The organism is Stenotrophomonas sp. Pemsol (genome assembly GCF_003586545.1).
Lineage (GTDB): Bacteria > Pseudomonadota > Gammaproteobacteria > Xanthomonadales > Xanthomonadaceae > Stenotrophomonas > Stenotrophomonas sepilia.
Window position 1 is genome coordinate 3,984,324 of record NZ_CP025780.1, and the last position, 115,343, is coordinate 4,099,666.

Sequence of the window (115,343 nt, forward strand, 5' to 3'; positions counted from 1 at the left end):
CCGGTCAGGGTATCGGCCACCGCCTGCGCATCATGGCTGGCGTATTCCAGCTTCGGCCACTTGGCGTAGTTGTCGATGCCGACCACGATCGCCCACGACTTCTCGTAGCCGGTGGTGACGGTGGCGGCAGCGGCATCACCCTTGCGCGCACGGGCCACGGTGAAGTCGCGGCCGTTCCAGCCGGCAAACTGGTAACCCTCGGCGATCAGCCGGTCGAGGATCTGCGGCAGCGCCTTCACTGCGCGATCGTGGATGTCATGGAACAGGATGATGCCGCGCTGCTCCTTGTTCACCTGGTCGAGTACGCGCTGCACGATCGATTCCGGCACCGGGTCGGCCCAGTCCATCGAGTCGATGTTCCACATGATCGACTTCAGCCCGGCTTCGTTGAGCAGCTGCAGGCCTTCGGCATTGCGCGCGCCGTACGGGAAGCGGAACAGCGGCGCGCGCTTGCTGTCGACATCCTTCAGCAGCGTGTCGGTGTCCAGCACCTGCTGGCGCAGGGCGTCGCCGGTGGTGCGCGACAGCTGGGCGTGGGTCAGGCTGTGGTTGCCGACCGCATAGCCCTGTTCCATCAGGTTGCGGCTGATCTTCGCCATCGGGCCGAGGCTGACCTTGCCATCGGCCTCGACCTTGCCCAGGTTGCGGCCCACTTCGAAGAACACGCCCGGCACGTCGTAACGCTTGAGGATGGCCACCACTTCATCGGTGTAGGCCTTGTGCGGACCGTCGTCGAAGGTCAGCACCACGGTCTTGGCCGGCAGGTCTCGGCCGAAGCTCTCGCGGTCACTGTCCTTCATCGACATCGGATACGGCTCGATCACCCCGTAGTCGCGCAGGATCGCTTCACGGCTGTAGTCCTTGTGCAGGTGGGCGATGTAGTCGTCCCACTTCTCGCGCTTCAGTTCGATGGCGCGGGTGCGCTCGAAGCGGCTGAAGATGCGGGTCAGTTCCTGGTTGTAGTTGCGCTCGATCTCATCGAGCGCTTCCAGATCCTCACCGATGCGCTGGTGCAGCTTCACCGCCGGCAGCGAGGAATCGGTGCCGACCCGCTCATGCAGGTCACGCAGCACTTCACGGAAGGCCAGGCGATCGGCGTCGAACAGTTCCGGCGCAGACTCGATGTAGTCCAGCACCGTGCCGAGAGTGGCAAAGCGCTGCGGGCTGGAACCGCGCAGCAGGGTGTCGAACTGCGCGGCGATGGTCGTGCGCTGTTCCAGGCCATCGTGGAACAGCTGCTGTCCCACACGCGTGGAGGTGCCGCGGTCGGCGGTCGACTGCTGCTCCTCGTCGGCCAGCAGCACGATGATCCGGCGGTAGCCATCGAGCTGCTTCTGCAGCGCCGCCAGCAACGGCGCAGCGGCAGGATCGGCGGCGGCCGCAGCCTGCGCGCTCGCCTGGGTGACGGTGGCCGCCGGCGCCTTCGCGTCCTTGTCGCCGCAGCCGGCAACAACCAGCGTCAACAACAGCGAGGGCAGGAACAGGCGGAACGACGACGCACGCGGCATGGCGGACTCGAAGGTGGGAGGAACGGTGTGCCGGCGATTCTACCGCCGCATGCGAAAAGCCCGCCTTGCGGCGGGCTTTTGCTGGGGTCAGCCGGCCAGCGGCCGGCTCTACCGATTACTTCTTCTTGACCGGGGCCGGAGCGGTGGTGGCCGGGACCGGCTCGCCGCCATGGCGCTTGGTCATCCACCACTGCTGCAGCAGGCCCAGGCCGCCGTTGACCACCCAGTACAGGACCAGGCCGGACGGCATGAAGGCCATCATGACGCCGAACACCAGCGGCATGAACTGCATCATCTTCTGCTGCATCGGGTCCATGCCCGGTGCCGGGGTCAGCTTCTGGGTGAACCACATCACCGCCACGTTGATCACCGGCAGGATGAAGTACGGGTCGCGTGCAGTGAGGTCCTGGATCCAGCCGAACCAAGGCGCCTGGCGCAGTTCGACCGATTCCACCAGCACCCAGTACAGGGCGAAGAAGATCGGCATCTGGATGAGGATCGGCAGGCAGCCGCCCATCGGATTGATCTTTTCTTTCTTGTACAGCTCCATCATCGCGGTCTGGAACTTCTGGCGGTCATCGCCATAGCGTTCCTTCAGCTGCGCGATGCGCGGCTGGAAGCGACGCATCTTGGCACCGCTCTTGTACTGGGTCGCCGACAGCGGGTACAGCACCAGCTTCAGCAGCACCACCAGGCCGACGATCGCCCAGCCCCAGTTGCCGACCAGCTTGTGCACCTGGTTCAGCACCCAGAACAGGCCCTGGCCGATCACCGCCATCATCGAGAAGCGGCTGTAGTCGACCACGCGGTCCAGGCCCGGCACGTCTTCCTTGGCAATCAGGTTGACCAGCTTCGGGCCGACCCACAGGCGGGCTTCGGTGCTGGTGGACTGGCCCGGGGCCACGGTGAAGGCCGGGCCACGCGCTTCGATCAGGTCACGACCGGCCACCTGCGACAGTACGTAGTGTGCGGTCTGGTCCTTCTGCGGGATCCAGGCGGTGAAGAAGTGGTGCTGCAGCATCGCCAGCCAGCCGCCGGTGATGTTCTGGTTGAGCGTGCCGTCTTCCAGGTAGTCCTTGAACGCACGACGCTGGTACTTCTTGTCGTTGTCGTACCAGGTGGCACCGTTGAAGCTGAAGGAGTCCGGGTTGGTCATGCTCCGCGACAGGATGGTCGGGGTGCGGTCCAGGGTGCGGTAGACGTAGCCGTTCCACGGCGCGGCGCCGGCATTGCTGACTTCGTCCTTGAAGCGCACGGCGTACTCGTTGCGCGAGACAGTCAGGGTGCGCTTGATGGTCACGCCGTTGTCGGCAGTCCACACGAACGGGATCTGCAGCTCGTTCTGGCCCTTGGCCAGCACGAAGTCCTTGGTGTCACCGACCAGCTTGAAGCCGTCGGCGCCGGGAGCCGGGGTGTTCTTGTCTTCGCTGGCCCAGCCACTGATCGCGCTGTACGGATGCGCGGGGTCTTCGGTCAGCAGGCGAACCGGCGGGCTGCCTTCGTCCTTGGTCTGCGGGAACTGCAGCAGCTCGGCGTCGAGCACGCGGCCACCATCAAGCACCAGGCGCAGCACGTCGGTGGTGACGGTCACGCGCTGGCTGGCCGGGGTGGCACTGGCCTGCGCCTGCACAGCGGCCTGGCCCGGGGCGCCCGGGACCTGTGCACTGGGAATGCTGCCCGAGGCAGCGCCCGGAACACTCTGTACGGCAGCCGGGGCCGACGTGGCCGTCGGTGCCGGGGTCGGAGCAGCCTTTTCACGGCTCCACTCCATCCACAGCAGCACGGCCACCATCAGCCAGGCAAAAATGAGGAATACGCGGGTCTGGTTCATCAGCGGACAGGCTCGGCGGGGCCGGGACGCGATGCCGGCTCGGTCAAAGAAGGAGTTGCGATGCCATCAGGCGGCGGCATTGTGCCGTCCATGCCCGGCGCGGGCAATGCACGCAGGCGACGCAGCAGGCGCAGGAAGGCCTGGCGGATCTCGTCGTTGCTGGCGGAACGCGCAGCACTACGGGCCACGACGACGAAGTCGCCTGGCTGGATATCGGTACGTGTCTGACGCAGGATGTCGCGCAGGACGCGCTTGATCCGGTTACGCCCAACGGCGTTCGGATCGACCTTGCGGGAAACCGCCAGACCCAGCCTGGCCGGCCGGTCAGCCGGCAGCCAGTGCAGGGTCATCAGCGGATCGGACACACGGCGGGCGCCGTTGAAGACCGTTGAGTATTCGGCACGCGTGCGAACCCGCGCAGAGCGAGGGAATCGCTTGCGCGGGTCTGCAGTATTCACTGTCGAAGGGATTGCGTCTGCCGCAGGGTGCGGCATGGCAATCAGGCGCTCAGGACTTTGCGGCCCTTGGCGCGGCGACGCGACAGGATCTTGCGGCCGTCAGCGGTCTTCATACGGGCACGGAAGCCGTGGTCGCGCTTACGCTTGAGGTTGCTGGGCTGGTAGGTGCGCTTCGTGGCCATTGGGGGCCTCTCGTATGAATGGGACGGAAAGAACCGGAAATTCTAGAGAGGTCTCCCCCCTCACGTCAACCCCTGGGGACTACGCGAATTCACCGGGCTGTGCAATAGCTGTGGATGTTTTTGTGAATAAGTGGGGGACAAGCATTCCGAAGGCGGGCGCTCGGTGGTAGTCTGAGCCATCCATTTCCCCCCTTTCCGGCCTGTGTTTGGGCGCCTTGTCGCGTCCATGCCCCGGCCACCGGACGATTATTGCTGATGGATGCCTGGTCCCGTAGTCTCGAGCGCCTCGAAGCGGAGTTCCCGCCGGAAGACGTTCATACCTGGTTGAAGCCGCTGCAGGCCGATCTGCGCGTGGACAGCCTGGTGCTGTATGCACCGAATGCCTTCATCGTCGACCAGGTCCGCGAGCTGTACCTGGCCCGGATCCGTGAACTGCTGGCTCACTTCGCCGGTTTCAGCGACGTTTTTCTTGAAATCGGCTCGCGCCCGCGCCCCGTGGAGGCGCAGAACGCGCCGGTTTCCACGTCGTCGGCGCCTGTGTCCAGCGAACCGCAGGTGCCGTTCGCCGGCAACCTGGACAATCACTACACCTTCGCCAACTTCGTCGAAGGCCGCAGCAACCAGCTGGGCCTGGCCGCTGCCTTCCAGGCAGCGCAGAAGCCGGGCGACCGCGCCCACAACCCGCTGCTGCTGTACGGAGGCACCGGCCTGGGCAAGACCCACCTGATGTTCGCCGCCGGCAACGCGATGCGCCAGGCCAATCCAGGCGCGAAGGTGCTGTACCTGCGTTCGGAACAGTTCTTCAGCGCCATGATCCGGGCCCTGCAGGAAAAGACCATGGATCAGTTCAAGCGCCAGTTCCAGCAGGTGGACGCGCTGTTGATCGATGACATCCAGTTCTTCGCCGGCAAGGACCGCACGCAGGAAGAGTTCTTCCACACCTTCAACGCGTTGTTCGATGGCAAGCAGCAGATCATCCTGACCTGCGACCGCTATCCTCGCGAGGTCGAAGGCCTGGAAGCGCGCCTGAAGTCGCGGCTTGCCTGGGGCCTGTCGGTCGCGATCGAACCGCCGGACTTCGAGACCCGCGCCGCGATCGTGCTGGCCAAGGCGCGCGAACGCGGTGCCGAGATTCCCGATGATGTTGCGTTCCTGATCGCCAAGAAGATGCGCTCCAACGTGCGCGACCTCGAGGGCGCGCTCAATACCCTGACCGCCCGCGCCAACTTCACCGGCCGCGCGATCACCACCGAATTCGCCCAGGAAACCCTGCGCGACCTGCTGCGCGCCCAGCAGCAGGCGATCAGCATTCCCAACATCCAGAAAACCGTTGCCGACTACTACGGCCTGCAGATCAAGGATCTGCTGTCGAAGCGTCGGACCCGCTCGCTCGCTCGCCCCCGCCAGGTCGCCATGGCCCTGACCAAGGAACTGACCGAGCACAGCCTGCCCGAGATCGGCGACGCCTTTGCCGGTCGCGATCACACCACGGTGCTGCATGCCTGCCGCCAGATCCGGACCCTGATGGAAACCGACGGCAAGCTCCGCGAAGACTGGGACAAGCTGATCCGGAAGCTGAGCGAATGATGCACGGATGCCGATGAGGCGTCATCGCACAAAACGGTGCAGAATCCGGTAGCAAGCGCGGGACACGTTGTGGATAAAAATGGCGTCTGAAATCCCGTCGAATTTATCCACAGCTTTCCCCACCCCTTGGGGGTCGGTAATACAGAGGGTTTCGATGCCTGAAACTCCTTTATTTACAAAGACTTAGCATTGTTTTCCAGCGATTCTGTCTCTACCAGCACCACCAAGCTTTTGATTTATTCCACATTTTTTAAAGCATAGGGGCACGGAACCACATGCGTTTCACACTGCAGCGCGAAGCCTTTCTCAAGCCGTTGGCACAGGTCGTCAACGTGGTCGAACGCCGCCAGACCCTTCCGGTTCTGGCCAATTTCCTGGTCCAGGTGCAGAACGGCCAGCTGTCGCTGACCGGTACCGACCTGGAAGTGGAGATGGTGTCGCGGATCGCGGTTGAAGACGCCCAGGACGGCGAAACCACCATTCCCGCCCGCAAGCTGTTCGAGATCATCCGCGCCCTGCCCGATGGCAGCCGGATCACCGTCTCGCAGACCGGAGACAAGATCACCGTGCAGGCCGGTCGTAGCCGCTTCACCCTGGCAACCCTGCCCTCCAATGACTTCCCGTCGGTTGACGAAGTGGAAGCCACTGAGCGCGTGGCCATCGGCGAAGCGACCCTGAAGGAGCTCATCGAGCGCACCGCGTTCGCGATGGCGCAGCAGGACGTGCGCTATTACCTCAATGGCCTGCTGTTCGATCTGCGCGGTGACGCCCTGCGTACCGTTGCCACCGACGGCCACCGTCTGGCGCTGTGTGAAACCGACCTGGCCAAGCCGAGCGGTTCCAAGCGCCAGATCATCGTGCCGCGCAAGGGCGTGACCGAGCTGCAGCGCCTGCTGGAAAGTGGTGATCGCGAGATCGAGCTGGAAGTCGGCCGCAGCCACGTCCGCGTCAAGCGCGACGATGTCACCTTCACCTCCAAGCTGATCGACGGCCGCTTCCCGGATTACGAAGCGGTGATTCCGATCGGTGCCGACCGTGAAGTGAAGGTTGATCGTGAAGCGCTGCGCGCCTCGCTGCAGCGCGCTGCGATCCTGTCCAACGAGAAGTACCGCGGCATCCGCGTGGAAGTGTCGCCGGGCAACCTGAAGATCAGCGCGCACAACCCGGAGCAGGAGGAAGCCCAGGAAGAGATCGAAGCCGATACCACGGTCAGCGATCTGGCCATCGGCTTCAACGTGAACTACCTGCTGGATGCCCTCTCCGCCCTGCGCGATGAGGAAGTCATCATCCAGCTGCGCGACTCCAACTCCTCGGCGCTGGTGCGTGAGTCCAGCAGCGAGAAGTCGCGTCACGTGGTGATGCCGCTGCGTCTCTGACAGCAGCGCTGTTCCACGTGGAACCGAACGACGCCCGGGATTTTCCCGGGCGTTTTTTTTACGTTCCACGTGGATCATCGGGCTGAACCCTTTCCAGCACGGATTTCGAACGGACAGCATCTTCCTTGATGGATCCGGTTGCGTGCGCTTTGCTTCCCAGGCCGAACTGGCGACGGGACTTTGAGTCGATGCCAGGGACTGCCTCCGAATCATGTTTGATCGGGGCCGGTACCTGGGGTCTCAACGCAGTTGCTATGGACCTGTCTGGTCGGATGCCGAAGCGCATCCACGCTGCGGCGACCGTGCTCGCTGTTCCTGAAATCCTCTCTGTCCACAGGACCCATTCGGGACAGATCGGGCCAAGCCTAGCTTCTAAATCTGGGTATAAATCTAAAGCATGGTGGTGATGGTAGAGCCAGATTTCGTGGAAAATTGTGTTATCTGCATGATTTAAAAGGAATTTATGAGGGTGAAACCCCCTGTATAGAGGCGCCTCAGGCTGGGGGGGAACCTGTGGATAGTTTCCAGACCCAGGCAGAAGGGCTTTTTTATCCACAAATTGCCCATACCTTGTGTATAAGTCATACAATCCCGCTGTGGACAGCGTGAAACGAATGGTCCGGATTCTTTGAAATCTGTGGAACCTCGCAGTGCATCGGATCTCAGATTTGGAGGAAACCGGGCGCCCGCCCGCTCACCCGGCCGGGCAAGCGCTCATCAAACACCTGCGGCCGTGGTCTTGAAATCGTTGAAATCTGGCGGGCCACGCCCCGTGACCCTGTGCAGAATTGAAGGAATTTCAGCTGCGTCCGGAGCTGGAAACGGGCATGCCGGTGAACCGGCGCCACGTGGAGCCCGCGATCAGTTGGTGCGCGGGAGCTTCTGCTCCGCATCGATGCGGGTGCAGCGCGTCCGGCTTGACCGATGCAGTAAGCTGATGGATTCCCTGCCCCTCTACCGCCTCGAGCGGATGGTCGTTCGCGCCCCATGCTTATCCGCCGCCTCGCCTTGCACCAACTGCGTCGCTTCAGTGCGGTGGATCTCTTGCCCCAGCCGGGGCTGAACCTGCTCACTGGCGACAACGGTGCCGGCAAGACCAGCGTGCTGGAGGCCCTGCACCTGATGGCCTATGGCCGGAGCTTCCGCGGCAGGGTTCGCGATGGACTGGTGCGCCAGGGCCAGGAGGCGCTGGAGATCTTCGTGGAATGGGACGAACAGCGTGCCGACCACGCGTCGCATCGCCGAAAGGCCGGCCTGCGCCACAGTGGGCAGGACTGGAAGGGACGATTGGACGGTGAAGATGTGGCTCAGCTCGGCAACCTCTGCGCAGCGCTGGCGGTAGTGACGTTTGAGCCCGGCAGCCATGCGCTGGTCAGCGGCGGTGGCGAGCCCCGCCGTCGCTTCCTGGATTGGGGTTTGTTCCACGTGGAACCTGATTTCCTGTCCTTGTGGCGCCGCTATTCAAGGGCGCTGAAGCAGCGCAATGCCCTGCTCAAGCAGGGCGGCCCGTCGCGGATGCTGGACACCTGGGATCACGAGTTGGCTGAGGCCGGAGAGCCCCTTACCAGCCGGCGTCAGCACTACCTCGAGCGGCTGCAGCAGCGTGCCGTGGCGCTGGCTGCCAGTTTGGCGCCGCAACTCGGCATCCAGGCCCTGGAACTCAGTCCGGGCTGGCGTCGGCATGAGCTTCCCCTGGCAGATGCTCTGCTTCTGGCCCGGGATCGTGACCGCCAGGCCGGGTACACCTCGGTTGGGCCGCATCGGGCGGACTGGAGCGTGGATTTCCACAGCATTCCTGGTCGCGATGCATTGTCACGCGGTCAGGCCAAGCTGACCGCATTGGCGTGCCTGCTGGCGCAGGCCGAGGACTATGCAGAACAGCGCGGCGAATGGCCGGTGATCGCACTGGACGATCTGGCCTCCGAACTGGATCGTACCCACCAGGCGCGGGTATTGGAGCGCCTGCTCACCGGCCCGGCGCAGATCTTCGTCACCGCTACTGAGCCTCCGGCGGCCCTGCAGGAATTGACCCAGATCGCCCGGTTCCACGTGGAACATGCACAGATCGTGGCTGTGCCATAGTGGGCACATCAGGGCCACTCGACCCCGGCTGGTATAATTCGGGTTGGAATCCTTTCATTCTCGGCACATCGCCCCAAGCGGTGCCCGACCTGCGGAGCCTACGGCAAGCGCAATGAGCGACGAACAGAACACCCCGGCAAACAACGGCAATTACGACGCCAACAGCATTACCGCCCTGGAAGGCCTGGAGGCTGTCCGCAAGCGACCCGGCATGTACATCGGTGACGTGCATGACGGCACCGGTCTGCACCACATGGTGTTCGAGGTTGTCGACAACTCGATTGACGAAGCGCTGGCCGGCCACGCCGACCATGTCGCGGTGACGATCCACGCTGACGGCTCGGTCTCGGTGTCCGACAACGGCCGCGGCATTCCGACCGGCAAGCACGAGCAGATGAGCGCCAAGCTCGGTCGCGAGGTCTCCGCCGCCGAGGTGGTGATGACCGTCCTGCACGCAGGCGGCAAGTTCGACGACAACAGCTACAAGGTTTCCGGCGGCCTGCACGGCGTCGGCGTCAGCGTGGTCAACGCGCTGTCGCAGAAGCTGCTGGTGGACGTGTTCCAGAACGGCTCCCACTACCAGCAGGAATTCAGCAACGGCGCAGCCGTGACCCCGCTCGCCAAGCTGGAAGCCACCACCAAGCGTGGCACCACCGTGCGCTTCTGGCCGTCCACCGTTGCCTTCCACGACAACGTGGAATTCCACTACGACATCCTGGCCCGCCGTCTGCGCGAGTTGTCGTTCCTGAACTCCGGCGTCAAGATCGTCCTTGCCGACGAGCGTGGCGACGGCCGTCGCGATGACTTCCACTACGAAGGCGGCATCCGCAGCTTCGTGGAGCATCTGGCCCAGCTGAAGACCCCGCTGCACCCGAATGTCATCTCCGTCACCGGCGAGCACAACGGCATCGTCGTGGAGGTGGCGCTGCAGTGGACCGACTCCTACCAGGAGACGATGTACTGCTTCACCAACAACATCCCGCAGAAGGACGGCGGTACCCACCTCGCCGGTTTCCGCGGTGCGTTGACCCGCGTGCTCAACAACTACATCGAGCAGAACGGCATCGCCAAGCAGGCCAAGATCAACCTGACCGGCGACGACATGCGCGAAGGCATGATCGCGGTGCTGTCGGTGAAGGTGCCGGATCCCAGCTTCTCCAGCCAGACCAAGGAGAAGCTGGTCAGCTCCGACGTGCGTCCGGCGGTGGAAAACGCCTTCGGTGCGCGCCTGGAAGAGTTCCTGCAGGAAAACCCGAACGAAGCCAAGGCGATTGCCGGCAAGATCGTCGACGCCGCGCGTGCACGTGAAGCCGCCCGCAAGGCCCGCGACCTGACCCGCCGCAAGGGCGCGCTGGACATCGCCGGCCTGCCGGGCAAGCTGGCCGACTGCCAGGAAAAGGATCCGGCGCTGTCCGAACTGTTCATCGTCGAGGGTGACTCGGCAGGTGGCTCGGCCAAGCAGGGCCGCAACCGCAAGAACCAGGCGGTGCTGCCGCTGCGCGGCAAGATCCTCAACGTGGAACGCGCGCGCTTCGACCGCATGCTGTCCTCCGACCAGGTCGGTACGCTGATCACCGCGCTGGGCACCGGCATTGGCCGTGACGAGTACAACCCGGACAAGCTGCGTTACCACAAGATCATCATCATGACCGACGCCGACGTCGACGGCGCCCACATCCGCACCCTGCTGCTGACGTTCTTCTACCGTCAGATGCCGGAGCTGATCGAGCGCGGTTACGTCTACATCGGCTTGCCGCCGCTGTACAAGATCAAGCAGGGCAAGCAGGAGCTGTACCTGAAGGATGATCCGGCGCTGGACAGCTACCTGGCCAGCAGTGCGGTGGAGAACGCCGCGCTGGTGCCGGCCACCGGCGAACCGGGCATCGAAGGCCTGGCACTGGAGAAGCTGCTGCTGGCGTACGCCGCCGCGCTCGATTCCATCGAACGCAACGCGCACCGCTATGACCGCAACCTGCTCGAAGCGCTGGTCGATTTCGTGCCGATGGACATGGACAGCCTGCGCAATGCGGGCGAAGGCGAAGGCCTGGATGCGCTGGCCAAGCGCCTCAACCAGGGCAGCCTGGGCAGCCCGCGTTTCAGCCTGGAACTGCAGGACGCCAACGAGGAACGCCCCGCCGCTGTGCTGGTGACCCGTCGCCACATGGGCGAGGAGCACATCCAGGTGCTGCCGATGTCGGCGTTCGAGAGTGGCGAACTGCGTGCGATCCACCAGGCCTCCAAGCTGCTGCACGGCCTGGTGCGCGAAGGTGCAACGATTTCCCGCGGCGCCAAGTCGATCGAAGTCGACAGCTTCGCGAAGGCGCAGAACTGGCTGCTCGAGGAGGCCAAGCGCGGCCGCCAGATCCAGCGATTCAAGGGTCTGGGTGAAATGAATCCGGAGCAGTTGTGGGATACCACAGTGAACCCGGAGACCCGTCGCCTGCTGCAGGTGCGCATCGAGGATGCGGTCGCTGCCGACCAGATCTTCAGCACCCTGATGGGCGATGTCGTCGAGCCGCGTCGCGACTTCATCGAAGACAATGCGCTGAAAGTCGCCAACCTGGATATCTGACACAATCGGGACCTGGCCGGTGCGCGGGGAGCTGCACCGGCCTTCGTCCCTTGAACACAGGTACCTGATGTCCGCATCCACCCCGGTCTCCGCCGCCCCGCCCCCGGTTCCGCCGGTGTCTACCCCACCGCGCGCCGTGGCACCGTTGGCAGGCTTCTTCATCGACTTGGGCATCGCCGCCGTTACCCTGGTCGGCCTGAGCATGGTCTCCGGCCTGTTCTGGGGCTTCTACCGTGCAATCGTGGTCAGCCGCGCCAACGCGGAGGCCAATGGCGGACTGACACCTGACGCTGTCGGCGCGGCAGTGGGCCAGCCCGGTGCCCTGGCGCAGATCCTGATGGCCCTGATCGCCACCGGTGGCGCCGCGCTGCTGCTGTACTTCTGGCGACGCCCGGCAAGCGCCGGCGAACGCATGGCGTCGCGACAGGCGTTGCTGCGGCCGTCCACCTGGGGCTGGACCCTGCTGGTGGCCACGCTGATCGTGCTCGGCAGCAACGGCATCGCCTTCCTTTCCAAGCAGTTCGGCATCGAGCCGGTGCCCACCAACGTGGAACTGATGCAGAGCGCGATCGCTCGCTTCCCGCTGTTCCTGGTGCTGTTTGCGGTCGTCCTCGCCCCCGCCTACGAAGAGCTGCTGTTCCGCCGCGTCCTGTTCGGGCGCCTGTGGCAAGCCGGCCGCCCCTGGCTGGGCCTGATCCTCAGCAGCCTGGCGTTCGCCCTGGTCCATGAAGTGCCCGGTGTCAGCAAGAACTCGCTGCTGGGCATGGCGCAGCTGTGGCTGGTGTACGGTGGCATGGGCGCCGCCTTCTGCTGGCTGTACCGCCGCACCGGCACCCTGTGGGCGGCGATTGCCGCGCATGCGCTGAACAACGCGGTTGCGCTCGCCGCGATGGTGTTCCTGGGGTCAACGTAACGCCGTGCCCGCTTGACGAAAGATTAAGCAGGTACGCTACACACTGCGCACATGAACACGGGGGCGGACCCATGAAACAACTGCTGCTGGCTCTAGTCATCACCACCTTGGTCAGTGCCTGTGCAACCACCACCTCGCCAACCGGACGACGGCAGATGGTGGGCGGTGTGTCGCAGGCACAGCTTGACCAGCTCGGTGCGCAGGCGTTTGCCGAGACCAAGCAGAAAGAGAAGATCAGCACCGATGGCCGCCAGAACGGCTACGTGCAGTGCGTGGTCAATGCGCTGGTCGCACAGCTGCCGCCTCAGTACCGTGGGGTACGGTGGGAGACTGCCGTATTCGTCGACAAGGAACCCAACGCCTTTGCCCTGCCCGGCGGCAAAGTGGGCGTGAACACCGGCATCTTCACCGTCGCCAGGAACCAGGACCAGTTGGCTGCCGTGATCGGTCATGAGATCGGCCACGTGATCGCGCGTCACCACGAGGAACGCATTACCCGGCAGATGGGCGCGCAGACCGGCCTGGCCGTGCTGGGCGCGCTGGCCGGTGCCGCCTATGGCGATGGTGCCGCCAATACGGTCAACCAGCTGGGCGGCATGGGCGCGCAGGCGGCCTTCCTGTTGCCCGGCTCGCGGACCCAGGAAAGCGAGGCGGACGTGATCGGCCAGCGGCTGATGGCGCAGGCCGGATTCAACCCGGCCCAGGCCGTGGATCTGTGGCAGAACATGATGGCCGCCAGCGGCGGTCGAAGCCCGCAATGGCTGTCCACCCACCCCGATCCGGCCAACCGGATCCAGGAGCTGCGACGCGACGCGCCGGGCCTGGCGCCGGTCTATCAGCAGGCCCAGGCGGCCGGGCTGCGGCCAAAGTGCGGATGAGTGCGCAGTTCTATGCTGTATTGCAGCACATAAAACGATTTCTCACGCCATCTGTTTCTGATACGTTTGGCGGCTCAGATTTTTCTGACAGTCCGACTTTGCCGCTATCCGGCGGTTCGATCGAGGTGAACGATGATTTTCCGTAACCACAAAGCTGTGCTTTCCGTCCTCGTCGCGACCGCCCTGACCGGCGCCGTGGTCACCGATGCCTTCGCGCAGTCCTCGCGTTCCTCCGACCGTGGCAGCCGCGGCGGCAGCAGCAAGCAGGCCAAGGCCGAACCGCTGTACCCGAATGCGACCCGCCAGGAGCCGACCGCCAAGGCCTCGGCCAAGATGGGCAGCAAGCTGCAGAAAATGATCGACAGCTACAACAAGGAAAAGTTCCCGGAGACGCGCACGCAGGCTGACGCGATCCTGGCTGACAGCGCCTCCAACGAGTACGACAAGTCGCTGGCCGCGCAGCTGGCCTCGCAGGCCGCCTACCAGACCGACGACACCCCGGCCGCCATCGCCTACCTGAAGCAGGTCATCCAGTTCAACGGCCTGGACAACAACGGCCACTTCCAGTCGATGCTGATGCTGGGCCAGCTGCAGCTGCAGGAAGACCAGACTGCCGAAGGCCTGGCCACCCTGGACAAGTACTTCGCCGAGAGCAAGTCGACCAAGCCGGAAGAGCTGATCGCCAAGGGCCAGGCGCTGTACCAGCTGGAGCGCTACCAGGAAGCGATCCCGGTGCTGAAGCAGGCCATCGCGGGCGCTGCCGAGCCGAAGGACAACTGGAACCAGCTGCTGATGGCGGCCCTTTCCGAAGCCGGCCAGACCGGTGAGGCCGTGCAGGCCGCAGAAGCGCTGGCGGCCAAGAACCCGTCGGACAAGAAGGCCCAGCTGAATCTGGCCAACATGTACATGCAGGCTGACCAGATGCCGAAGGCCGCCGCGGTGATGGACAAGCTGCGCAGCAGCGGCCAGCTCACCGAAGAGCGCGAGTACAAGCAGCTGTACTCGATCTATGCCAACACCGAGAACAAGGAAAAGGACGTCATCGCGGTCATCAACGAAGGGTTGCAGAAGGGCATCCTGAAGCCGGATTACCAGGTCTACCTGGCGCTGGCCCAGTCCTACTACTACTCCGACCAAGTGCCGCAGGCGATCGATGCGTGGCAGAAGGCCGCCCCGCTCTCCAAGGACGGTGAGACCTACCTGAACCTGGCACGCGTCCTGCATGCCGAAGGTCGCGTCCCCGAGGCCAAGCAGGCCGCCCAGCAGGCGCTGGCGAAGGGCGTGAAGAACCAGGCTGATGCCAAAAAAATCATCAACCTGAAGTAAGTAGGAATAACGCCTGAATGCCTGCTCAGTTGATGCGCAGGCGCTCAGGATTGGTATAAGCTTGGAGGTTCCTGCGGTGTCATGCACCGCTGATCAGGGATCCCGCCCCCGGGATTCCGGCCCCACTATTGAGCTCTTGGCGCATGACGGAACAACTAGTCGTTCACCGGTACGAACAACCCGATGACAAGGGGCTGAGCTGGCCTCGCATCGTCGGCATCGCGTTTGTAATTGCCCTGCATCTGGCCGCCTTCATGATGCTCCTGATTCCCGCCGTGGCTCCCAAGGCCGTCGCGGAGAAGGAGCGCAACGTCATGGTGACCATCGTCGACGCGCCGCCGCCGCCCCCACCGCCGCCGCCGCCGCCGCCGCCGCAGGATACTCCGCCACCGCCGGTGAAGAATCTGTCGCCGCCGAAGCCGTCGCCCGTACCGCCGCCGCCGCAGGCGCCGGTTGTCGACGTGCCGGAGCCGCGCCCGAACGATATCGTCACCCCGCCGTCGCCTCCGGCGCCGCCGGCACCGCCGACCTCGATCGAGGCCAGCGTGGACATCTCGTCGAAGGCCATGAATCCGCCGCGCTACCCGCCGGCAGCCTTCCGCGCAGGTATCCAGGGCGAAGTGATCCTGATCATTGATGTCGATGCCAGCGGCAACGTCACCAATGTCACGGTGGAAAAGTCCAGCCGTAACCGCGACCTGGACCGTGCTGCGATGGAAGCGGCTCGCAAGTGGCGCTTCAACGCCGCTGAAGCAGGCGGTAAGAAGACGGCAGGTCGCGTTCGCGTCCCGGTCAACTTTGCGCTGAACTGATGCGCCCGGGTGGCCGCCTGGCCACCCCCGCTCCCGGTTCGATTGTTTAGCTTAGCTACACCCTTTATCACCACACACAACAAAGGTAAGCGTCATGCTGCAGGAAATTTTCATCGCCGCTGCTGCCGGGGGCAATCCGTCCAACGCCCTGTCGCAGATGGGCTTCGAGCACCTGATCCACGAAATGACCACCAAGCCGGGTGATTTCGCGGTTTCCTGGGTCGTGCTGCTGACCCTGATCGCCATGTCGGCCATGTCCTGGTACTGGACCGTCATCAACATCTTCCGTGCCACCCGCCTGAAGAGCGCCGCCGATCGCGTCGTCAGCCTGTTCTGGGACACCCCGAACGCGCAGGACGCCATCCGTGCGATGGAAGAGCAGCCGGCTTCGGAGCCGTTCTCGAAGATCGCACTGGACGCTGCCCAGGCAGCCGCCCACCACCAGCGCGCTGAAGGCGGTGCTACCGGCGGCGTCGGTGAGAACCTGAGCCGTTCGGAGTTCGTCGACCGCGCTCTGCGTCAGGCCGTCACCCGCGAAAGCAACAAGCTGCAGTCGGGCATGACCCTGCTGGCCACCGTCGGCGCGACCGCTCCGTTCGTCGGTCTGCTGGGTACCGTGTGGGGCATCTACGGCGCGCTGATCAAGATCGGTGCCACCGGCTCCGCTTCGATCGACGCCGTTGCCGGCCCGGTGGGTGAAGCGCTGATCATGACCGCGATCGGTCTGTTCGTCGCAATCCCGGCCGTGTTCGCCTTCAACTTCTTCAGCAAGATCAACAGCGCGACCATCAGCAAGTTCGATACCTTCGCGCACGACCTGCACGACTTCTTCGCCACCGGTTCGCGCGTCCGCTAATTGCGGCGCGCGTCACCCAGCGACGAAGTAAGTAGTCACCAAGATCTAGACGGAGCCCGTTATGGCTTTCAGTAGTGGTAACAGCGGCGGCCCCATGGCCGACATCAACGTTACGCCCCTCGTGGACGTGATGCTGGTGCTGCTGATCATCTTCATCATCACGGCGCCCCTGATGTCCCACAAGGTCAAGGTGGATCTGCCGGAAGCCAACCTGATCCAGAAGCCGGAAGATGCTGAAAAGCGTCCCAACCCGATCACGCTGGCAGTCAAGGAAGACGGCTCGATCTACTGGAACGACGAAGAAATCAACAAGCAGACTCTCGAGTCCCGCTTGGCGACCGCCGCACAGCAGACCCCGCAGCCGCCGCTGAACCTGCGTGGTGACCGCACCACCAAGATGCGCGTCATCAACGACCTGACCAAGGTCGCGCAGGAACAGGGCATGCTGGACGTCGGCTTCGTTGCGACCAAAGAAAAGGGGCAATAAGCCATGGCATTCAGTAGTGGTGGTGGCAAGGGCCCCATGGCAGACATCAACGTCACGCCCCTCGTGGACGTGATGCTGGTTCTGCTGATCATCTTCATCGTGACCGCGCCGATCATGACGTACCCGATCGCCGTGGACCTGCCGCAGCGCGTGCTCAACCCACCGCCGCAGCTGGTCGAACCGCCGCCGCCGATCGAACTGAAGATCGACGCCAGCAACCAGGTCTCGTGGAACAACAGCCCGATCAATACCAGCGAGCTGCAGCAGCGGATGGAGCAGGAGGTCCAGCGTGACCCGACCAACCAGCCGGAACTGCGCATCGACGCCAGCCCGGATTCCGAGTACGACGTGATGGCCAAGGTTCTGGCCGCCGCGAAGAATGCTCAGATGAAGAAGATCGGTTTTGTGCAGCAGTAAACGCGACACCGCAACACAACAGTCATGACGCGACTGCAGACGCCCCTGGAGACAGGGGCGTTTTTTTTTGTTCTCGTCCTGGCACATGGGATCTCGTCCTGGCACATGGGATGGGGTCAGATCGCCTTTCCTTCGGAAAAGGGATCTGACCCCATCCGGCAAACGCCTTTCCTTCGGAAAAGGGATCTGACCCCATCCGGCAGCATGCGCCGCTATGATCGGCGCATGCTTGCCCTCTTCGATTCCCTGCGCCATTGGCTCGACGGTATCGCCCACCTCGGCACGATCCTGGCGGTGGCTTACCTGCTGTACCTGTTCGCGCTGGCGGGCTGGATCATGCTGCAGAAGCGCGAGCCGGTGGCCACGCTGAGCTGGATCCTTTCGTTGGCACTGCTCCCCTATCTCGGGCTCTTCATCTACTACCTGCTGGGCCCGCAGAAGGTGAAGCGGCAACGGCTGCGTCGTGGCCGTGCACGCTCGGGCATGGAGCACTACAGCGATGTCTGCCCGCCCGATTCGGACTGCACCGAACTGGCCAAGGTTGCCCAGGCTACGACCGGACTGGCCCCAAGCAGTGCCACCGAAGTGACGTGGCTGGTGGACGGTGCGGCGACCTACGCGGCCTTGCTGGAAGCCGTTGCACAGGCGCACGATCACATCCATCTGGAGTACTACATCTTCAATCCGGATCACGCAGGCACCGCCCTGCGCGATGCCCTGGTCGAGCGCGCACGCGCCGGTGTGCAGGTGCGCCTGCTGCTGGATGCGGTGGGCTCATCCGCCCTGCCCCGCCGTTTCCTGCAGCCCCTGCTCGAGGCTGGCGGTGAAGCGATCTGGTTCCACCCACGGCAGCTGCTGAAACCGTTCAAGCGCCCGTGGCTGAACCTGCGCACGCACCGCAAGCTGGTGATTGTCGATGGCCGCCTGGCCTTCACTGGCGGCATCAACATCACCGACGAGGAAGACGAAAGCCGCAGGCCCGACGCTTATCGCGACCTGCACATGCGCATCCGCGGTCATGTGGTGCGCAGTCTGCAGCTGGTGTTCGCCGAGGACTGGCTCTACGCCAGTGGCCAGGAACCCTCGCGGATGGATATCGCCCGCCTGTGGCCGGCCGATATGCCGCTGCGCGGGGATGGCGCGATCAACGCGCAGGTATTGGTGTCCGGCCCGGATTCGGGCTGGGAGACGATCCACCGGCTGCACGTCGCCGCCATCCAGGAAGCGCACGAGCGGGTGTGGCTGGTGACGCCCTATTTCGTGCCGGGTGAAGCGGCGCGGATGGCGCTGACTTCGGCCGCGCTGGGCGGCCTGGACGTGCGCCTGCTGGTACCGAAAATGAGCGATTCCTGGTTCGTCACCCAGGCCGCGCGCTCGTACTTCGACGAACTGTTGCATGCCGGCGTGAAGATCTACGAGTACGGCCCGCGCATGCTGCACACCAAGGCGTTCATCGCCGACGACGACGTCTGCATTGTCGGCAGTGCCAACTTCGACCACCGCAGCTTCCGCCTGAACTTCGAGCTGTCGATGATGATCAGCGACCGGGACCGCGTGGCAGCCCTGGCCGAGCTGCTGCAGGGTGAATTCGATCGCGCCACGCGGGTGCATGACCAGGCCGGGCGCTCGCTGTGGCTGCACCGCCTGCCCGAGGCCTTCGCCCGGCTGGCCTCGCCGCTGCTCTGACGCAGCGCTACACTGCGGCGATCATCCGGGGAGCCCGACTATGTACTGGTTGTACCTGCTGCTGGCGCTGGGCTGCTTTGCCTTCGCGCTGAAGACCCCAAGCGCGGGGTTGATGACCCTGTGCCTGCTGGCTGCGCTCGGCTTCCTGCTGGCCTGGGTACGCGGTCGTTACGTGGCCCGTTTCGGCGACCTGCAGCGCGACCCGGCCACCCTGATCGATGCCGAGGAACTGCGCCGCCTGCGCGAGCAGGCCCAGGCGCGCCGCAACGATGACGCCAACGACAACGATCCGTCCCCTCTTTCCAAGTAGTTCCGTTCCATGACCCAGCTCAGCGTCAACGTCAACAAGATCGCCGTCCTGCGCAATTCGCGCGGCGGTGCCGAACCGGACGTGGTGCGCGCCGCCCAGGCCTGCCTGGATGCCGGCGCGCATGGCATCACCGTGCATCCGCGGCCGGACCGCCGCCACATCACCGCCGAGGACGTGCTCGCCCTGTCCACGTTGACCCGCGCCCGTGGCGTTGAATTCAACATCGAGGGCAATCCATTTGCGCCCCCGCGCGAGGGGTACCCGGGGCTGCTGCCGCTGTGCGAACAGACCCGTCCGGCGCAGGCCACCCTGGTGCCCGACGGCGATGGCCAGATCACCTCCGACCACGGTTTCGACTTCGAACGCGACGCCGAGCGCTTGCGCCCGTTGATTGCCCAACTGAAGGCGATGGGCTGCCGGGTCAGCCTGTTCGTGGATGCGGGCAACCCGTCGCTGGAGCAGGCCGCCGAGGTCGGTGCCGACCGCATCGAGTTGTACACCGGCCCCTACGCAGAGGCGCATGCGGCGGGCGACGCTGCGGCAATGCTCGAACTGTTCGCCACTGCGGCGCGGCGGGCGCAGGCGGTGGGCCTGGGCGTCAACGCCGGCCATGACCTGTCGCAGGACAACCTGCGCGATTTCCTGGGCCACGTGCCGGACGTGCTGGAGGTGTCGATTGGCCACGCGCTGATCGGCGAGGCACTGTATGACGGGCTGGATGCCACCGTGCGCGGCTACCTGGCGCTGCTCTGATGCATTGCAGCCGAGCGTAGGCTCGGCTGTACAAGGTCTCTGCATCAACTGTAGAGCCGAGCCCACGCTCGGCTCAGACTTGCCCTGAACCCTTCAGACAGCCGTCGCAGCCATTGAGACGGCCACGGCGTACGCTGCCGCAATGGGTATTGCGATCAAGGGCCGAGGTTCCACGTCCCACCTCGCCGGACGCTTCGAAAGCACCGTCAGCGAGGCGGTGGACGACGGCTGGGCGGTCGATGAGAGCGAGGAGTTCCTCGCGCCGCGCCTGCGCACCGAGGTGCGCGCCGAGACCGCGCGCAGCATCATCACCCGCAACACTTCGCCGGACGTCGGCTTCAGCCAGTCGGTGAATCCGTATCGCGGCTGTGAGCATGGGTGTTCCTACTGCTTCGCGCGTCCTTCCCATGCCTATCTGAACCTGTCACCTGGTCTGGACTTCGAGACCAAGCTGTTCGCCAAGACCAATGCGCCTCAGCTGCTGCGCAAGGAACTGTCGAAACCCGGTTACGTGCCGCAGCCGATCGCGCTGGGCATCAACACCGATGCGTATCAGCCGATCGAGCGCAAGTTCAAGCTGACCCGCCAGCTGATCGAAGTGATGCTGGAAACCAGGCATCCGTTCTCGCTGATCACCAAGAACGCACTGGTCGAGCGCGACATCGATCTGCTCGCGCCGCTGGCGGCGGAGAACCTGGTCAGTGTGCATTTCTCGGTGACCTCGCTGGACCCGCATCTCTCCGCGAAGCTGGAACCGCGCGCATCAGCACCCCATGCACGATTGCGCGCGATGAAGCGCCTGCATGACGCGGGTATCCCGGTGGGCGTGATGGTGGCACCGGTGATTCCGTGGATCAACGACAGCGAACTTGAAGCGGTGCTGGAGGCTGCGCACGATGCAGGCGCCAGTACCGCAGGCTACGTGCTGCTGCGCCTGCCGCTGGAAGTGGCGCCACTGTTCCGCGACTGGCTCGATACCCATCATCCCGATCGCGCCGCGCACGTGATGAGTACCATCCAGCAGCTGCGTGGTGGCAAGGACTACGACAGCCAGTTCGGCACCCGCATGCGCGGCCAGGGCGTGTATGCCGATCTGTTGAACAACCGCTTCAAGCTGGCGCGCAAGCGGTTGGGATTCAATGCGCAGAACAGCCATTGGCCGAAGCTGGATTGCAGCCGGTTCCAGAAGCCGTTGCCGCCGAAGAAGGATTCGCCGCAAGGGTCGTTGTTCTGAGGCCATCAGTCGAGCATGGCTCGACTGTACATCAAGGCCGACGAGCAGTTCGGCGTCACCCCCCAAACAACTTCTGCGCACTCTGGAACAGGATCCAGCTGGTGGCGATGAACTTGTCGCCACCCTGTGGCCGATTGCCGCGATGGGTGTGGGTGAACGCCGTCGGCGCAATCAGCAAACTGCCGGTGCGCGGCGCGATCTTCCGCCCCTGGAACAGGAACTCGGTTTCGCCCTCGTCGAAGTCGTCATTGAGGTACAGCGTCCACAGCACATGCCGGTGCAGGGTCTCGGCCTGCGCATCCTTCGGGTACAGCTCGCAGTGCCAGTACGGGTAGCCACCCTCGCCCGCGGCGTACCACTGCAGGTTGATCGCACCCGGACGAAGGCAGGTGCGGGCCAGGTCGGCCAGCTGCTGTTGCGGCATGTCGGGAAAGTCCTCGGCAGACAGGCGTCGCGGTTGGCCATTGCTGTCCTGGATCTGCAACATCAGCGGCGCGATCAATGCCTGTGGATAACGGCGTAGATAAGTCAGCAGGCCGTTGAACACCGCGATCTGCAGCTGCTGGTCGACGTCCTGCCAGCCGTCCAGGCCACTGATGCGCAGATCCTTGCTGTGCTTGAGTTCGGGGAACACGCCACTGCCCACCGCACCGGGCAGCAGGCCACGCGTGGCACGCATGCGCTCGACGATGGCCGCGCAGACCTCACTGGGGACGGCGTTGTGGATGACTTCGATGAAATCGACCGGGCCCTGCTCGTGCATGCGTGCATTCCTTCGGCGGCAACGGCTTGATGGTGCCGTTTGCCGCCCGCGGTGTCACCCTGCGGTCATGTCATCGAACTGCCATGACCGCCGTCAGGCGTCGAGCCGTCAGCCCTGCGCTTCGTCGTGCGCGTGGTGGTAACGCACCGCTTCGGCCACTTCCTCGCGCGAACCCAGGAACACCGGCACGCGCTGGTGCAGCTGGTCGGGCTGGATGTCGAGGATGCGCTCGCGGCCGGTCCAGGCGGCGCCGCCGGCCTGTTCGACCAGCAGGCCCATCGGATTGGCTTCATACATCAGGCGCAGCTTGCCGGCCTTGGACGGATCCTTCTTGTCCCACGGGTAGATGAAGATGCCGCCGCGGGTCAGGATGCGATGCACGTCGGCCACCATGCTGGCGATCCAGCGCATGTTGAAGTTCTTGCCGCGCGCGCCTTCCTTGCCTGCCAGCAGGTCGCTGACGTAGGCCTGCATCGGCGCTTCCCAGTGACGCTGGTTGGACATGTTGATGGCGAATTCCTGGGTGGCCGCCGGAATCTGCATGTTCTCGGTGGTCAGCACGAACTCGCCCTTCTCGCGGTCCAGAGTGAAGGCGTGGGTGCCGTGGCCGACGGTCAGCACCAGCTGGGTGCTGGGCCCGTAGATGCAGTAGCCAGCGGCGATCTGCTTGCTGCCCGGCTGCAGGAAGGCGTCATCGCCCGGCAGCTCGACGTTGGTCGGGCAGCGCAGCACCGAGAAGATGGTGCCGACGGAGACGTTGACGTCGATGTTGGAGCTGCCGTCGAGGGGATCGAACAGCAGCAGGAAATCACCGCGCGGATAGATATCCGGCACCGGCTGGCTATGGTCCATTTCCTCCGAGGCGCAGGCAGCGAGATGGCCGCCCCAGGCATTGGCTTCGAGCAGGATCTCGTTGCTGATCACGTCCAGCTTCTTCTGTGCTTCACCCTGCACGTTGCCGGTACCGGCGTCGCCGAGCACGCCACCGAGGGCGCCCTTGCTGACGGCGATGGAGATACTGGTGCAGGCGCGGGCGACCACGGCGATCAGCTGGCGCAGGTCGGCATTGATGCGGCCGGCGTGCTGTTCCTGGATCAGGAAGCGGGTCAACGAAGTACGGGACATGGTCGGGCAGGTCTCGGCAGCGGGAAAACGCTTATTGTCGCCCGTCTGGCGGGGGCGTGCGTGAGTGCGGGAAGGCGTAATCGTTTCCAGATGCGTTGCGCTCGTGGCGCCTTCCTTCATGGAGGCACAGGGCGAGGTACACCGTGGCCAGGACACGCCGTAAACCCATCCATGGGGGCTCGGTCGGCGCATCCATGCGCCTCACGGTCCTGGCCACGGTGTACCTCGCCCTGCGCTTCAGGGTTCGCCGCGAGCGCGGAGGGTGTGGCAAAGGCAGAGGCAAAGCAGAAGCAAAAACAAAGGCGCCTTTCGGCGCCTTTGTTGTCAAACCACTGGTGCGTTGCTTCAGCCCTTGGCGACGGTGGCCACGGCCTTGGCGACGTATTCCAGGTTGTTCTGGTTCAGCGCGGCCACGCAGATGCGGCCGGTGCCGACGGCGTAAATGCCGAACTCGTCGCGCAGGCGTTCGACCTGCTCACGGCTCAGGCCCGAGTAGGAGAACATGCCGGCCTGTTCGTTGATGAAGCCGAACTGCGGCGCACCGGCAGCGGCCAGCTTTTCGACCAGGCCCTGGCGCAGGGCGTGGATGCGCTCGCGCATCTCGGTCAGCTCCTGCTCCCACATCGCGCGCAGTTCCGGGTTGGTCAGCACGCCGGCCACCAGCGCAGCACCGTGGGTGGACGGGCTGGAGTAGATGGTGCGGATCACGCGCTTGACCTGCGACTGCACGGCCTTGGCGTCAGCAGCGGTCGGCGCCACCATCGACAACGCACCCACGCGCTCGCCATACAGCGAGAACGACTTGGAGTACGAGTTGGCGACGATGAAGCTGTCGATGCCGGCTTCGGCGATGATGCGCACGGCGGCGCCATCCTGCTCGATGCCCTTGTCGAAGCCCTGGTAGGCCATGTCGATGAAGGGGAACAGCTGCTTGTCCTTCAGCAGCTGCGCGACCTGCTTCCACTGGCTGACCGTGAGGTCGGCACCGGTGGGGTTGTGGCAGCAGGCGTGCAGCAGCACTACGGTGCCGGCTTCCAGCTTGCCGAGGTCGGCCAGCATGCCGTTGAAGTCGACGCCATGGCTGGCCGGGTCGAAATAGGTGTAATCCAGCACCTCGAAACCGGCCGCGCTGAACACCGCACGGTGATTCTCCCAGCTCGGGTTGCTCAGCGCCACGGTGGCGTGCGGCAGCAGCTTCTTCAGCACGTCGGCGCCGACGCGCAGCGCACCGCTGCCACCGACGGTCTGTGCGGTGGTGACGCGGCCGGCGGCCAGCAGCGGCGAGTCCTTGCCGAACACCAGCTCTCGCGTGGCCTGCGTGTATGCCGGCAGGCCGTCGATCGGCAGGTAGCCGCGCGGTTTGGCTTCAGCGGCAAGCTGCTGCTCGATCTGCTTGACGGCGCGCAGCAGCGGGATGCGGCCGCTCTCGTCGTAGTAGATGCCCACACCCAGATTGACCTTGGTCGGGCGGCTGTCGGCGTTGTACGCCTCGGTCAGGCCCAGGATCGGGTCGCCTGGGACCAGTTCCACGTTTGCAAAGAAGGACACGGCGGTACTCGTTCGGTAGACGGAAAGGGGGAGGAAGTGCGCTACGCGGTCTGCGGCCTTGCAGCCGGAAACAGCCCATCGTAACAAAGCCTGCCGGGGCTGGCCGCCGCCGTCGTCATCCGTAGCCCCGTACCATGGCGTGCGTTGCCGCCTGATCCATCAACCTGAATCATGAATCCCGCCGCACGTCGCCATTGCCTGCCCTTGTCCATCCTGCTGCTGTCGCCCTGGGCGGCCGTGGCCGGGCCCGCACCGACCGCCCTGCCCAGCGTGCAGGTGCAGGCAGCGCGGGTGCCGGGCATCGACCCGTTCGCGTTGCCGGCCAGCCTGGACACGGTCTGGATCGACGCCGGCCGCGCCGGCGCCGGCGCACAGCTGTCCGAGGCGCTGGCTGGGGTCCCGGGCCTGGTCGCCCGTGACCGCCAGAACTTCGCGCAGGACACCCAGCTGTCGATCCGTGGCTTTGGTGCGCGCTCGACCTTCGGTGTGCGTGGGGTGCGGGTGTTGATCGACGGGGTGCCGGCGACCATGCCCGACGGACAGGGCCAGCTGTCGCATGCCAGCCTGCTCGGTGCCGAACGGATCGACGTGCTGCGCGGGCCGTTCTCGGCGCTGTACGGCAATTCCTCCGGCGGCGTGCTGCAGGTCTGGAGCGCACAGGGCCAGGCCGGCGACCCGTGGCGGCTGCGCGTCAACGCGGGTGCCGACAACACGCTCAGCGTCGGCGCGCAACTGAAGGGTGCCGGCCGTGTTCTGGATTACAACATCGCCGCCAATCACTTCCGCACCGATGGCTGGCGCGACCACAGCCGTGCCCGTCGCGAATCGCTCGCTGCGCGTATCGGTGGCGATCTCGGCGGGGGGCGGCTGGAGCTGCTGCTCAATGCCTTCGATGCCCCCGATGCGCAGGACCCGCTGGGCCTGAGCCGTACCCAGGTGGCGGCCGATCCGCGCCAGGCCACCGCCGTGGCGCACCAGTACAACACCCGTAAATCGGTGCGCCAGCAGCAGGCTGGCCTGCGCTGGACCCGTGAAACCAGGGCGCAGCGTTGGCAGCTGATGGGCTATGCCGGCCAGCGCGCGGTACGCCAGTACCTGCCGATCCCGCCGGCAGCTCAGACCAACAGCCCGTTGCATGCCGGCGGGGTGATCGACCTGGAGGGCGGCTATGGCGGGCTGGACGCGCGCTGGGGCTGGCACGGCGACCTCGCCGGCCGACCGCTGGATCTGGTGGCCGGGCTCAGCGCCGACCGCCAGCGCCAGCATCGCACCGGCTACGAGAACTTCATCGGCAGCGCTTTCGGCGTGCGTGGGCGGCTGCGCAGAGACCAGATCGACACCGTGCAGAACGTCGATCAGTTCGCCCAGGCGTGGTGGCAGTGGAGTCCACGCTGGTCATTGCTGGCTGGCGTGCGTCACAGCGCCGTGCGCTTCGAATCCGACGATCGCTATATCACCGCCCGCAACCCGGACGACAGCGGCCACCGCCGCTACCAGGCCACCACGCCGGTGGCCGGAATCAGCTTCGAGGCCAGCCCGCAGTGGCGACTGCACGCGGCGGTGGGCCGTGGCTTCGAGACGCCCACCTTCAACGAGCTGGGGTATCGCGCCGACGGGCAGGCGGGACTGGCGCTGGATCTGGCGGCGGCGCGCAGCCGCAGCCTGGAGGTGGGCAGCAAATGGCATGCACAGGACGGAACCCAGCTCGATATCAGCCTGTTCCGCGCAGATACCGACGATGAGTTGGCAGTTGCCAGCAACATCGGCGGACGCAGCACCTATCGCAACATCGGCCGCACCCGCCGCCAGGGCGTGGAACTGCGCTACCGGCAGCCGTTGGCAGAACAGTTGGAACTGCAGGTGGCCTGGACCTGGCTGCAGGCGCAGGTGCGTGCGCCGTACCTGACCTCGAACACCTGGGTTTCCGCCGGCAGCCGCTTGCCCGGCGTACCGCGCCAGCAGGCGTTTGCCCGGCTGCAGTGGACCCCGGCCGACTGGCAGTGGGCGCTGGAGGCCGCCGCCAGCACCGATACCCTGGTCAACGACGTGGCCACGGAGCGGGCGCCGGGCTACGCGTTGCTGAACCTGGAGGCCGGTCGTTTCTGGACACTGCCAGGTGGCGAGCTGCGCGCCTTCGCCCGGCTGGAGAACGTGCTGGATCAGGCCTACATCGGCTCGGTGATCGTCAACGACGGCAACGGGCGCTTCTACGAACCGGGGCCCGGGCGCCGGGCCAGCGTGGGCCTGCAATGGTCCTGGCGTTGACTGGGTAGTGCCGGCCGCTGGCCGGCATCGCGCCGTGCACGACGGCAGGAGGTTGCCGGCCAGCGGCCGGCACTACCCGTGAATCGGGGACCCTGGCCGGCATCGCGCCGCGCAGGGCGTCAGGGGGTTGCCGGCCAGGGACCGGCACTACCCGTCAGTCGGGCGCCTTGGCCGGTACGAACGGCGAGGTCGGGTCGCTGGCCGGGAAGGTCTCCTCCAGCGCCTCGTCCTGGTTGTCGCTGGCGCGCTGCTTGCGTTCGCGACGTTTGAGCGGGCTTTCCTGGCCGCCGCGATGGCGGTCGCCGCCATCCTTGCGGTCCTGGGCGGCCTGTTCAGCCTCGTGCTTCACCGGCAGATGGTCGCCACCGTGCTCGGCGTCGTAGAAAGGTGCGCCGGTGCCGCGGTAGTCGGCATTGTCGGCATCGCGCTTGCCGCGCTGTTCACCGGGAATGGGCGGGTGGTTTTCCCGCAACGGGTCTCGGGAATTCTCTCGGCTCATGGTCTGGCTACCTGCGCTCGGGGCTCCCACTACACCGCGCCACAGGTAAAGCCGCCGCGAACCCGGCGTCATGAACATCTCGCTCACCCCCCGGTAACGGCACCGCGCGTATTCCTGCCCACCCGCCCCCGCTGCAGGAGCCGGCCATGCCCCGTCTTGAACGACCCGCACCGTCCGTGTTCAACGCCCTGCTCGATCCGCTCGGCCAGCGCACCGCACAACGCCGCACGCGCCGCCATGAAGATCCGCAGGCGGTGGCGCAGGACTACCTGCAGTACATGCTCAGCGACTACGAAGAGCGTCGCGGGCAGAACCACCGCAACTGGCGCGATCTATGCCCGGTCTACGCCTTCGCATTGACCACCCACGCTGCGGACTGGCCGCGCGGTGACGCCGCGGATACGTGCGAGGAGCTGGCCGAACACTGGGAGCAGATGCGCGGGCAGTCGCGGTTGAGCTGGTCGCAGGCACGGCCGGTGGTGGAAGACGCCTGGCGCGCGCTGGATCGTATTCCGGCGGTGGCGGTGAGGCCGTTGCTGCAGTAGTGCCGGCCGCTGGCCGGCAACCTCAGGAAACTTCAGGCCGCGAGCTCTGCCGGCCAGCGGCCGGCACTGCCGTTCTCCGTAGAACCCACGTGCACGGTATCGACACGGGTGGTTTACACCGCCCATCCGAAGCTGGATGCCCTGCCCCGCCAAAGGTACGCCCATGGCCCGCCCGATCTGGACCGGCACGCTGTCGTTTGGCCTGCTCAACGTGCCGGTGTCGCTGATGTCAGGCGAACGCAAGGTCGATCTGCAGTTCCGCATGCTCGACTCCCGCGACCGCAAGCCGATCCGCTTCGAGCGGGTCAACGCCGATACCGGCGAGGAAGTGCCATGGAAGGACATCGTCAAAGCCTATGAGTACGACAAGGGCAGCTACGTCGTGCTGGAGGAAGGCGATATCCGGTCTGCGGCACCGGAAAGCCACGAAGCGGTGGAGGTGGAATCGTTCGTGGATGCCGCGCAGATCGACCCGCGCTACTACGAGAAACCCTACCTGCTGGTGCCCGGCAAGAAGGCCGAAAAGGGCTACGTGCTGCTGCGCGAGACATTGCGCAGTACCGGCAAGGTGGGCATCGCCCGGGTGGTGGTGCGTACCCGCGAATACCTGTGCGCGGTGATGCCGCATGCGGACGCGCTGGTGCTGATGATCCTGCGCTATCCGCAGGAACTGGTGGATCCCGAAGATTACAAACTGCCCACCGGAAAGCTCGCCGATTACCGCATCAGCAGCAGGGAAACGGCGATGGCCGAGCAGTTGATCGAGTCGATGTCCGGTGATTGGGATCCGTCGCAGTACCACGACGAATTCCGCGAGCGCCTGCAGCAGGTGCTGAACAAGCGCATCAAGTCCAAGGGCGGTACCACACGGGTGGAGGATGAACCTGCACCGCGTGAGGACGCCAGCACCAACGTGGTCGATTTCATGGCACTGCTGCAGAAGAGCCTGGACGCGAACAAGCGTACGCCGGCGAAGAAGATGGCAACGCGGAAAGCAGCCACCAAGCCGACGGTAAAGAAGGCCGCAAAGAAGGCAACGAAGAAGGCCGCAAAGAGAACCGCTGCACGGCGCAAGGCAGGTTGAGCCATGTCGTTGCACCAGTACCGGCGAAAGCGCCGACTTGGCGGTGGCTTCGGGCAGACACCGGAACCTGACGACACGCCCGCACACGGCAACCCGAAGCGGCGGCCGATCTTTGTCACACAGCTGCACCATGCCACTTCGCGGCACTATGACTTCCGCCTTGAGATGGACGGTGTGCTGAAAAGCTGGGCGGTGCCGAAGGGTCCTTCGCTTCGCGTTGGTGACAAGCGGCTGGCCGTGGAAGTGGAAGACCATCCGCTGTCCTACGCCGGTTTCGAAGGAGATATTCCCGAAGGCCACTACGGCGCTGGCCACGTGGAGGTCTTCGATCACGGCACATGGGCCTGCGAAGGCGATCCACTGCAGGCACTGGCAGCGGGAAAGATCGACTTCGTGCTGCACGGGCAACGCCTGGCTGGCGGCTGGAAGCTGGTGCGCACAGCGATGAAGGGACGCCAGGTACAGTGGTTGTTGATCAAACGCGACGACGAGGAAGCGCGTGATGCCGAAGCAGATGATCTGCTCCAATCCCCCATGCCGAAACGCACATCCGCAGTGAGCAAGCGCACGGTGGGCAAGTCAACGCGCGCCGCACCGGCTGCACGATCGGCGACCCGCAAGGCCGATGCGCGTTGGCATGCGCGAGCGCTGAACCTGGACGGCGCGCGTGACACGCCCTACCCGCGTGCTTTCAAGCCACAGTTGACCGATCATCGCGACAGTGCACCGGACGGCGAGCGCTGGTTGCATGAGATCAAGTGGGATGGCTATCGCCTGCTGGCCGATCTGCACGAAGGCAAGGTGACGCTGCGCTCCCGCAACGGCCTGGATTGGACCGGTGATTTCCCCGAGGTGGTACAGGCCGTGCAGGCACTGCCGGTGCGGGATGCGCGCCTGGACGGTGAGCTGGTGGTGCTGGGCCGGGATGGACGCAGCGACTTCGCCGCGCTGCAGCGCGTGATCGACGGGAGTTCGAAGCAACCGTTGCGCTACATCGTTTTCGATCTGCCGGGTGTGGCCGGCGTGGACATCAGTCGTTCACCGCTGCTGGAGCGCAAGGCGCTGCTGAAGGATCTCATCGGTCCCACGCCCGGAACCCTGGCCTTCAGCGAGCACGTGATCGACCATGGCCCGCAGGTATTCGATGCCAGCGGCAAGGCGGGATTCGAAGGCATCGTCAGCAAGCAGGTGGATGCGCCCTACGTGAACACCCGTGCACGCAGCTGGGTGAAGGTGAAGCACGAAGACACCGACGAGTTCGCGATTGTCGGCTACACGGCACCGAAGGGCTCCCGGGTGGGGTTCGGCTCGCTGCTGCTGGCGACGCCGGACAAGGGCGGCTTGCGCTATGTGGGCCGCGTTGGCACCGGCTTCGACGACGAAAACCTGCGCGCGCTGCACAAGGCGCTGCAGCCGTTGGCGGTGAAGACGCCTGTGCTGCAGCTGCCGGCGCACGTGCCGTTCCGTGCCGCCAGCGTGCGCTGGGTGAAGCCGGTGACGGTGGCGGAGGTGGCATTCCGTGGCTGGGGCAAGGAAGGCCTGCTGCGCCAGGCCAGTTTCAAGCGGCTGCGCAGCGACAAGCAGAAGGAGGACCTGGGAGTGGCCGTCTCGAGTGCTGAAGCCGGGGGCGAGGTCCAGATCACCCATCCAGAGCGGGTGGTGTTCCCAAGGCAGAAGCTCAGCAAGGGCGACGTGGCGGACTACTACCAGCGCGTGGCGCGCTGGATCCTGCCCGAAATTGTCGGGCGGCCCTTGTCACTGCTGCGCTGCCCGGATGGCGTGGGCAAGGCCTGCTTCTTCCAGAAGCACCATGGCCCCGGCCTGGGCGATGCCGTGCACGCGGTGCCCCTTCAGCAGAAGAGCGGCCGCGAGGACTACGTCTACATCGACGATGTGCGGGGCCTGCTGCAACTGGTGCAGATGAACACCCTGGAGCTGCATCCGTGGGGCGCGACCGTGGCCGATTCCGAGCACCCGGATCGCTTGGTGTTCGATCTCGATCCCGGTGAAGGGGTGGGTTGGGCAGAGGTGAAAGCTGCTGCGCGTGATGTCCGTGACCGCCTGCAGGAAGTCGGCCTGAAGAGTTTCGTGCGGCTGTCCGGTGGCAAGGGCGTGCACGTGGTGGTGCCGCTGCGGCCCAAGGCCGACTGGGAACAGGCCAAGGCGTTCTGTGAGGCGTTCGCCCGGGCGATGGCGGAGCGGGCGCCCGACCGCTACGTGGCGACAATGAGCAAGGCCAAGCGTGGCGGCGTCATTTTCATCGACTGGCTGCGCAATACGCGGGGTGCCACCAGTGTGTGCTCGTGGTCGTTGCGTGCGCGCGATTCCGCCGGTGTGGCAGTACCGCTGCGCTGGGATGAACTGGCTCGTATCAATGCCGCCGACGCATTTCCCATGGGCAAAGCGCTGGCGAGGGCGCAACGCCTGAAGAGTGACCCATGGCAGGGCATCGCGCAGTTGAAGCAGACGCTGCCGTCGCTGAAGCGGTAGTGCCGGCCGCTGGCCGGCAACGGCAGGATGGCCGAGGTTGCCGGCCAGCGGCCGGCACTACCTGCATGCGCTCAGCGCGGATCGCGCGAGGGACGACGGCCGAACCACCAGCCGGCCAGCAGTTGCAACGGCAGCGACGCCAGCAGTGAAATGACGAACCAGAACGGGAAATCCGCACCCGCCGTCCACATGGCGTAGCCACAGCCCAGCGCGACCAGCGACCAGATCGAGAAGCCGTGCGATCGCGGCCAGCAGGGCGCGTAATAGGTGGCAAAGGAAACCCCGGCGATGCCACCGAGCACGCTGAAGGCGAGATCCCAGCCCAGCTGCACGCTGTTGTTGTCCGGCGACAGGCCCAGCAACGGTGGCAGCCAGCTGGCGACGCTGCTGACCAGCGCAAGCGACAGCACGCCGCCGATCAGGGCAACGAGGGACAGGAACAGGGTCTTGAGCACGCCAGGCATGCGCGCATTGTACGGCTGCGGCGGAGAACCCGGCATGCCGGCCAGCGGCCGGCACTACCGAAATGTGTGTGGATCCGATCCGATGAATCGGCATGGCCGCCGCGTCCGTGGGAGAGGGGGACGGAGCGACGGCGGCCATGCACAGGGGGTCAGGCGGCGAAGTCGAGCACCACGCGGCCTTCGATGGTGCCCGCATGCATGCGCGCGAACACGTCGTTGATGTTTTCCAGGCGGTCGGTGCTGACCGTCGCCGCGACCTTACCCTCGGCGGCGAACTGCAGCGATTCCTGCAGGTCCAGGCGGGTACCGACGATCGAGCCGCGCACGGTAATGCCGTTGAGCACCATGCCGAAGATGTCCAGCGGGAAGTTGCCGGGCGGCAGACCATTGAGCGAGACAGTGCCGCCACGGCGCACCATGCCAAGTGCCTGCTCGAACGCCTTCGGCGACACCGCGGTGACCAGCGCACCGTGGGCGCCGCCGATTTCCTTCCTGAGGAACGCGGCCGGGTCGGTGGTGCGCGCGTTGACGGTGACCTGCGCGCCCAGCTGGCGGGCCAGTGCCAGCTTGGCGTCGTCCACGTCCACTGCGGCCACGTTCAGGCCCATCGCACGGGCGTACTGCACGGCCATGTGGCCCAGGCCACCGATGCCGGAAATCGCCACCCAGTCACCGGGCTTGGTGTCGGTGACCTTCAGGCCCTTGTAGACGGTCACGCCGGCGCACAGCACCGGCGCGATCTCGACGAAGCCCACCTCCTTCGGAAGCAGGCCGACATAGTTGGCATCGGCCAGTGCGTACTCGGCGAAGCCGCCGTTGACCGAGTAGCCGGTATTGCGCTGCGTCTCGCACAGCGTTTCCCAGCCACCCAGGCAGTGTTCGCAATGACCACACGCCGAGTACAACCAGGGGATGCCGACCCTGTCGCCTTCCTTGACGTGCCCTACCCCGCCTCCCACGGCCACGACGTGCCCCACGCCCTCGTGGCCGGGGATGAACGGCGGGTTCGGTTTCACCGGCCAGTCGCCCTCGGCGGCGTGCAGGTCGGTGTGGCAGACGCCACAAGCCTCGATCTTGACCAGTACCTCGCCCGCCCCCGGGCGCGGTACCGAGACTTCCTCGATCACCAGTGGCTTGCCGAACTCACGCACGACAGCGGCCTTCATGGTGGAATTCATTTTCGGATCTCCGTAGTGCGCTTGCCCACAGAATGACGCCGGCGCGAGGCCGGCGCTTTGATCACGATCAAACCTTTGAAGATCCGCGAAGCAGGTTCAGCTGGCCAGCACCGAGGCCTCGCGGGCCAGGCGCTCGATGGCGTCCCAGTCGCGGGTCTGCAGCAGCGCCGGGGTGGTCAGCCACGAACCGCCCACGCACAACACGTTGGGCAGGTGCAGGAACTGCGGCGCAGTCTGCGCGCTGATGCCGCCGGTCGGGCAGAAGCGCACATCGGCGAACGGGCCGTGCCAGGCGGCCAGCAGCGCGGCGCCGCCGGCCTGCACGGCCGGGAAGAACTTGAAGGTGTCCGCGCCGTGCTCCAGGCCCTGGATCAGGTCCGAAGCGGTGGCAGCACCGGGCAGGTACGGCAGGTCGGCATCACGCGCGGCCGCATACAGTGCCGGCGTGGCACCGGGGGAAACGGCAAACCGCGCACCGGCCTGCTTCGCCGCCTGCATCTGCGCGGCGTTGAGTACGGTGCCGGCACCGATCACCGCGTCCGGCACGGCCTCGACCATGGCCCTGATCGCATCCAGCGCCTGCGGCGTGCGCAGGGTCACCTCGATCACGGGCAGCCCGCCACGGAACAGCGCCTGGGCCACTTCGACCGCTTCATTCACTTCTTCGGGGGTGTACACCGGGATCACCGGTGCCAGCTTCAACAGCGCGCGCAGGCGCGGATCAGCGCTGGACATCGTCTTGCTCCTTGCCCGCCAGGGCATCGCGGATGCTGCCGGTGCCGGCAGCGCAGCGGCGCATGATGCCATGCGGACCGCGACGGTGCCCTGCTCCGCACCGCGCCGGATTCAGGCCGGGTCGGCCTGCAGCGCCTGGATGCGGCGCTGGTACCAGTCGCCACCGAGCGGATCGAACACCGCCGAGCGCTCCATCTGCGCCTCGTACACGTGTACCGAGATCGCCAGTGCCTCATCGCTGGCATTGCGCAGGGTGTGGTACTCATGCGGGGGGATCAGGCTGCCGGCACTGCCGCAGCCCCCGCGCAGCGCGGCGTGGCGGCGGAAGCGCCAGCGCTCGCCGGCGCACTCCAGCAGCTCGTAACGGGTGATCTCCAGCTCGCCCAACCACACGCCCTCCACACACCACATGGCATCGTGGTCGTGCAGCGGCGTGCCCTGCCCTGGGCCCCAGCTCATGGCAATCACGCTGTAGCCGTGTTCGCGGCTGTGGTACAGCGGACGTCGCGCGTAATGATCGCTGACCGGCCGATGCACGCATTCGGGCAACTCGATGCGGCTGTCGATTATGGCTTCCTGCAGCGCCAGCTGCAGGTCGGCCGTGATGCGCTCGGGATCACCGGAGCTCATCGCCGCGTCGACTGCGGCGATCAACCGGTCGCGGCCACGGAACGGCGGAAACGGAGAAGTCTGCAGGTCCATGCCTCGAATGTAGCGGAGCATGGTTAAGGGAATGTTGGCGTTCGCGCGCGTCGCGTCCACATTCAGGGTGAATACGCGCGGAAGAACGGTTCAGATGCAGAAGCAGTAGAGCGATCACAATGGAACCTTGCGCAGCAGAACCTGTCGAACACGACACGATTCAGATCCGCTGCGACATTCCGCAACTTCGCGCCCGACGGGCGCAAGGCTAGAATTCTCCGACTTACCTGGTTCTATACATGTCAGTGCGAACTATTAGCGATGCCGCGTTGCCGGCATCGAAGGGCAAGGCTGCCACGATCAACGACATCGCACGACTGTCGGGAGTTTCCAAGAAAACGGTTTCAAGAATCATCAACAACTCGCCGCTGGTGCGCAAGGACACCCGCGACAAGGTCGAGGCGTTGATGCGCGAGGTCGGTTACGTGCCCGATCCTCTCGCGCGCGGGCTGGCATTCCGCCGCTCCTTCCTGATCGGCCTGGTGTATGACGATCCCGGTGCCCAATGCATCGTCGACCTGCAGCACGGCGCGCTGGACGCGCTGCGCGGGACTGGCTATGAGCTGGTGGTGCACCCCTGCGACAGCCAGGATCCGGAATGCCCGCAGGGCGTGCGCCGTTTCGTGCAGCAGCAGAAGCTGCACGGCGTGATCCTGGGGCCGCGTGCGTCCGAATCGGCTGCGCTGGCGCAGATGCTCGATGACATCGACTGCCGCTACGTGCGCATCAACGCGCATGCCTCGGAGGATGAGAACCATGCCGTGGTCACCCATGACCGCGATGGTGCTGCCGCTGCGGCGGGCTACCTGCTTTCGCTTGGCCACCGCGACATCGCGGTGATCACCGGACCGGGTGACCGGCGTGCCGCGCGCGAACGGACGCATGGTTTCCTTGATCGGCTGGCGCAGGTCGGCCTGACCCTGCCCGGCGAGCGCGTGCTGGAAGCGGGCGACACCTTCGAGTCCGGCGTGCATGCCGCCGAACGGCTGCTGATGGGCGAGCAACGCCCCAGTGCGATTTTCGCCGGCAACGACGAAATCGCCGCAGGCGTGTACCAGGTGGCATTGCGTGCAGGCATCGCGGTGCCGCAGCAGCTGTCGATCGTCAGCTACGACGACAGCCCGTTGGCATCGCGGCTGTGGCCGCCGCTGACGTCGGTGCGTCGCCACGTCTCCGATATCGGCCGCACCGCCGCCGCCATGCTTGTCCAGGCCGACGTTCCCGACGCGCCGACCGCGGCCAGCGTGCATCCGCAGTTGATGGTGCGCGGGTCCTGCCGGGCCGTGGACGCCTGAGTGCCCTGCCCTCGCCTGCGTCGCTGCAGTGGCGCAGGCAGGCAACAACGAAAACGGCGCACCCATGTGCGCCGTTTTCAGTGCAAAGCCGTGCGCGTTGTGTGCTTACACGTCGCCGCCGTCGGCCCAGCCTTCGCCGTTGCCCTTCTGGAACACGCGGTCGTCGCCCTGCACTTCACCGGCCGGCAGATGCGCCTGGTTGGCCAGGGCCGCGTAGATCGGGGTGAAGTCCGGCGAGGTCGCCTGCATGAGCTGTTCGAAGCTGTCGATGACGAAGTAGGTCTTCTGGAAGGTGTCGATGCGGTACTTCGTGCGCATGATGCGCTGCAGGTCGAAGCCGATGCGGTTGGGCGCGGCCGATTCCAGCGAGTACAGCGACTCGCCCTTCGACGACACAATGCCGGCACCGTAGATGCGCAGGCCCTCGGGCGTATCGATCAGGCCGAACTCCACCGTGTACCAGTACAGGCGGGTCAGGTTCTGCAGCGCATCCGGGCCGATCGCGTGGGCTTTGACGCCGCCACGGCCGTATGCCTCCATGTAGTCGGCGAACACCGGGTTCATCAGCAGCGGTACGTGGCCGAACAGATCGTGGAACAGGTCCGGCTCGGCGATGTAGTCGATCTGGTCCGGGCGACGGATCCACCAGGTCACCGGGAAACGGCGGTTGGCCAGATGGTCGAAGAAATCCAGTTCCGGCAACAAGCCTTCAACGCCGACCAAGGTCCAGCCGGTGGCGGCGCCGAGCACTTCGTTGAGCTGGTCGAAGCGCGGAATCATGTGTGCGCTCATGCCCATCTCGTCCTGCGCATCCAGGAACTCCTGGCAGGCACGGCCGACCAGCAGCTCGCGCTGGCGCTGGTAAAGCGTGCTCCAGGTCGCGTGGTCGTCGGCGCTGTAAGTGTCCCATGGCTGCTCGACGAGCGCGGTGGTATACACCGGCACGTAGCCCTTGTCGGTCTGCTGGTGTTCGACGCGGCGGGGCTGGGCGAGGTCCATGCGGCACTCCTGGATGGGATACCCATGATGCTAGGGCAGGGGACGCGCAACAGGGTTGCAAAAGTTGCGCCGATTGGCCTTGTTGGCGCAATATCATTGCGTACTCACCATGTTGCGGGGCAACAATGGCCGGAGAAGTCCAGTTCGATCGCACGGATATACGCCTGCTGGCCGAAATCCAGCGGGATGGGCGCGCCACCAACGCCGAACTGGCGGCGCGGGTGAATCTCTCTCCTTCGGCCTGCCTGCGGCGGTTGCAGCGGCTGGAAAGCGAGGGCGTGATCGTCGGCTATGGCGCGCGGCTGGAGCCACGGCAGCTGCGGCTGGGCCTGCAGGCCTTCGTGCGCGTGCAGCTGGAAAAGCACGACCAGGCCGCCATCGGCCACTTCGTGGACAGCGTGCAGGCGTGGGACGAGGTGGTGGCCTGCCACGCGCTGACGGGTGACATGGACTACCTGCTGCACGTCTACGTGCGCGACCTGGAGCACTTCTCGCGCTTCCTGCTGGACCGGCTGCTCAATGCCGGTGGCGTGGCCGATGCCAATTCCAGCTTCGTGCTGCGCACGGTGAAGGGCTTCCAGGCGTTGCCGCTGTCGCAGCTGGAGTCCTGAGCAACCACCGGGCGGGCCCGGTGGCCTGGCTTCAATGGATCAGCACTTGTCCTTGCGGCCCATCAGCTTGCCCAGGCGCGAGGCTTCCTCGCACTTCGGCGCGGCCACCGGTGCCGGTGCGGCAGCTGCGGCGCGCGCGCGCTGCAGCTGCTGGATCCTGGCGCGGATCTGCGGCATCGCTGCCATCGCAGCCTTTTCGCCTTCCAGGATCGCGGTGCCACGCTGGCTGAAATCGGCGGCACCGATGTCCAGTACCTTCGGGCGGATGACGATGTCGGCGCGCGCCAGTTCCTGCTCGCCCAGGCGCTGGCCCATGATCGAGATGGACTGGTTGACGATGCCCAGCATGTCGGTCGGCGCCTTGCCGCTGGCCTTGCTGGAGATGTCCACGGCGATCACGAAGTCGGCGCCGAGCTGGCGGGCGGCATCCACCGGCACCGGGCTGACCACGCCACCATCGATGTAGTTGCGGCCGCCGATCTTCACCGGCTCGAACACACCGGGAATGCTGCTCGACGCGCGCACTGCCTGGCCGACGTTGCCGCGCACGAAGATTGCGCGCTCGCCGGTTTCGAGCTGGGTGGCGACGGCGGCGAACGGCTTCTTCAGGCGCTCGGCGGGACGGTTGGCGACCTGCTCGTTGACGTAGTCCTGCAGCTTCTGGCCCTGCACCAGGCCACCGGAGAACAGGCGCACATCGCGGATGCTGGCTTCGTCCAGCGCGACGGCCTTGCTCTGCATCTGGAAGGCATCCATGCCGCTGGCATACAGGGCGCCGACCACGCTGCCGGCGCTGGTGCCGGCGACCACGGCTGGCTCGAAGCCGTTGGCCTCCAGCATCTTGATCACGCCGATATGGGCAAAGCCTTTGGCCGCGCCGCCGCCCAGGGCGATGCCGATCTTCACCGGCTTGGCCTGCGGGACCACGGTCGGCGCAGGCGGTGGCGTGGGGCGGACCGGATCGCCACCGCAGCCGGCCAGCAGGCCGATCAGGGCGACGGACAGCAGCATGCGGGGGCGGAACAGGCTCATCGGCAGTGCGCGCGCGGCGCCGGATTCAGGAAAGGGCGCCAGCATACCGAAGCCGCGGCGGGGCGGGCAGGGTGGAAATATCGCCCATTCATAAAGGTAGTGCCGGCCGCTGGCCGGCAACCATAGGGAAACTGGCAACGGTCCACGGGGCTGCCGGCCAGCGGCTGGCACGACCGGAGGCGGTCAGAACCGGTTGTCACCATCCAGCATCCGGCCCAGGCCGCCCAGCACCGAGCCTTCGCCGCGGCTCTGGCCGCCGCCCTGCGGTGCGGCCATCCACATGCGGCCGGCCAGGCGTGAGAACGGCAGCGACTGCAGCCAGACCTTGCCGGGGCCGGTCAACGTGGCCAGGAACACCCCTTCGCCGCCGAACAGCATGCTCTTGATGCCGGCCACCCGACGCACGTCCATGTCCACCGTCGGGTGGTAGGCCACCACGCAGCCGGTATCCACGTCCAGGCGTTCGCCGGCGGCCAGCTCGCGCTCCACCACGCAGCCGCCGGCGTGGATGAACACCCAGCCGTCGCCCTCCAGTTTCTGCATGATGAAACCCTCGCCCCCGAACAGGCCGGTCATGATCTTGCGCTGGAACTGCACGCCGATCTGCACGCCGCGCGCGCCGGCCAGGAAACTGTCCTTCTGGCAGATCAGGCGGCCGCCGTGCTGGTCCAGCTTCATCGCCAGCACCGTCCCAGGGTAGGGCGCAGCGAAGGCGACCTTGCCCTTGCCATGGCCGCTCTGGGTGTAGACGGTGGCGAACAGGCTTTCGCCGGTCAGTACGCGCTTGCCGGCAGCCATCACCTTGCCCATGAAGCCGCCGCCCTGGTCGCCATTGGCGGCGCCGAACACGGTATCCATCTGCACCGTGGCGTCCTTGAACATCAGCGCGCCGGCCTCGGCAATGGCGCTCTCGCCGGGATCAAGCTCGATTTCCACGAACTGCATTTCATGGCCGACGATGCGGAATTCGATGTCGTCGGCGCGGCCGCTGGCGGCGGCGGGGACCGGGGGTGGGGTGTGGGGCATGCCCGGGGCCGCGGATTGCAGTTCAGGCACTTCGGCAATCGAGGTCCATCCGCTCATGCCCTGGCACCAGGCCAGCGCGCGCGGGTTGGCCTGCGCGTAACGGCGCGCGGCCGGGTCATCGAGCGGTCCGATTCGGTCGGCCTGGGCCGAGGCATGGAAGTACCACTGGGTCATTGCGGCGGCTCCGCGGCGCTGGAAAACCCCGAGTCTAGCGAGCGCCCCGGGGGCAGGGCGACGGGGCCATGAACGGCCGGCATTTGCGGGGCAGGTGCTGTATTGCAACAATTATCTGGTAGCGCCGTTTTACCACCCCTCCAAACACAGCCTACCGCCATGTCCCCGACCCGCACTTCCCGTGGCCGCCTCCCGGTCGCGCGCCCTCTCGTTGCCGCTCTTTCCGCCCTGCTGCCGCTGGTAGCAGCCGCCCAGGAAACCCCTGCCGCCAAGGATCCGGTTGCCCTCGACACCCTGCAGGTCACCGCGCAGCGCCGTGTCGAGAACGCCAAGGACGTACCGGTTGCAGTCAGCGCGATCCAGGGCGAGAAGCTGGATGTGCTCGGTTCGGCCGGCGATGACATCCGCTTCCTGGCCGCACGCGTGCCGAGCCTCAACATCGAGTCGTCCTACGGTCGTGCCTTCCCGCGCTTCTACATCCGCGGCCTGGGCAACACCGATTTCGATCTCAATGCCTCGCAGCCGGTGTCGCTGGTATACGACGACGTCGTGCAGGAAAGCCCGCTGCTGAAGGGCTTCCCGCTGTTCGACCTGGCCAACGTGGAAGTGCTGCGTGGCCCGCAGGGCACCCTGTTCGGCCGCAACACGCCGGCCGGCGTGGTCAAGTTCGATTCGGCCCGCCCGTCGCAGGATGCCGACGGCTATATCCGCGTCGGCTACGGCAGCTACAACAGCTGGAACGTGCAGGGCGCCTACGGCGGCCCGCTGACCGACCGCTGGTCGGCGCGCGTCTCGGCGATCTACCAGCGTCGTGACGACTGGGTCGACAACACCCGTGTGGGCGCGCCCAACAGCGGCTTCGAAGGCTATGACGAAGCGGCAGGCCGCGTGCAGTTCCTGTACGAAGGCGATGACTTCGAAGCGCTGTTCAACCTGCACAAGCGCAAGCTCAACGGCACCGCCCGCCTGTTCCGCGCCAACATCATCCAGAAGGGTGGCAATTCGCTGGTCGAGAACTTCGACCGCGACAAGGTGGCCAACGACGGCGTCAACTTCTCCGACCTGGAGACCTGGGGGGGCAGCGCGCGCCTGCAGTGGAACCTCGGCTCGGTGACCCTGCACTCGATCACCGGCTACGAGACCGCCGAATCGCTCAACCGCGGTGACATCGACGGTGGCTACGGTGCGGCCTTCCTCGGTGCCGGCAACTACGGCCCGGGCCTGATTCCGTTCTCCTCGGAGTCGGCTGATGGCCTGCCGCACCATCGCCAGTGGACGCAGGAATTCCGCGTCGAGTCCAACGAGTGGGGCCGCTTCGACTGGCAGGCCGGCGTCTTCTACTTCGATGAAGACGTGACCATCAACAACTTCAACTACGACTCGCTGGCCCCGGGCAATCCGCAGACCGGCCACGTGGTGCAGAACCAGCGCAACAAGGCCTGGGCAGTGTTCGCCTCGGGTGACTTCGACGTCACCGACCGCTTCAAGCTGCGTGCCGGCGTGCGCTACACCCAGGACAAGAAGGACTTCAGCGCCAGCGTGCTGCAGGCGGTTCCGTTCGGCACCCCGGTCAGTGGCCCGTACCTGGCCAACACCGACGTCAACGACGTCAGCTGGGACCTGAGCGGCGTCTACAAGCTCACCGACGACATCAACGCCTACGCCCGCGTGGCCAAGGGTTTCCGCGCGCCGTCGATCCAGGGCCGCCTGGCCTTTGCGCCGGGTCTGTCGCAGGCCGATTCGGAGAAGGTCATCTCGTACGAGGCCGGCATCAAGGCCGACCTGTTCGAGCGCCGCGCGCGCCTGGGCCTGAGCGTGTTCCGCTACGACGTCGATGGCCAGCAGCTGATCGCCGTGGGCGGTGCCAACAACACCGCCACCCTGCTCAACGCCGACAAGACCATCGGCCAGGGCGTCGAGCTGGACCTGGAGGCCTACCTGGCCGACAACGTCCTGCTGACCTTTGGCAGCAGCTACAACGACACCGAGATCAAGGACAAGAACCTGGCGGTGGCGATCTGCGGCGGCGGCTGCACCATCACCGACCCGACCACGGTGATCAACGGCCAGACCTACGCGCTGGTGAACGGCAACCCGCTGCCGCAGGCGCCGAAGTGGATCCACAACGCGACCCTGCGCGTGGGCTTCCCACTCAGCGATGGCAGCGAGCTGTACGCCTACACCGACTGGGCCTACCGCAGCGCAGTGAACTTCTTCATCTACGAGTCGCCGGAATTCCGCGGCCGTAGTTCGCTGGAAGGCGGCCTGCGCCTGGGCTACAACTGGGAGTATGGCCAGTACGACGTGGCGGTGTTCGGCCGCAACCTGACCAACCAGACCCGCGTGGTCGGTGCGATCGACTTCAACAACCTGACCGGCTTCCTCAACGAGCCGCGCACCTGGGGCGTGGAGTTCACCGCGAAGTTCTGATGCGGTCGCTGCGGTAGTGCAATGAAGAAGGGCCGGCGCAATGCCGGCCCTTCTGTTTCCTGCTTTCTGTAGAGTCGAGCCATGCTCGACTGCCATGAGCCGAGCATGGCTCGGCTCTACAGAGGCATGGCTTACAGCGCGCTCTGCGGGCGCACCTTCAGTACCGCGTTCTCGGTGGTGCAGTCGCGGCTGGAGTGCAGGCCGGCCTTGCGCGCGGCAGCGATCTCCTTGCGTGCGGCCAGCAGGTCCTTGTTGAACGCGGCGTTGTCGTGCAGGCGGGCCACGGCGGCGGCACCCATGAAGCGGCCTTCCAGGATGTCGCTCTGCCAGTGCACGTTGCACACCAGGCGGCTCTCGCCGTAGTTGCGGCCGCGGGCCTGGATGGCATCGGCGCGGTCCGGCACGATCTCCGACAGGATCAGTGCCCAGGCCCAGCCGATCGAGGTGTGGCCGGATGGATAGGAACCATTCTTGCGCAGGCCATCCTCGTCCTTCGGCGAGCAGGTCGGCTCACCGTTGACCATGAACGGGCGCGGGCGCTGGTAGTGGTTCTTGGCCGCCTTGGTGGCGGCGCTGGCGTCGATCCGGCTGCGCTCCAGCAGTCGATACAGCGCCGGAGTCTTCACCGCATCGACGTCGATGTCGGCGGCGCAGGAGAAGTGGTTGGCGCCTTCGGGGAAGCCGAGTTCCGCATCGATGCCGGCCTGGGCGAAGCGCGGGCTGCCACGCAGCGCGCGGGCTTCACGGCTGACCTGTTCGTCCAGGGCGAGGGCGGCCGAACCGGCCACCGGCGGTGCCGGCACCAGATCGAGGCTGGCCGGAACAGCGCTCTTGTCCAGATAGCCCACGGCCTTGGTGGTGATGTTGGCTTCGACGGCGGTCGGTTTGGTGGCCGTGGCAGCACAGCCGGCCAGGGCCACGGCAACGGCGAGGCCGAGCAGCGGGCGGGCGGGGTGGGAAATCAGCGACATGGACGGGCTCCGGAGGAAAAACACCGCGTCATGATCGCAGCCCGTATGCGGCACCGCAGTGGCCATCGGTCATACGGCCAGACCCGGCATGGTCATCACAGGAGATGAAGAACGTCATCGAAGCGTGCCAGTCTGCTGAATCCGGGCGCAGCGCACGGACTTTCACGCGGCCGCACCGTGAGCATCGGCACATCGGCAGTCACCAGGGGCCGTCCAGTTCCAGCCGGGTCGGGGGGATCCGAAGACAGAGGGAGAGAAGCGATGCGCAGCACCGCAACAGGAAGTACCGTCCTGGCCCTGCTTCTGGGGCTGGCAGCAGCACCGGCGCAGGCCGCCGACGTGGTCGGCGTGGCCTTCGTGCATGGCACCGGCGCGCAGACCAATGCCACCCAGGACTACTGGCAGCCGGCGATCATCGACACCGTGCGCCAGGGCCTGCCGAACAGCAGCAACTATGTGGTCATCAACTGTGACTTCACCCAGTACATGTGGAAACCGGAGGCCGCCGGCTGCCTAGCCAACCAGCTGACCAGTTTCATCGACAGCCGTGGCATCACCCAGCTGGTGGTGATTACCCATTCCAACGGCGGCAACGTGATGCGCTGGATCCTGTCCAATCCGACCTACGACAGCCGCTATCCGAAGATCATCCGCACGGTGCGCAAGGTCAACGCACTGGCACCGTCTTCGGCGGGCACGCCACTGGCCGATGCGGTGCTCAACGGCAATACCTTCGAAACGTCGCTGGGCTGGCTGCTGGGCTACAAGAACGACGCGGTACGCCAGCAGCAGGTGGCCAGCATGGCCACCTACAACGCGCAGAACCTGTACGGCACGGCCGGTCGCCCGGCGCTGCCCAGGCCGTTCCGCGCGGTGGTCGGCAGTGACGTGGAATCGGCGGTGTGGGACAACAACAGCTACTGCGGTGGCTATGCCGCCAACGTCGGCCTGGAGTTCACCCAGAACTGGTTGTCGTCCTGCTCCGATGGCTTCCTGGAGTGCAGCAGCCAGAAGGCGGCCGGCACCACCTGGTTCACCGACAAAGCGCGCACCCAGGGCGCAGAACCGCTCAGCCACAACCAGAGCCGGCGCGAGTGCTTCGGCCTCGGCACCCTGCTGCGCAACGACCTGACCCAGTGAGGGAGATGACCATGACGACCCATTCCACCCTGCTGGCCAGTGCGGTGCTGGCAGTACTGTCCCTTTCCGCCGCGCAGGCCGCGCAGCCTCTGCAGGCGGCCCGCGCGGGCGATCAGGTGCCTGCCGCATTGGTGGCCGCGCCGCTGCCTGCCGATGAAAGCGAACACGCGCCGTTGTCGTTTGCCTGGGCGCTGGACCCGGCACAGCCGCTGCAGGCGGCCACGCCATATGCCTCGGTCAGCCGCAGTTACTGGCAGCAGGTCGATGGCACGCAGCTGCAGCGCGGCCTGGACCTGCCGCTGACGGCGCCCGATGCGGTGATCCAGCTGAGTCCGGCCGCAGGAGCCCGCGCGCTGCCGGCCAACACCCTGCAGGTGCGCGACCCGGCTGGCCGCAGCAGCGTGGCCCGCAGTGTCGATGCGCGCGCGCTGCAGGATGCCGGCATGCCGGTGAGTGATGGCAGCAGCATGCTGCGCACCGGCGCGACCAGTGCCGCCGGTGCGTACACCCTGCAGAGCACGCAGGCGCAGGGCCGCTATGTGGTGCAGGTGCTGGAGCCCAACAGCCCGCTGCGGTTGGAAGTGCAGGCCAACCAGGCGCAGGTGCTGGCCGGTGGCAACGTGCAGCTGCAGGCACGCCTGCTGGAAGACGGCGCCACCACCGCGCAGCTGGCATCGCGTCGTGGCGGCCTGGGGGGGGAAGCCCTGCTGGTCGCACCGGATGGCCGCAGCTGGCCGCAGCGCCTGCTGCGCACCACCGATGGCAGCCTGCGCGCGCAGGTGCGGATCCCGACCGACATCGGCACCGTGCAGGGGCTGTGGGAGCTGCAGGTGTTCGCCCAGGCCGATGGCGTGCTGCGCGATGGCAAGGTGGCCTTCGCGGTGGCACGGCCGACCGCGCGTTTCAGTGGCCAGGCAGCACCGGACCCTTCCAGCCGCCAGGTGGCGCTGCCGCTGCAGGTGGCTGCGGCAGGCCGCTACGAGGCACGTGGCACGCTGTATGCCACGGCCCGCGATGGCCGGATGAGGCCGGTCGCGCAGGCACATGCAGCCGCGTGGTTCGATGGCCCAGGCGCCGGCCAGCTGGTGCTGCCGTTCGACGAGGCCGCGTTGCCGGCCGGTTTTGGCGCACCGTACGAGCTGCGTGACCTGCAGCTGCAGGACCAGAGCCGGATGGCACCGATCGAGTCGCGCGCGCTGGCGTTGCGGTTCTGAGGTTGCGTGCAGCGGGCCGGGGTCCGGCCCGCTGCTCCTGTGTAGAGGCGAGCCCATGCTCGGCGGCCGTTTGCCGTGATCAGGAGCAGCCGAGCATCGGCTCGGCTCTACAACGGCATGCCGATCACCCCGCGTATGCGGTCAGCCGGCCTTCCTGCTCGCAGACGGTGATCGCGCCGCCGAACACCGCCGACAGCGGTTCGTTGCGCAGCAGCTCGGCGCGGGTGCCGTCGGCCAGCACGCGGCCATCGCGCAGCAGCACCACCCGCTCGATCTCGGGAATGATCTCTTCGATGTGGTGGGTCACCAGCACCAGGGTGATGCCCTGCTGCGCCAGCACCCGCATGGTCGCCACCAGCTGCTCGCGGGCGACCAGGTCCAGCCCGGTGGAGGGTTCGTCCAGCAGCAGTGCCTGCGGCCGGTTGACCAGCGCGCGGGCGATCAGCACGCGGCGGGTCTCGCCAGCGGACAACTCGGCGTAGGCGCGGTCGCGCAGGGGCAGGGCGCCGGTCATCGCCAGTGTCTCGCCCACACGTGCGCGCATATCGGCGGTCACTTCGCGGAAGGCCGGCACCACGTAGCTGGCGAAGAAGCCGGACAGCACTGCCTGTTCCACGGTCAGGCCCGGCATGTCGGCCAGGTTGCTGCTGAGATCGCCGGTGACGATGCCGAGCTGCGATCGCAGCCGGTCCACCTGCCAGCGGTTCTGCCCCAGCACCCTTACCGCCACGGAGCCGTCGACCTGCGCCAGCGGGTACAGCTCGCGGGTGATCAGCTTGATGAAGGTCGACTTGCCGCAGCCGTTGGGGCCGAGCAGGGCGGTGTGCTGGCCCTGCGCGATGCGCAGGCTGAGCCCGTGCAGCACCTTCACCTGGCCGCGCACCACGGTGGCGCGGTCCAGTTCGATCAAGGGGGGCAGCTCCGCAACGGGCGGGGCGGCAGTCATGGTGCTGGCGCGTGGATCAAGGCTCGACAACTCAGGTCCCCAACTGTGAACGGTGCCACGGATGGCGATGCGATACATCGCCGCAGGGATGCAGTTTGCAACGCAAGCGCCCATCATGTCTGCCATCCCCGCGTCGATTCGGAGAGCTGCCATGTCTGATGCCCTGATGTCCCTGTTGACCGGTGGTGTGCTCGGCCTGGGAGGGTGGGCCATGCTGGCGGTGTTGCTGGTCTTCACCCAGATCACCATCTTCTCGGTAACCCTGTACCTGCACCGCAGCCAGGCCCATCGCGGGGTCGATTTCCATCCGGCGCTGGCGCACGTGTTCCGCTTCTGGCTGTGGCTGACCACGTCGATGATCACCCGCGAGTGGGTGGCCATCCATCGCAAGCACCACGCCAAGGTGGAGACTGAGGACGATCCGCACAGCCCGGTCACCCGCGGCATCGGCAAGGTGTTCTGGCATGGCGTGGAGCTGTACCGCGAAGCGCGCGGCATGCGCGCGGACATCGAGCAGTACGGGCGCGGCACGCCGGACGACGCGATCGAGCGCCACCTGTATACCCCGCACGCCACGCTGGGGCCGGTAGTGCTGCTGGCGATCAACGGCGTGCTTTTCGGCCTGCCCGGTGTGGCGCTGTGGGCGATCCAGATGGCGTGGATCCCGTTCTGGGCGGCGGGCGTGGTCAATGGCCTGGGCCACTGGTGGGGGTACCGCAACTACGAGTCGGCCGATACCTCCACCAATCTCACGCCGTGGGGGTTCTGGATCGGTGGCGAGGAGCTGCACAACAATCACCATGCCTTCCCCAGTTCGGCGCGCTTCGCGATGAGGCGCTGGGAGTTCGACATCGGCTGGAGTGCGATCCGCCTGCTGCAGGCGCTGCGACTGGCCAGGGTGCTGCGGGTGGCACCGGCCATGGACGTGCGCCCGAACATCGCCGTGCCCGATGCCGAAACGCTGAAGGCGCTGCTGTCGCATCGCTTCCAGGCGATGACCGATTACCAGCGCAACGTGTTCATGCCGGCCCTGCGCGAGGAGGCCGCGCAGGCCGGGGCCAAGCTGCGCCGCCTGCTGCCACGCCGGTTGCGCCGTGGCCTGGTCAACGATGGCCGCTGGCTGAAGCCGGACAGCCGCGCCCAGCTCAGCGCATGGGTGGCGCAGCGGCCGCGCATCCGTACCCTGGTCGAGTACCGCGGGCGATTGGCTGCGCTGCTGGAAGCCCGTGGCCACGACGCCGCTGAGCGCCTGCATCAGCTGCAGGCGTGGTGCCGCGAGGCCGAGGAAAGCGGCATCGCGGCGTTGCAGGCCTACGCCGCACGGTTGAAGGGCTACAGCCTGGTGGGCGCGTGAGGGCAGGGTACGGGCTTCTGCTGGCGGCGCTGCTGCCGGGTGCGGCGCTGGCCCAGGTCACCGACACCGCCAGCTATCTGCAGCGGATGGACAGCGATGGCGACGGCAGGGTCAGCGAGGCCGAGTACGTACAGTGGATGCTGTATGCCTTCGATCGCATGGACCGCAACGGTGATGGCGTACTGAGCGCCGACGAGCTGCCCGGCGGCAAGGGCAGGGCAATCCGCCGCGAGCAGCAGCGGCAGGTGATCGTGCAGCGCTTCCACAAGCAGGATGCCAACGGTGATGGCTTCCTGGATGCCCGCGAGCTGTCCGCGCCGCCGCGTTGAGCGGGCGTAGAATCGCACCATGCCTGAACTGCCCGAAGTCGAAACCACCCGCCGCGGCCTGGCGCCGCACCTGCAGGGCCGGCGCGTGCATGGCGTGATCCTGCGCCGCGCCGACCTGCGCTGGCCGATTCCACCGGAAGTGGCCGAGCTGCTGCCGGGGCAGCGCATCGAGGACATCCGCCGGCGCGCCAAGTACCTGCTGCTGGATACCGCCATCGGCAGCGCCGTGCTGCACCTGGGCATGTCCGGCAGCCTGCGCGTGCTGCCCGGTGATACCCCGCTGCGGGCGCATGACCACGTCGACATCAGCCTGGACAATGGCCGCCTGCTGCGCTTCAACGACCCGCGCCGCTTCGGCAGCCTGCTCTGGCAGCCGGCTGGGGAGATCCACCCGCTGCTGCAGGGGCTGGGCCCGGAGCCCCTGGACGACGTGTTCGACGGTGACTACCTGTTCGCCCGCAGCCGGGGCCGCAGCGCGCCGGTGAAGACCTTCCTGATGGACCAGGCGGTGGTGGTGGGCGTGGGCAACATCTACGCCGCCGAGAGCCTGTTCAAGGCCGGCATCAGCCCGTTGCGCGAGGCAGGAAAGATCTCGCGAGAACGCTACCAGCGGCTGGCCGACGCGGTGAAGGAGATCCTGGGCTACGCCATCACCCGCGGCGGCACCACCCTGCGCGATTTCATCAGCCCCGACGGTGCGCCGGGCTACTTCGAGCAGGAGCTGCTGGTGTACGGCCGCGACGGGCTGCCCTGCCCGAACTGTGGCCGCGCGCTGAAGCACGCCACCATCGGCCAGCGCGCCAGCGTCTGGTGCAGCCACTGCCAGCGCTGAGCCGGCGACCAGCGGCAGCTGAACGGGCAGGGCGCGTCTCCGCTGCCCGTTAACGTTTGTCTGCCTATGATGGCCGACCTTCCTCCCTGTGCCTGACGCGCCTGCATGCAACGACGCGACTTCATCCGCAATGCCTCCCTCGCCCTGGCTGCATTCGGCCTGCCGTCCCTGCCCGCGTGCGCGGCCAGCCGGAGCGGCCAGATGGGCCTGCGCCGCCTCGGCCAGCCGCAACCGTTCGACTTCGCCACCCTGAAGGGCCAGGCGCGCGCGCTGGCACAGGCACCCTACAAGAGCCACAAGCGGGTGCTGCCGGGCCGCCTGGAAGGACTGGACTGGGACCAGTACCAGTCGATCGGCTACCGCCAGGACCATGCGCTGTGGGCCGACCAGCCCGGCAAGTTCCAGGCCAAGTTCTTCCACCTGGGCCTGTACTTCCATTCGCCGGTGCGCATGTTCGACGTGGTCGACGGCAAGGCGCAGGAACTGGCCTATGACGGCGCGGCGTTCAACTACGGCAAGAGCGGCATCAAGGACGGCGAGCTGCCGGCCGACCTCGGCTTCGCCGGCTTCCGCCTGAACACCCGCAAGGATACCGACCGCGACTTCGCCGCCTTCCTGGGCGCCAGCTACTTCCGCGCGGTCGGCAAGGAAGGCCAGTACGGCCAATCCGCGCGTGGCCTGGCGATCGACACCGGCATGGGCAAGCCGGAGGAATTCCCGGACTTCATCGCTTACTACCTGGAGCAGCCGTCGGCCGATTCGGAGACGATCGTGGTCTATGGCCTGCTGGATTCGCCCAGCGTGGCCGGTGCCTATCGCTTCGCGATCACCAATGGCGACGTGCTGCTGATGGACATCGACAGCGCGCTGTACCCGCGCAAGGCGATCGAGCGGTTGGGCATCGCCCCGTGCACCAGCATGTACCAGGTGGGCGAGAACGACCGCCGGATGGGCTGGGACTGGCGCCCGGAGATCCACGATACCGATGGCCTGTCGCTGTGGACCGGTGCCGGCGAGTGGATCTGGCGGCCGCTGCTGAACCCGCGCAACCTGCGTTTCAACATGTTCGTGGACCGCAACCCGCGCGGCTTCGGCCTGCTGCAACGCGACCGCAATTTCGACCATTACCAGGACGACGGCGTGTTCTACGAGAAGCGCCCGTGCCTGTGGGTGGAGCCGAAGGGCGAATGGGGCGAGGGCTCGGTGCAGCTGGTGGAGATTCCCACCGTGGACGAGACGTTCGACAACATCGTGGCGTTCTGGAACCCGAAGGAAAAGCCGCAGCCGGGCCAGGAGCTGCTGGTCGGCTACCGCTTGTACTGGGGCGCCGAACCGCCGGCGCGCCCGCCGCTGGCGCACTGCGTGGCCAGCCGCACCGGCCTGGGCGGTGTGGTCGGCAAGAAGCGTGAGTACTTCAGCTGGCGCTTCGCGGTGGACTTCGAAGGTGGCGAACTGGCCAGGCTGATCGACAAGGCCGAGGTCGAAGCGGTGGTGGAAGCCAGCCGTGGCCGGGTCGAGATCGTTTCGGCGCGCCCGCTGCGCGAGATCAACGGCTATCGCGCGATGTTCGACCTGGTGCCGCCGGAAGGCAGTACCGAGCAGATCGACATCCGCCTGTTCCTGCGCAGTGGTGGCAAGACCCTCACCGAGACCTGGCTGTACCAGTACACCCCGCCGCCGGCCGGTGCGCCGGAGCGCACGCTGTACTGAGTGGTTTGGGATTGCAGGGCTTGCAGCCCTGCACCCGCTTCAAGCCAAGGCAACGTCAAATGCGTGCATTCCGTGGGATGGCGGGGTGGGTCCGGTTGAGGGGGGCGGCGTAAATACGTCCATGTAGCCTCGGTCGCGCCATCCATGGCGCTCACGCCCCCTCAACCGGACCCACCCCGCCTTCGACAGATCTCCGCGATCTGTCGGAACAGCTCATGGGGTCAGATCCGTTTTCCGAAGGAAAACGGATCTGACCCCGGAATTTCATTCGGATATCTGACAGATTTCATCCACTCATGGCGTGGATCTACTGGCCGCCGGCCAATTGTCGAAGGCGGGGCACTGTGGGTTTGCGGGGTGTGAGCCGCATGGATGCGGCGACCAAGGCTACATGGACGTACTTGCGCCGTCCCCGCACACCCACAGTGCCCCGCCATCCCACGGAATGCCAGCTTTCGCTGTTGACGTTGCTGTTGCCTCTGCAGGTGCAGGGCGCAGCCCTGCCGAACACCCCTTACAGCGGCAGCGGCGCCTGCGCCGGATCGATCCGGCCTTCGCCGCGGGTGATCTTCTTGAACTCCGCGCGGCTGACCGACACGTAGCGCTCGTTGCCACCGATCTCCACCTGCGGGCCGTCCTGCACGGCGTGGCCATGCTCGTCCACGCGCACGGTCATCGTCGCCTTCTTGCCGCTGTGGCAGATGGTCTTGATCTCCTGCATCTCGTCGGCCCAGGCCAGCAGGTACTGGCTGCCTTCGAACAGCTCGCCGCGGAAGTCGGTACGCAGGCCGTAGCACAGCACCGGAATGCGCAGCTGGTCGACCACCTCACTGAGCTGCCAGACCTGGGCGCGGGTCAGGAACTGCGCCTCGTCCACCAGCACGCAGCCCATCGGGCCGTTGGCTGCCAGATCCTGCTCCACCCAGCGCTGCAGGTCGGTATCGCGGTCGAAGGCCATGCCGTCAGCGCGCAGGCCGATCCGCGAGGCAACCACGCCGGCGCCGGCACGATCGTCCAGGCGTGGGGTCAGGATCGCCACCCGCATGCCGCGCTCGCGGTAGTTGTGCGCGCTCTGCAGCAGGGTGGTGGTCTTGCCGGCGTTCATCGCCGAGTAGTAGAAGTAGAGCTTGGCCATCGGCCAATTCTAGTCGCCACCCGGCCCGCCGTCGCGGATCGGCCGTGGCCGGGCGATCACGTGCCGGCTGTCGCGTACCCCGGTGCCAGCAGCGCCGAGGCAACGATGGCCTGGCAGGCGTGGCTCATCGCCCCGATCTGGCCAGCTCCTCGTCCTGCCATTGCCGGTAGGCCACCGGGTCCCAGTAGCGCGCCAACTGGTGCTTTTCCGGTTGCAGCACACGGGCCCCCGCATCGCCACGGCCCTGGCTGCGCATGGCGCCGTTCCAGCCGGCGCGGCTGCCGGTCTGCCGCATGCTGCCGGCCCGCAGTTCACGTTCCAGCCGCGGCGTCGCGGCCGGGTCGCCGAACTCGGCATACAGCGCGCGGCCCTCGCGTACCGCGCGCTCGCGCTCGTCGGCGGACAGCGCCTCCCAGAAGCGTTCGCGCTGTACCACCAGCCACTCGGTGCCGCGCTCGGCCGCCAGGTCCATCCATGCATAGCCCAGGGCGCGGTCGACCGGACCGCCCTGCCCGTTCCAGAGCATGTCGGCCAGCGCTGCCTGTGAGAGCTTGTCGCCGTAGCGCGCGGCATTGCGGAAGTCGTTGCGGGCCTCTTCGTGGCGGCCCCGCTCGCGGGCCTGCATGCCGAGCCCACGGAAGCGCAGGTCCGGATGGTAGACGAGGAACTCGTGCGACTGCAGCACGATGGTTTCATAGGCGTCGGCAGGCGGTGCCGGGCTGGACCCGGCCGCAGGCACGGCCAGCAGGCCCAGCAGGGTAGCCACCAGCGGGCGGGCGATGATGTTCAACGACATGGACCACGCTCCTGTGTTCCGGAGTCGACTCAATACCTTAGGGCCAGGCGTCATGCAAGTCAGGTCGGCCCGCCGGCACCCCGCTACAATCCTGTCCCCATGCACGGTCTCAATCCCCCCCAAGCCGCCGCCGTCCTGCACATCGAAGGCCCCTTGCTGGTGCTCGCCGGCGCCGGCAGCGGCAAGACGCGGGTGATCGTGGAGAAGATCGCTCACCTGATCGGCAGTGGCCGCTATCCGGCGCGCCGCATCGCGGCGATCACCTTCACCAACAAATCGGCCAAGGAAATGCGCGAGCGCGTGGCCAAGCGCCTGCGCGAGCAGGACGCCGACGAGGTGACCATCTGCACCTTCCATGCGCTGGGCCTGAAGTTCCTGCAGATCGAACATGCCGCCGTGGGCCTGAAGCGCGGCTTCTCCATCTTCGATGCCGATGATGCCGCCGCGCAGATCAAGGACCTGATGCACGGCGCCAAGCCCGATGACATCGAGGACATGAAGAACCTGGTGTCGCGCGCGAAGAACGCAGGGCTGTCGCCCGAGCAGGCGATGGCCGCCGCACGCAGCAACCGCGAGAAGGAAGCGGCCAGCGTCTACGAGCGCTACCAGCTGCGGCTGACCGCGTTCAATGCGGTTGATTTCGACGACCTGATCCGCCTGCCGGTGCAGATCCTGGAAGAGAACCCCGAGATCGCCCTGGCCTGGCGCGAGCGCATCGGCTACCTGCTGGTGGACGAATGCCAGGACACCAACGACGCGCAATACCGCCTGCTCAAGCAGCTGGCTGGTGAGAAGGGCAATTTCACCTGCGTGGGTGACGATGACCAATCGATCTACGCCTGGCGTGGCGCCAACCCGGAAAACCTGCAGCAGATGGGGCGTGACTACCCCACGCTGGAAATCATCAAGCTGGAGCAGAACTACCGCTGTTCCAACCGCGTGCTGCGCGCAGCCAACGCGCTGATCGCCAACAACCCGCACGAGCACCTGAAGAAGCTGTGGAGCGACCAGGCCGACGGCGAGCGCATCCGGGTGTGGGAATGCCGCAACAGCGAGCATGAAGCGGAAAAGGTGGCCGCCGAGATCGCCTTCGTGGCGCAGTCGCGCAACGTGCCGTGGAGTGACTTCTGCATCCTGTTCCGTGGCAACTTCCAGTCGCGGCCGCTGGAAAAGGCGATGCAGCTGCTGCGCATCCCCTACCACCTGACCGGCGGCACGATGTTCCTGGAACGCCAGGAAGTGAAGGACACGCTGGCCTGGCTGCGGCTGCTGGTGAACCCGGACGATGACACCGCGTTCATGCGCGCGGTGCAGTCGCCCAAGCGCGACGTGGGTGCCGGTACGCTGGCCAGGCTGGCCGAGCTGGCGCAGGAAAAGGACATCCCGATGGCGCATGCCGCCGAGTCGATCGGTGCGCTGCAGCAGCTGCCACCGCGCGCGGCCAACAGCCTGGCGCGGTTCACCGACATCCTGCGCGACCTGCGCGCGCAGATGCGCCAGGTCAGCTCCGGCGACATGATCCGCAAGGTGGCCAAGGAATCGGGCCTGCTCAGCGAACTGCGCCAGCAGGCCAAGGAAGAGGCCAGTTACCAGCGCCGCGCCAACAACATCGAGGAACTGGCGCAGTGGTTCGAGGGCGGCCCGCGCGGCGCCACCGCGGCCGACCTGGCCGGCCAGCTGGCGCTGCTGTCGCGCAGCGACAAGGACGAGGGCGGCAACCAGGTGCGCATGATGACCATGCACGCCTCCAAGGGCCTGGAATTCCCGTACGTGTTCATCGTTGGCTGCGAGGACGGCGTGCTGCCGCACCAGGTCAGCCTGGACGAGGGCAACCTGCAGGAAGAACGTCGCCTGCTGTACGTGGGCATCACCCGCGCCAAGATCCAGCTGTGGATGAGCTACAGCAAGCTGACGCGCAAGTTTGGCGAGCATGTGCGGCTGAAGCCGAGCCGGTTCTTCGAGGAGATTCCGGCCGAGGAGATCCAGCGCGATGGTGCCGATCCGGTGGCCGATGCAGCGCGGAAGAAGGAGCGCGCGACGGCGGGGTTGGCCGCGATCGAGGCGCTGTTCGATTGAGGATCGAAAAGCCACTAAAGTGGTATTCCAATCCGTCCGATTGACGCTTCTGGCCTTGAGCCTGCATCGGGTTAAGGCCTAGTGTGAGCGCACCCGAAGTGCGCGCCGTGTCCTTCATCGTGTCCAACGACATCCCTCCTGTTCTCACCCGTACCTTCCTCGGGCTGGGCGTGGTCCTGCTTGTTTCAGCACTTCTGGCCTACGTTGGTGCCAGGCGCTTCCTCGATGCGGCGGTCATTGCCGATGGCAGGATCACCCATGTGGGTGCCATCACCGTTGATCGCGGTGGTTCGCGCACTTCAGGGGTGAAGTTCCTGTACTGGGTGGAATTCACTACCAGCAGCGGGCAAGTGATGCGGTTCTTCGCAGGTCGTACCAGCCGTCGTGCCTACATGACGGGCGATCATGTAGATGTGCTGTACCTGCCGGACCGCCCGGACAAGGCTCTGGTGCGTTCGCTCTCATCACCCTGGGGCCTGAGCGTCATACTGGGATTGGGCGGCGGCCCATTCCTGCTGGCGGTGGGATTTATGCACCTGCCGCAGGCGGCGAGGGCATGGCGGCGCAGGCAGCTCCTTCGCCACGGGACACGGGTGCAAGCCAAGGTCCGGGCGATCAAGCGCGATCTCGGAGTATTTTCGGGGGGAAGGCATCCGTTCGTCATCGTCTGCGCCTGGCGCGATCCTGAAACCACTCGATGGCATGTCTTCCACAGTGCGTATCTATGGGCCGATCCCCGTGCACAGGTGAGTGGGCGTGAACTGGATGTCCATGTCATGCCGGGCAATCCGCGCTACTACCATGTCGATACCTCCTTCATTCGATCAGCGCCGGCACCTGCACGCTGATCGATCAACCCGGCAGCACCATGCCCACCCTCCTCAGATGTTTTTTGCTGTTTTTCTTTGCCGTGGGCCTGCTGACCCTTCTGGCCGCCGCCTGGCTGTTCGTGGACGTCCAGCGTTTCGCGCGCAAGGCCGTTTCCGTAACCGGAACGGTGGTGGCCGTCCAGGCAGAGGATGCCCGGTCGGAAATGGAGGGGATGCCCGCACGTGACATCACCCTGCATCGCCCGGTGGTGAGGTTCCAGACCGCACAGGGGCAGATGATTCAGTTCACCGCGTCCTTTGCTACCGGGGCACCACTGTACGTGGTCGGCGAACAGGTACAGGTGCTGTATCCCGGCGGCATGCCTTCCAAGGCTCGTATCCAGCACCCGGGATTGCGCTGGGGCGCACCGCTGCTGTTGGCGCTGATGGGCATGGGGTTCTGCCTGATCGCCGCATGCGTCCATCGCCTGTGCGTGCGCTACTGGCCGATCCTGTTCGGCCCGCGTGACGGGGCATGTGGCTAGGCTGGGCATCGTAGTGGCCCACTTGGCCTGAGCGTGCTGCACGGCGGGCGCTGGCGTTGCAAAATCGAGGTATTCCTTCCGGAGCCCACCCATGCATCCCATCGAAAGCGAACGCCTGCGGCTGCGCCGCCTGGAACCAGACCGGGATGCTGCGCCGATGCTGGCACTGCTCAACGATCCAGGCTTCCTGCGTTTCATCGGTGATCGCAACGTGCGCAGCGAGGAGCAGGCGCGGGAGTACATCGCGCTGCGCGTGCTGCGCAGCTATGCCTTGAACGGCTTCGGCATGTATGCGATCGAGCGCCTGGCCGATGGCGCGTGGCTGGGTAACGCCGGCCTGGTGCGGCGTGATGGCCTGCCGGGGCCGGATATCGGCTATGCGGTGCTGTCGGAGTTCACGGGGCAGGGCTATGCCGGCGAGGCGGCGCAGGCGGTCTTCGCGCATGCCCGTGCGGAGCTGGGCATCGAGGATCTGTACGGCATTACCGACCTGGACAATGTGGCTTCCGGACGCATCCTGCTGGGGCTGGGCATGCACGAACGCGGCGTGATCCAGCTGCCGGGCGTGGACAGCGCGAGCCGGTTGTACGCCACGCCGGGGGCGGCGGTGGTTCAACAGCCAGCATGAGCCGGTGGGGTATGGTGCAGGTCTGTTTTCCTGCACGGATGCTTCGATGCTGATCAACGCGTATTCCACCCTCGGCCCGGTGCTGGCACCGCCACCACAGGCCGGGAGTGCCTCCGTCCGTGGTCTTGATGACCCCGCACTGGCCCCGCACCTCGGCGGCTTCGTCAACTACGTGCTGGGTCATGGCGACGGGCAGATGACCGCCGCGCGCTATCACCTGATGCGGCACGTCCAGCGCGTGCGCCAGCACTATCTGTTCGAGCTGGCCGAGGCTGATCTGGAGGCGCTGCAGCCTTGGCTGCTCCAGGCCAACGCGGTGTGCTTCCTGGAAGATGGCAGCGTCCGCGATCCGGCCGGCAAGGTGCTGTTGGGTGACGCGCTCGATCCGCAGGCACAGGTGCCCTACCCCGCCGATGCCGGGCAGCGCCGTGCGCGCAGCCAACAGCAGCTGCAGGCCCACGAGCTGCGTGTCCCGCCGTCATTGCCACCTGTGCTGGGTGCGGCCGAGGCACAGCTGCGCGCGCCTGCCCAGGTCTGGGCCAGAGCGCAGGCGCTGCTGGCGTGTGCGCTGCGCGCCGAGGCGCTGCAGGCCGGTGACCCACCGTTGAGCCTGGCCGAGTTGGCCGAGCGCCTGCCGGCGCTGCCCGAGGCCTTGAGCCCGGCCGAGGCCGCTTTCATCGCGCACGGGGACGCCGAGGCGGCTCTGCCGTTCGGCTGGCGCTACGAGAGCCTGGCCGTGCTGCTGTGGGCGCTGGGCCTGTCCGAGGCGCTGCCGTGGCCGCAGGCGACCTGTGCCGTGCCGGATGTGGTGGGTGCCTTGTTGCAGAAGGCTGACAGTGGCAGCGAGCCTGCGACCCTGCGCGATACCGCCGAGCTGCTGGATGCGCTGGATCTGCACTACCGCCTGCACTGGGTTGCGCGTGAGGCCCAGCGCCAAGGTGCACCGATGCCCGGTGCGCTGGAGGGCGGCGTGATCTACGAGCGCCACTACGCGCTGAACTGGTTGTTCTGCTTTGAACAGGCCGACTGGGACGACGTCGATACGCCGACCTGAGTCTGCAGGGCGAGGGCGGTCAGGCCGCCCTCGCTGGCATGGGCACCCACCCTCTCAGCTGCGCAGTTCTGCCAGCTGCGCCTGCAGCTCGGCCACGGCCGCTTCCAGCTGGGCCACGCGCTCGGCCAGGCCCGGATCGGCCGCATCGCTGCTGCCCCCGCCACTGCTGGCGTACTTGGCCGCCAGCGCCGCGCCATCCACTTCACCGCACAGCAGGTGCATGTAGCGGTCTTCGCGTTGGCCGCTGGCGCGCGGCAGCACCACCAGCAGCGCGCGCTGCTGCAGGCGCTCGACGGCGTGGCGGGCTTCGTCGATATCCGCAAACCGGTACAGACGCTCGCTGCGCGACACCAGCTCGCCCAGGGTCTGTGGGCCGCGCAGCAGCAGCAGCGCCAGCAGCACGGTCTGTTGCCGGGTCAGGTCCAGCGCGGCCTGCAGGCGGTGCTCGTAGCGGTCGGCGCGCGAGGAGAAGTGCTGGCGGGCCAGGCCCAGTGTTTCCAGCTGGCGCAGCGCGTGCTGCACGCTGCCGGCGTCGACGTTCATCACCGGCTCGCGGGCGGTCTTCTGGTTGGCCGCCGATTGGGCGGCATTGACGGTCAACGGGTAGGTGTCCGGGGTGGTCGCCTCCTTCTCCACCAGACAGCCCAGCAGGCGGGCCTGCACCGCATCGAGCAGGGGAACGTCGGGGGTCTGGGTGGAATCGGTCATGGCGGCCTCCGGAAGAGCAGCGGGTCAACCACCAAGCATAGCCGTCCCCGGGTCGGCTTTGCCGGTAAAATGCGCCGGTATATCTGATTGCCGGTGAATCCATGCGTCGTCCTGTTTCCCTGTCCCTGACCCTGCTCGCCACCGCGGCGCTGGGCCTGTCTGCCTGCAAGCGCGTGGACGCGCCTGCCGCTGAAGCCGCGGCGCCGCAGGCCCCGGCGTCCGCCGCCAAGGCCGATGGCGCGCGTGATGCCACCGCCAACGACAACCTCAACGCCGTGCTGTGGATGCAGCGTGCGCAGGAGTACAGGGCGATCACCGAGCAGACCTACCGCGCCGCCGCCGACCACCTGGACGTGGCGCTGAAGGAAGCCCATTGGGATGCTCTGGTGCCGGAAGAACGCGGCAACGAGGCCAAGGGCCTGAAGCCGGCCGTGGTGCTGGACGTGGACGAGACCGTGCTGGACAACTCGCCCTACCAGGCGCGCCTGGTGCGCGACGGCAAGGAATACGACGAGCTGAGCTGGGACCAGTGGGTGGCCGAAAAGAAGGCCAAGGCGATCCCGGGCGTGGTCGATTTCGCCAAGGCGGCCAACGCCAAGGGCGTGACCCTGCTGTACATCTCCAACCGTGCCGTGCACCTGAAGGACGCGACCCTGGCCAACCTGCGCGAGCAGGGCCTGCCGGTGGCCGATGACAGCGTGTTCCTGGGCCTGGGCACCGTGGTCGAAGGCTGCGAGCAGGCTGGCAGCGAGAAGAACTGCCGCCGCCGCCTGGCCGGGCAGAAGTACCGCGTGCTGATGCAGTTCGGCGACCAGCTGGGTGACTTCGTGGAAGTGACCGCCAACACCAACGAAGGCCGTGGCGCCCTGCTGCAGCAGTACCACGACTGGTTCGGCGAGCGCTGGTGGATGCTGCCGAACCCGACCTACGGCGGCTTCGAGCCGGCGCAGTTCAACAACGATTACAGCCAGTCGCGCCAGGCCCGCCACGACGCCAAGCGCGCCGCGCTGGACTACGCACCATGAGCCGCGCACCGCTGCCGCTGCGCGATGACGAGCGCCTGATCTTCGCGCTGGACGTGCCTGACCGCGCGCAGGCGCTGGCGTGGGTCGACCGCCTGGGCGACAGCGTGGCGTTCTACAAGATCGGCATGGAACTGCTCGCCTCCGGCGAGTACTTCCAGGTGCTCGATGAGCTGGCCCGCCGCGACAAGCGCGTGTTCGTCGACCTGAAGTTCTTCGACATCCCGGCCACGGCTGCGGCGGTGATCAAGCGCCTGTCGCAGTGGCCGGTCAGCTACGCCACCATCCATGGCTGGCACCCGGCCATGATGGAGGCGTGCGCCGCCGCCAACAGCGGCGACATGCGCCTGCTGGCAGTGACCGTGCTGACCTCGATGGGGCGCCCCGACCTCGCACAGATGGGCATCGACCGCGAACCGGTGGACGTGGTGGTCGAGCGCGCGCTGGCTGCCCAGGCCGCCGGCATCGATGGCGTGATCGCTTCGGGCCAGGAGGCCGGCCCGATCCGCGCTGCCACCGGCAGCGGATTCTCGATCGTCTGCCCGGGCATCCGCCCCGGTGGCCCGGTCGGCGATGACCAGAAGCGTACCGTTGGCGTAGCGCAGGCCTTTGCCGATGGCGCCGATGCCATCGTGGTCGGTCGCCCGATCCGCCTGGCCGCCGATCCGCAGGCCGCAGCGCGGGCGATCCAGCAGGAAATCGCGTCGGCTCTGGCTGCACGCTGAGCCCACAGCCGACGCCGGTCACGCCGGCACCACGAACGCCATCCCGATCCATGCGGGATGGCGTTCGCATTTGTGGGTCTGCAGTTGTCGCAGGCGGCGCCAGCCACGAGAACTGTGCGCAGGTTCGCGCTGTGGGCCTCTCCACTGCTCCCCAATCGATGCACCGGTACGGACCGCGGCCGCGCCGGTTCCAACCATCGACAGAGGAGTACAGGGAAATGTATCGCAGCACCTCTTTGTTCATCGGCCTGCTGTTGGCCGCGTCTGCCATACCCGCCATCGCTGCGCCGCAGCTGCGCGATGCGCCGCGCATCATCGGCGGCGAAGCGGCGCCGGCCGACGAGTACCCGTTCATGGTCAGCATCCAGGGCATCTTCGACGGCGATTCGGACCACGACCGCCACTTCTGCGGGGGCACCCTCATCTCGCCCTCGTGGGTGCTGACGGCCGCGCACTGCATGCAGGGCGAAGCGCCTGGTGGCATCGCCGTTGTCGGCAAGGTCACGGCCCTGTCCACTGACGCCGGACCACGACCCTCCAACGTCAAGGCGATCCACGTCCATCCGGCATTCAACAGCGGCAATTCGCTGGAGCACGACGTCGCCCTGATCCAGCTCAGCGCACCGCTGGTCGGCGCACAGCCGGTAGCACTGCGGCTGCGGCCCGACGCCAGCTATCTCAAGCCGGGCCGTGAATTCACGGTGATCGGCTGGGGAGACACCGACATCGGCGATGGCCGGGTCTATCCGACTCAGCTGCAGACTGCACAGGTGCCGTTCGTGTCATTCGATGAATGCCAGCAGGCGTACGGCGGTGAACTGTCACGTGGCAAGGTGATCTGCGCCGGCCGCGAGGGCATCGACAGCTGCCAAGGGGATTCCGGAGGTCCGCTGCTGCTGCGCCTGCGTGAAGGCTGGACCCAGTTCGGTGTCGTCAGTTGGGGCGAGGGCTGTGCGCTGGCCGGCTATCCGGGGATTTATGCCCGAATCGCCGAAAAACACGCCGTAGATTTCATTGAAGCGGTTTGGCAACGCGATTGACACAATAAAATCAAATACATACATGGCATTACGTGAAGTGTTGCCTTAACTTGAACGGCAGCGTAGGATCGCCGCCATCCGGTCCTCGGGCCGGACATGTGCCACAACACTGTCCTCCGGCCCCGCGCCGGCTTGAAGAGCCTGTGATCCCCGTGATCCGGGCTCTTTTTTTATCCCGCTGGTGGTTCTGGGGTCAGATCCCTTCTGCCTGCCGGCAGAAGGGATCTGACCCCCTTGGCTGGAAACCGTGACGTCCCGGCTTGCCGCTGTCACGTCGCAGGCCGCAAGATGCGGGCCGGTCCGGGGAGTCCGAGTGCATGAGCGTGGCGGTGCGAGGAAAGTCTGCGCGTGGATGGGGGCTGGCGGCCGTGCTGCTGCTGGCCGTGGCGGCGTGCCGCGAGTCTGCCAACGATCCGGCCAGGCCGGCGGCCGAGCCGGTGGCTGCGGTACAGGCGATGGCGTTGCGCCTGGCCGAGGATGATCTGGTCGGCTACGCAAAGCTGTCGGTGCCGCCGGGCCAGTACCAGCGCCTGCAGCAGGCCTGGGCGGAGGGCCACAGCCAGTGGCCGCTGACCGAGCTGCCACTGGGCGACCAGCTGCTGCCGATGCTGGCCGCACTGCGCAAGCCCGGTGCCAGCGCCGAACTGCAGCGCAGCTTCGATCGCCAGCTGGCTGGCCAGGCCGGCGCCGTGCGCCAGGCCGCACAGTCGATGGGCAACTTCGGCGTGCAGTACCTGCGCCACCAGAAGGGCTACACGCCCAGCCAGCAGGCCCACTACATCGCCCTGGTCGAGACCCTGGCGGGGTGGGCGCAGGCTGCCCCGATCAGCGACCGCGCACGTGCCCGCAGTACCATCGCCGCGCTGGTCGGCGCCGCCAGCAAGGTCGGCTTCGATGATGAAGCCGGCCTGCAGGCGGCCGGCATGGAAGGCAGCCTGCAGCAGCTGGCGCCGTTCATCCACACCCTCAAGGCGGTGCTCGGCAGTTACGGGCTGGGCGTGGACGACGCGCTGCGCAGCGTGCGCGGCGAGCTGCTCTCGGTAGAGGGCGACAATGCGCTGGTGCGCCTGCACTACGACCTGGCCGGTCGCGAGATGACCCTGCAGCTGCCACTGAGCCGGCGCGAGGGCCACTGGTACCTGACCCGCACCCTGGCCGACACCGACGCGCTGCTGCGCAAGGCCGATGCGGCCCGCGCGGCTGCGTCGCCAGCACCGGCTGAAGCGCCCGCCGAGGGTGGGGAAGCGGCAACACCGCCGGCTAAGCCATAATGGCGCCGATGTCGAAACAGAACCCGCTGCCGTTCCCCGGCGAAGAATCCCAGTCGACGCCCGCCGATACGGTGCCGGCGTCCCCCTCGACCGGTACCGGCCCGAACCCGGTACCGCCGCCCGCGCACGCGCGTCCGGCTGGCCGCCGCCCGCTGTGGGCGCGGTTGCTGGGCCGCTTGATCGAGCCGTGGCTGTCGCTGAAGATCGAGCCGGAAGACCCGGGCCAGTACAACGATGGCCGCCCGGTCATGTACGTGCTGGAAGACTACGGCCTGTCCAACGCGCTGATCCTGGACAAGGCCTGCCGCCAGGCCGGCCTGCCGTCGCCGCTGGTGCCGCTGGCCGGTGATCCGACCGGCCGCAAGCGCGCCTATCTGGCGCTGTCGCGGCGCAGCTCCAGCAACTCGCTGATTCCCGAGCAGCGCGGCGCCAAGACCCACTCCGATTCGCTGGCCAAGGTCCTGCAGGCGCACCGCGTGCGCGATGACCTGGATGTGCACCTGGTGCCGGTGTCGATCTTCGTCGGCCGCGCGCCGGACAAGCAGAGCGGCTGGTTCGCAGTGCTGTTCTCGGAAAACTGGGCGCTGGTGGGCCGCTTCCGCCGCCTGCTGGGGCTGCTGCTGAACGGGCGCAATACCATCGTGCGCTTCGCCCCGCCGATCTCGCTGCGCAGCACCGTCGATGAAGGCCTGGAGCCGGAGCGCACGGTGCGCAAGCTGCAGCGCGTGCTGCGCACCCATTTCCGCCGCATCCGTGAATCGGTGATCGGCCCGGACCTGTCGACCCGGCGCCTGCTGGTGGACCAGGTGCTGGCCGCCGAGCCGGTCCGCGAAGCGATCGCCGCACAGGCAAAGCGCGACAATTCGAAGCCGGCCGATGCCTGGAAGAAGGCACACGCCTACGCCTGGGAAATCGCTGCGGACTATTCCAGCCCGGTGGTGCGCTCGGCCAGCTTCATGCTCAGCCACGTGTGGAACCGCATCTACGCGGGCGTGCTGGTGCACCACCTGGACAAGTTCAAGGCCGCCGCGCCGGGCCACGAAGTGGTCTACGTGCCCAGCCACCGCAGCCACATGGACTACCTGCTGCTGTCCTACCTGCTGTACGACCGTGGCATCGTGCCGCCGCACATCGTGGCCGGCATCAACCTGAACCTGCCGGTGGTCGGCACCCTGCTGCGCAAGGGCGGTGCGTTCTTCATCCGCCGTTCGATCCGTGGCAATGCGCTGTATTCTGCAGTGCTCAGTGAGTACGTCGCGCAGCTGGTGGCCGGTGGCTATTCGCTGGAGTACTTCGTCGAAGGCGGCCGCTCGCGTACCGGGCGCCTGCTGCAGCCCAAGGGCGGCATGATCTCGATGACGCTGCGTGCATTCCTGCGCCAGCCGCGCAAGCCGGTCCTGTTCCAGCCCATCTACATCGGCTACGAGAAGCTGATGGAGGGCGGCAGCTACCTGGACGAACTGTCCGGCCGGCCGAAGGAAAAGGAGTCGATCTGGTCGCTGCTGTGGGGCATCCCCAAGGTGCTCAAGCAGAACTACGGCCAGGTGGTGGTGAACTTCGGCGAGCCGATCGCGCTGAACGACGTGCTGGCCGAGAAGGCCCCGGAGTGGAAGGGCGAGGCGGTGCCCGAGGACGAGAAGCCGGCCTGGCTGTCGACCACGGTGGATACGCTGGCCGAACGCATCCAGGTGCGCATCAACGGCGCTGCCGACGTCAACCCCATCAACCTGCTGGCGCTGGCCCTGCTGTCCACGCCGAAGCACGCGATGGGCGAGGCCGACCTGATCGCGCAGATCGAGCTGTGCAAGACGCTGCTGGTCGAGATGCCGTACTCGGACCGGGTGACGGTGACCCCGCACTCGCCGGAGCGGATCATCGCCCATGCCGAGGAGATCAACGTCCTCACCCGCATCAAGCACCCGCTCGGCGATGTGCTCAGCGTCAGCGGCGACACCGCGGTGCTGCTCAGCTACTTCCGCAACAACGTGGTGCACCTGTTCACCGCCTCGTCGTGGGTGGCCTGCTGCTTCCAGAACAACCGCCGCATGAGCCGTACCGGGCTGGTCCAGCTGGGCCGCACGGTGTACCCGTTCCTGCAGGCGGAGCTGTTCCTGCCGTGGAGCGAGGATGAGTTCGCGCAGCGTATTGACCGCACCATCGACGTGTTCGTGCGCGAAGGCCTGCTGCAGAACGTCAACGATGACGACGGCGGCATCCTGGCACGCAACACCGGGCAGACCGACGAGGTGTTCCGCCTGCGGGCGATCGGCCATTCGCTGCAGCAGGCGTTCGAGCGCTACTACATCGCCATTTCGGTGCTGGTGAAGAACGGCCCGGGCGTGCTCGGTGCGGCCGAGCTGGAAAGCCTGTGCCAGCAGGCCGCGCAGCGCCTGAGCCTGCTCTATGCGCCGGCCGCTCCCGAGTTCTTCGACAAGGCCCTGTTCCGCGGCTTCATCCAGAAGCTGCGCGAACTGCGCCTGGTGTGGCCGGACGAGAACAGCAAGCTGCTGTTCGATGAACGCCTGGATGCCTGGGCCAAGGACGCCAAGTTCATCCTGGGGCGCGAGCTGCGCCACACCATCGAGCGGGTCAGCCCGGAAGCAGCGCGCCCGGACGAGCCTACGCCGCAGGATTGAAGGTCGCGCCGGACAAGGCGGTGGGTGCGGACCTTGGTCCGCACACTTCCACCCGTGCCAACCAAGGTTGGCACCTACCGGAGAGGGAGGCCAACCAAGGTTGGCACCTACCCGGACCCGGCTCAGGCCGGCTCGTCGGGAATCTGCAGGCTTTCCAGCCTGGCGATGCAGTCCTTCAGCTGCAGCTTGCGCCGCTTCAGGCGCTTGGCTTCCAGTTCGTCCTCGCCGTTGGCCGCCATGCGGGTGATCTGTTCATCCAGCAGGCGGTGCTCGGCGCGCAGGGCGGCGAGGTGCTCGACGATCTCGGCGGGGCTGTAGGTATCCACAGCCTCCGAGCATACACAGCGTTGATGACTGCCGGGAGAGGGGAAACCCGACCCCCGGCCGGGGCGGCTCCGAGCCGTTAGAATGGAACCCATGAGTGCCGTGATTTCCCTTCCCGATCCCCAGCCGCGCGCCGCCCGCGATCCACGCGTGGCCGAGCGCGAGCAGCACAAGCTGGCCAAGCGCCTGCGCCGCCAGGTCGGCGAGGCGATTGCCGACTTCGGCATGATCGAGGCCGGCGACAAGGTCATGGTCTGCCTGTCCGGCGGCAAGGACAGCTACACCCTGCTGGACGTACTGCTGCAGCTGCAGAAGAAGGCGCCGGTGCCGTTCGAGCTGGTGGCGGTGAACCTGGACCAGAAGCAGCCGGGCTTCCCCGAGCACATCCTGCCGGAGTACCTGGCCGGGCTGGGCGTGCCGTACCACATCATCGAGCAGGACACCTATTCGGTGGTCAGCCGGGTCATCCCGGAGGGCAAGACGATGTGTTCGCTTTGCTCGCGCCTGCGTCGTGGCGCGCTGTACAACTACGCCGAGACCCACGGTTTCACCAAGATCGCGCTGGGCCACCACCGCGACGACATGGTGGCCACGTTCTTCATGAACCTGTTCCACCACGCCAAGCTGGCGGGCATGCCGCCGAAGCTGCGCAGCGACGACGGCAGGCACGTGGTGATCCGGCCGCTGGCCTACGTGCGCGAGAGCGACATCGTCGACTACGCGCAGGCACGCCAGTTCCCGATCATTCCCTGCAACCTGTGCGGCAGCCAGGAGAACCTGCAGCGCCGCCAGGTCGGCCTGATGCTCAAGCAGTGGGAAAAGGACCATCCGGGCCGCATCGAGCAGATCGCGCGCGCCATGGGTGAAGTCCGGCCCTCGCAGCTGGCCGACACCACCCTGTTCGACTTCATGGCGCTGGGCCGTCGCGACGACACGCCGCTGCCCGACGCCCATGCCTGGCTGGCCGGCTCCCCGGCCGACGCCGACGCAGATCCCGAGACGCCCACCGTTTAAGGTCGGTCGCCCTTCCTCTTCGCCATCCGGAATTCCATGTTCTTTCGCAACCTGACGTTCTTCCGTTTCCCGACCACCACCGATTTTTCCGAAGTCGATACCCTGCTGCCGCACGCCGTGCTCAAGCCTGTTGGCGCGCTGGAAATGAATTCGCGCGGCTTCATTTCGCCGTTCGGCCGCGAGGAGAAGGAACTGCTGTCCCACCGCATCGCCGAACACCTGTGGCTGACCGTGGGCGGCGAGGACAAGATCCTGCCGGCGGCGGTGGTCAACGACCTGCTCGAGCGCAAGCTGGAAGAGATCGAGGAGAAGGAAGGGCGGCGCCCGGGTGGCCGCGAGCGCAAGCGCATGAAGGACGACCTGCTGCATGAACTGCTGCCGCGCGCCTTCGTGAAGTCCTCGCGCAACGACGCCTTCATCGACCTGCAGCACGGCTACGTGGCGGTGGATACCTCCAGCCGCAAGACCGGCGAATACTTCATGTCCGACATCCGCGGGTTGCTCGGCAGCTTCCCGGCGATGCCGCTGAACGCCGAAGTCGCGCCGCGCTCGATCCTGACCGGCTGGATCGCCGGAGAGCCGCTGCCGACCGGGCTGAGCCTGGGCGAAGAGTGCGAGATGAAGGATCCGGTCGAAGGCGGCGCGGTGGTCAAGTGCCAGCACCAGGAACTGCGCTGCGACGAGATCGACAAGCACCTGGACGCCGGCAAGCAGGTGACCAAGCTGGCGCTGATCTTCGAGGACAACCTGTCCTTCGTGATCGGCGACGACCTGATCGTGCGCAAGCTGAAGTTCCTCGACGGCGCCCTGGACCAGCTGGAGCATGCCGACGAAGACGGCCGCCGTGCCGAGTTCGATGCCCGCTTCGCCCTGCAGAGCGCCGAGATCCGCCGCCTGTTCCTGTTGCTGGAAGAAGCGTTCAAGCTCAGCAAGGCTGACTGAACAGGCAGCTCGACGGTCGCCGGTCATCCGGCGGCCCGAAGCAGCGCTATGCTGGGCGCATGAGCCGTCTGCTGCGCCGCCTGATCACGCCGACCCTGCCCGCCACCGTACAGCGCGACACCGTTCGCCTGCGCCTGGAGGATGCCGAGATCGAGGTGCTGCGCGTGCGCGATCCGCGCGCGCGCCGCATCAAGCTGAGCGTGGACGAGCGTGGCGCGCGGTTGACGTTGCCACCGCGCGCAAGCCTGGTAATGGGCGAGCGCTTCCTGGAACAGCACCGCGACTGGCTGGCGCTGCAGCTGCGCCAGTACCAGGGGCAGGGCCTGCCGGCACCGCTGCAGCCCGGCGAAGACGGCGTGCTGCCATTGCGCGGTGAACTGTTGCCGCTGCGCTGGCAGGAAGGCCGCTACGCGCGGCTGGAGATCGACGCGCACGGTGCCTGCGTGCAGTGGCCGACCCGTGGTGGTGACGCCACCCTGCGCCGCCTGCTGCGCGAGTTCTATGAAGCGCAGACCCGCGCCGACGTCGGCCGCTGGCTGCCGAAGTACCTGCCCACCCTGCCGCGCGCTCCCAGCCGCCTGCGCCTGAAGGTGATGTCCTCGCAGTGGGGCTCGCTGGCCCCCGATGGCAGCATGGCCCTGGACCTGGCCCTGGTGCTGGGTCGTCCGGAAGCGTTCGAGTACGTGCTGGTGCACGAACTCTGCCACCTGATCCAACCGAATCATTCGGCCGCGTTCTGGCATGAAGTCGAACAACGTTTCCCTGCCTGGCGCGAACAGCGCGACTACTTCCAGCTGGAAGGGCGACGACTGAAGGCGATGCTTCGCCAGCTGTTGTAGAGCCGAGCCGATGCTCGGCTGACGCGTGCAGCGCGGGGTTCCAGTCATCACGTTGAAGAGCAGCCGAGCATGGCTCGGCTCTACAGAAGAGAGCGCGCAGCGCGCGACCCGCTCCTGCCCTTCCTTCTTTCTTCCGTGGTGGGCACACCGGAAACTGTCGAAGGACGGGATGGGTGGGATTGCGGGGGTGTCCGCGGCATGGATGCCGCGGCCAAGCCCCCAGGGACGGGTTCACGGCGTCCCCCGCAATTCCACCCATCCCGGCCAACCTCATGATCGTGCAGCCCCCACCCACCACGAGGGGCGCAGCCGTTGGCCGAAACCCTCACCCCGCCCGCAATGCCGCCGCGGCCGCCCAGCGTGCCGCCACCCGCGGCGCGGTGATGCACACCGCCTGGTCGGTCACCGTCGTCACCGCGCGCTCCAGCAGCTGGATATCGGCCTCGTGCTGGCGTGCCACATGCGGGTCCTCGAAGAAGATCGCGCGCTGGCAGCGCCCCTCCAGCACACGGTCAGCAATCTGCGCATCGCCGCCCATCGGGCCACTCTGGTAGCGCGTCACCCACGGCGTATCGCTGGGCCAGCCGCGGCTCCAGGCCAGTTCGTTCAAGTGCTGGCCGGTGGTGCCGGTCGCCACGCGCTCGCCGAACCGTGCCAGCACATCGAAGTGCTCGTCGGCGAAGGCCAGCATCGCCGGCTTCATCGCGTCGTGCGCGATCAGCGCCAGCGTCTGGTGCTGGAAGGCATGCAGATCGTCGGCACCGGTATCGGCAGCCAGCCCGGCGTGGATGCGTTCCACCTCGATCCAGTCACGCGCAGTGGCCACCGTTGAAATGAACGGCTTGCCGTGGATCACGCACTGCCGCTTGAGCGCGGTTGCCTCCGGAAACACCGAGGAAGGATCGACCGGGTCGATCAGGTAGATCGCACCGTCCAGGGTGCGCTCCGGCCCCATGCCAACCACTTCGGCCACCAGTTTCATCAGGCCGCCCTCGCGCCCGTAGGGGTAGCGGTGCAGGCCGCCGTAGCTGGCCAGGAAGCCCTGCCGTTCGATCGCATCGTGGGTGCGCCCGACCGCGTGCAGCGATACCCCCAGTTCACGCAGCCCGGCCTCGCTGGCACGCAGCCAGCGGAACAGCGCGGCGCGCGCATCGTGGTGATGGAGACGGTTGGCGGCCAGGCCGATACGCATCGAGCGCTCCGTAGGGACGGGTAGAAGCGGCAGTGTATGTCGGCATTCGCCGATAGGGATGTTTTTCGAATTTTTCTCATTGTCGCGGAAGCGCGCCTCGCTAGCGTGGCTGGCAGCGGTACCGCTGCGCGGCCGTGGTTCCTGCCCGCGAAATGAGGATGTCTACCGTGAATGTCGCCGGCCGCCGCGCCGTCGCCGCTGTCATGGCATCGCTGTTGCTGCCCGGCATCGCTGCTGCGTCCGGCTGTGCGAGTCCACTGCAGGTGGCATGGCGTTCCGATCGGCCGCCGCTGTCATACAACGCGCAGGGCGACCTTGCGGGGTTGGCTGCGGATTACCTGCCGCTGCTGGGCCCGCAGGCGGTGCAGCATGCGCGGCCGTTGCCCGCAGCGGTGCTCACCGATGACCCGCTGCCGGCTGGCACCCAGGTGCTGCTGGGCTGGCCGCGCGCACAGCTGCCGACCGGCTGGGTGGCCAGCAGCCCCTACCTGGAAGTGCCACAGGTGATCGTGCGGCGCGAGGGTGCAGCGCCAGTGCTGGGGTTGGAGGGACTGCGTGGCCGCAGCGTGGCCAGCCCGGACCGGCTGCCGCTGGACGCATTGCTGGCCGAACAGGCCCCGGGTGCGCAGCTGCTGGCACCGGCGCCGCTGGACCACGCGCTGTCACTGCTGCGCGCCGGGCTGGTCGATGCCGTGGTGGCCAATCTCGCCGAAGTCGAAGCCGCGCTTCGCGCCGTGCCGGGTGACCCTCTGGTGATCGCAGCACCCGCTGGCTTCGGCGATGCACTGGTGCTGGCCGCTGTACCGGCCTGTGCCGCGGTGGTCGCTGCCTTCGACCGGGAGCTGCAGCGGGAGGGCGATGCGCGTCGGGCATCGGTTCGCAGTGCCTGGCTGCCGGAACTGCCACGTGCGCGTCCCGCCGGTTCGGCACTGCGCTGGCTGGTGCCGGTGTCGCTGATCCTGCTCGCGCTCATACTGCTGCATGCCTTCGGCTACTGGCGCGTGCATCGCGAGAGCGTGCGTCGCCGGGTGCTGGAGCAGCGCTTGCATGAAGTCACCGCGAACCTGCCGGCGGTGGTCTACCAGGCGCGCCGTTCGGCAACCGGCCACTACAGCCTGGCGCAGATCGCCGGCGACGTGCAGGCGCTGTTCGGCGTAGCCGTGGAGACTGAGCGGATCGACCATCTGCAGCTGCTGGCGGCCGTGCATGCCGGTGACCGCAGCCGGGTGATGGCGAGCATCGAAGCGGCCGCGCTCGTGCGCGGTCCGATCGACGTCACCTTCCGCACCCGGTCGGCACAGGGCTGGCGCTGGGTCCGATCACAGGGACGACCGTTGCCGTGCGATGACAGCAGCGTGGAGTGGAGCGGCTACTGGATGGACGTCAGCGAAGCCCAGGCGCGTGCAACGGCGTTGGCCGAGGCGCGCCGCGCGGCCGAGCAGGCGGCACTGGCCAAGGGCCATTTCCTGGCGACCATGAGCCACGAGATCCGCACGCCGATGAGCACCCTGCTGGGCATGCTGGAGCGGCTGGCTGGCACGGACCTGGATGCGGGCCAGCGGCAGGTGCTGACCACCGTCGGTGACGCTGCGCAGATGCTGCGGCAGATCCTCGACGATGTGCTGCACAGCCAGCGCCTGCAACCGGCGCCCCTGCAGCTGCGTCCGACCGATCTGGCGGCGCTGGTGGGCGCGGTGCAGCAGCTGTTGATGCCCGTCGCGGCCAGCCGCGGGCTGCACCTGTGCAGCGAGATCGACCCGACGTTGCAGCCCTGGTCGCTGGCTGACGGGCTGCGCCTGCGGCAGGTCCTGTTCAACCTGGCCGGCAATGCGCTCAAGTTCACCCTGCAGGGAAGCGTGGTGTTGCAGGTCCGCGTGCTGCAGCAGCGCGACGGCGGCCAGCGACTGCGCCTGCAGGTGATCGATACGGGCGTGGGCATCAGCGTGGAGCGGCAACAGGCGGTGTTTGCCGCCTACGAGCAGGCCGAGGCGTCGACCACGCGCCGTTTCGGCGGCAGTGGCCTGGGGCTGTCGATCTGCCGCGAGCTGGCGACGTCGATGGGCGGGCGTCTGCACCTGCGCAGCGTGCCCGGCAAGGGCACCACCGTGTGGCTGGAGCTGGACCTGGCGGCCTGTGCGGCCCCCGCTGCGGGACCGGCGATGGCACGGCCCGCGCCGTTGCCGCCGGCGCGGGTGCTGGTGGCCGAGGATCATCCGACCAACCTGCAGTTGCTGGCACAACGCCTGTGCGAGCTGGGACTGCAGGTGCACGCCTGTAGCGACGGCCTGCAGGCATGGGAGGCCTGGCAGGTGCAACCGTTCGACCTGGTCATCACCGACTGCCATATGCCGCACATGGATGGCTTCGCGCTGGCCCGGGCGATCCGTAGCGATACCCGCGCTGCCCATGCTCCGGTGCCGATCATTGCGTTGACCGCCAGCGTGCTGGAACGCACGCGCGAGGCCTGCCGTGAGGCGGGCATCGACCATTTCCTGGCCAAGCCGCTGGAGGCGCTCGAACTGCGCGCGCTGCTGCAACTGCTGCTGTTGCCGGACTCAGTGCGCCAGTAGGCGGACGATGCTGGCAGCGGCGTCGCGGCCTTCGGCCACCGCGGTTACCACGAGATCGGCACCACGCACCGCGTCGCCACCGGCGAACAGGCGTGGATGCGCGGTCTGGAACGGCAGGCGGTCCTTGCCACCGGCGAGGATGCGGCCATTGGGCTGGGCTTCCACCCCCAGTTCCGCCAGCCACGCCGGCACGCTCGGCGAGAAGCCGAAGGCGATGATCACCACGTCTGCCTCCAACAGCGACTCACTGCCTTCGATAGGCACCGCGTTCTGGCGGCCATTGGCATCGGGCTCGCCCAGCCGGGTCTCGACCACGGTCACGCCGATCACCTCGTCGTCGGCGCCGGCTTCGATCGACAGCGGCTGCCGGTTGAACAGGAAGCGCACCCCTTCCTCGCGTGCATTGGCGACTTCGCGCGCGCTGCCGGGCATGTTGGCTTCGTCGCGGCGATAGGCGCAGGTGACCTTGGCCGCGCCCAGCCGCACCGCACTGCGCACGCAGTCCATGCCGGTATCGCCACCGCCCAGAACCACCACGCGCTTGCCGTTGAGGTCGGGCAGGGCGATGGTGTCTTCCCAGCCGGCGATCGGCCGGCCCTTCGGATCATCGCCGCCGACGATGCGGCTGTTCTGCACCAGGAACGGCAGCGCCGGCAGCACGCCCTTCAGGTCCTGGCCGACCAAGCCACCATCGGTATAGCGGTAGGCGCCGGTGCCGATGAACACCGCATCGTGACTGTCCAGCAACTGCTGCACGCTGACATCACGGCCGATCTCCACGCCGAGGCGGAACTGCACGCCCATGCCTTCCAGTACGTCACGACGGCGATGGATCACGTCCTTGTCCAGTTTGAAGCTGGGAATGCCGAACTGCAGCAGGCCACCGATCTGCTCGTAGCGGTCGTAGACCACGGCGGCAATGCCGGCGCGTGCCAGGCGGTCGGCACAGGCCAGCCCGGCCGGGCCGGCACCAATCACCGCCACACTGTGGCCGGTCGGCTGCACCGCGCCCAGGTCCGGGCGCCAGCCACTGGCCAGTGCGGTATCGACGATGTACTTCTCCACCGCGCCGATGGTGACCGCGCCGAATTCCTCCAGCGTGCAGCTGCCTTCGCACAGCCGATCCTGCGGGCAGACCCGGCCGCACACTTCCGGCAGCGGGTTGGTGCTGTGGCACAGCGTGGCGGCCTCGTGGATGCGGTTTTCCTGCACCAGCTGCAGCCACTGCGGAATGGCGTTGTGCACCGGGCACTTCCAGCTGCAGTACGGGTTGCCGCAGTCCAGGCAGCGGCCCGCCTGGTACTGGGCGTCTTCCTTGCCGAACTTGCCGTACAGCTCGCCCCAGTCGCCGGACGTGCGCAGTTCCACCGGGATGCGCTGCGGCATGGTGCGGGGCAGGTCGAGGAACTGGAAGGCGTGCTTGCGGCTCATGGCGGACTCTGTGGTGTTTTACGGATGCCGGCCAGCGGCCGGCACTACGTGATCCTGGGTTGCCGGCCAGCGGCCGGCACTACCGTTATGCGGCGCGTCGCAGGGTTTCGGTCAGCGATTCGATGCTGGCGGCCTTCGGTTTGACCAGCCAGAACTTGCCGATGTAGTCGCGGAACTCGTCCAGGATCTGCTGTGCCCAGATGCTGCCGGTCAGCTCGCGGTGGCGGCCGATCAGGCGGTGCAGGTGCTGGCGGTAGTTCTCGAAGCCTTCGGCGGAGACGCGATGGATGTCGATCAGCTCGTGGTTGTAGCGGTCGACGAAATCGCGGTCCACGTCCAGCACGTAAGCCAGGCCACCGGTGAAGCCGGCGCCGAAGTTCAGCCCGACCTTGCCCAGCACCAGCACCACGCCGTCGGTCATGTACTCGCAGCAGTGGTCACCGGCACCTTCCACCACTGCCAGCGCGCCCGAATTGCGCACCGCGAAACGCTCGCCGGCGCGGCCCGCGGCGAACAGCTCGCCACCGGTAGCGCCATACAGGCAGGTGTTGCCGATGATGGCGGTGCTGCGTGCCTCGAAGCGGGCGCCACGCGGCGGACGCACCACCAGCCGGCCTCCGGCCATGCCCTTGCCGACGTAGTCGTTGGCTTCGCCTTCCACTTCCAGGTGCAGGCCGCCGACGTTGAAGGCACCGAAGCTCTGCCCGGCGCTGCCGCGGAAGCGCAGTTCAAGCGGTGCTTCGGCCATGCCCTGGTTGCCGTGCGCGCGCGCCACCGCGCCGGCCAGGCGGGTGCCGATGCTGCGGTCGGTGTTGTGGATCAGGAAGCGGTGCTCGCCACCGCGCTTGTGCTCGATAGCCGGGGCCAGCAGCCCATCCATCTGCGTGGCCAGGCTGTCCGGCGATTCGTACAGGCGCTGGGCGGCGCAGTGGCTGCCTTCGTAGCGGGCATCGGCCAGCAGGCGCGACAGGTCCACGCGCACGCCATCGCGGGGCGCGGCCTCGATCTGCCGCAGCAGGTCGGTGCGGCCGACGATCTCTTCCAGCGAACGCGCGCCCAGGTACGACAGCCAGCCACGCACTTCCTCGGCCAGCAGGCGGAAGAAGTTCTCCACGCGCTCGGGCTGGCCGGTGAAGTGGTTTTCGCGCAGGCGCTCGTCCTGGGTGGCCACGCCGGTGGCGCAGTTGTTCAGATGGCAGATGCGCAGGTACTTGCAGCCCAGCACGATCATCGGCGCGGTGCCGAAGCCGAAGCTGTCCGCCCCCAGCAGCGCGGCCTTCACCACATCCAGGCCGGTCTTCAGGCCGCCATCGGTCTGCAGCAGGGTGCGCCCGCGCAGGTCGTTGGCCAGCAGCGCCTGATGCGCTTCGGCCACGCCCAGTTCCCACGGCACGCCGGCATAGCGGATCGAGCTGACCGGCGACGCACCGGTGCCGCCGTCATGGCCGGAGATGGTGATCAGGTCCGCACCGGCCTTGACCACGCCCGCCGCGATCGTCCCGACGCCGGCATGGCTGACCAGCTTCACCGACACCAGCGCGGTCGGGTTGACCTGCTTGAGGTCGTAGATCAGCTGCGCCAGGTCTTCGATCGAATAGATGTCGTGGTGCGGTGGCGGCGAAATCAGGCCGATGCCCGGACGCGCATAGCGCAGGCGTGCGATCAGCTCGTTGACCTTGTGCCCCGGAAGCTGGCCGCCCTCGCCGGGCTTGGCGCCCTGCGCGACCTTGATCTGCAGCACTTCGGCATTGACCAGGTATTCGGCGGTGACGCCGAAGCGGCCCGAGGCCACCTGCTTGATCTTGCTGCGCTTGGCGGTGCCATAGCGTGCGGGATCTTCTCCGCCTTCGCCGGAATTGCTGCGGCCACCCAGGCGGTTCATCGCAATCGCCAGCGCCTCGTGCGCTTCCGGCGACAGCGCACCCAGGCTGATCGCTGCGGTATCGAAGCGCGGGAACAGTTCGCTGGCCGGGGCGACCTCGTCCAGCGGCACCGGCATTGCGGCCGGCACCAGCTCCAGCAGGTCGCGCAGCGCCGACGGCGGACGCGCATGCACCGCATCGCAGTACTGCTGCCAGGCACGCGGATCGCCGCTGCGCGCCGCGCGCTGCAGGGTGGTGACCACGTCCGGGTTGTACATGTGGTACTCGCCGCCGTGCACGTACTTCAGCAGGCCGCCCACGTCCACGTCCTGCTGCGCGTCCCACGCCTGCGCGCACAGCTCGCGCGCGTCGGCATCCAGGCGCGCGAAGCCCGCGCCGCCGATGCGCGAGGCGGTGTCCGGGAAGCACATGTCCACAACCTCGGGTTCCAGGCCGATGATCTCGAACAGCTGCGCGCCGCGATAGCTTGCCACCGTACAGATGCCCATCTTCGAGATGATCTTCGACAGGCCCTTGTAGATGCCCTTGCGGTAGCGGCGGCCGATCTGCGACTGCTCGCCGCCCTTGCTGAGCTTGAGGATGCCGCGTCGGCCCAGGTCGAACAGGGTCTGGTAGGCCAGGTACGGATACACCGCGGTGGCACCGAAGCCGAGCAGGCAGGCCATGTGGTGCGGGTCGCGCGCGGTGCCGGTTTCGACGATCAGATTGACGTCGCAGCGCAGCCCCAGCCGCGAGAGGTGGTGGTGGATGGCGCTGGTGGCGAGCAGGGCATGCACCATCGGCCGACCGGCCACCGGGTAGCGGTCGGACAGCAGCAGCATCACCATGCCCTCGCGCGCGGCCTGCTCGGCCTCGCTACAGATGCGCTCGATGCCGGCACGCAGGCCCTCGTCTTCGCTGTAGGACAGATCAAGCAGGCGGTTGGCCTGCACGTACTGGTCCATCTTCAGCAGCTGGCGCAGCTTGCGCTGGCTCAGCACCGGCGAGTTGAGGATGACGTGGTTCACCGTCTCCGGGCCGGCATGGAAGATGTTGGTCTCCTTGCCGAGCTGGGTGGACAGGGACATCGCGCAGTCTTCGCGCAGCGGATCGATCGGCGGGTTGGTGACCTGCGCAAAGGCCTGGCGGAAATAGTCGTACAGCGGACGGCTGCGCTGGCTCAGCACCGCCATCGGTGTGTCGTCGCCCATCGAGCCGGTGGCTTCCTGCTCGGTCTCGGCCAGTGGCCGCAGCACCTGTTCCACTTCCTCGCTGCTGAGCTGGTAGAGCTTGTGATAGCTGCGCAGGGTGGCTTCGTCGAACGGCTCTTCCACCAGCGACGGGTCGATCAGTTCGGTCTGCAGGTAGGTCACGCCCTGCTGCAGCCACTGCTTGTACGGCGCGCGACCGCGGTTGATGCGGTCCACCGCGTCCGAATCGAGCAGGTCGCCGCGCTTGAGGTCGATGGCCACCATTTCGCCGGGGCCGAGCTTGCCCTTGCGCACCACGCGCTCGGTCGGCACTTCCCACACGCCGGCTTCGGAGGCGACCAGGAAGTGGCGGTCGGCGGTGAGCATCCAGCGCGCCGGGCGCAGGCCGTTGCGGTCCAATGTACAAACCGCATAGCGGCTGTCGCAGGCGACGATGCCGGCCGGGCCGTCCCACGGCTCGCTGTTGAGGCCGTGGAATTCGTAGAAGGCTGCCAGGTCGGGGTCCTTGAACTCCAGCGACTGGGTGGCCGGCGGCACCAGGATGCGCAGCGCCTGGATCAGCTCCATGCCACCGGCAACCATCAGCTCCAGCATGTTGTCCAGGCTCTGCGAATCCGAACCGTGCATGGAGATCACCGGATCGAATTCGGCGATGTCGAAGCGCGGCGTCTTCCACACCTTGCTGCGCGCCTGCGCCCAGCGACGGTTGCCTTCGATGGTGTTGATCTCGCCGTTGTGGGCGAGCATCCGGAACGGGTGCGCCAGCGGCCAGCGCGGCAGCGTGTTGGTGGAGAAGCGCTGGTGGAACACGATCGCGCTGGAGGCCAGTTCGCGGCGTTGCAGGTCGGGGAAGAAGCGGCTGAGCTTGTCCGGCAGCACCATGCCCTTGTAGCTGATCGCATCCGGGGTGAGGGTGGTGACGTAGAAGTCGGCATGGTCGCGCAGCTGCTGTTCGCTGCGGCGACGGGCCAGGAACAGCGCCAGCGCGAAGCCGGCATCATCCTGGCCGACGCCGGCATCGACGAACACCTGCTCGATGCGTGGCAGGGTGTCGCGCGCCAGCTGGCCGCAGACGCTGTCGTCGGTGGGTACCTCGCGCCAGCCGGCGACCTTGCAGCCGACCGCTTCGACCTGCGCCTGCAGCTGCGTGCGGCAGGCGTGTGCAGCCTCGGCATCGTGCGGCAGGAACACCAGGCCGGCAGCGAAGCGTGCGGCGACGGCGATACCGGCTTCACTGGCCAGCAGTTTCAGGAACGCATCGGGGCGGCGCAGCAGCAGGCCGCAGCCATCGCCGGTCAGGCCATCAGCGGCGACGCCGCCACGGTGGGTCATGCGCGAAAGCGCGGCGATGGCGGTATCAACCAACAGGCGCGAAGGTTGATCGTCGAGCTGGGCGACCATGCCAAATCCACAGGCATCGCGCTCGGAGCGCGGGTCGTAAAGCCCTTGGCGGTTGCGGGGGGCCATCTCTACCTCGATGCGTATAGGGTTGGCGGCGACACTCGTCCCCGCTCATTCCCTGGAGCGCATCGTGAGGCCACCGGATGCCTCGACTAGATCACAGGTTGCTGCAGCGCCGCAATACACGGTTGCAGGTGCAACAGAACGCGCCGGCATCCCGTGCCGGCGCGCGGTCGGGCTCAGCCGCAGCGCACGCCGCTGACCAGGCCCTTGTCGTCCACTTCGATGTTCAGGCGGTCGCCGAGGAACTCCATGGTGGCGACGTCATTGGGCTTCATGACGCGCAGCTGGTGGGCACCGGCATCTTCCTGCGCCTGCTTGCCCAGCGCGTCGGCGTAGGCCTGGCCGACCAGGCTCTGCACCTGGCTGGCATCGCAGGTGCCGACCGGCGGTGCCTCGGTGGCCTTGCCGGTTTCGTCGGCCGGCGCCTTGGCGGCTTCGGCCGCCTGCTGGGCGTGGGCCGTGGCCGAATCCTGTTCATCCAGCGCCGGAGCCTGGCAGGCGGTCAGGGCCAGCACGGCCGGCAGCAGCAGGGCGGAGAGCGAACGGGCGCGAATCGGGAACGACATCATGACTCCGGAAGGGATTGTGAAAGCCCGAGCATAGCGGCGAACCGACCCTCACGTGTTTGTCTTCTGTTATCGACAGGTTCGCGGCATCGCGACAGCGACACTGCGGTCATGCCAACCTCCTCTACCCCCGAACGACAGGCCGCGCGCGCGGCCGGCCTGCGCTATGTCGATGACACCCAGCCAGGCATCAGCCGGCGTCGCGCCGGCAAGGGCTTCAGTTACCGCGATGCCGATGGCCACGCGGTTCGCGATGCCGCCACCCTGCAGCGCATCCGTGCGCTGGCGATTCCACCTGCGTATACCGCCGTGTGGATCTGCGCCCACGCCAATGGCCACCTGCAGGCCACCGGCCGCGATGCGCGTGGACGCAAGCAGTATCGCTACCATGCCGATTGGGCGAAGGAGCGCGATGCCGGAAAGTTCGACCGCATCATCGCCTTTGGCGAGGCGTTGCCCACGCTGCGGCGGCGGCTGTCGCGCGATCTGAAGCAGCCCGGCTTCCCGCGCGACAAGGTGCTTGCGGTGGTGGTGGCCCTGCTGGCCGACACCCTGGTGCGGGTGGGCAACGAAAGCTATGCACAGGAAAACAAATCCTACGGGCTGACAACGCTGCGCAACCGCCACCTGGACCTGCTGCGCGGTGGCCGCGTGCGCATGCGCTTCCGGGGCAAATCCGGGCAGTTGCACGAGGTGGTGGTGGGCGATCGGCGGCTGGGCACGCTGGTGCGCGGCATCCAGCAGCTGCCCGGACAGGCGCTGTTCCAGTACCGCGACGACGAAGGCGCGCTGCAGCCGGTGGATTCCGGCGCGGTGAACGACTACCTGCGCGAGGTGATGGGCGAAGACTTCACCGCCAAGGACTTCCGCACCTGGGGCGGCACGCTGGCGGCGGTACAGGCATTGGCCGCCACCGAACTGCCGGAACCGGCCAGCCAGCGCGCGCTGGCCAAGGCGCAGCGTGAAGTGGTCTGCCAAGTGGCGGCACGGCTGGGCAACACGCCGGCCGTGTGCCGCAAGGCCTACATCGACCCGTGCGTGTTTGCCGGCTGGGAGCGCGGTGAGCTGGCCTCGCTGGCCGGCCTGCGCGGCCCGCGGCAGTGGGAGCAGGCCACGCTGAAAGTGCTGCGCCGGGCGCGGCGGCTCAGTCGCAGTCGTCAGCCGCAGTAGATCGCAACGATGTTGTTGGTCCGGCCCTTCTCGATGGTCAGGCGGTCGCCGCCTTCGCTGGCCGGCGGCACCCTCGGGCCGTCGTGGCGCAGGACCCGCACGTGCAGGCTGTCGCTGTCCACGCGTGCGCGGGCCACAGTGGCGTCCGAGGCGGCCAGGCCCACCGCGCCGCGCACCCTGTCGCTATGGCACTGGCCGGAAATCACACCGTCGATCGGCTGCACCTGGGCCATCGGTGTGCTGCTGCAGGCGGCAAGGGCAAAGCAGGCGGCGGCGGTGGCGATGGCATGTTTCATGGAGGCACTCCTGGTGTGATTGCGTGCAGGGTGCGACGTCAGACGTGGTGGCGGAATGAATGCCGTGCACATCGTGGACACGGCGCGCTCACCGCCGCCAACAGCGTGGGTGGAGACACTGCAGGAGCGGCATGGGCCGCCCCCCGGTAGTGCCGGCCGCTGGCCGGCAGCCCCTTTCCCTCCCGAGGAGACCTGCATGGCCACCACCAGCAAGACCCCCGCCCGCCGTAAGGCATCGCCGAAAGTGCGCAAAGGCAGCACCCCGACCAAGACGGTCGCCGACCCTGATCGCCCGCGCGTGGTGAAGACCGCAACCCGCAAGGCAGCCGCCAGTGATCCACGGGCGGCACGCGTCGCTGCACGGCAGCGGCGCCTGCAGGACCAGGAGAAGGCCAAGGACGCCCGCGCGGCCAAGAAGGCAACGAAGAAGACCGCCACCCAGGCCGGCGCACGCCGGCAGCCGGAGGCGATGCCGGCACAGCAGCTGGCCAAGCCCGGGCACGAGCACGAACTGGAGCTGGCGCCCCGTTTCCTTGCGCCCGACTACAAAGGCAGCGGCAAGCTGCAGGGCATGCGTGCGATCGTCACCGGTGGCGACTCCGGCATTGGCCGTGCGGTGGCAGTGTTGTTCGCGCGCGAAGGTGCGGATGTGGCGGTACTGCACCTGGACGAGGCCGAAGACGCGGACATCACCCGCCAGCACGTGGAACGCGAAGGCGGCCGCTGCGTGGTGATCGCCGGCGATGTGCGCGATCCGTGTTTCTGCAACAAGGCCGTCAAGCAGGTGGCCAAGGCGTTCGGCGGCATCGACATCCTGGTCAACAACGCCGCGTTCCAACTGCACTGCGAGCGCCTGGAAGATCTGGAGGATGCGCACCTGCAGGAAACCCTGCAGACCAACATCGGCGGTTACATCCAGATGGCGCGTGCGGTACTGCCGCATATGGGCGAAGGCGCCAGCATCATCAACACCGGCTCGGAAACGGGGATCTTCGGCAGCAAGGCGCTGATCGACTACTCGGCCACCAAGGGCGCGATCCATGCGTTCACCAAGGCGCTGGCCAGCCAGCTGCTGCCGCGCGGCATCCGGGTCAACTGCGTGGCGCCGGGGCCGGTGTGGACGCCGCTGAACCCCGCCGACAAGCAGGCCGAAGACGTGGCGGAGTTCGGCAAGGACAGCGACATGGGCCGGCCCGCACAGCCCGAGGAACTGTCGCCGGCGTATGTGTTCCTGGCCTCTCCGGCCTGTGCCAGTTACATCAGTGGGGTGATCCTGCCGGTGATGGGCGGGCCACGGGGCTGAGTGTGATCTGCCTGAATGCGGCGTGGCGGCGAAGGTGTGCGGTGCGTCAAAAAGCCCCAGCCGGCGGCTGGGGTAGGCTGACTCCGTACTGATCACGTCCAAGGAACGACCATGCCCGAGATGGATATCGATGCGGCGGCCAACGAAGTCGTCGCCCTGCTGAGGCAGAACGACCCGCGCGCTGCAGCCGCCCGCCTGAACGCCCTGCACGACGGGCAGAGCGCCGTGGTGCAGGAAGCGCTGGATCGCTACGTGTCGGTGCGCGCCGCCACCGAGCTTGAGACATTGCGGCGCAGCGGAGGTGTTGCCGCAGCTGATGCGACGACGGTGAACCCGATGCTGGACCGTCTGAGCAACGCGGAGCGTCCACCACGGATGCCCGACGCGGCTGAGACCGCAGGCCTGAGCCAGGCCCAGCAGTACGACGTTTATGGCAGCATCGTGGCCCAGCGCGGCAACACCGCGGCGAATGACGCGATGGCGACGCAGGACCGCGTGGTGCTGGGGCTGCGCGACGAGAACCGCACCACCGAGGCACGTGGGCGTGGGGTCTACGACGACCGCATCGTAGTGCTGTGGAAGGATGCGCAGGGCCAAGGCCATGTGCGCGAGTTCAACCAGGCCACGACCGAGCCGACCGCCCAGTACGACGGTCATGCCAAGACCACGCCGCGCAGCCCGGGCTTCGGCAATGTGGCGCCACGCACCAAGACCGAGGGTGAGGATGTCAACGGCGACCGGGTCAAGGACCTCGGACGCCTGGGCGAAGGCACTACGGAGATGCGCGCGACTACTCATCCACGCAATGGCCATCCCGATGAGTTCGCGCTGCGTCCTTCGCAGGATGCAATCACGGCGGGCACCGGACGGGTGGAGCGCGACAGCAATGGCGACGGCTGGTTCGATGCGCGCGATACCCAGGGCGTGCAGGACCTCAACGACACCTTCAAGATCCATCGCGGCAGCCGGTCCAACACCGATTCGGCCGGCTGCCAGACCATCGGCGGCGGCGAGTACGACGACTTCGTGTCGACGGTGCGCGGCACGCCTGGGCAGAACCGCTGGCAGTACGTGCTGACCTCGGTTGCACCCGGCCAGGCGCGCGAGCTGGGGCAGGATGTGCCGCTCGCGGCCAACGACGATCCCCGTCAGCCGCAGCATCGCGACCATGCCCTGCAGCAGCAGATCAGCACCCGCCTGCACGCCCTGGGTGGACGCTACGCCGAGCATGCCGACGACTACAGTCTGGTGATGCTGCGCGAAGCGAAGGCCGCGGGCATCACCCGGGTCGACCAGATCGTGGCCAGCAATCCCAGTGCTGGACGTGCGGCGGGCGAAACACTGTTCCTGGTGCAGGGCAGTCCGGGCGATCCTGCGGCGCTGCGCGCAGGGGTCAATGCAGCCGAGGTGCGCGACACCGCGGTGGAATCCAGCCTGCGCCAGCTGCAGCAGCAATCGCGCGAACAGGCGGCACCCGTGGCCGCGCCTGCACAAACGCAGGAAGCGCCGGCGATGGGAGGGCGTTGATCGATGATCCGATCGCAGCTGACGCCGAGCGTTCCATTGATGCTGCTGCTGGCCTGCAGCGCCTGCGCGCCCGCTGGAGAGCGCGTCGCGCCGGTGGCGCCCACTGCCAGCTCGGCCGCGAAACCGGAGGCCCTGCCTGCGCAGACCCTTCCCACGGATCGCGGACTGCCCGCATTACCGAAGGCTTCCGGCAGCGTCCATCCCGGCGGCCGCTACGCTACCTTGCCCGAACCTGCCAGGCAGGTGCTGGCGCAGTTGAAGTGCAACGTGGAGAGCGCCAGCAAGGTGCAGGTGCTCTCCATTCCCGCGCAGGATGGCCAGCAGGATTTCATGGTTACTGATCGCAGCGGGCCGCGTTTCCGCTATTGGATGCGGTCGTTCTCCGGCAGTGGCGGTATCACCGGCTATCTGGTGCAGCTGCAGGGCTGCCCGGCAACCACCACGGGCATGCGCGCCTACATCGCACAGGGAGCCGCACCGCTGCAGGATGTCACCGCATCCATCCTGGCGCAGGCCGGGTTGCCCGATGCGGCGACCATGACGGCCTACGAGGACAAGGGCGCGGGCGATCTGTTCGCCTTCATCGGCGTGCTGGACAAAGTGCCCGTGCTGCGTTGGGTGGCCGAAGCCGACCCCGAACAGCCACTGACCGCCGATGCACGCAGCTTCGACCATGGCAATGCCATGCACGGCGGTTTCCTGCGCTGGAACCAGGATCACTTTGAAGTGTCCAGGACCGTGCCGGCCGGGTTATGGCCCTGCGATGACAGCCCGCTATTGCCGTGCCAGGGCGACCCGTTCGTGACCGGGCGTTGAGGCATCGCGCGCATAGAAATCGGCAATGCGTGGAATGAACTGCTGTGGATTGGCACCGACAAGATTGGTCAGTACCACCACCGCCACGCCGCGCTCGGGATAGACCACGAAGGCCGAGCGCGCACCGCCGATACCGGCCACCTGAAGGTCGGGCGATGCGTGCAACACGGGCCAGCCACCCGCCCACGGGCCGGCACGGCCATCCGCCAGGCGCTCTACGCTCCACATCCGCCGCAGGGCCGTCTCCGGCAGCAGGCGGCCTTCGGTCAGCGCGACCAGCCAGCGCGCGGTGTCGTCGGCGGTGGTGAGGATGCCGCCACCCGCCCACAGTGAAGGCGGTATGTCGTAGAACCAATGCGACAGGCGGGACGGCGCATCTACATCGTCGGTGGCACGCGGGGCCAGGCTGTACATCGTCGCAGCATCCGGAATCAGGTCGTAGCTGTCGCCGAAGGTGGTGCGGGCCATCCGCGCGCTGCTGAACTGGCCGGTGGCGAGGAAACGTTCGTAGGGCATGCCGGATTGCTGCGCGATGATCCGTGCCAGCAATACGTAGTTGGTCTGGTTGTAGGCGAAGCGCTGCCCAGGCGCCGCTTCCAGCGGTCGAGCTGTCACCGCCGCCCATGCCTGTGCTTCGGAACCTCCGCCCAGCAGCCCGTTCGCATCAAGGATGTCCGGAAGGCCGGAGGTATGCGCCAGCAGCTGGTGTACGCGTACGTCTCTCCACGCTGGCGGAAGATCACCCAGATATCGCGAGGCCGGCGCGTCCAGATCCAGCTGCCCTTGCTGAGCCAGCTGCGCGGCAGCCACGCCGGTAAACGCCTTGGTGGCCGAATTGAGCGGGAAGCGGGTGTCCCGCGAGGCAAGCGCGCCGTTCTCGACGTTGGCCAGGCCGTAGGCTTCGTAGAGCACGATCTGCCCGTCCTTGACCACCGCGACCTGCAGCCCGGGGATGCGCTGCTCCAGCATGATCTGGCGGATCAGGCGGCGGGTCTGGTCGTTGGCCTGGTCCTGGCTGGCAGAGACGGCGGCGAAGGGCAGGGCACTGATGAGCATGAGCACGACTCGGAGCGTTGGGCGGAACATGCGGAATTCCAGCGGGCGTTGCGAATCGGATGCAGACAGCGCGTCGAAGGTTTAAGCGCTCGGTGCCCTACCGTTCGTCGGCCCGTGACTTCCGGGGGGTTGACTACAGCTGTCGTCAAGCTGACAGTGGCGACACGTGTAGTCAAGGGAGTGGTGTCATGCGCGGCAAGACCATCGGGGACCAGGAACTGGCCCTGCTGCAGTACATCGATGAACATGCGCCGGCCAGTGTCGGCGAGGTCGCCAGTGGCTACGGCGAGGCCCGCGGGCTGGCCCGCTCCACTGTGCTGACGATGATGGAGCGCCTGCGGGCGAAGGGGTATCTTCAGCGCCGGCAACAGGACGGTATCTACCGCTACCAGGCCACCCGCGGCCCGCAGAGCGTGCTGCAGGGCGCGGTGGCGCAGTTTGTCGACAACACCCTGCAGGGCTCGGTGTCGCCGTTCGTGGCCTATCTGTCGCAGCGGCAGAAGGTCAGCGACAACGAACTGGCCGAACTGGAAGCGCTGGTCGCCCAACTCCAATCGCGTCGCCACGAGGGCTGAGCCATGGACACCACGATGCTGATCCCGATGCTGGAACGGCTGGGCTGGACCAGCCTGCAGACCGTGCTGCTGGTAGCCCTGGTATATGGCGTGTGCCGCGCGCTGCCGTCACTGTCGGCGGCGACCCGCTGCCGCCTGTGGTGGCTGGTCTCGCTGCAGGCCGTGCTTGGCCTGTTCTGGAGCCAGCCGCTGCAGCTGGCCTGGCTGCCCGCACCGCAGGCGGTGGCGATGACCGCAACCGATGCGGCTGCCGACGTGGTCTATCCGCTGGCCCCGGAAGCCTCGGCGCAGCTGCTGGCGACGATGCCGATGCCTGCAGCAGACACGCCAGCAGTGGCGTGGTGGGCCATCGCACTGGCCGGCTTGTGGATGTCCGGCGTGCTGTTGACGGCCCTGCGCACCTTCGGTGAATGGCGTCGCTGTCGCGCGCTGCTGGCAGCGGCCTATCCCTGCGAGGACCAGGCGTTGGTGCAGGCCCTGCAGTTGGCTTCCGATGCACATGGTGTGCGGCCTGCGCCGCGGTTGTGGATGAGCACGCAGGTGGACGCACCGCAGCTGGTCGGTCCGTTCCGCCCGGTGCTGCTGTTGCCGGCTGGCGACAACGCCCTGCAGGGCGACGCGCTCGACCTGGCCCTGACCCACGAACTGCAGCACCTGCAGCGGCGGGACCTGCAGTGGGGCCTGCTGCCTGCGCTGGCCCAGCACCTGTTCTTCTTCCATCCGCTGCTGCGCCTGTCGGTGCGTGAATATGCACAAGCGCGCGAAGAAGCGGTGGACGCAGCGGTGGTGGGCCAGCACGCTGCCAGCCGCCAGGCCTATGGCCGTCTGTTGCTGCAGCTGGGGGTGGCACCGCAGCCGCACCTGGGCGTGGCCAGTGCCGCACCGGATGCCACCAGCCTCAAGCGTCGCCTGCTCTCGTTGCAGCCACGCCGTGCCTGCCCCCGCATCCTGGCGATGGCGTTGACGGCGGCCGTGGTACTGGTGGGTGTGGCGCCGATGCGGCTGGTCGCTGCGCCGGTACCGCCGGCACCGCCCGCGCCACCGGCGGCACCCAAGGTCGTGGCGCCACCACCGCCGAAGGCTCCCAAGGCTCCGGCCGCACCGCCATCCGCCGCGGGCGTGCCGGCGGCCCCGGCCGCGCCTGCAGCACCGGCCGCGCCGGCCGAACCCGCTGACGCGACCGGGCCCGACGATGCCGATGTGGCCGATGTCGGCGACGCCACGGGCATGGCCGAAGACGATGAAGGCACGACGTCGGCCGCCACCTCCATCACCACCTACGGTCGCCTGGACCTGGGCAGGTCGCCCCGGGAGGCCTTCGTTCTGGTTGATGGTGATTCGACCTTCGCCAACGGCGGCATGGACGACGTGACGGTGGCCCGCAGGCAGCTCGGCAAGGGCCCGGCGTTGTGGTTCCGCCAGGGTGACAAGCGCTACGTGGTGCGTGACCCGATGCTGATCCAGAGCCTGCAGCGTGCCTACAGCGGTGCCGGAGAGCTGGGCCGCCAGCAGAGCGAACTGGGCCGCCAGCAAAGCGTGCTGGGTCGCCAGCAGGGCGAACTCGGCAGGCAGCTGGGTGAAATGGGCCGCCTGCAGGGCGAGCAATCGCGCCGCATCGCACTGATCGCCGCCGAGGCCGCGCGCAGTGCGATGGCCGCGCATGACATCAACCGCGAGGCGGCGGCGGAAGCGGCAAAGGCGGCGCGGGGCGCGACCTACGATGTGGCCGTTGCCCGCGAGGCGGCACGTGAGGCCGCCGCCGAGGCACGCCGTGCGATGCAGGAAGCCCGCAGCGAGGCCGCGCAGTCCGGCCGCACTCGTGACATGCAGCGCCTGGCCAGCCAGCAGTCTGAACTGGCCAGCCGCCAGGCAGCGCTGGGCAGCCAGCAGGCCGCGTTGGGCGAGCGCCAGGCACGCGTGCATGCCCAGGCGTCGCAGCAGGCGCAGCAGGTGATCGCGCGCGCCCTGGCCAGTGGTAAGGCCGAGCGACTCTGATCGGTAGTGCCGGCCAGCGGCCGGCACTACCCTGGGGCGATCAACCGCAGCTGGCGCGCTCGATCCGGTTCTGCGCATCCACCTGCACCGTCACGCGGTCCTGGCGGAAGTCCATGGTCACCGCCATGCCCGGCTTGACCACCCGTGCACCGCGCGCGCCGCTGGCGGCCACCAGCTTCTTGATGGTGGCTTCGTCAGCCGTCTTGCCGGTGAAGGCCTCGAGCGCCTCCGGCTTGCATTCGTGCGCGGCGTCGGCCACGGGCGCCGGCGTGGGATCGGGGGCGGTGCTGCCGCCGGCGTGACTGCAGGCCGCCAGTGGCAGAATGGCAAGCAGGGCAAGCGGATTGAGGCGCATCGTCGGGCTCCAGGCGTGGATGGTGGTGGCAGTGTCACCGCTGCCACCGTCAGGGCATGTCAACGCGGCCCCGTGTGTCATTACCGGCCGACCAGCGCCAGTGTCTCGCGCTCGCGCTGTTCCTCGCGCACCAGCCGCTGCAGCAGCAGGGCCAGGGTCACCACGTCCTGGTGGTTGTGGTCGGCCACCCGGCGCAGGTTCACCGCATCGCCGCCGCGCAGGAAGCGCAGCCATGCACCGGGTGCTTCCGAGCCGGGCAGGTCGTCCTCGCGCACCACGCGCAGCAGCTGGCGTTCGATGGTGGACAGCTTGCAGTTCTCCCAGCTGCCGCGATAGCGACGGCGCGTGGGGTAGAGCAGGTCGACATGGTCCAGTGCGGTGATCGGGTCCGGCTGCCGGGCCAGCCGGTAGCGCGCCTTCAGCAGCGGCGCATCGTAGCTGCGGCCGTTGTAGCTGCAGAACACGGTGGACGGTCGCAGCCAGCGGGCAAAGGTGGCCAGCATCGCGTCCTCGGCGGCCATGGTGGCCATCAGCAACTGGCGGATGCGCAGGCCCTCGCCACGCTGCGGGCACACATGCCAATCGGCCGCGCCGATCATGAAGGCACGGGTGCCGGTGCCGCCGGCCAGGCCGGTGGTCTCGGTGTCGAAGAACAGCAGATCGCGTGCAGCCATGTGCTGGTCTTCGCGCTTGGCGAAGGCCAGAGACAGTGGGGCAGTTGGGATCGGCTGAGGTTGCAGCGATTCGATCAGGAACAGACCCGGCGCGATTTCCTCGCCCGGCAGCTGGCGATCCTGTGCGCTGGCACGTGCCGGCGTGGCGCCGCTCCGCGAGCGCATGCCGAGCAGGCGATGCAGGCTGCCCACTTCCGGCCGCCGCAGTTGGGCCGGTGTGTGCGCCGATGTGGCCGCCGCAGCACCTGTGGGCTTGTGGCGGATCTCCTGCTCGACCCAGGCGAACACCGAACGCTCGGCCGGTGGTTGCTGCGCATCGTTGGCGGCCGGTGGTGCCGGTGGCGCAGGGGCAACGTCCGACGCCGCCGGCGTGGCCGCTTTAGGGTCGCCGGCCTGCTTCCGCAGCAGGCGCAGCTTGTCCAGGCTCAGGCTCACGGTGCCAGCAGCTCCATCGGGTCGCGCGCGGACGCCACCACGTCGGGCACGTGCCGGCAGGCCTCGGCGTCGAACAGGTCGAGCACGCGCAATGCCAGCGCACGTGGCGAGGTTTCATCCTCTTCCTGTGCAGCCAGCACCGGGCCGACGCAGGCCGGGCAGCCGGCCTTGCAGTCGCAGCGTTGCACCAGTTCACGCGCGCGCTGCACCAGCTCCGCCTGACGCTGCCACAACGGCTCGCTGAGGCCGACGCCACCGGGGAAGTTGTCATACAGATACACAGTGGGCACGAATTCCTGCAGCAGTTCGACAACGCCAGGATCTCCCTCGCTGCCGCGCAACTGGCCACGGCCGCTCTGGTCGGCGATCGCAAACCAGGAACCATCGCCGTTGCCGACCGACTTCTGCAGGTCGCGCGCATCGGCCATCACCGCCACGGTGGCGACGATGTGCAGCGCATACGCCGCACCGAGGAAGCCATCGAGCGCATCCTGCCTGCTGGCGAAGGCGCGTAGCAGCAGTGCCTGCGGCAGCTGCCACCACACTGCGGTGGTGTGCAGTTCCTGGTCGGGCAGGTTCACCGGACCGTAGCCGATGTTTTCGTGGGTGTAGTAGCGGATCTTCTTGTAGCCGGCCACGCGCCGCACCACGTGCACTTCGCCATGGTGCGAATCACCGCGCCCGGCCACGCCACCATCGAAGCGGTCCAGCACCTTGAGCTTGGTGAAGTCGATGCTGTCGGTGTAGTAATCCACATGCGTGCGGGTGACGTAGGCCTTGCGGCCCTCCCAGTCGAGCGTCTCCACCTGGTAGGGCGTGGACTGCACCATGTGGATGGCGCCTTCATACAGCGTGAGCGCAGCGGCGGAGTAATCGACCTCGGCGATGATCTGCTGGCGGCCGTCGCTGCGGTCGACCACCACGAAGTTGCCATCGGCCACCGCGCGCAGGCTGACCGCGTTGGCCGGATAACTGTCGGCGATCCATTCCCAGCGCTCGCCTTCGCGGTGGATGACTTCGGTTTCGGCCAGCGCTTCCAGGAACACTTCCGGGTCGATCGGGCCGAAGCCATCGCCGACCCGGAACGGCAGTTCAAAGGCCGCGCAGCGAATGTGGTCGAACAGGATCAGCGGCTGGTCTGGCGCAATGCGCGCATGTTCGGGCGAGGCTTCGGCGAAGAAGTCCGGGTGCCGCACCACGTACTGGTCCAGCGGCTGCGAACTGGCCACCATCACACCGAGTGCGGGTTGCTGGCGGCGACCGGCACGGCCGAAACGCTGCCAGGTGGCGGCCACGCTGCCGGGGTAGCCATTGAGGATGACCACGTCCAGGCTGCCGATGTCCACGCCCAGTTCCAGCGCCGAGGTGCTGACGATGCCGTCGATGTTGCCGGCTCGCATCGCACGCTCGGTCTCACGGCGTTCGGTCGGCAGATAACCGCCGCGGTAGGCGCGGATGCGCGGCGGCTTGCGCGGGTCGTGGTCGAAGATGTCCTTCAGGTACTTGGTCAGCACCTCGACCATCAAGCGGGTCTGCGCGAACACCAGGGTCTTCAGCCCGGACTTGATCGCGATGCGGGCGATGCGGTTGCTCTGCGAGCGCGCCGAGGCACGCAGGCCCAGGTCGGGGTTGATCACCGGCGGGTTCCACAGCAGCACCTGCTTCGGCCCGGTGGGCGCACCGGATTCAGTGATGGCAGTCACCGGGGCCTCGATCAGCGCTTCCGCATGCGCCTGCGGGTTGCCGATGGTGGCCGAGCACAGGATGAACTGCGGTTGCACGCCGTAGAACGCGCAGATGCGCTTGAGCCGGCGCAGCACGTTGGTGACGTGGCTGCCGAACACGCCGCGATAGGTGTGCACCTCGTCGATGACGATGTAGCGCAGGTTCTCGAAGAACTGTGCCCACTTGGTGTGATGCGGCAGGATGGCCTGGTGCAGCATGTCCGGGTTGGACACCACGATGTCGCCATGCAGGCGGATCGCCTGCCGCGCATCGCCGGGGGTGTCGCCGTCGAAGGTGAAGGCCTTGACGCCGAGATCGCCGGCACGATTGAGTTCCAGCAGCTCGGCCACCTGGTCCTGGGCCAGTGCCTTGGTCGGGAACAGGTACAGCGCCTTGGCCTTGTCCTGCATGGCCGCGCTGACCACCGGCAGGGTGTAGCACAGCGACTTGCCGCTGGCGGTGGGGGTGACGATGGCCACGTGCTCGCCGCGCTGGCTGGCCTCCCAGGCTTCGGCCTGGTGGCTGTAGAGCTGCTCGATGCCGCGTGCCTTCAGTGCAGCGGCCAGCGCCGGTGATACCGAGTCGGGAACGGGCGCGTAGCGGCCTTCACGGCCGGGAATGGCGAAGCTGCCGGTGATGCGGTCCTGGTAGCGGCGCTGCAGGCGCGCGCTGAGCAGGGCGCCGTCGCGGGCGGGCAGGCCATCGCGGGTGGCGAGCTTCTGCTCGGCATCGGCGGTGCGCTTGGCGAGTTCGTAGGCCATGGAAGAGGGAGGGAGCCGGGACGGATTGCGAGGGGTCACATGGCACCACATCCGTGTCTCAGGATGTGAGACACCAGCATGGGAACGAGTGAACCGTTCAGTGCCACGGGGCGGGACGCTGCGCGATGTCCGCGTCAAGCGCGCGGCGGCGGAGCAGGAACTGCACGGTGCAGACCACGATCTGCACCGCGTGCCAGCCCGATGCCAGCACTGCGAGCACCCCCCAGCCATAGGCAGCCGCCCATGCAGGATCCGGACGGAGCGGTGGCATTCCGCCAGTGCCGAACACCAGCACGCACAGGAGCAGGCCCAGCCATGCCAGATGCCACGACCATCCTGTGGGCGGATAGCGCCGTCGGTCGCTGGCCAGGCACCATGCCGTCCCTGCGCCCAGCACCCATCCATCACAGGCGCGCACTTCCAGCACCATCGAGCGTCCGCGGGAGAATGCCGCAGCGTGCTCCCATTCCGCTGGAAGCTGCACACGGCGGTCATTGCCAAGCAACCACACCCGCGAAGTCTGGGCAGTGCGCTGGTAAGCGCGCAGGCGTCCGCGAACCTGCAGTACGCGCTGAGCCGTCGCGGGGCTGTTGCGGCGAGGGAGTGCCAGCCAGGCCGCCAGCCCGGCGATGGCGAGCAACGGCATGGCCAGCAGCCCTGGGGCGCCAGCGGCGGCCCATGACGCCAGTGCGGCAATCACCAGCGGGGAAGGGCGCAGGCCGGGTCCCCGTCGCATCGAAACTTCTTCGGGTGTCTCCAGGCGCTCGCCACAGACGCGGCTGGTGGCTGCAGCCGGCCGTGCAGCAGCGATAGTGAAGCCGTTGAGACATACCACCACCGCCGCGCGTTTGCCCAACACCACTTCGGCTTCATTGTCTTCCGCGAGGTAGGGCCACGCCTGCTTTGGCACCAGTGCGGGAACGCCACCCAGCAGGCCGTCACCGACCGGGAAGCTGTTCCGGCACGTACCGCCGGTGAATGCTCCACGCAGCCGCTTTATCTGGTCGTCATGGTCGCAGCCGGCCAATGCGCGCAACGGTGCCAGTGCCCTGTGTTCGTCCGCGCCCAGCGTACGCAGCGTGCTGCTCCGGCGCAGCGAAGCCATGCCTGCGTGGACACGTGATGTCCATTCGGCAACGGCCGCGATGACCATCAGGGGCACGATTGCCAAACCAACCAGTACTGCTGCGCGCGACATCAGCAGGCGACCGGCTGCCGTGGCGGGATTGTGGAGGGAGCTGTCATGAGGGAGCGCCGTACCGGGAGAACGGCAGGATGCCGTCCCCGTCCCCCGGGGGGGAATGAAGTTCATTGCAAACTTCGGTGTCCCGGCCGCGCAGCGATGATGCGCGACACAGCCTGAATGCCCCCGCCGTTGCCAACGAAATCTGAAGCCGGCATCCGTATGCTTGGGCGCTGGACGCAACCAACAGGGTGGATGGCTGTGGCACGACGTGGAACGCAGGGAGCACTCCTGGCCGGCATGCTGCTGGCCGGCATCGCACAGGCGCAGCAGGCCGCGCCGGTGGCGGTGCCCGATCCTGCACCCGTTCCCCCTGCAGATGCGCCGCCCGCCCCCACCGCACCGATCTCCACCACCTTGCCGCAGGACAACGTCACCACCCTCGGCGAAGTGCGTGCGCTCAAGCCCGATGACGAGCCGCTGGACCTGTACCGCTTCAAGAACCCGGTGAAGTTCGGCGATAACCGTTTCAGCCGCGACTGGAGCGAACCGCCATCGCCGGAGCAGGTCAGCATGGGCGGTGGCTACATCATGATGGGCGTGGTCAAGGGTGTGCTGGCGGCAGCCAAAGGCATCAACAAACTCACCGGGGGTCCGGACCAGATCCAGGCGGCCGTGGCGCGGCCACCGCCAGAGCTCAGTGCCGAACAGCAGCAGCGCGCGCTGCGGTTCTCACAGGAGCAGGATGCCGGCGACACAGCGCCAGTAAAGTAGGCCGGTATATCCTGCGGGCTCCCCCACCGGTAATGCTGTCATGTCCCTGCGTTCATTCTGCCTGCTGGCCGCGTTGCTGCCGGCCTCCGCCTTCGCGTCCGATATCGCCGATGGCGGCGCCTGCCGCAACGGCGCATTCCCCTCCGAGCAGAGCGGGTTCGCGCTGGCGCGCGTGGTCGACGCCCCGCGCCTGTACCTGCTCGGCGACATGGATGGCTGCCCCGCCAAGGGCGAACCGGCCTGCCGCCAGCGCAGCTATGTGGTCAACGGCGATACGGTGGTGACCGGTCGCGACCTGGGCCGTTACCGCTGCGCGTTCTTCCCGAACAAGGTGGGCGGCAGCGCCGGCTGGGTCGACCGCAGCAGGCTGCAACCGTTGCCGGTGGCCGTGCCCACGCTGCAGGACTGGACGGGCCACTGGAAAGATGGCGACAACGGCCTGCGCATCACCGTGCAGGGTGGACAACTGCATGTGGATGGCGACGCTTACTGGCCCTCGGCCAACCCCACGCCGGAACAGCGCCCGTATGGGCCGAACCTGGGCCAGGTGGAAGCGCGTGCCATGCCGCAGGGTGCCGATGTCGAGTTCGTCGAGGACACGTGCCGGGTGCGTGTGCACTCGCTGGGTGAGGTGCTGATCGTGGCCGACAACAGCGAATGCGGTGGCATGAACGTGCGCTTCAATGGCGTGTATCGGCGCGCGGGGAAACGTTGAAGGACGCATGAGGGTGGGGCTGGTAGATCCACGCCATGCGTGGATGCCGTTCGCGATCCGATCGGTGGGGTCAGAACCCTTTCGCTGGCGAAAGGGTTCTGACCCCAGGATCAGCGCCGTCGCTCCAGCCACCACAGCAGCGATGCGCACAGCACGAACGCCAGCCACCACGGCCAGCGCGATCCCGGCACGGGTTGCATCAGCGACGCGGTTGCCGGGGAGCGGCCCGCCAGCGCCTGCGTGGTTGCATCGATCATTGCCTGCTGATGCAGCGCGGGCGCGTCCTTCGGGTCGAATGCATAGCGCCAGAGGGTAGCGTCGCCGTGCTGCAGGCGCTGCCAGCCCGCCTCGCGCGGCCACCAGCCCGCGCAGCGCAGGTCTGACGTCGCGCCATCGACGATCAGCGGCGTGCCTTCGCCGCGTGCGTTGAAGGCCTGCAGCGGCGCCTGCACGCCGCATAGCGCCTGCCGTTCGCCCGCCCAGCTGATCGGCTGTGGCGACCACAACGCCTCAGCGCTGCCCTGCGCCCGCGCCAGCGTGGCAACCACGCCGCTCCACAATTCGCCGTGGCGGTCATCGCGGCCGGCAAGTACCCAGCGCCAGCTGTCGGTGATGGGCAGCAGGCCGATGCGGCCTTTGCCGGTAGCGCGCCAGCCACCGACAGCCTTGCCGGTGCGATCGTGCAGCAGCGCGTTGCTGCCAGGTACCTGCAGCGCCAGTGCTTCCAGTGTGGGCAGCGCGGCGTCGTGCGAACTGCGGTCTGCCTCTTCGCCGTAGCCGGTCGGCAGCGTACCCGCGGCGAGCGGGCCACGTCGTGCGGCGAGGACCGCGCTCTCGCCGTCGCCGGGAAGTTCGAGGACCTGGCTGCTGCCATCACCCCGCAGCGGCAGGCCCAGATCGTGCAGGCGTTGGCGCGCGCTGGCCGAAGGGGCGCCCGCACTGCGTACCAGCACGCCCAGTCCTTCGCGCAGCGCCTGCCGCACAGCGGCCAGCTGGGCGGCATTCAATGCCGCCAGGCTGCGCTCGTCCAGCAGCAGCAGATCGCTGCGCGCCAGCGACGCCGCGTCCAGCGGCAAGGCCCCGTCGCCAACGCTCAGGCCGGCACCGGTATCGGCCTGCACCTGCACGCGGATGCCGGCATCGGCTGCCCAGCGGCGCAGGTACTTCAGTTCGGGGCCCGGCGCGCTGGCACGCACCTGCAGGCGCAGCGGCGCCGCCGGCAGGGTCTGCTGCGGCACCGGCACGCTGTCCACCACATGGCCGTCGGCATCGAGCAGGCGCAGCTGGAACACGCTGCGGCCTTCGGCCCGGGCGATGCCACTGAGCTGCACGCGGCCGTCGTCGGCCACCTCCGCGCGATCGACCACGCTGCCGGCGGGGTCGAGCAGTTCCGCCTTTGCCCTGGCAACGCCACGCGCCTGTGCCTGTACCTCGAAGCGTGCGCCGGGCGCGGCGTCGGCCGGTGGCTGCAAGGCGACCCAGCCGCGCGGCGTCGCTGTCGGCTGCCAACGTACGTCGCGTGGCAGTACTGCGTCGCGGTCACGCGCGACCAGGCCGGCACCAACCAGCGTCAGCGTGGAGGCCGGATGCTGCCGCAGCGCGGTGGCCAGGTCGGGTACGCGCTTTGCGCCGGGCACATCGGCAGCTTCCGGCAACAGCCACAGCGGACCTTCGCTGGCCGGGAACGCGCCGGCCCTGCTGGCATCGATTCCGAGCACAACCAGCCCGCCTGCGGGTTGCTGGCGGGTGGGCGGCACCAGGCAGAAATACAGTAGCGTGGCGACGATGACCTGCAGCCCGATCCCCCCCCAGCGGCGGCCACGGTGCGTGGTGTTGTTGCGCGACTGGCGAACGCTGGCGATCGCCACGATCACAGCGAGTGCCAGGGCGATCCACAGGTTCAGGCCGGAGGGGTTCATGGCTGCGCCTCCAGCGCGTCCAGGTAGCGCTGGCCCATCGCATCGGCGGCACCGCGCCGCATCGCCTGCGGCAGTGGACGCTGCAGCGCCCGCCACAACTGAGCGCGCAGGCGCCGGCGGCAGTCGCGGCAACCGGGCTCGATGCGCAGCTGCTCGATGGCGGCAGCCAGATCCAGCGCATCGGGCAGGTAGGCGGCATTGCGCTGCTGCCAGGCAGCGAGTGCATCGAGGTCGGGCACGCTGGTGTCCTCACCGAGGCGCTGCCAGGCTTCAACGATGGCCCGGTCGGGCGGCGTGCGGGCGGCCAACGGCAGTTCACGACTGGCCAGTCCGGCGCGATCACCGCCGAGGCGACGGCCTTCATCGATCGGTGGCAGCTCTGGCCCGACCCGGGCCAGATAGATGCGTTCGGCCTGCTGCACCTGCTTGATGAAACCCAGCGCCTTGTAGGCAAATGGCAACGCCTGCTCTGGCCGGCCCTGGCGCAGCTCGCCTTCGGCCGACCACATCTGGTCCAGCGCGGCCTTCAGCGTGGCCCGGGTCTGCGGGTCGAGCAGGGTCGCGGCCTCGGCATGGTCATGGGTGTGGCCGTATTCGGAGAGCACATCGGTGGCGCTGCCGAACACCGGTGGCGAATCGGCATTGGACGCCTTGCCGCCGTGATCGTGGCCATGCTCATCGTGTGCCCCGGCCTCGGCGCCATGGTCGTGCTCGTGCTCGTCGTCGTGGCTGCCTGCAGCTGGCGCATCGCTGGTGGGCAGGTCGCTGGTCGGCGGCGGCTTCGGTGCGCCTTCGCTTTCCTCACCCAGGAACTGGCCGTAGCGCAGGCGCAGGATGCGCTGGTCGACACCGATCGCATCGCTGCGCTTCACGAAGTCCTCGGCGGCGAGGCTGCGTCGCTGCCGGATCAGCGCTTCGGCATCGATGATGATCTGCCGCTGGCTGCGGAAGTGGGCCGGCAGCGTCTTCTTCATGCGGCCTTCCAGTTCGGCACCGAGTGCAACCTTGGCGCTGGGCAGGCGCAGGATCACGCTGCTGCTGCGCCCGGCCTGCGGTGTTGGCGCGTGGTTGTCGCGTACTTCCAGCTGGGCGATGACATCGCTGCCGGGCTGCGCGCCCAGCGAAGCCAGGTCGAGGGTGTACGCGAAACGCCGTGCAGTCGCTTTGCCGCTGCCGGTGAGGCCGACACTGCGGCGAACGAAGGTGATGTTCTCGCCGCTGCCCTGGGTAATGGTGATCGACAGCGTTGCCTGCGTGGCCACGGCGTAGTCATCGCTGGCTTCGAAGCGCAACGACCACTGGCGTTGCCCGGGCGTGCCCAGCACCAGGGTCGCGGCGGGCTCCAGCACGCGCACGCTGGGCGCACGATCAGCGACCACATCCAGGCGATGCAGGTGGGTCTGGGCCAGTGCAGGTTCGCTCACCACGCGGTACAGCACAGGCACGCGCGCCACATCCTGCGCCAGCCACTGCCCATCCTGCTCGCTCAGCGGCAGCCGGCGGCCGTCGTGGAACTGAAGCCATGCCTTGTCCGGCGCGCGATCGAAGCGCAACGACCACGACAGCCGGCTGTCCGCGGCGACCTTGGCATCCAACGCGTTCTGGGTGCGCGTGGCCTGGCCGGTATAGGCCGGTGCGTCGATCCGCAGGCGGGTGGACTGAAGGTGCAGCGGGCCGGCGGCAGCCGTGCTGACAGGCGCCGATGTGCGCGCCGGTGCGGAGCCGGGGCCGGAACGTGGCCAGCCGAATGCCAGCGCAGTGATCGCCAGGCCTGCGACCCAGCTCAGGGCCAACGCCCTGCGCGGCCAGCGCGGACGCAGGTCCGGTGTCGCGCGCTCCAGCGTGGCCAGCACATGCGCGCGCTGGCGCTGCTGCAGCGGATTGAGCGTTGCCATATCGGCGAACAGCAGGTCGGCACTGTCCTCGCTGGCACCGCCGGCATCGAGCTGACGCTGCACCCACTGTGGGTCCAGCTGGCGGGCACGTGCGGTGGCGAGCGCTGCGCAGGCGAGCACGCTGACCGTGCCGACCACGCAGGCGATATCGAAGCCCGCCAGGCGCAGCGCCAGCGTCGTCGCGGCCAGCGCCCACGGCAGGCCCAGCAGCAGGGTAACGAGTGCACGGCGACGGCGTGCGCGTTGCCAGGCGTACTGCAGGGTGTTCATGCGGCCCCCCTGCGCCGGCGACTGCTGGCCACCCAGCGCTCCAGCGCGAACAGCACCACGATGACCAGCAGCAACCACGTGGCTGGCTCACGCGCTGGGGGCGCTATGGCGGGCAGTGCGGCCCGGCGTGGTGCCTGGTCCTGTGCATCGCCGAGGCGCGGTGACGCTGGCGGTTGCAGGGCCAGCAGCAGGGCACGCGGCAACTGCGGGTCGCGCAGCGCAGCGTTGCCTGAGGCATCCCAGTCGCCGGGTAGTGACAGCAGGACGCCGTGGCCGATGCGCTGCTGCCACAGCAGTGGTGTGCCGTCGGCGTTGCGCAGCAGGATGCCGGCGCCGCGAGCAGGCTTGCCGGCGCTCACTGCGCGACCGCCGTCGCGCAGCCACGCCTGCCAGCTCGCCGGCAGTGCATCGCTGCGGCTCCATACGCCGATCTCGCCGCGTTCGGGCAGCGCATCGGCCGACAGAGGAGCGAGCGGCGCCTGCATGCCCCACGCGCGCTGCAGTGCGTTCACCCAGTGCTGGGCGGCGGCCGGCGCATCGCTGTGCACGCGCAGACGCGGCATCGTCGCGGCACTCGGTTGCGGAGTGGCCGGTATCGGTTGCGGCCGCCACTGCACTTCGCGCGACAGCTGCAGGCGGGCGCCATCCAGACCGGGCAGGGGATCGGGAACGTGCGCGGTCAACGCGGTGCCCGCGGGCAGCTGTGTGTCCAGCTCGCGCAGCAGGCTGGGCAGCGATGCGCTGGATGCCGGCGGTGCCTGATCGATGGTGGGGAAGCCGGGTGCCAGCCAGTGCCAGTTGCCCTCTTCGGCGGTGCCGCGCAGTGCGGCGGCGTCCAATCCGGGAGCCACTACCGTCCACTCGGTGGGGACGGGCGCGGGGCCGGTCAATGCAGGGCGCGCCAGCAGCATGGCCAATGCAGCCAGCAGCAACAGGCGCACCAGCAGCAACGGCCAGTCATCGAAGCGGATGCGCTGGCGCGGGCGGATCTGCGCGCGCAGCCAGCGCAGCGCGGCGAAATCCAGCGGCGTGTACGGATGGCGCCGGGCCAGATGGATCAGCAGCGGTAGCAACCACGCAGCGAGCGCGGCCAGGCCCAACGGGAACAGCAGGGTCATGCACTGCCCCCACGGCCGAACAGCGCCTGCAGGGGTTGATCCAACGGCTGGTCGAGCCAGCCGGTGGCACTGGCAATGCCGCTGGCCTGTAGGCGCGACTGCAATGCGTTGCGTGCGTCAGCGAAGCGCTGCAGGTAGTCGGCGCGGATCGCCGCGCCATCGCCCAGCAGTTCCTCGCCCGTTTCCGGATCGCGGAAGCGATGGCCGGCGTCGAACGGGAAATCGCGCTCGTCGGCGGTCAGGATCTGCAGCAGTGCCACTTCACGGCGTGCGCTGGCCAGCTGCTCCAGCAGCACGATGCAGGCCGCGTCGAAGCCATCACCCATCGCCAGCAGCAGGTCGCCCGGGCGCACGCGCTCCCACAGCGGGCGCAGGCGATCGGCCACGGGCCAGCCGCCGCGTGCCTGAAGGGCATGCAGTTGCAGATGCACGCGGTCACGCTGGCGTGCGCCGTTCGCCGCGGGCACCAGCTGCAGGCCATCGCCATTGATCGCCAACAGGCCGAAACGGTCGCCCTGCTGCAGCGCCAGTTCCACCACGCAGGCGGCCACGCCGCGCATGTGATCCAGGCGCGTGCGCTGCGGTGCCGCGCGATCGGCCTGGCCGGCCGAGGCGGTGGCATCGAGCAACAGCCAGACCGTGATCGGGCTTTCGCGTTCGGATTCGCGCACGAAGAAGCGGTCCGAACGCGCGTACAGCTTCCAGTCGATCTGGCGCAGCTCGTCGCCCGGTTCGTAGGCCCGGTACTGGGCGAACTCGAGGCCGGCACCGCGGCTGCGGCTGGCGTGCTGGCCGATGCCACTGCTGCCGCTGGCCAGGCGCGGCCGCAGCCGCAGCAGGCGCAGGCGCGCACGCAGTTCCGGAGGCAAGGTCAGCGGGGTACCGGCGTTCACGCGTGGCTCAACCCGGGAACGGCACGGCCTGCAGCAGGGCGGCGACCACGTCGTCGGCACGCTTCTGCTCGGCCTCGGCGGCGAACGACAGCAGCAGGCGATGGCGCATCACCGGTGCGGCCAGCGCCTGCACGTCCTCGCGGTTGGCGGCGAAGCGGCCCTGCAGCAAGGCGCGCGCTTTTGCCGCGAGCACCAGCGACTGGCCGGCGCGCGGACCGGCGCCCCACTTCACCCATTGGTTGATCGCCGCCGGGGCGCCTTCGCCTGGCCGGCTGGCGCGCACCAGGCGGGTGATCCAGGCCAGCACGTCGGGGCTGACATGCACCTGCCGCACAGCCGCCTGCAGGGCGATCACCGCCTCGGCATCCATCACTTTCGGCACCGCGTCGGTGGCACCGCCGGTGGTCTGTTCCAGGATCCGCCGCTCCTCGTCTTCGCTGGGGTAATCCACCAGCACGTGCAGCAGGAAGCGGTCCAGCTGTGCCTCTGGCAGCGGGTACGTGCCGGCCTGCTCGATCGGGTTCTGCGTGGCCAGCACGAAGAACGGAGCGGGCAGCGCGTAGGTGGTTCCGGCGTAGCTGACGGTGCGTTCCTGCATTGCCTCCAGCAGTGCGGCCTGGGTCTTGGGCGGGGTGCGGTTGAGTTCGTCGGCCAGCAGCAGGTGGGTGAAGATCGGGCCCTGCTGGAAGCGGAAATGGCGATGGCCGGTGCCATGGTCTTCCTCCAGCAGCTCGGTGCCGAGGATGTCACTGGGCATCAGGTCGGGGGTGAACTGCACGCGCCGGAACTGCAGTTCCAATGCCTGGCCGAGCGAGCGTACCAGCAGGGTCTTGCCGAGCCCGGGCGCACCTTCCAGCAGGCAGTGGCCGCCAGCCAGCAGGCCGATCAGCAGCTGCTCGACCACGGTGTGCTGGCCCACCACCGCGCGTGCGAGCGCGGCGCGCAGTTCATCCAGGCGCGGCAGCAGGGAATCGAGGTCGGAGGAATTCATGGGCGTGCAGGTCCTGTCAATTGTTCAACGCGTACATCACGATGTTGACGCCAAAGCGGGTGTTGTCTTCGGCCAGGAAGCGCTTGTTGCGCCAGTCGTAGTCCCACTCGCAGCCATAGTCCTTGTTGCTGTAGAGCAGGCCCAGCCGACCACCGACCTCGATGCCCTTCAGGTAGTCGTGCACCAGGTCGTCGCCCCAGCCGTTGAGTTCGAAGCTGGTGGCGGGCGGACCGTCCGGGAAGCGGAAGAAACTACGGTACAGCGCGTGGCTGTTGGGCAGTTTCTGCAATGCCTTCGGACCGAACAGGCGGCCCATCTGTGCTTCGAACGAGGTGGCGAACAGCCCGTCGATGTCATGGTTGCAGTCGTCGACGAAGACGAAGCCGCCATTGCGCACGTAGCGCACGAAGTTCTGCCGTTCGGCGGCGTTGAACTCCACCAGCGTGTGCCCGGCCAGGTAGCAGAACGGCGCCTCCAGCATGCGCGGGTCGGCCAGGGCCACCACGTGTTCCTGCGGGTCCACGCGCAGCGATGTGTAGTCGATCAGCGAGGTGATCAGGTTGGATGGCATGCGCGCGTCCACGTCCCAGTCACCGGAGTCGTACTGCAGGCGGGTGAACCAGAAGTCATAGCGCGAACTGCGCGGGCCTGCCTGTGCCCAGGCCGGCAGCGCCGCCGCCGAAGCGGCAGCGGCCAACCAGCGCAGGCAGGCCCGGCGATCCATCAGACCGCGTCGGACAGCGAGGTGAAGGTGAAATCGCGCAGCTTCATCGGCGGGATCATCATCACGTAGCTGGATTCATCACCGGCCACACGCACCGGCTTGCCCAGCTCTTCGATGTTGTTGAGCATGATCACCGGCGACTCGTTGAAGCGGAAGTTCTTCACCGGGTACTTGATCTGGCCGTTCTCGATGTAGAAGGTGCCGTCGCGGGTCAGGCCGGTCAGCAGCACGGTCTGCGGATCGACCATGCGGATGTACCAGGTACGCGTGACCAGGATGCCCTTCTGGGTGCCGCGCACCAGCTCGGCGGTGCTCTTGTCGCCACCGCTCATCAGCAGGTTGCCCGGCGAGGCCTTGGCGGTCTTGCCCTGCTTCTGCGCCCAGAAGCGCGAGTAGTCCAGATTGGCGATCCTGCCGTTCTCGATGATGGCCATGCGTTCGCGCGGCAGCCCTTCGTTGTCCCACGGCAGCACCGGTGCATCCGGATGCCACGGGTCGGCGATCATGGTCACGCGCGGATCGTAGACCTGCTCGCCCAGCTTGTTGCCGCCGCCCTTCTTCGACAGGAAGCTGCGGCCTTCATCGGCCGAGCGTGCACTGAAGAAATTCATCATGAAGCTGATCAGGCCTGCCGCTGCGGCCGGCTCCAGGATGACCGTGTACTTGCCCGGTTCCAGTGCCTTGGCTTCGGCCGATTCGGTGGCCTTGCGCATGGCGATGCGGATGTCCTGGTCAGCCTTGAAGTCCGCCGCGTCCTTCAGGTTGCGGCCGACCCAGCCCGAACCGCGGCCATCTTCGGTGCGCACAGTGCAGGTGTAATCGAAGTTGGTGGTGCGCTGGTAAGCGAAGTTGCCGTTGCTGTTGGCGGTGGCCTGGAAGCCCTGGCCGTCCTCCAGGAAGCCGGCGGCGACCAGGCCGTGGCCGCGGCACGGGGCGATCGAATCGGCAGCAACCTTGGCACGGAAGGCCGGATCGATCGCGGCGGTGGATTCGCTGAAGGTCGGGCTGGCGCGGTAGCTCTGCTTGCCGATGGCCGGCATGAACTCCGGGTTCTCCGGGGCCAGGCGGGCCAGGTCTTCGGCACGGCGTACCACGCGTTCCAGCGCGGCGTCGTCGAACTCGTTGATCGAGGCAGTGCCGACGCGCTTGCCGAAGGCGACGGTGACCGCCAGCTCGGTGTTGTCGACGATGCCACTGGTGGAGACATTGTTCAGCGCGAAACGGATGTTGCCGCTGATCGCGCCGGCCAGCACGGCGGTGCACTCGTCGGCCTTGGACAGGGCGATGACCTTGTCGAGGATGGCCTTGGCCTGGGCTTCGGTGAAGATACTCATGGTGTAAGGGCTCCTGACCGGTCAGCCGAGGCTGCGTGCGGTGTTGATGACGTTGATGCCGTTGAAGCGCGCGGTCGACGAACCGTGCGAGACCGCCGAGACCTGTCCCGGCTGGCCCTTGCCGTCGAAGAACGAACCGCCCAGGCGGTAGTCACGCTCGTCGGCCACGGCGGTACAGGCGTTCCAGAACTCCGGCGTGCGGATCTGGTAGGCCACGTCTTCCAGCATGCGGGTGATCTGGCCGTTCTTGATCTCGTAGAACAGCTGGCCGCCGAACTGCGCGTTGTAGCGCTGCTGGTCGATCGAGAACGAACCGTCACCGATGATGTAGATGCCGTTCTCCACGTCCTTGATCAGGTCCGGCACGCTCAGCGGCTTCTTGCCCGGTGCCATCGACACGTTGGCCATGCGCTGGAACTGCACGCTGGACCACGAGTCGGCATAGCAGCAGCCGTCGGACTCGGTCTTGCCGAGGATGTGGGCCTGGTCGCGGATGGTCTGGTAGTCCACCAGCTTGCCGTTGCTGATCAGGTCCCAGCGCTTGCACTTCACGCCTTCGTCGTCGTATGCCACTGCGCCGAGGCTGCCTGGCTGGGTCTTGTCGGCGAAGATGTTGACCAGCTCGCTGCCATACTGGAAACGCTGTTCGCGCTTGTCCAGGGTGGCGAAGCTGGTGCCGGCGTAGTTGGCTTCGTAGCCGAGCACGCGGTCCAGTTCCAGCGGGTGGCCAATCGACTCGTGGATGGTCAGCCAAGTGTGCGACGGGTCGAGCACCAGGTCGTACTTGCCCGGCTTCACCGACGGCGCCTTCAGCTTTTCCTGCGCCTGCCGGGCGGCGGCGATGGCGTCTTCCTTCATGTCGTAGGAAGAACTGTAGTTGACCACGCCATTCGGGCTGACCACCTTGCCCGCGGCGGCGCCGTCCAGGTATTCGTAGCCCAGGCCCATCGGCGAGGACAGGCCCGATCGGGTGCGGAACTTGCCGCTGGCCTTGTCGATGGCGGTGACCGTCATCGGCGCCCAGATGCGGTGCACGTCCTGGTCGATGTAGGAACCGTCGGTGGAGGCGAAGTACTTCTGCTCGTTGACCAGGAACAGCATCGAGTTGACGAAGCTGGCACCGGCGCCCATTGCGGCGGCGTTGACGTCCAGCAGCAGGCCGACCTTGTCCTTGATCGGCACCTCCATCGCATTCTTGCGGATCGGCGTGCGCCAGCTCACCTCACCCACGCCCGGCGCCTTGGCCAGCTGCACCGGCGCGGTCTGCACGCCGGCATTGGCCTTGGCGATCGCCGCCGCCTGCTGCGCGGCCCTGGCCACGTCGGCGGTACCCAGTGCGTTGGTGGCGGCGAAGCCCCAGGCGCCGTTGACGATCACGCGGATGCCGACGCCGGTGGACTCGGTGTTCACTACGTTCTGCACTTTGTCTTCGCGGGTGATCACGAACTGCCGCAGGTAGCGGCCGATACGCACGTCGCAGTAGGTGGCACCGGCGCTGCGTGCGGCCTGCAGAGCGGCGTCGGCCAGGCGCTTCTTCAACGCCGGGTCGAGGCTGGACTGCAGTTGCTCGGCGGCGATCACCTTGCCGAAGAAGGAGGGCACGATCAGCCCGCCCGCGGTAAGCCCGGTCAGGGCCAGGAAGTCACGTCTTTGCAAGGCTGCTCTCCATGTCGAAGGATGGGTGGCTCAAGCGCCGAGACTGCGCGCGGTGTTGATGATGTTGATGCCGTTGAAGCGGGTGGTGGACGAACCGTGCGAGACCGCCGAGACCTGGCCGGGCTGGCCCTTGCCGTCGAAGAACGAACCGCCCAGGCGGAAGTCACGCTCATCGCAGATGGCGGTGCAGGCATTCCAGAATTCCGGCGTGCGGATCTGGTAGGCCGCATCCTCTACCATGCCGGCGATCTTTCCGTCCTTGATCTGGTAGTACAGCTGGCCGCCGAACTGCGCGTTGTAGCGCTGCTGGTCGATCGAATACGAACCGCGGCCGTGGATGTAGATGCCGTTCTCCACGTCCTTGATCATGTCCGCGACGCTGAGCGGTTGCTTGCCCGGCGCCAGCGAGACATTGGCCATGCGCTGGAACTGCACGCTGGACCAGGAATCGGCATAGCTGCAGCCATGCGATGCATCGCGGCCGAGGATGTGGGCTTCATCGCGGGTGGCCTGGTAGTCGACCAGGATGCCGTCTCGCACCAGGTCCCAGCGCTGGGTCTTTACGCCTTCGTCGTCGTAGCCGACCGCACCGAGGCTGCCGGGCTGGGTCTTGTCGGCGAAGAAGGTGACGATGTCGCTGCCCCAGCGGAAACCCGCATCGCGCTTGTCCAGCGTGGCGAAGCTGGTACCGGCGTAGTTGGCTTCGTAGCCGAGCACGCGGTCCAGCTCCAGCGGGTGGCCGACGTTCTCGTGAATGGTCAGGAACAGGTTGGACGGGTCCAGCACCAGGTCATACTTGCCGGGCTTCACCGACGGCGCCTTCAGTTTCTCGCGTGCGTGGCGGGCGGCCGCAATGGCGTCCTCGACCGGGTCGTAGGAATCGCGGTAGGCAGTGATGCCGCCGGGCAGCTGCACCTTGCCGCGCGCATCGCCATCGAGGAACTCATAGCCCATGCCCATCGGCGAGGACAGGCCGGCGCGGGTGCGGAATTTGCCGCTGGCCTTGTCGATGGCGGTGGCGGTGAACGGCAGCCAGATGCGGTGGATGTCCTGGTCGATGAACGAGCCGTCGCTGGACGCAAAGTACTTCTGCTCGTTGACCAGGAACAGGGTGGAATTGATGTAGTCGGCGCCCGCATTCAGCGCGGCGGCATTGAGGGCCAGCAGCAGCTCGACCTTGTCTTGGATCGGCACCGCCATCGCGTTCCTGCGGATGGGCGTCTGCCAGCGTACTTCACCGACGGACGGCGTGGGTGCCAGTTGCACCGGGCGGGTCTGGATGCTGGCGTTGGCGCGGGCGATTGCCGCCGCCTGCTCGACTGCCGCGCGCACGGCGGCCTCGGTCTGCTGATGGGTGGCAGCAAAGCCCCAGGCACCGTTGACGATCACCCGCACGCCCACGCCGGACGATTCTCGGTTGGTCACATTGCCGACCTGGTGCTCGCGGGTGATGACCGACTGGTTGAGGTAGCGGCCGATGCGCACATCGCAGTAGCTGGCCTTGGCCGTGCGTGCGGTGGCCAGCGCGACCTCGGCCAAGCGCCGGCGCTGGGCGGTATCGACCGGCGCCAGCAGCTGCTCGGCGGCGATGGCACGGGAATGCGGCAGCAGCAGGCCGGCCAGGCCCAGGCCGGAAAAAGCCAGGAACTCACGTCGTTGCACAGCGTTTCTCTCTCTCGCTTGCGTGCGGTCGGCAACGCGCCGGACCGATCACGTCAACTCCTCGACTTTCGCCAGCGCGGCGCAACCGGGCAAGTGACTGCAGTCATGGTTGGGGAGGGTTTCGGCAGGGCTCGCAGCCCCTGCACCTGCTTCAAGCCAGGGCAACGTCAACGTCAGAAGCGGGCATTCCGTGAGTGGGCGGGGCGGTGTCGGATTGCGGGGACGCCGTGAATCCGTCCATGGAGGCTTGGCAGCCGCATCCATGCGGCTGACACCCCGCAATCCGACACCGCCCCACCTCTGACAGATTCCTGCGGCTGTTGGTAGGTGTCGACCTTGGTCGACACGATTTTTCTGTCAGATATCGAAATGAATCCGGGGTCAGATCCGTTTTCCTGCGGAAAACGGATCTGACCCCAAGAGCCGTTCCAACAGATCGCTGGAAACTGTCGAAGGCGGGGTGGGTCCGGCTGCGGGGGTGTCCGCGGCATGGATGCCGCGGCCAAGCCCCCAAGGACGGGTTTACGGCGTCCCCCGCAACCGGACCAACCCTGCCATCCCACGGAATGCCAGCTTTTGACGTTGCTCTGGCTCTGGCTCCGGCTCCTGCGGGTGCAGGGCTGCAAGCCCTGAGACACCCCCTCGTGCACAATGGAGCCGACCCCGCCTGGACACCGTCCTGATGTCGAGCAAGCCGTATTCAGAAGCCTGCGAGCGCAACCGCGAACCCATCGCCACCGCACTCGACCCGTGGATGGGCGACCGCCATCGGGTGCTGGAGATCGGCAGTGGTACCGGCCAGCACGCAGCCTTCTTCGCCGAGCGCTGGCCGTGGCTGCGCTGGCAGCCCAGCGACCATCCGGACCATCTGCCCGGCATCGAAGCCTGGCGTGCGGAGGCCGCGCTGCTGAACCTGCTGCCGCCGGTGGCGCTGCAGGTGGAGCTGCCGCCGGCAGTGGGCCTGACCCTGCCGGAGGGCAGCTCGTTCGATGCGGCGTTCACTGCCAATACCCTGCACATCATGGGTTGGGAGCACGTGCAGGCGCTGTTCGCCGCGCTGCCGCCGCTGATGCGCCACGGTGCGCTGCTGGCGATCTACGGCCCGTTCAATTACGGCGGCCGCTACACCAGCGACAGCAACGCGCAGTTCGATGCCTGGCTGAAGGCACGTGACCCGCACAGCGGCATCCGCGACGCGGAAGCCGTGCAGACGCTGGCCGAGGACAACGGCTTCACGCGCCTGCGCAACGTGGCGATGCCGGCCAACAACCGCCTGCTGCTGTGGCGGTTGGGGTGATCAGGTAGCGGATTGTTCGAATTGCCGCAGGCAGCGCTGGCAGCTTGCACTGATGCCATCCACTAAACGTTCCAGAACCGGGTGGCGCATGCCCTCTGCCTGCAGTTCCGCAAGCAACGCCCGGGCGATGCCGGGCAGCTGTGTTGCCATGTCGAACAGGCCCGACAGTGCTTTCTGCGGGTCCAGCGTCATTCCATCAGCGGTGGCCTCCCAATCCGCCAGGCGGACATCCCACCAGCGGTAATGGCTGCCGATCTTCATGGCCATCTTGATCTTGCGTTGCTGCAGGTGTGCATAGGGCAGTGCACTTGAGATGTCATACAGCGGGGCAAGGCGAACGTTTCCTTGTGCGCCGATCAGCAGCGAATAGTTCTTGGCATGCGCGTCGGTGCCGCCAATGAGATAGTTGAACTGCAGTGCCTGCAGCAGCCTTTCGACATCCGCTCGCGGCTTGCTGGAATGTTCCCAAAGCACGCGCGCCAGATCGGCCGGCCCCGGTCCGCCTTGGTTCTGGTACTTGATGTGTGGCATGACACCCAGCGCTTGGCAGAAGTCTTCCTGGTGAACGCGTTGCCAACCCTGTGCTGTTCGTACGCGGTCGAAGCGCGTCACCGCAATGGCCTGTGCGTCCTCCATGCAGATCATTTCAGTGGACGCAGCCGACATGCCGAGTTGACTGGCCAGGCGCAGACAGAAGACCTCGTTCTCCACGAATCCGTCATAGTCGCCACTGGGGGGTTTGAGGATATGCGTGGTGGGGATGCGACCGGCCGGAATTGCCCAACCTCCGTCGTCGCGTTGCATCAGGGCGATCTTCGGTTGCGCCCCGGCCAGGCTGAACTGGCCGACATCATCGGGTTGCCGCGCTGCAATCTGGTCCACTCGGATCCGCTGAAGGCGCTGGGCGACCTCATGGAGGGACAGCGCCTCCTGCCGATCGTCCTCACCGGCAAGTACGGCGGCGAGCCGTTCGCGTCGTACGAACTGGACCGCACCGGCACAGTCTTCACCGACATGTGACAGCAATGCGACCGGGTTGCGGGACGAAACTTGGAACCGGGAAGCCCATCGCTGCAGAAGGGCCTCGTTGTCGGGCAGCAGCCCCCACAGGACCGCAGAGAGCGTGGCAGCGGGCGCGCTGTTCTCTGTCAATGGAAGTGCAAGTGACAAGGGATAGGCGCCCGGCGTCTGGCGCCAACTGTCTGCATACCGGAATGTCGGATGGCCATGTGCATCCTGTCCCAGGTATCCAGCCAGTCTGTTGGAAAGGAGTACGTTGAGGTCCATGCGGGAGGCACGATGTCCGGGAGGAAGGGGCTGTCAGACGGCCTTTTGGGGCTTTCTACGCCCCAACGTCATGGCAGTCGCGCGGTGCTCGTCCGGGCGCAGCCCGTTGCCATCCACGATAGTGTCGATATCAGGCAGTTCCAGAGGCATTTCCGACGATGCAGCGGAGGAGGCCATTCCCTCGACAGTGCCCGTAGCCAGTATCAGGCCGAGGACGTTGAGCGTCCGCAGCACCAGTTGCAGCTCCACCCGTGGCTTGCCCTTCTCCATTTCGATGACCCATTGCCGACTGACGCCTACGCGTTCGGCCAGCTGGGCCTGATCCCAACGGAGTGCTTTGCGACGCTGGCGGATGACCAGGCCCAGGTCTCGGGACGTTCGCAGGATGTCCATAGGCGGAATGTATGCGCTCGGCAACATTTAATCAAAAGTCGCCGTTCGATAACATTTCGAGAATGTCATGGAACGGCGACAATTTCTGAAATGTCGACGTTCGCTGGCATGGATCGCCAGCGCTTCCGGCTCTAGATCCTTTCGGGCAGTCGGCCAAGGGCCGGTAGGGCCCTGCTGCCGGTTACGCCACCTGCACGATATGCAGCGCCTTCGGATTGCGCCACTGCGCCAGCAGGGCCGCTTCGCGCGCCTTGGCCTGCTCGAAATGCGCTTCCTTGACATGGCCGAAGCCGCGGATGTGCTCGGGAATGCTGGCAATCTCCACCGCCAGCGACAGACGGTCATCCTCCAGCCCGTCCAGCAGCATCTGCACCGTCGCCTCGTAATCAGCAATCAGCTTGCGCTCCATGCGGCGCTCCTCGGTGCGTCCGAACACATCGAAGCGGCCGCCACGCAGGAACTTCAGCTTCGCCAACAGACCGAAGGCCTTGAACATCCACGGGCCGTATTCCTTCTTCAACAGCCGTCCCTGCTCGTCCTTCTTCGCGAACAGCGGCGGTGCCAGATGGAAGCGCAGCTGGTAGTCGCCCTCGAACTGCTGCTGCAGGCGGCGCTGGAAGTCGCCGCTGGTGTACAGGCGCGCCACTTCGTACTCGTCCTTGTAGGCCATCAGCTTGAACAGGTACCGCGCCACGGTCTCGGTCAGCGCAGTGGAACCGCCGATGCGGTCGGCTTCGGTGGCGCGTACGCGCGCTACCAGGTCACGGTAGCGCTTGGCGTAGGCGGCATCCTGGTACTCGACCAGGAACGCGGCGCGGCGCTCGATCATTTCATCCAGCGAGCGCGACAGGTGGGCGTCGTCCAGCGGCAGGAACGCCACGTCGCCACCGTGCGAGGGCAGGCCACGCAGTTCGCGTTCGTCGCCGGTGTTGCGCGGTGCCGCAGTGGCACCCCATTCATTGCCCTCCCACTCGCCTGGCGGCAGCGGATGCAGCGGGCCCGGGGTGGATTCGGTATCGGTATGGCGGTTGCGCACCAGGCCGGCCGCCTGCTGCACGGCCTGCGGATCGACCACGGCCAGGCGGCCCCAGGCGAACGCCTGCTGGTTCATCGCCACGGCGGCGCCATTGAGCTCGATGGCGCGCATCAGTGAATCGAACGAGAGCGGCACCAGGCCCTGCTGCCAGGCGTAGCCGAGGATGAACAGGTTGGCGGCAATGGCGTCGCCCAGCAGCGCGGTGGCCAGCTGGGTGGCATCGAGCAGCAGCGGCTCCTGGCCGCCCAGTGCCACGCGCACGCCGGCGATGATGTCGGCGGCGGGGAACTGCATGTCCGGGCGGGTGGTGAAGGTACCCGGCATCGCTTCGTAGGTGTTCAGCACCACCTGCGAACGGCCGGCACGCACCTTCGACAGCGCCCAGTAATCGTTGACCACCACCATGTCGCAGCCCAGCACCAGGTCGGCCTCGCCAGCGGCGATACGCACGGCATGGATGTCTTCAGGGCGACGGGCAATGCGGATATGCGTGGTCACCGCGCCGCCCTTCTGCGCCAGGCCGGTCTGGTCGAGCACGGTTGCACCCTTGCCTTCCAGGTGGCCGGCCATGCCCAGCAGCGCACCGATGGTCACCACGCCGGTACCGCCGACGCCGGTGATCAGGATGTTCCAGGGCTGTTCCAGGCTGCCGCGGAGGGTCGGCGCCGGCAGGTTGTCCAGCAGCGTGGAGGCGTCGCGCTTGCTGCCTTTGCGCGGCTGGCCACCGTGCACGGTGACGAAGCTGGGGCAGAAGCCGTTCACGCAGGAATAGTCCTTGTTGCAGTTGGACTGGTCGATCTCGCGCTTGCGTCCGAACTCGGTTTCCTTCGGCAGCACCGACACGCAGAAGCTCTTCTTGCCGCAGTCGCCGCAGCCTTCGCAGACCAGCGAGTTGATCATCACCCGCTTCTGCGGGTCTTCCAGCTTGCCGCGCTTGCGGCGGCGGCGCTTCTCGGTGGCGCAGGTCTGTTCGTAGATCAGGATCGAAACACCCTTCACTTCGCGCAGGCGCTTCTGCACTTCGTCCAGCTCGCTGCGGTCATGGAACTCGACGTCGCTGGGGAAGTGCTCGCGCTGGCCGGTCCACTTGCCGATGTTGTCCGACAGCACCACGATGGTGTGGATGCCTTCGGCGCGCATCTGCTTTGCGATGTCCGGCACGCTCAGCGGGCCGTCCACCGGCTGGCCGCCGGTCATCGCCACCGCATCGTTGTAGAGGATCTTGTAGGTGATGTTGACGCCGGCGGCGACCGCTTGGCGGATCGCCAGCGAACCGCTGTGGAAATAGGTGCCGTCGCCCAGGTTCTGGAACACGTGCGGGGTGTCGGTAAACGGCGCCTGCCCGGCCCAGGTCACGCCTTCGCCACCCATGTGGGTGAAGGTATCGGTGCTGCGGTCCATCCAGGTCACCATGTAATGGCAACCGATGCCGGCCAGCGCCCGCGAGCCTTCCGGCACCTGGGTGGAGGTGTTGTGCGGGCAGCCCGAGCAGTAATGCGGCACGCGCGGGAAGCTGGCGCGCGGCAACGCAAGCTCGGCTTCCTTCTCCTGCATCCACTGCAGCCGCTGCTCGATTGATGCGTTGTTGAAGAACTTCTGGATGCGGCGGCCGATCACGCCGGCGATGGTGGCCGGGGTCAGCTCGCCGGTGGACGGCAGGATCCATTCGCCGCTCTCGTCGTACTTGCCGACGATGGACGGGCGCTGGCCCCAGCTGGCCGGCCAGTTGAAGAACTGTTCCTTCATCTGGCGCTCGATGAAGGCACGCTTCTCCTCCACCACGATGATGTCTTCCAGGCCCTGCGCGAAGCGGGCGATGCCCTGCGGCTCCAGCGGCCAGGTCATGCCGACCTTGTACACGCGGATGCCGATGTCGGCGCAGGCGGCTTCGTCCAGGCCCAGGTATTCCAGCGCCTGCAGCACGTCCAGGTAGCTCTTGCCGGTGGTGACGATGCCCAGCCGCGCGCGCGGCGCGTCCATCACCACCTTGTCGATGCCGTTGGCGCGGGCGAACGCCTGTGCGGCCTTCACCGCATAGCGGTGCAGGCGCATTTCCTGGTCCAGCGGCGGGTCCGGCCAGCGGATGTTGAGACCGCCCGAAGGCATCTCGAAGTCTTCCGGCAGCACGATGCGGCGCGCCATCGGGTCGACCTCGACCGAGGCCGACGATTCGACTGTCTCGGCGATCGTCTTGAAGCCGACCCAGCGACCGGTATAGCGGCTCATCGCCCAGCCCAGCAGGCCCATGTCGAGGATGTCCTGCACACCGGCCGGATTCAGCACCGGCATCATCGCGCTGACGAACTCGTCCTCGCTGCCATGCGGCAGGGTCGAGCTGCGGCAGGCATGGTCATCGGCGGCCAGTGCCAGCACGCCGCCGTAGCGCGAGGTGCCGGCGGCATTGGCGTGCTTGAACACGTCGCCGCAGCGGTCCACGCCCGGGCCCTTGCCGTACCACATGCCGAACACGCCCTGCACGTTGGCGCCGGGGAACAGGTTGGTCTGCTGGGTGCCCCACACCATGGTGGCGCCCAGGTCCTCGTTCAGGCCGGGGGTGAACTTCACCTTGGCGGCGTCGAGGTGTTTGCGTGCGCGCCACAGCTCCAGGTCGAAGCCGCCCAGCGGGCTGCCGCGGTAGCCGCTGACGAAGCCGGCGCTGTCGATGCCCTGGTGCGCGTCGCGCAGCCGCTGCATCAGCGGCAGCTTCACCAGCGCCTGCACGCCACTCAGATAGATCCGCCCCTCGTTGCGGGTGTACTTGTGGTCGAGCGTGTAGTCACGGTCGATCAGGTCGGTGGAGGAGGGCGACGTGAGTTGCGCGGTACTGGTCATGGCTGGCCCGGTCAGGATCGGCTGGCACCGGCCGCGTGCAGGCACGCGGCGGGAAAGGCGCGAATTGTAGCAGCGAGGCCCGGCCGCCCCGGCACTCGCGCCGGCGGCCATGCTGGGGTTAGGATCGGGGAGAGAGAGGGAGGCTGCGGTTGCGGCCTGGGGAGAAGGGATGTCAGTTGCAGGAAAGATCCTGGGCAGCATGTTGCTGGTCTCGGGAACGGCCCCGGTGTGGGCCGCGCCGGCGGTGCCGGCACCACAGGAGTTCTACTTCGACAGCGATGCGGCCGCCGTGCCCATGATCGTGGTCCAGTCCGACGGGGATGCGCTGGTGGCGCAGCTGCTCAAGCAGCGCGAGCGCGGCCGGCGGACCGTGGAGGCCACCGTGCAGCTGGCGTCGGTGGCCATCGCCCAGGGCCGTACCGAACTGGGTGAACAGCTGTATCGCGAAGCGCTGAAGGATGCGCCGGTTCAGGGCAGCCTGGGCCGTGGCGTGCGCTGGAACTACGGGTGGGACCTGCTGCGTCAGGGCCAGCCCGAAGCCGCCCTGGAGCAATGGCAGGCGGCTGCCGGTGGTTCGCTGAGCAAGCCGGGCTGGTTGCCACCGACCTATGCGCTGGCGCTGTGGCGGGCCGGGCAGAAGCAGGAGGCGGTGCAGTGGTATGCCGCCGCAGTGCGTACCGAGCCGACGCAATGGAGCGACAGCAGCCGCTATGCGCAGTTGCTGCCGTTGTGGCGCGACGACGAGCGTGCCTCGCTGGCCGAAGTGCAGCAGGCCTGGGCGGCCGCGCCGCCGGCCTGGCCCTGAGGGAGGGGGTTGCGCCGGGTTGCACCCGGCACCCGCAGAGGCAACGGCCGAAGCAACAGCAACAGCGGGCAATCCGCGGGATGGCGGGGTGGTGTGGGTTGGCAGGACACGCCGTAAACCCCGCTCCGCGGCCCGGCCCAGCCGCTGGAGGCTGGGCGTTCGGGCGCTTGCGAAGCAGTGCTTCGCAAGCAAAGCGCCCTCACCCATGGGGGCTCGATGGCGCCATCCATGGCGCCAACGGTCCTGCAGCCCCAGACCGCCTCGACCCCGACAGGTTATCGGCGGCGGTGGGTAGATCCACGCCATGCGTGGATGAATCCGCATCGGAATCAACTATTCGATATCTGATCGAAATGCAGCCGAGCGTGGGCTCGGCTCTACAGAAAGCGGCCAGCCGACCGGCTTTTGCTTTTGATCATCTTTTTTCTTCTCCGTGGCGGACGCCCCCGGAAACTGTCAGGGGGCGGGTGGGTAGGCTGCGCAGGGGCGTGAGCCGCATGGATGCGGCGACCGAGCTTACAGGGACGTACTTGCAGCGCCCCCTGCGCAGCCTACCCACCCGGCCAACCACGACTGTCGCTTTGAGCGACCAACCACGAGGGGCTGCGCCGTTCGCAGGAAACCTCAATCGTCCGCGGAAACCGTCCGCCCCGACGCCCATGCCCGCAGTGCCTCTACCTGCTCGGCCATCAGCACCGACAGCGGCCTCGTCGCGCGGATCTCGTTCATCAGCAGCTCGGTGTCCAGCGGCCGGCCTTCGGCGTGCGCTGCGTACAGTCCGGCCACGATCGCCTGCTCGATCTCCGCGCCGGAGAAACCATTCGCCGCGGCCGCCAACGCCGGCAGTGCAAAGTCGTCCCCATTGAGCTGGCGTCGCCCCAGATGCAGCCGCAGCAGTTCCACGCGCACTTCGGGGGTGGGCAGGTCGACGAAGAAGATCTCGTCGAAACGGCCCTTGCGCAGCAGCTCGGCCGGCAGTTCGTGCACCTGGTTGGCGGTGGCGACGATGAAGACCGGCGCCTTGCGTTCGGCCATCCAGGTCAGCAGGTAGCCGAGCACGCGGCGCGATACGCCACCGTCCTCGCCACCACTGGCCAGGCCCTTCTCGATCTCGTCCATCCACAACACGCAGGGCGCCAGCTGCTCGGCCGAGGCCAGCGCCTGGCGCAGGTTGGCCTCGGTCTCGCCGTGGTACTTGTTGTACAGCGCACCCACGTCCAGGCGCAGCAGCGGTACACCGAAGCCGGCGGCGGTGGCCTTGGCCAGCATCGATTTGCCGCAG

General features: G+C 67.2%; 96 protein-coding genes (2 of these 96 cut by a window edge). 52 read left to right on the forward strand and 44 right to left on the reverse strand.

Annotated elements, in window-relative coordinates; all coding sequences use genetic code 11:
* The 4 genes from PEM_RS18375 to rpmH all read right to left on the reverse strand — a co-directional run.
* Positions 1-1,508: the 5' portion of a polysaccharide deacetylase family protein gene (locus PEM_RS18375; RefSeq protein WP_111174603.1), read on the reverse strand. 1,165 nt of this gene lie to the left of the window's left edge; the window shows 1,508 of its 2,673 coding nt (coding positions 1-1,508); its start codon is at positions 1,506-1,508; the stop codon falls past the left edge of the window.
* Between the two features lie 115 nt (positions 1,509-1,623).
* Complete coding sequence (gene yidC, locus PEM_RS18380) at positions 1,624-3,339, reverse strand: membrane protein insertase YidC (RefSeq protein ID WP_111128183.1); 1,716 nt, start codon at positions 3,337-3,339, stop codon at positions 1,624-1,626.
* On the reverse strand, positions 3,339-3,833 hold the full coding sequence (rnpA, locus tag PEM_RS18385) for a ribonuclease P protein component (protein WP_111128181.1): 495 nt from the start codon (positions 3,831-3,833) through the stop codon (positions 3,339-3,341). The genes yidC and rnpA overlap by 1 nt, the downstream gene beginning before the upstream one ends.
* Positions 3,834-3,838: 5 nt before the next feature.
* On the reverse strand, positions 3,839-3,979 hold the full coding sequence (gene rpmH, locus PEM_RS18390; RefSeq protein ID WP_005411729.1) for a 50S ribosomal protein L34: 141 nt from the start codon (positions 3,977-3,979) through the stop codon (positions 3,839-3,841).
* A 255-nt stretch (positions 3,980-4,234) separates the two neighbouring features.
* Between rpmH and dnaA the strand changes: the two genes are divergently transcribed.
* The 15 genes from dnaA to PEM_RS18465 all read left to right on the forward strand — a co-directional run bounded on the left by dnaA (position 4,235) and on the right by PEM_RS18465 (position 21,268).
* Positions 4,235-5,566, forward strand: a complete 1,332-nt coding sequence (dnaA, locus tag PEM_RS18395; RefSeq protein ID WP_049417185.1) for a chromosomal replication initiator protein DnaA — start codon at positions 4,235-4,237, stop codon at positions 5,564-5,566.
* Positions 5,567-5,841: 275 nt separating this feature from the next.
* Positions 5,842-6,942 carry a DNA polymerase III subunit beta gene (gene dnaN, locus PEM_RS18400; protein WP_005411731.1) on the forward strand — a complete coding sequence of 367 codons (1,101 nt, stop codon included), beginning with the start codon at positions 5,842-5,844 and terminating at the stop codon, positions 6,940-6,942.
* Positions 6,943-7,929: 987 nt separating this feature from the next.
* The gene (recF, locus tag PEM_RS18405) at positions 7,930-9,024 is read left to right on the forward strand and encodes a DNA replication/repair protein RecF (RefSeq protein WP_111128180.1); all 1,095 of its coding nucleotides are present in this window, start codon (positions 7,930-7,932) and stop codon (positions 9,022-9,024) included.
* A gap of 112 nt (positions 9,025-9,136) precedes the next feature.
* Positions 9,137-11,596, forward strand: coding sequence for a DNA topoisomerase (ATP-hydrolyzing) subunit B (gyrB, locus tag PEM_RS18410; protein WP_005421206.1), 2,460 nt, complete (start codon positions 9,137-9,139; stop codon positions 11,594-11,596).
* 67 nt (positions 11,597-11,663) lie between these two features.
* Positions 11,664-12,509, forward strand: a complete 846-nt coding sequence (locus tag PEM_RS18415; protein ID WP_032954741.1) for a CPBP family intramembrane glutamic endopeptidase — start codon at positions 11,664-11,666, stop codon at positions 12,507-12,509.
* A gap of 71 nt (positions 12,510-12,580) precedes the next feature.
* Positions 12,581-13,387: a M48 family metallopeptidase gene (locus PEM_RS18420; protein WP_005421202.1), complete on the forward strand. Its 807-nt coding sequence runs from the start codon at positions 12,581-12,583 to the stop codon at positions 13,385-13,387.
* 132 nt (positions 13,388-13,519) lie between these two features.
* Positions 13,520-14,713, forward strand: a complete 1,194-nt coding sequence (locus tag PEM_RS18425; RefSeq protein ID WP_005421200.1) for a tetratricopeptide repeat protein — start codon at positions 13,520-13,522, stop codon at positions 14,711-14,713.
* A gap of 254 nt (positions 14,714-14,967) precedes the next feature.
* The gene (locus PEM_RS18430) at positions 14,968-15,525 is read left to right on the forward strand and encodes an energy transducer TonB (RefSeq protein ID WP_171956535.1); all 558 of its coding nucleotides are present in this window, start codon (positions 14,968-14,970) and stop codon (positions 15,523-15,525) included.
* 94 nt (positions 15,526-15,619) lie between these two features.
* The gene (exbB, locus tag PEM_RS18435) at positions 15,620-16,381 is read left to right on the forward strand and encodes a TonB-system energizer ExbB (protein ID WP_005411738.1); all 762 of its coding nucleotides are present in this window, start codon (positions 15,620-15,622) and stop codon (positions 16,379-16,381) included.
* A 61-nt stretch (positions 16,382-16,442) separates the two neighbouring features.
* On the forward strand, positions 16,443-16,868 hold the full coding sequence (locus PEM_RS18440) for a biopolymer transporter ExbD (RefSeq protein WP_005421196.1): 426 nt from the start codon (positions 16,443-16,445) through the stop codon (positions 16,866-16,868).
* Between the two features lie 3 nt (positions 16,869-16,871).
* Positions 16,872-17,285, forward strand: a complete 414-nt coding sequence (locus PEM_RS18445; protein WP_005411740.1) for a biopolymer transporter ExbD — start codon at positions 16,872-16,874, stop codon at positions 17,283-17,285.
* A gap of 225 nt (positions 17,286-17,510) precedes the next feature.
* Positions 17,511-18,971 (forward strand): cardiolipin synthase, encoded by a 1,461-nt coding sequence (gene cls, locus PEM_RS18450; protein WP_049413411.1) that lies wholly within the window; start codon positions 17,511-17,513, stop codon positions 18,969-18,971.
* Positions 18,972-19,011: 40 nt separating this feature from the next.
* Positions 19,012-19,281: a hypothetical protein gene (locus PEM_RS18455; protein WP_005421192.1), complete on the forward strand. Its 270-nt coding sequence runs from the start codon at positions 19,012-19,014 to the stop codon at positions 19,279-19,281.
* A 9-nt stretch (positions 19,282-19,290) separates the two neighbouring features.
* Positions 19,291-20,034 (forward strand): pyridoxine 5'-phosphate synthase, encoded by a 744-nt coding sequence (locus tag PEM_RS18460; protein WP_005421190.1) that lies wholly within the window; start codon positions 19,291-19,293, stop codon positions 20,032-20,034.
* Between the two features lie 142 nt (positions 20,035-20,176).
* Complete coding sequence (locus PEM_RS18465; RefSeq protein WP_005421187.1) at positions 20,177-21,268, forward strand: PA0069 family radical SAM protein; 1,092 nt, start codon at positions 20,177-20,179, stop codon at positions 21,266-21,268.
* Positions 21,269-21,323: 55 nt separating this feature from the next.
* On the opposite strand, the gene PEM_RS18470 is transcribed toward PEM_RS18465, so the two are convergent.
* The 3 genes from PEM_RS18470 to PEM_RS18480 all read right to left on the reverse strand — a co-directional run bounded on the left by PEM_RS18470 (position 21,324) and on the right by PEM_RS18480 (position 24,704).
* Positions 21,324-22,031 carry a 2OG-Fe(II) oxygenase gene (locus PEM_RS18470; protein ID WP_032957940.1) on the reverse strand — a complete coding sequence of 236 codons (708 nt, stop codon included), beginning with the start codon at positions 22,029-22,031 and terminating at the stop codon, positions 21,324-21,326.
* A gap of 108 nt (positions 22,032-22,139) precedes the next feature.
* Positions 22,140-23,156 carry a class 1 fructose-bisphosphatase gene (locus tag PEM_RS18475; protein ID WP_005421178.1) on the reverse strand — a complete coding sequence of 339 codons (1,017 nt, stop codon included), beginning with the start codon at positions 23,154-23,156 and terminating at the stop codon, positions 22,140-22,142.
* A 345-nt stretch (positions 23,157-23,501) separates the two neighbouring features.
* Positions 23,502-24,704 (reverse strand): amino acid aminotransferase, encoded by a 1,203-nt coding sequence (locus PEM_RS18480; protein WP_111129626.1) that lies wholly within the window; start codon positions 24,702-24,704, stop codon positions 23,502-23,504.
* Positions 24,705-24,875: 171 nt separating this feature from the next.
* Here PEM_RS18480 and PEM_RS18485 point away from each other — a divergent pair, with 171 nt between their 5' ends.
* Positions 24,876-26,969 (forward strand): TonB-dependent receptor, encoded by a 2,094-nt coding sequence (locus PEM_RS18485; protein WP_111174781.1) that lies wholly within the window; start codon positions 24,876-24,878, stop codon positions 26,967-26,969.
* A gap of 154 nt (positions 26,970-27,123) precedes the next feature.
* On the opposite strand, the gene PEM_RS18490 is transcribed toward PEM_RS18485, so the two are convergent.
* Positions 27,124-27,468 (reverse strand): hypothetical protein, encoded by a 345-nt coding sequence (locus tag PEM_RS18490; RefSeq protein WP_053496719.1) that lies wholly within the window; start codon positions 27,466-27,468, stop codon positions 27,124-27,126.
* 146 nt (positions 27,469-27,614) lie between these two features.
* Between PEM_RS18490 and PEM_RS18495 the strand changes: the two genes are divergently transcribed.
* The 3 genes from PEM_RS18495 (at position 27,615) to ligD (ending at position 31,587) form a co-directional block, all read left to right on the forward strand.
* The gene (locus tag PEM_RS18495) at positions 27,615-28,013 is read left to right on the forward strand and encodes a hypothetical protein (RefSeq protein WP_111129412.1); all 399 of its coding nucleotides are present in this window, start codon (positions 27,615-27,617) and stop codon (positions 28,011-28,013) included.
* 163 nt (positions 28,014-28,176) lie between these two features.
* A complete protein-coding gene (locus PEM_RS18500) occupies positions 28,177-29,097 on the forward strand; it encodes a Ku protein (RefSeq protein ID WP_111129414.1) in 921 nt (306 codons plus the stop codon).
* A 3-nt stretch (positions 29,098-29,100) separates the two neighbouring features.
* Entirely contained in the window at positions 29,101-31,587 is a 2,487-nt protein-coding gene (ligD, locus tag PEM_RS18505) for a DNA ligase D (protein ID WP_111129416.1), read from the forward strand.
* 71 nt (positions 31,588-31,658) lie between these two features.
* Here ligD and PEM_RS18510 read toward each other — a convergent pair whose 3' ends face one another.
* The 4 genes from PEM_RS18510 to PEM_RS18525 all read right to left on the reverse strand — a co-directional run bounded on the left by PEM_RS18510 (position 31,659) and on the right by PEM_RS18525 (position 34,666).
* Positions 31,659-32,051: a hypothetical protein gene (locus PEM_RS18510; RefSeq protein ID WP_111129422.1), complete on the reverse strand. Its 393-nt coding sequence runs from the start codon at positions 32,049-32,051 to the stop codon at positions 31,659-31,661.
* Positions 32,052-32,200: 149 nt separating this feature from the next.
* On the reverse strand, positions 32,201-33,229 hold the full coding sequence (gene adhP / locus PEM_RS18515; RefSeq protein WP_065179057.1) for an alcohol dehydrogenase AdhP: 1,029 nt from the start codon (positions 33,227-33,229) through the stop codon (positions 32,201-32,203).
* A gap of 96 nt (positions 33,230-33,325) precedes the next feature.
* Positions 33,326-33,964, reverse strand: coding sequence for a bifunctional 4-hydroxy-2-oxoglutarate aldolase/2-dehydro-3-deoxy-phosphogluconate aldolase (eda, locus tag PEM_RS18520; RefSeq protein WP_111129418.1), 639 nt, complete (start codon positions 33,962-33,964; stop codon positions 33,326-33,328).
* A gap of 111 nt (positions 33,965-34,075) precedes the next feature.
* On the reverse strand, positions 34,076-34,666 hold the full coding sequence (locus PEM_RS18525; RefSeq protein ID WP_111129420.1) for a cysteine dioxygenase family protein: 591 nt from the start codon (positions 34,664-34,666) through the stop codon (positions 34,076-34,078).
* A 239-nt stretch (positions 34,667-34,905) separates the two neighbouring features.
* Here PEM_RS18525 and PEM_RS18530 point away from each other — a divergent pair, with 239 nt between their 5' ends.
* Positions 34,906-35,961 (forward strand): LacI family DNA-binding transcriptional regulator, encoded by a 1,056-nt coding sequence (locus PEM_RS18530; RefSeq protein WP_065179060.1) that lies wholly within the window; start codon positions 34,906-34,908, stop codon positions 35,959-35,961.
* Positions 35,962-36,066: 105 nt separating this feature from the next.
* Here the strand turns inward: PEM_RS18530 and phhA are convergent, their stop codons facing one another.
* A complete protein-coding gene (phhA, locus tag PEM_RS18535) occupies positions 36,067-36,960 on the reverse strand; it encodes a phenylalanine 4-monooxygenase (protein WP_111129421.1) in 894 nt (297 codons plus the stop codon).
* 125 nt (positions 36,961-37,085) lie between these two features.
* Here phhA and PEM_RS18540 point away from each other — a divergent pair, with 125 nt between their 5' ends.
* Positions 37,086-37,571, forward strand: a complete 486-nt coding sequence (locus PEM_RS18540; protein WP_005411782.1) for an Lrp/AsnC family transcriptional regulator — start codon at positions 37,086-37,088, stop codon at positions 37,569-37,571.
* A 39-nt stretch (positions 37,572-37,610) separates the two neighbouring features.
* Here PEM_RS18540 and PEM_RS18545 read toward each other — a convergent pair whose 3' ends face one another.
* Both PEM_RS18545 and PEM_RS18550 read right to left on the reverse strand, forming a co-directional pair.
* On the reverse strand, positions 37,611-38,603 hold the full coding sequence (locus tag PEM_RS18545; RefSeq protein ID WP_053496711.1) for a patatin-like phospholipase family protein: 993 nt from the start codon (positions 38,601-38,603) through the stop codon (positions 37,611-37,613).
* A gap of 183 nt (positions 38,604-38,786) precedes the next feature.
* A complete protein-coding gene (locus PEM_RS18550) occupies positions 38,787-39,803 on the reverse strand; it encodes a TIGR00266 family protein (protein WP_005421115.1) in 1,017 nt (338 codons plus the stop codon).
* 159 nt (positions 39,804-39,962) lie between these two features.
* Between PEM_RS18550 and PEM_RS18555 the strand changes: the two genes are divergently transcribed.
* Complete coding sequence (locus tag PEM_RS18555) at positions 39,963-42,233, forward strand: TonB-dependent receptor (protein ID WP_111174696.1); 2,271 nt, start codon at positions 39,963-39,965, stop codon at positions 42,231-42,233.
* Positions 42,234-42,364: 131 nt separating this feature from the next.
* Here PEM_RS18555 and PEM_RS18560 read toward each other — a convergent pair whose 3' ends face one another.
* The gene (locus PEM_RS18560) at positions 42,365-43,204 is read right to left on the reverse strand and encodes a phosphatase PAP2 family protein (protein WP_005421113.1); all 840 of its coding nucleotides are present in this window, start codon (positions 43,202-43,204) and stop codon (positions 42,365-42,367) included.
* 261 nt (positions 43,205-43,465) lie between these two features.
* On the opposite strand from PEM_RS18560, the gene PEM_RS18565 reads away from it, so the two are divergent.
* Together PEM_RS18565 and PEM_RS18570 are read left to right on the forward strand one after the other, a co-directional pair.
* Complete coding sequence (locus tag PEM_RS18565; RefSeq protein WP_065179776.1) at positions 43,466-44,344, forward strand: hypothetical protein; 879 nt, start codon at positions 43,466-43,468, stop codon at positions 44,342-44,344.
* Between the two features lie 11 nt (positions 44,345-44,355).
* A complete protein-coding gene (locus tag PEM_RS18570; protein ID WP_032954734.1) occupies positions 44,356-45,558 on the forward strand; it encodes a DUF4785 domain-containing protein in 1,203 nt (400 codons plus the stop codon).
* Between the two features lie 124 nt (positions 45,559-45,682).
* Here PEM_RS18570 and PEM_RS18575 read toward each other — a convergent pair whose 3' ends face one another.
* The gene (locus tag PEM_RS18575; RefSeq protein WP_050562733.1) at positions 45,683-46,504 is read right to left on the reverse strand and encodes an ATP-binding cassette domain-containing protein; all 822 of its coding nucleotides are present in this window, start codon (positions 46,502-46,504) and stop codon (positions 45,683-45,685) included.
* 151 nt (positions 46,505-46,655) lie between these two features.
* On the opposite strand from PEM_RS18575, the gene PEM_RS18580 reads away from it, so the two are divergent.
* The 4 genes from PEM_RS18580 (at position 46,656) to PEM_RS18595 (ending at position 50,729) form a co-directional block, all read left to right on the forward strand.
* Entirely contained in the window at positions 46,656-47,858 is a 1,203-nt protein-coding gene (locus PEM_RS18580; protein ID WP_005421109.1) for a fatty acid desaturase, read from the forward strand.
* On the forward strand, positions 47,855-48,187 hold the full coding sequence (locus tag PEM_RS18585) for a hypothetical protein (RefSeq protein WP_005421108.1): 333 nt from the start codon (positions 47,855-47,857) through the stop codon (positions 48,185-48,187). Before PEM_RS18580 ends, PEM_RS18585 begins: the two co-directional genes overlap by 4 nt.
* 19 nt (positions 48,188-48,206) lie before the next feature.
* Entirely contained in the window at positions 48,207-49,019 is an 813-nt protein-coding gene (gene mutM, locus PEM_RS18590; protein ID WP_111127246.1) for a bifunctional DNA-formamidopyrimidine glycosylase/DNA-(apurinic or apyrimidinic site) lyase, read from the forward strand.
* 105 nt (positions 49,020-49,124) lie between these two features.
* The gene (locus PEM_RS18595) at positions 49,125-50,729 is read left to right on the forward strand and encodes a glucan biosynthesis protein D (protein WP_032954730.1); all 1,605 of its coding nucleotides are present in this window, start codon (positions 49,125-49,127) and stop codon (positions 50,727-50,729) included.
* A 514-nt stretch (positions 50,730-51,243) separates the two neighbouring features.
* Here PEM_RS18595 and PEM_RS18605 read toward each other — a convergent pair.
* Together PEM_RS18605 and PEM_RS18610 are read right to left on the reverse strand one after the other, a co-directional pair.
* Positions 51,244-51,864 carry a thymidine kinase gene (locus tag PEM_RS18605; protein WP_005421101.1) on the reverse strand — a complete coding sequence of 207 codons (621 nt, stop codon included), beginning with the start codon at positions 51,862-51,864 and terminating at the stop codon, positions 51,244-51,246.
* Positions 51,865-51,988: 124 nt separating this feature from the next.
* The gene (locus PEM_RS18610) at positions 51,989-52,660 is read right to left on the reverse strand and encodes an SEL1-like repeat protein (protein ID WP_005421099.1); all 672 of its coding nucleotides are present in this window, start codon (positions 52,658-52,660) and stop codon (positions 51,989-51,991) included.
* A gap of 99 nt (positions 52,661-52,759) precedes the next feature.
* Between PEM_RS18610 and PEM_RS18615 the strand changes: the two genes are divergently transcribed.
* From PEM_RS18615 to PEM_RS18635, 5 genes are all read left to right on the forward strand, one after another.
* On the forward strand, positions 52,760-54,736 hold the full coding sequence (locus tag PEM_RS18615; protein WP_111127244.1) for a UvrD-helicase domain-containing protein: 1,977 nt from the start codon (positions 52,760-52,762) through the stop codon (positions 54,734-54,736).
* A 107-nt stretch (positions 54,737-54,843) separates the two neighbouring features.
* Entirely contained in the window at positions 54,844-55,584 is a 741-nt protein-coding gene (locus tag PEM_RS18620; protein WP_005421096.1) for a DUF3592 domain-containing protein, read from the forward strand.
* Between the two features lie 20 nt (positions 55,585-55,604).
* On the forward strand, positions 55,605-56,090 hold the full coding sequence (locus tag PEM_RS18625; RefSeq protein WP_095378490.1) for a DUF3592 domain-containing protein: 486 nt from the start codon (positions 55,605-55,607) through the stop codon (positions 56,088-56,090).
* 91 nt (positions 56,091-56,181) lie between these two features.
* Entirely contained in the window at positions 56,182-56,718 is a 537-nt protein-coding gene (locus PEM_RS18630; protein ID WP_005421092.1) for a GNAT family N-acetyltransferase, read from the forward strand.
* Positions 56,719-56,764: 46 nt separating this feature from the next.
* Positions 56,765-57,772, forward strand: a complete 1,008-nt coding sequence (locus PEM_RS18635) for a DUF4272 domain-containing protein (RefSeq protein ID WP_111127242.1) — start codon at positions 56,765-56,767, stop codon at positions 57,770-57,772.
* A 54-nt stretch (positions 57,773-57,826) separates the two neighbouring features.
* Here PEM_RS18635 and PEM_RS18640 read toward each other — a convergent pair whose 3' ends face one another.
* Positions 57,827-58,480, reverse strand: coding sequence for a DUF480 domain-containing protein (locus tag PEM_RS18640; RefSeq protein WP_111127240.1), 654 nt, complete (start codon positions 58,478-58,480; stop codon positions 57,827-57,829).
* Positions 58,481-58,581: 101 nt separating this feature from the next.
* Between PEM_RS18640 and PEM_RS18645 the strand changes: the two genes are divergently transcribed.
* The 5 genes from PEM_RS18645 (at position 58,582) to plsB (ending at position 65,174) form a co-directional block, all read left to right on the forward strand.
* On the forward strand, positions 58,582-59,505 hold the full coding sequence (locus tag PEM_RS18645) for a 5'-nucleotidase, lipoprotein e(P4) family (RefSeq protein ID WP_111127238.1): 924 nt from the start codon (positions 58,582-58,584) through the stop codon (positions 59,503-59,505).
* The gene (gene pyrF / locus PEM_RS18650) at positions 59,502-60,227 is read left to right on the forward strand and encodes an orotidine-5'-phosphate decarboxylase (RefSeq protein ID WP_005421084.1); all 726 of its coding nucleotides are present in this window, start codon (positions 59,502-59,504) and stop codon (positions 60,225-60,227) included. Before PEM_RS18645 ends, pyrF begins: the two co-directional genes overlap by 4 nt.
* 218 nt (positions 60,228-60,445) lie before the next feature.
* Positions 60,446-61,267 carry a serine protease gene (locus PEM_RS18655; RefSeq protein ID WP_111127236.1) on the forward strand — a complete coding sequence of 274 codons (822 nt, stop codon included), beginning with the start codon at positions 60,446-60,448 and terminating at the stop codon, positions 61,265-61,267.
* A gap of 317 nt (positions 61,268-61,584) precedes the next feature.
* Positions 61,585-62,538, forward strand: a complete 954-nt coding sequence (locus tag PEM_RS18660) for a hypothetical protein (protein WP_111127234.1) — start codon at positions 61,585-61,587, stop codon at positions 62,536-62,538.
* Entirely contained in the window at positions 62,538-65,174 is a 2,637-nt protein-coding gene (plsB, locus tag PEM_RS18665; RefSeq protein ID WP_111127232.1) for a glycerol-3-phosphate 1-O-acyltransferase PlsB, read from the forward strand. Before PEM_RS18660 ends, plsB begins: the two co-directional genes overlap by 1 nt.
* A 122-nt stretch (positions 65,175-65,296) precedes the next feature.
* Here the strand turns inward: plsB and PEM_RS18670 are convergent, their stop codons facing one another.
* Complete coding sequence (locus tag PEM_RS18670) at positions 65,297-65,500, reverse strand: YdcH family protein (RefSeq protein ID WP_005421068.1); 204 nt, start codon at positions 65,498-65,500, stop codon at positions 65,297-65,299.
* A 91-nt stretch (positions 65,501-65,591) separates the two neighbouring features.
* Here PEM_RS18670 and ttcA point away from each other — a divergent pair, with 91 nt between their 5' ends.
* From ttcA to PEM_RS18685, 3 genes are read left to right on the forward strand one after another with little or no spacing between them, the layout of a single operon-like run.
* Complete coding sequence (gene ttcA / locus PEM_RS18675) at positions 65,592-66,512, forward strand: tRNA 2-thiocytidine(32) synthetase TtcA (RefSeq protein ID WP_170944947.1); 921 nt, start codon at positions 65,592-65,594, stop codon at positions 66,510-66,512.
* 36 nt (positions 66,513-66,548) lie between these two features.
* Entirely contained in the window at positions 66,549-67,454 is a 906-nt protein-coding gene (locus PEM_RS18680) for a recombination-associated protein RdgC (RefSeq protein WP_005421064.1), read from the forward strand.
* Positions 67,455-67,513: 59 nt separating this feature from the next.
* Positions 67,514-68,293, forward strand: coding sequence for a SprT family zinc-dependent metalloprotease (locus PEM_RS18685; RefSeq protein WP_111127230.1), 780 nt, complete (start codon positions 67,514-67,516; stop codon positions 68,291-68,293).
* A gap of 325 nt (positions 68,294-68,618) precedes the next feature.
* Here PEM_RS18685 and PEM_RS18690 read toward each other — a convergent pair whose 3' ends face one another.
* Positions 68,619-69,485, reverse strand: coding sequence for a methylglyoxal synthase (locus PEM_RS18690; protein WP_111127228.1), 867 nt, complete (start codon positions 69,483-69,485; stop codon positions 68,619-68,621).
* Positions 69,486-69,652: 167 nt separating this feature from the next.
* On the opposite strand from PEM_RS18690, the gene PEM_RS18695 reads away from it, so the two are divergent.
* Positions 69,653-72,055 (forward strand): ATP-binding protein, encoded by a 2,403-nt coding sequence (locus PEM_RS18695; protein WP_111127256.1) that lies wholly within the window; start codon positions 69,653-69,655, stop codon positions 72,053-72,055.
* Here the strand turns inward: PEM_RS18695 and PEM_RS18700 are convergent.
* The 3 genes from PEM_RS18700 to PEM_RS18710 all read right to left on the reverse strand — a co-directional run bounded on the left by PEM_RS18700 (position 72,041) and on the right by PEM_RS18710 (position 78,589).
* On the reverse strand, positions 72,041-73,486 hold the full coding sequence (locus PEM_RS18700) for an FAD-dependent oxidoreductase (protein WP_005421057.1): 1,446 nt from the start codon (positions 73,484-73,486) through the stop codon (positions 72,041-72,043). The genes PEM_RS18695 and PEM_RS18700 overlap by 15 nt on opposite strands.
* 85 nt (positions 73,487-73,571) lie before the next feature.
* Positions 73,572-78,026: a glutamate synthase large subunit gene (gene gltB / locus PEM_RS18705; protein ID WP_111174622.1), complete on the reverse strand. Its 4,455-nt coding sequence runs from the start codon at positions 78,024-78,026 to the stop codon at positions 73,572-73,574.
* Positions 78,027-78,199: 173 nt separating this feature from the next.
* Entirely contained in the window at positions 78,200-78,589 is a 390-nt protein-coding gene (locus PEM_RS18710) for an I78 family peptidase inhibitor (protein ID WP_032954733.1), read from the reverse strand.
* Between the two features lie 111 nt (positions 78,590-78,700).
* On the opposite strand from PEM_RS18710, the gene PEM_RS18715 reads away from it, so the two are divergent.
* Positions 78,701-79,759, forward strand: a complete 1,059-nt coding sequence (locus PEM_RS18715; protein ID WP_053497997.1) for a DNA topoisomerase IB — start codon at positions 78,701-78,703, stop codon at positions 79,757-79,759.
* On the opposite strand, the gene PEM_RS18720 is transcribed toward PEM_RS18715, so the two are convergent.
* Entirely contained in the window at positions 79,747-80,055 is a 309-nt protein-coding gene (locus PEM_RS18720) for a hypothetical protein (RefSeq protein WP_005421049.1), read from the reverse strand. The genes PEM_RS18715 and PEM_RS18720 overlap by 13 nt on opposite strands.
* Before the next feature lie 196 nt (positions 80,056-80,251).
* Between PEM_RS18720 and PEM_RS18725 the strand changes: the two genes are divergently transcribed.
* The 3 genes from PEM_RS18725 (at position 80,252) to PEM_RS18735 (ending at position 83,701) form a co-directional block, all read left to right on the forward strand.
* A complete protein-coding gene (locus PEM_RS18725) occupies positions 80,252-81,358 on the forward strand; it encodes an SDR family oxidoreductase (protein WP_111127224.1) in 1,107 nt (368 codons plus the stop codon).
* 111 nt (positions 81,359-81,469) lie between these two features.
* Positions 81,470-82,885 carry an XVIPCD domain-containing protein gene (locus tag PEM_RS18730; protein ID WP_111127222.1) on the forward strand — a complete coding sequence of 472 codons (1,416 nt, stop codon included), beginning with the start codon at positions 81,470-81,472 and terminating at the stop codon, positions 82,883-82,885.
* Between the two features lie 3 nt (positions 82,886-82,888).
* Positions 82,889-83,701: a hypothetical protein gene (locus PEM_RS18735; RefSeq protein WP_111127220.1), complete on the forward strand. Its 813-nt coding sequence runs from the start codon at positions 82,889-82,891 to the stop codon at positions 83,699-83,701.
* On the opposite strand, the gene PEM_RS18740 is transcribed toward PEM_RS18735, so the two are convergent.
* Positions 83,660-84,757, reverse strand: coding sequence for a serine hydrolase domain-containing protein (locus tag PEM_RS18740; RefSeq protein WP_111127254.1), 1,098 nt, complete (start codon positions 84,755-84,757; stop codon positions 83,660-83,662). The genes PEM_RS18735 and PEM_RS18740 overlap by 42 nt on opposite strands.
* A gap of 188 nt (positions 84,758-84,945) precedes the next feature.
* On the opposite strand from PEM_RS18740, the gene PEM_RS18745 reads away from it, so the two are divergent.
* Together PEM_RS18745 and PEM_RS18750 are read left to right on the forward strand one after the other, a co-directional pair.
* Positions 84,946-85,332 (forward strand): BlaI/MecI/CopY family transcriptional regulator, encoded by a 387-nt coding sequence (locus PEM_RS18745; protein WP_005421039.1) that lies wholly within the window; start codon positions 84,946-84,948, stop codon positions 85,330-85,332.
* Between the two features lie 3 nt (positions 85,333-85,335).
* The gene (locus tag PEM_RS18750) at positions 85,336-87,327 is read left to right on the forward strand and encodes a M56 family metallopeptidase (RefSeq protein WP_111127218.1); all 1,992 of its coding nucleotides are present in this window, start codon (positions 85,336-85,338) and stop codon (positions 87,325-87,327) included.
* Between the two features lie 40 nt (positions 87,328-87,367).
* Here PEM_RS18750 and PEM_RS18755 read toward each other — a convergent pair whose 3' ends face one another.
* The 4 genes from PEM_RS18755 to PEM_RS18770 form a co-directional block, all read right to left on the reverse strand.
* Positions 87,368-87,682, reverse strand: a complete 315-nt coding sequence (locus PEM_RS18755) for an I78 family peptidase inhibitor (protein ID WP_053497987.1) — start codon at positions 87,680-87,682, stop codon at positions 87,368-87,370.
* Positions 87,683-87,762: 80 nt separating this feature from the next.
* Positions 87,763-88,791 carry a ribonuclease H-like domain-containing protein gene (locus PEM_RS18760; protein WP_111127216.1) on the reverse strand — a complete coding sequence of 343 codons (1,029 nt, stop codon included), beginning with the start codon at positions 88,789-88,791 and terminating at the stop codon, positions 87,763-87,765.
* A complete protein-coding gene (locus PEM_RS18765) occupies positions 88,788-91,277 on the reverse strand; it encodes a DEAD/DEAH box helicase (RefSeq protein WP_005421015.1) in 2,490 nt (829 codons plus the stop codon). Before PEM_RS18765 ends, PEM_RS18760 begins: the two co-directional genes overlap by 4 nt.
* 97 nt (positions 91,278-91,374) lie before the next feature.
* Positions 91,375-92,589, reverse strand: a complete 1,215-nt coding sequence (locus PEM_RS18770) for a hypothetical protein (RefSeq protein ID WP_240431562.1) — start codon at positions 92,587-92,589, stop codon at positions 91,375-91,377.
* A 126-nt stretch (positions 92,590-92,715) separates the two neighbouring features.
* Here PEM_RS18770 and PEM_RS18775 point away from each other — a divergent pair, with 126 nt between their 5' ends.
* Together PEM_RS18775 and PEM_RS18780 are read left to right on the forward strand one after the other, a co-directional pair.
* Positions 92,716-93,234, forward strand: coding sequence for a hypothetical protein (locus tag PEM_RS18775; RefSeq protein ID WP_032954720.1), 519 nt, complete (start codon positions 92,716-92,718; stop codon positions 93,232-93,234).
* 40 nt (positions 93,235-93,274) lie between these two features.
* Positions 93,275-93,949, forward strand: coding sequence for a hypothetical protein (locus tag PEM_RS18780; protein WP_005421010.1), 675 nt, complete (start codon positions 93,275-93,277; stop codon positions 93,947-93,949).
* A gap of 110 nt (positions 93,950-94,059) precedes the next feature.
* Here the strand turns inward: PEM_RS18780 and PEM_RS18785 are convergent, their stop codons facing one another.
* From PEM_RS18785 to PEM_RS18825, 9 genes are read right to left on the reverse strand one after another with little or no spacing between them, the layout of a single operon-like run.
* Positions 94,060-95,868, reverse strand: coding sequence for a hypothetical protein (locus tag PEM_RS18785; protein WP_111127212.1), 1,809 nt, complete (start codon positions 95,866-95,868; stop codon positions 94,060-94,062).
* Positions 95,865-98,033: a hypothetical protein gene (locus tag PEM_RS18790; RefSeq protein WP_111127210.1), complete on the reverse strand. Its 2,169-nt coding sequence runs from the start codon at positions 98,031-98,033 to the stop codon at positions 95,865-95,867. The genes PEM_RS18785 and PEM_RS18790 overlap by 4 nt, the downstream gene beginning before the upstream one ends.
* Entirely contained in the window at positions 98,030-99,151 is a 1,122-nt protein-coding gene (locus PEM_RS18795; RefSeq protein WP_111127208.1) for a BatA domain-containing protein, read from the reverse strand. Before PEM_RS18795 ends, PEM_RS18790 begins: the two co-directional genes overlap by 4 nt.
* Complete coding sequence (locus PEM_RS18800) at positions 99,148-100,044, reverse strand: DUF58 domain-containing protein (RefSeq protein WP_111127206.1); 897 nt, start codon at positions 100,042-100,044, stop codon at positions 99,148-99,150. The genes PEM_RS18795 and PEM_RS18800 overlap by 4 nt, the downstream gene beginning before the upstream one ends.
* A gap of 7 nt (positions 100,045-100,051) precedes the next feature.
* Positions 100,052-101,035 carry a MoxR family ATPase gene (locus tag PEM_RS18805; protein WP_111127204.1) on the reverse strand — a complete coding sequence of 328 codons (984 nt, stop codon included), beginning with the start codon at positions 101,033-101,035 and terminating at the stop codon, positions 100,052-100,054.
* 16 nt (positions 101,036-101,051) lie between these two features.
* Positions 101,052-101,759, reverse strand: coding sequence for a DUF4159 domain-containing protein (locus PEM_RS18810; protein WP_099552768.1), 708 nt, complete (start codon positions 101,757-101,759; stop codon positions 101,052-101,054).
* On the reverse strand, positions 101,759-103,093 hold the full coding sequence (locus PEM_RS18815; protein WP_065178690.1) for a TldD/PmbA family protein: 1,335 nt from the start codon (positions 103,091-103,093) through the stop codon (positions 101,759-101,761). Before PEM_RS18815 ends, PEM_RS18810 begins: the two co-directional genes overlap by 1 nt.
* Before the next feature lie 21 nt (positions 103,094-103,114).
* On the reverse strand, positions 103,115-104,749 hold the full coding sequence (locus PEM_RS18820) for a TldD/PmbA family protein (RefSeq protein ID WP_111127202.1): 1,635 nt from the start codon (positions 104,747-104,749) through the stop codon (positions 103,115-103,117).
* 30 nt (positions 104,750-104,779) lie between these two features.
* Positions 104,780-106,411 carry a TldD/PmbA family protein gene (locus PEM_RS18825; protein WP_162911601.1) on the reverse strand — a complete coding sequence of 544 codons (1,632 nt, stop codon included), beginning with the start codon at positions 106,409-106,411 and terminating at the stop codon, positions 104,780-104,782.
* A gap of 682 nt (positions 106,412-107,093) precedes the next feature.
* Here PEM_RS18825 and PEM_RS18830 point away from each other — a divergent pair.
* Entirely contained in the window at positions 107,094-107,708 is a 615-nt protein-coding gene (locus tag PEM_RS18830; RefSeq protein ID WP_111127198.1) for a DUF938 domain-containing protein, read from the forward strand.
* On the opposite strand, the gene PEM_RS18835 is transcribed toward PEM_RS18830, so the two are convergent.
* The 3 genes from PEM_RS18835 to PEM_RS18845 all read right to left on the reverse strand — a co-directional run bounded on the left by PEM_RS18835 (position 107,709) and on the right by PEM_RS18845 (position 113,256).
* A complete protein-coding gene (locus PEM_RS18835; RefSeq protein ID WP_095378445.1) occupies positions 107,709-108,995 on the reverse strand; it encodes a type II toxin-antitoxin system HipA family toxin in 1,287 nt (428 codons plus the stop codon).
* Between the two features lie 33 nt (positions 108,996-109,028).
* A complete protein-coding gene (locus PEM_RS18840; RefSeq protein WP_095378444.1) occupies positions 109,029-109,388 on the reverse strand; it encodes a helix-turn-helix transcriptional regulator in 360 nt (119 codons plus the stop codon).
* A gap of 181 nt (positions 109,389-109,569) precedes the next feature.
* On the reverse strand, positions 109,570-113,256 hold the full coding sequence (locus PEM_RS18845; RefSeq protein ID WP_111127196.1) for an indolepyruvate ferredoxin oxidoreductase family protein: 3,687 nt from the start codon (positions 113,254-113,256) through the stop codon (positions 109,570-109,572).
* Positions 113,257-113,425: 169 nt separating this feature from the next.
* Here PEM_RS18845 and PEM_RS18850 point away from each other — a divergent pair, with 169 nt between their 5' ends.
* On the forward strand, positions 113,426-114,061 hold the full coding sequence (locus PEM_RS18850; RefSeq protein ID WP_014035497.1) for a tetratricopeptide repeat protein: 636 nt from the start codon (positions 113,426-113,428) through the stop codon (positions 114,059-114,061).
* A gap of 624 nt (positions 114,062-114,685) precedes the next feature.
* Here the strand turns inward: PEM_RS18850 and PEM_RS18855 are convergent.
* Positions 114,686-115,343, reverse strand: the final stretch of a protein-coding gene (locus PEM_RS18855; RefSeq protein WP_005420987.1) for an AAA family ATPase. It continues 827 nt past the right edge of the window; the window shows 658 of its 1,485 coding nt (coding positions 828-1,485); its start codon lies off the right edge, out of view; the stop codon is at positions 114,686-114,688.

Coding starts and splice junctions, on each gene's coding strand:
- yidC (WP_111128183.1), bottom strand. CDS start 3,339: ATGAACCAGACCCGCGTATTCCTCATTTTTGCCTGGCTGATGGTGGCC.
- rnpA (WP_111128181.1), bottom strand. CDS start 3,833: ATGCCGCACCCTGCGGCAGACGCAATCCCTTCGACAGTGAATACTGCA.
- rpmH (WP_005411729.1), bottom strand. CDS start 3,979: ATGGCCACGAAGCGCACCTACCAGCCCAGCAACCTCAAGCGTAAGCGC.
- dnaA (WP_049417185.1), top strand. CDS start 4,235: ATGGATGCCTGGTCCCGTAGTCTCGAGCGCCTCGAAGCGGAGTTCCCG.
- dnaN (WP_005411731.1), top strand. CDS start 5,842: ATGCGTTTCACACTGCAGCGCGAAGCCTTTCTCAAGCCGTTGGCACAG.
- recF (WP_111128180.1), top strand. CDS start 7,930: ATGCTTATCCGCCGCCTCGCCTTGCACCAACTGCGTCGCTTCAGTGCG.
- gyrB (WP_005421206.1), top strand. CDS start 9,137: ATGAGCGACGAACAGAACACCCCGGCAAACAACGGCAATTACGACGCC.
- PEM_RS18415 (WP_032954741.1), top strand. CDS start 11,664: ATGTCCGCATCCACCCCGGTCTCCGCCGCCCCGCCCCCGGTTCCGCCG.
- PEM_RS18420 (WP_005421202.1), top strand. CDS start 12,581: ATGAAACAACTGCTGCTGGCTCTAGTCATCACCACCTTGGTCAGTGCC.
- PEM_RS18425 (WP_005421200.1), top strand. CDS start 13,520: ATGATTTTCCGTAACCACAAAGCTGTGCTTTCCGTCCTCGTCGCGACC.
- PEM_RS18430 (WP_171956535.1), top strand. CDS start 14,968: ATGATGCTCCTGATTCCCGCCGTGGCTCCCAAGGCCGTCGCGGAGAAG.
- exbB (WP_005411738.1), top strand. CDS start 15,620: ATGCTGCAGGAAATTTTCATCGCCGCTGCTGCCGGGGGCAATCCGTCC.
- PEM_RS18440 (WP_005421196.1), top strand. CDS start 16,443: ATGGCTTTCAGTAGTGGTAACAGCGGCGGCCCCATGGCCGACATCAAC.
- PEM_RS18445 (WP_005411740.1), top strand. CDS start 16,872: ATGGCATTCAGTAGTGGTGGTGGCAAGGGCCCCATGGCAGACATCAAC.
- cls (WP_049413411.1), top strand. CDS start 17,511: ATGCTTGCCCTCTTCGATTCCCTGCGCCATTGGCTCGACGGTATCGCC.
- PEM_RS18455 (WP_005421192.1), top strand. CDS start 19,012: ATGTACTGGTTGTACCTGCTGCTGGCGCTGGGCTGCTTTGCCTTCGCG.
- PEM_RS18460 (WP_005421190.1), top strand. CDS start 19,291: ATGACCCAGCTCAGCGTCAACGTCAACAAGATCGCCGTCCTGCGCAAT.
- PEM_RS18465 (WP_005421187.1), top strand. CDS start 20,177: ATGGGTATTGCGATCAAGGGCCGAGGTTCCACGTCCCACCTCGCCGGA.
- PEM_RS18470 (WP_032957940.1), bottom strand. CDS start 22,031: ATGCACGAGCAGGGCCCGGTCGATTTCATCGAAGTCATCCACAACGCC.
- PEM_RS18475 (WP_005421178.1), bottom strand. CDS start 23,156: ATGTCCCGTACTTCGTTGACCCGCTTCCTGATCCAGGAACAGCACGCC.
- PEM_RS18485 (WP_111174781.1), top strand. CDS start 24,876: ATGAATCCCGCCGCACGTCGCCATTGCCTGCCCTTGTCCATCCTGCTG.
- PEM_RS18490 (WP_053496719.1), bottom strand. CDS start 27,468: ATGAGCCGAGAGAATTCCCGAGACCCGTTGCGGGAAAACCACCCGCCC.
- PEM_RS18495 (WP_111129412.1), top strand. CDS start 27,615: ATGCCCCGTCTTGAACGACCCGCACCGTCCGTGTTCAACGCCCTGCTC.
- PEM_RS18500 (WP_111129414.1), top strand. CDS start 28,177: ATGGCCCGCCCGATCTGGACCGGCACGCTGTCGTTTGGCCTGCTCAAC.
- ligD (WP_111129416.1), top strand. CDS start 29,101: ATGTCGTTGCACCAGTACCGGCGAAAGCGCCGACTTGGCGGTGGCTTC.
- PEM_RS18510 (WP_111129422.1), bottom strand. CDS start 32,051: ATGCCTGGCGTGCTCAAGACCCTGTTCCTGTCCCTCGTTGCCCTGATC.
- adhP (WP_065179057.1), bottom strand. CDS start 33,229: ATGAATTCCACCATGAAGGCCGCTGTCGTGCGTGAGTTCGGCAAGCCA.
- eda (WP_111129418.1), bottom strand. CDS start 33,964: ATGTCCAGCGCTGATCCGCGCCTGCGCGCGCTGTTGAAGCTGGCACCG.
- PEM_RS18525 (WP_111129420.1), bottom strand. CDS start 34,666: ATGGACCTGCAGACTTCTCCGTTTCCGCCGTTCCGTGGCCGCGACCGG.
- PEM_RS18530 (WP_065179060.1), top strand. CDS start 34,906: ATGTCAGTGCGAACTATTAGCGATGCCGCGTTGCCGGCATCGAAGGGC.
- phhA (WP_111129421.1), bottom strand. CDS start 36,960: ATGGACCTCGCCCAGCCCCGCCGCGTCGAACACCAGCAGACCGACAAG.
- PEM_RS18540 (WP_005411782.1), top strand. CDS start 37,086: ATGGCCGGAGAAGTCCAGTTCGATCGCACGGATATACGCCTGCTGGCC.
- PEM_RS18545 (WP_053496711.1), bottom strand. CDS start 38,603: ATGAGCCTGTTCCGCCCCCGCATGCTGCTGTCCGTCGCCCTGATCGGC.
- PEM_RS18550 (WP_005421115.1), bottom strand. CDS start 39,803: ATGACCCAGTGGTACTTCCATGCCTCGGCCCAGGCCGACCGAATCGGA.
- PEM_RS18555 (WP_111174696.1), top strand. CDS start 39,963: ATGTCCCCGACCCGCACTTCCCGTGGCCGCCTCCCGGTCGCGCGCCCT.
- PEM_RS18560 (WP_005421113.1), bottom strand. CDS start 43,204: ATGTCGCTGATTTCCCACCCCGCCCGCCCGCTGCTCGGCCTCGCCGTT.
- PEM_RS18565 (WP_065179776.1), top strand. CDS start 43,466: ATGCGCAGCACCGCAACAGGAAGTACCGTCCTGGCCCTGCTTCTGGGG.
- PEM_RS18570 (WP_032954734.1), top strand. CDS start 44,356: ATGACGACCCATTCCACCCTGCTGGCCAGTGCGGTGCTGGCAGTACTG.
- PEM_RS18575 (WP_050562733.1), bottom strand. CDS start 46,504: ATGACTGCCGCCCCGCCCGTTGCGGAGCTGCCCCCCTTGATCGAACTG.
- PEM_RS18580 (WP_005421109.1), top strand. CDS start 46,656: ATGTCTGATGCCCTGATGTCCCTGTTGACCGGTGGTGTGCTCGGCCTG.
- mutM (WP_111127246.1), top strand. CDS start 48,207: ATGCCTGAACTGCCCGAAGTCGAAACCACCCGCCGCGGCCTGGCGCCG.
- PEM_RS18595 (WP_032954730.1), top strand. CDS start 49,125: ATGCAACGACGCGACTTCATCCGCAATGCCTCCCTCGCCCTGGCTGCA.
- PEM_RS18605 (WP_005421101.1), bottom strand. CDS start 51,864: ATGGCCAAGCTCTACTTCTACTACTCGGCGATGAACGCCGGCAAGACC.
- PEM_RS18610 (WP_005421099.1), bottom strand. CDS start 52,660: ATGTCGTTGAACATCATCGCCCGCCCGCTGGTGGCTACCCTGCTGGGC.
- PEM_RS18615 (WP_111127244.1), top strand. CDS start 52,760: ATGCACGGTCTCAATCCCCCCCAAGCCGCCGCCGTCCTGCACATCGAA.
- PEM_RS18625 (WP_095378490.1), top strand. CDS start 55,605: ATGCCCACCCTCCTCAGATGTTTTTTGCTGTTTTTCTTTGCCGTGGGC.
- PEM_RS18630 (WP_005421092.1), top strand. CDS start 56,182: ATGCATCCCATCGAAAGCGAACGCCTGCGGCTGCGCCGCCTGGAACCA.
- PEM_RS18635 (WP_111127242.1), top strand. CDS start 56,765: ATGCTGATCAACGCGTATTCCACCCTCGGCCCGGTGCTGGCACCGCCA.
- PEM_RS18640 (WP_111127240.1), bottom strand. CDS start 58,480: ATGACCGATTCCACCCAGACCCCCGACGTTCCCCTGCTCGATGCGGTG.
- PEM_RS18645 (WP_111127238.1), top strand. CDS start 58,582: ATGCGTCGTCCTGTTTCCCTGTCCCTGACCCTGCTCGCCACCGCGGCG.
- pyrF (WP_005421084.1), top strand. CDS start 59,502: ATGAGCCGCGCACCGCTGCCGCTGCGCGATGACGAGCGCCTGATCTTC.
- PEM_RS18655 (WP_111127236.1), top strand. CDS start 60,446: ATGTATCGCAGCACCTCTTTGTTCATCGGCCTGCTGTTGGCCGCGTCT.
- PEM_RS18660 (WP_111127234.1), top strand. CDS start 61,585: ATGAGCGTGGCGGTGCGAGGAAAGTCTGCGCGTGGATGGGGGCTGGCG.
- plsB (WP_111127232.1), top strand. CDS start 62,538: ATGGCGCCGATGTCGAAACAGAACCCGCTGCCGTTCCCCGGCGAAGAA.
- ttcA (WP_170944947.1), top strand. CDS start 65,592: ATGAGTGCCGTGATTTCCCTTCCCGATCCCCAGCCGCGCGCCGCCCGC.
- PEM_RS18680 (WP_005421064.1), top strand. CDS start 66,549: ATGTTCTTTCGCAACCTGACGTTCTTCCGTTTCCCGACCACCACCGAT.
- PEM_RS18685 (WP_111127230.1), top strand. CDS start 67,514: ATGAGCCGTCTGCTGCGCCGCCTGATCACGCCGACCCTGCCCGCCACC.
- PEM_RS18690 (WP_111127228.1), bottom strand. CDS start 69,485: ATGCGTATCGGCCTGGCCGCCAACCGTCTCCATCACCACGATGCGCGC.
- PEM_RS18700 (WP_005421057.1), bottom strand. CDS start 73,486: ATGAGCCGCAAGCACGCCTTCCAGTTCCTCGACCTGCCCCGCACCATG.
- gltB (WP_111174622.1), bottom strand. CDS start 78,026: ATGGCCCCCCGCAACCGCCAAGGGCTTTACGACCCGCGCTCCGAGCGC.
- PEM_RS18710 (WP_032954733.1), bottom strand. CDS start 78,589: ATGTCGTTCCCGATTCGCGCCCGTTCGCTCTCCGCCCTGCTGCTGCCG.
- PEM_RS18715 (WP_053497997.1), top strand. CDS start 78,701: ATGCCAACCTCCTCTACCCCCGAACGACAGGCCGCGCGCGCGGCCGGC.
- PEM_RS18720 (WP_005421049.1), bottom strand. CDS start 80,055: ATGAAACATGCCATCGCCACCGCCGCCGCCTGCTTTGCCCTTGCCGCC.
- PEM_RS18725 (WP_111127224.1), top strand. CDS start 80,252: ATGGCCACCACCAGCAAGACCCCCGCCCGCCGTAAGGCATCGCCGAAA.
- PEM_RS18730 (WP_111127222.1), top strand. CDS start 81,470: ATGCCCGAGATGGATATCGATGCGGCGGCCAACGAAGTCGTCGCCCTG.
- PEM_RS18735 (WP_111127220.1), top strand. CDS start 82,889: ATGATCCGATCGCAGCTGACGCCGAGCGTTCCATTGATGCTGCTGCTG.
- PEM_RS18740 (WP_111127254.1), bottom strand. CDS start 84,757: ATGCTCATCAGTGCCCTGCCCTTCGCCGCCGTCTCTGCCAGCCAGGAC.
- PEM_RS18745 (WP_005421039.1), top strand. CDS start 84,946: ATGCGCGGCAAGACCATCGGGGACCAGGAACTGGCCCTGCTGCAGTAC.
- PEM_RS18750 (WP_111127218.1), top strand. CDS start 85,336: ATGGACACCACGATGCTGATCCCGATGCTGGAACGGCTGGGCTGGACC.
- PEM_RS18755 (WP_053497987.1), bottom strand. CDS start 87,682: ATGCGCCTCAATCCGCTTGCCCTGCTTGCCATTCTGCCACTGGCGGCC.
- PEM_RS18765 (WP_005421015.1), bottom strand. CDS start 91,277: ATGGCCTACGAACTCGCCAAGCGCACCGCCGATGCCGAGCAGAAGCTC.
- PEM_RS18770 (WP_240431562.1), bottom strand. CDS start 92,589: ATGAACTTCATTCCCCCCCGGGGGACGGGGACGGCATCCTGCCGTTCT.
- PEM_RS18775 (WP_032954720.1), top strand. CDS start 92,716: ATGGCTGTGGCACGACGTGGAACGCAGGGAGCACTCCTGGCCGGCATG.
- PEM_RS18780 (WP_005421010.1), top strand. CDS start 93,275: ATGTCCCTGCGTTCATTCTGCCTGCTGGCCGCGTTGCTGCCGGCCTCC.
- PEM_RS18785 (WP_111127212.1), bottom strand. CDS start 95,868: ATGAACCCCTCCGGCCTGAACCTGTGGATCGCCCTGGCACTCGCTGTG.
- PEM_RS18790 (WP_111127210.1), bottom strand. CDS start 98,033: ATGAACACCCTGCAGTACGCCTGGCAACGCGCACGCCGTCGCCGTGCA.
- PEM_RS18795 (WP_111127208.1), bottom strand. CDS start 99,151: ATGACCCTGCTGTTCCCGTTGGGCCTGGCCGCGCTCGCTGCGTGGTTG.
- PEM_RS18805 (WP_111127204.1), bottom strand. CDS start 101,035: ATGAATTCCTCCGACCTCGATTCCCTGCTGCCGCGCCTGGATGAACTG.
- PEM_RS18810 (WP_099552768.1), bottom strand. CDS start 101,759: ATGGATCGCCGGGCCTGCCTGCGCTGGTTGGCCGCTGCCGCTTCGGCG.
- PEM_RS18815 (WP_065178690.1), bottom strand. CDS start 103,093: ATGAGTATCTTCACCGAAGCCCAGGCCAAGGCCATCCTCGACAAGGTC.
- PEM_RS18830 (WP_111127198.1), top strand. CDS start 107,094: ATGTCGAGCAAGCCGTATTCAGAAGCCTGCGAGCGCAACCGCGAACCC.
- PEM_RS18835 (WP_095378445.1), bottom strand. CDS start 108,995: ATGGACCTCAACGTACTCCTTTCCAACAGACTGGCTGGATACCTGGGA.
- PEM_RS18840 (WP_095378444.1), bottom strand. CDS start 109,388: ATGGACATCCTGCGAACGTCCCGAGACCTGGGCCTGGTCATCCGCCAG.
- PEM_RS18845 (WP_111127196.1), bottom strand. CDS start 113,256: ATGACCAGTACCGCGCAACTCACGTCGCCCTCCTCCACCGACCTGATC.
- PEM_RS18850 (WP_014035497.1), top strand. CDS start 113,426: ATGTCAGTTGCAGGAAAGATCCTGGGCAGCATGTTGCTGGTCTCGGGA.